Annotated in this window: 116 protein-coding genes, 3 tRNA genes, 1 other RNA gene and 1 pseudogene (2 of these 121 only partly in view); 81 read left to right on the top strand and 40 right to left on the bottom strand. The window is 63.7% G+C overall.

Annotation, left to right across the window (positions count from 1 at the left end; genetic code table 11):
- The 4 genes from ACVWWJ_RS07980 to ACVWWJ_RS07995 form a co-directional block, all read right to left on the bottom strand.
- Window positions 1-267 carry the 5' end (the start) of a hypothetical protein gene (locus tag ACVWWJ_RS07980; RefSeq protein WP_456967331.1) on the bottom strand. 378 nt of this gene lie to the left of the window's left edge, so only the first 267 of its 645 coding nucleotides appear in the window; its start codon is at window positions 265-267; the stop codon falls past the left edge of the window.
- 82 nt (window positions 268-349) lie between these two features.
- The gene (locus tag ACVWWJ_RS07985; RefSeq protein ID WP_456967332.1) at window positions 350-646 is read right to left on the bottom strand and encodes a hypothetical protein; all 297 of its coding nucleotides are present in this window, start codon (window positions 644-646) and stop codon (window positions 350-352) included.
- A 159-nt stretch (window positions 647-805) separates the two neighbouring features.
- Window positions 806-1102: a hypothetical protein gene (locus tag ACVWWJ_RS07990; protein WP_456967333.1), complete on the bottom strand. Its 297-nt coding sequence runs from the start codon at window positions 1100-1102 to the stop codon at window positions 806-808.
- Window positions 1103-1112: 10 nt separating this feature from the next.
- A complete protein-coding gene (locus tag ACVWWJ_RS07995) occupies window positions 1113-1352 on the bottom strand; it encodes a hypothetical protein (RefSeq protein ID WP_456967334.1) in 240 nt (79 codons plus the stop codon).
- A gap of 95 nt (window positions 1353-1447) precedes the next feature.
- Between ACVWWJ_RS07995 and ACVWWJ_RS08000 the strand changes: the two genes are divergently transcribed.
- Both ACVWWJ_RS08000 and ACVWWJ_RS08005 read left to right on the top strand, forming a co-directional pair.
- Window positions 1448-1852, top strand: a complete 405-nt coding sequence (locus ACVWWJ_RS08000; RefSeq protein WP_456967335.1) for a hypothetical protein — start codon at window positions 1448-1450, stop codon at window positions 1850-1852.
- A 52-nt stretch (window positions 1853-1904) separates the two neighbouring features.
- Window positions 1905-2126: a hypothetical protein gene (locus tag ACVWWJ_RS08005; RefSeq protein WP_456967336.1), complete on the top strand. Its 222-nt coding sequence runs from the start codon at window positions 1905-1907 to the stop codon at window positions 2124-2126.
- 5 nt (window positions 2127-2131) lie between these two features.
- Here the strand turns inward: ACVWWJ_RS08005 and ACVWWJ_RS08010 are convergent, their stop codons facing one another.
- Window positions 2132-2320: a hypothetical protein gene (locus ACVWWJ_RS08010; RefSeq protein WP_456967337.1), complete on the bottom strand. Its 189-nt coding sequence runs from the start codon at window positions 2318-2320 to the stop codon at window positions 2132-2134.
- A gap of 416 nt (window positions 2321-2736) precedes the next feature.
- On the opposite strand from ACVWWJ_RS08010, the gene ACVWWJ_RS08015 reads away from it, so the two are divergent.
- The 4 genes from ACVWWJ_RS08015 (at window position 2737) to ACVWWJ_RS08030 (ending at window position 7249) form a co-directional block, all read left to right on the top strand.
- The gene (locus tag ACVWWJ_RS08015; RefSeq protein WP_456967338.1) at window positions 2737-5340 is read left to right on the top strand and encodes an AAA family ATPase; all 2604 of its coding nucleotides are present in this window, start codon (window positions 2737-2739) and stop codon (window positions 5338-5340) included.
- Between the two features lie 270 nt (window positions 5341-5610).
- A complete protein-coding gene (locus ACVWWJ_RS08020) occupies window positions 5611-6225 on the top strand; it encodes a hypothetical protein (RefSeq protein WP_456967339.1) in 615 nt (204 codons plus the stop codon).
- A 26-nt stretch (window positions 6226-6251) separates the two neighbouring features.
- Window positions 6252-6845, top strand: coding sequence for a hypothetical protein (locus ACVWWJ_RS08025; protein WP_456967340.1), 594 nt, complete (start codon window positions 6252-6254; stop codon window positions 6843-6845).
- Between the two features lie 218 nt (window positions 6846-7063).
- Window positions 7064-7249: a hypothetical protein gene (locus ACVWWJ_RS08030; RefSeq protein WP_159895749.1), complete on the top strand. Its 186-nt coding sequence runs from the start codon at window positions 7064-7066 to the stop codon at window positions 7247-7249.
- A 21-nt stretch (window positions 7250-7270) separates the two neighbouring features.
- Here ACVWWJ_RS08030 and ACVWWJ_RS08035 read toward each other — a convergent pair whose 3' ends face one another.
- The 5 genes from ACVWWJ_RS08035 to ACVWWJ_RS08055 all read right to left on the bottom strand — a co-directional run bounded on the left by ACVWWJ_RS08035 (window position 7271) and on the right by ACVWWJ_RS08055 (window position 11878).
- Entirely contained in the window at window positions 7271-8188 is a 918-nt protein-coding gene (locus ACVWWJ_RS08035) for an MASE1 domain-containing protein (RefSeq protein ID WP_456967341.1), read from the bottom strand.
- A gap of 170 nt (window positions 8189-8358) precedes the next feature.
- Complete coding sequence (locus ACVWWJ_RS08040) at window positions 8359-9663, bottom strand: XVIPCD domain-containing protein (RefSeq protein ID WP_456967342.1); 1305 nt, start codon at window positions 9661-9663, stop codon at window positions 8359-8361.
- Between the two features lie 42 nt (window positions 9664-9705).
- Window positions 9706-10476, bottom strand: coding sequence for a DUF4189 domain-containing protein (locus tag ACVWWJ_RS08045; protein ID WP_456967343.1), 771 nt, complete (start codon window positions 10474-10476; stop codon window positions 9706-9708).
- Between the two features lie 226 nt (window positions 10477-10702).
- Window positions 10703-11167 (bottom strand): DUF4189 domain-containing protein, encoded by a 465-nt coding sequence (locus ACVWWJ_RS08050; protein WP_456967344.1) that lies wholly within the window; start codon window positions 11165-11167, stop codon window positions 10703-10705.
- A gap of 414 nt (window positions 11168-11581) precedes the next feature.
- Window positions 11582-11878, bottom strand: a complete 297-nt coding sequence (locus tag ACVWWJ_RS08055) for a hypothetical protein (protein ID WP_456967345.1) — start codon at window positions 11876-11878, stop codon at window positions 11582-11584.
- A gap of 414 nt (window positions 11879-12292) precedes the next feature.
- Between ACVWWJ_RS08055 and ACVWWJ_RS08060 the strand changes: the two genes are divergently transcribed.
- The 5 genes from ACVWWJ_RS08060 to ACVWWJ_RS08080 all read left to right on the top strand — a co-directional run bounded on the left by ACVWWJ_RS08060 (window position 12293) and on the right by ACVWWJ_RS08080 (window position 16486).
- A complete protein-coding gene (locus ACVWWJ_RS08060; protein ID WP_456969681.1) occupies window positions 12293-13312 on the top strand; it encodes an IS110 family RNA-guided transposase in 1020 nt (339 codons plus the stop codon).
- Window positions 13313-14072: 760 nt separating this feature from the next.
- Entirely contained in the window at window positions 14073-14324 is a 252-nt protein-coding gene (locus ACVWWJ_RS08065; RefSeq protein WP_456967347.1) for a hypothetical protein, read from the top strand.
- Between the two features lie 80 nt (window positions 14325-14404).
- On the top strand, window positions 14405-14929 hold the full coding sequence (locus ACVWWJ_RS08070; RefSeq protein ID WP_456967348.1) for a hypothetical protein: 525 nt from the start codon (window positions 14405-14407) through the stop codon (window positions 14927-14929).
- A gap of 298 nt (window positions 14930-15227) precedes the next feature.
- On the top strand, window positions 15228-16109 hold the full coding sequence (locus ACVWWJ_RS08075; protein ID WP_456967349.1) for a tetratricopeptide repeat protein: 882 nt from the start codon (window positions 15228-15230) through the stop codon (window positions 16107-16109).
- Between the two features lie 26 nt (window positions 16110-16135).
- Entirely contained in the window at window positions 16136-16486 is a 351-nt protein-coding gene (locus ACVWWJ_RS08080; protein ID WP_456967350.1) for a DUF3147 family protein, read from the top strand.
- 12 nt (window positions 16487-16498) lie between these two features.
- Here the strand turns inward: ACVWWJ_RS08080 and ACVWWJ_RS08085 are convergent, their stop codons facing one another.
- Window positions 16499-17020 (bottom strand): lipocalin-like domain-containing protein, encoded by a 522-nt coding sequence (locus ACVWWJ_RS08085; protein ID WP_456967351.1) that lies wholly within the window; start codon window positions 17018-17020, stop codon window positions 16499-16501.
- A gap of 144 nt (window positions 17021-17164) precedes the next feature.
- On the opposite strand from ACVWWJ_RS08085, the gene ACVWWJ_RS08090 reads away from it, so the two are divergent.
- Together ACVWWJ_RS08090 and ACVWWJ_RS08095 are read left to right on the top strand one after the other, a co-directional pair.
- On the top strand, window positions 17165-18073 hold the full coding sequence (locus ACVWWJ_RS08090) for a LysR family transcriptional regulator (protein ID WP_456967352.1): 909 nt from the start codon (window positions 17165-17167) through the stop codon (window positions 18071-18073).
- Between the two features lie 63 nt (window positions 18074-18136).
- Complete coding sequence (locus tag ACVWWJ_RS08095; RefSeq protein ID WP_456967353.1) at window positions 18137-19153, top strand: alpha/beta hydrolase; 1017 nt, start codon at window positions 18137-18139, stop codon at window positions 19151-19153.
- On the opposite strand, the gene ACVWWJ_RS08100 is transcribed toward ACVWWJ_RS08095, so the two are convergent.
- From ACVWWJ_RS08100 to ACVWWJ_RS08110, 3 genes are all read right to left on the bottom strand, one after another.
- A complete protein-coding gene (locus ACVWWJ_RS08100; RefSeq protein WP_456967354.1) occupies window positions 19150-19602 on the bottom strand; it encodes a tautomerase family protein in 453 nt (150 codons plus the stop codon). The two genes, ACVWWJ_RS08095 and ACVWWJ_RS08100, sit on opposite strands and share 4 nt — an antisense overlap.
- Before the next feature lie 92 nt (window positions 19603-19694).
- Complete coding sequence (locus ACVWWJ_RS08105) at window positions 19695-20075, bottom strand: tautomerase family protein (RefSeq protein WP_159891538.1); 381 nt, start codon at window positions 20073-20075, stop codon at window positions 19695-19697.
- A 33-nt stretch (window positions 20076-20108) separates the two neighbouring features.
- On the bottom strand, window positions 20109-20555 hold the full coding sequence (locus ACVWWJ_RS08110; RefSeq protein WP_456967355.1) for a MarR family winged helix-turn-helix transcriptional regulator: 447 nt from the start codon (window positions 20553-20555) through the stop codon (window positions 20109-20111).
- A 58-nt stretch (window positions 20556-20613) separates the two neighbouring features.
- On the opposite strand from ACVWWJ_RS08110, the gene ACVWWJ_RS08115 reads away from it, so the two are divergent.
- Window positions 20614-21474, top strand: coding sequence for a fumarylacetoacetate hydrolase family protein (locus ACVWWJ_RS08115; RefSeq protein ID WP_456967356.1), 861 nt, complete (start codon window positions 20614-20616; stop codon window positions 21472-21474).
- 24 nt (window positions 21475-21498) lie between these two features.
- Here ACVWWJ_RS08115 and ACVWWJ_RS08120 read toward each other — a convergent pair whose 3' ends face one another.
- The 4 genes from ACVWWJ_RS08120 to ACVWWJ_RS08135 form a co-directional block, all read right to left on the bottom strand.
- The gene (locus ACVWWJ_RS08120; protein ID WP_456967357.1) at window positions 21499-22428 is read right to left on the bottom strand and encodes a VirK/YbjX family protein; all 930 of its coding nucleotides are present in this window, start codon (window positions 22426-22428) and stop codon (window positions 21499-21501) included.
- Window positions 22429-22526: 98 nt separating this feature from the next.
- Window positions 22527-22769 (bottom strand): hypothetical protein, encoded by a 243-nt coding sequence (locus ACVWWJ_RS08125; RefSeq protein ID WP_456967358.1) that lies wholly within the window; start codon window positions 22767-22769, stop codon window positions 22527-22529.
- Between the two features lie 76 nt (window positions 22770-22845).
- The gene (locus ACVWWJ_RS08130) at window positions 22846-23781 is read right to left on the bottom strand and encodes an alpha/beta hydrolase (protein ID WP_456967359.1); all 936 of its coding nucleotides are present in this window, start codon (window positions 23779-23781) and stop codon (window positions 22846-22848) included.
- Between the two features lie 40 nt (window positions 23782-23821).
- Window positions 23822-24250 (bottom strand): hypothetical protein, encoded by a 429-nt coding sequence (locus ACVWWJ_RS08135; protein ID WP_159891550.1) that lies wholly within the window; start codon window positions 24248-24250, stop codon window positions 23822-23824.
- Window positions 24251-24360: 110 nt separating this feature from the next.
- On the opposite strand from ACVWWJ_RS08135, the gene ACVWWJ_RS08140 reads away from it, so the two are divergent.
- Entirely contained in the window at window positions 24361-25644 is a 1284-nt protein-coding gene (locus ACVWWJ_RS08140) for an Nramp family divalent metal transporter (RefSeq protein WP_456967360.1), read from the top strand.
- Window positions 25645-25668: 24 nt separating this feature from the next.
- Here the strand turns inward: ACVWWJ_RS08140 and ACVWWJ_RS08145 are convergent, their stop codons facing one another.
- Window positions 25669-26778 (bottom strand): FAD-dependent oxidoreductase, encoded by a 1110-nt coding sequence (locus tag ACVWWJ_RS08145; RefSeq protein ID WP_456967361.1) that lies wholly within the window; start codon window positions 26776-26778, stop codon window positions 25669-25671.
- 51 nt (window positions 26779-26829) lie between these two features.
- Window positions 26830-27780, bottom strand: coding sequence for an NAD-dependent epimerase/dehydratase family protein (locus ACVWWJ_RS08150; RefSeq protein WP_456967362.1), 951 nt, complete (start codon window positions 27778-27780; stop codon window positions 26830-26832).
- Between the two features lie 102 nt (window positions 27781-27882).
- On the opposite strand from ACVWWJ_RS08150, the gene ACVWWJ_RS08155 reads away from it, so the two are divergent.
- Together ACVWWJ_RS08155 and ACVWWJ_RS08160 are read left to right on the top strand one after the other, a co-directional pair.
- A complete protein-coding gene (locus ACVWWJ_RS08155; RefSeq protein ID WP_456967363.1) occupies window positions 27883-28794 on the top strand; it encodes a LysR family transcriptional regulator in 912 nt (303 codons plus the stop codon).
- Between the two features lie 17 nt (window positions 28795-28811).
- The gene (locus ACVWWJ_RS08160; RefSeq protein ID WP_456967364.1) at window positions 28812-29216 is read left to right on the top strand and encodes a DUF6165 family protein; all 405 of its coding nucleotides are present in this window, start codon (window positions 28812-28814) and stop codon (window positions 29214-29216) included.
- Window positions 29217-29584: 368 nt separating this feature from the next.
- On the opposite strand, the gene ACVWWJ_RS08165 is transcribed toward ACVWWJ_RS08160, so the two are convergent.
- Entirely contained in the window at window positions 29585-30610 is a 1026-nt protein-coding gene (locus tag ACVWWJ_RS08165) for a glycosyltransferase family 9 protein (RefSeq protein WP_456967365.1), read from the bottom strand.
- Window positions 30611-30710: 100 nt separating this feature from the next.
- Here ACVWWJ_RS08165 and ACVWWJ_RS08170 point away from each other — a divergent pair, with 100 nt between their 5' ends.
- The 8 genes from ACVWWJ_RS08170 to ACVWWJ_RS08205 all read left to right on the top strand — a co-directional run bounded on the left by ACVWWJ_RS08170 (window position 30711) and on the right by ACVWWJ_RS08205 (window position 35602).
- A complete protein-coding gene (locus ACVWWJ_RS08170; RefSeq protein WP_159891564.1) occupies window positions 30711-31436 on the top strand; it encodes a 3-deoxy-D-manno-octulosonic acid kinase in 726 nt (241 codons plus the stop codon).
- On the top strand, window positions 31433-32191 hold the full coding sequence (locus ACVWWJ_RS08175) for an MBL fold metallo-hydrolase (RefSeq protein ID WP_456967366.1): 759 nt from the start codon (window positions 31433-31435) through the stop codon (window positions 32189-32191). Before ACVWWJ_RS08170 ends, ACVWWJ_RS08175 begins: the two co-directional genes overlap by 4 nt.
- Window positions 32192-32289: 98 nt before the next feature.
- Window positions 32290-32380, top strand: a tRNA-Ser gene (locus ACVWWJ_RS08180).
- A gap of 25 nt (window positions 32381-32405) precedes the next feature.
- Window positions 32406-32502: signal recognition particle sRNA small type (gene ffs, locus ACVWWJ_RS08185), an RNA gene on the top strand.
- 92 nt (window positions 32503-32594) lie between these two features.
- Window positions 32595-34322: a DNA polymerase III subunit gamma/tau gene (gene dnaX / locus ACVWWJ_RS08190; protein ID WP_456967367.1), complete on the top strand. Its 1728-nt coding sequence runs from the start codon at window positions 32595-32597 to the stop codon at window positions 34320-34322.
- Window positions 34319-34642, top strand: coding sequence for a YbaB/EbfC family nucleoid-associated protein (locus ACVWWJ_RS08195; protein ID WP_159891570.1), 324 nt, complete (start codon window positions 34319-34321; stop codon window positions 34640-34642). The genes dnaX and ACVWWJ_RS08195 overlap by 4 nt, the downstream gene beginning before the upstream one ends.
- Window positions 34639-35241, top strand: a complete 603-nt coding sequence (gene recR, locus ACVWWJ_RS08200) for a recombination mediator RecR (protein WP_456967368.1) — start codon at window positions 34639-34641, stop codon at window positions 35239-35241. Before ACVWWJ_RS08195 ends, recR begins: the two co-directional genes overlap by 4 nt.
- 16 nt (window positions 35242-35257) lie before the next feature.
- Window positions 35258-35602: a histidine triad nucleotide-binding protein gene (locus tag ACVWWJ_RS08205; protein ID WP_456967369.1), complete on the top strand. Its 345-nt coding sequence runs from the start codon at window positions 35258-35260 to the stop codon at window positions 35600-35602.
- A gap of 73 nt (window positions 35603-35675) precedes the next feature.
- Here the strand turns inward: ACVWWJ_RS08205 and ACVWWJ_RS08210 are convergent, their stop codons facing one another.
- From ACVWWJ_RS08210 to ACVWWJ_RS08225, 4 genes are read right to left on the bottom strand one after another with little or no spacing between them, the layout of a single operon-like run.
- On the bottom strand, window positions 35676-36290 hold the full coding sequence (locus tag ACVWWJ_RS08210) for a Slp family lipoprotein (RefSeq protein ID WP_159891576.1): 615 nt from the start codon (window positions 36288-36290) through the stop codon (window positions 35676-35678).
- 43 nt (window positions 36291-36333) lie between these two features.
- On the bottom strand, window positions 36334-38334 hold the full coding sequence (locus tag ACVWWJ_RS08215; protein ID WP_456967370.1) for a transglutaminase TgpA family protein: 2001 nt from the start codon (window positions 38332-38334) through the stop codon (window positions 36334-36336).
- The gene (locus ACVWWJ_RS08220) at window positions 38331-39287 is read right to left on the bottom strand and encodes a DUF58 domain-containing protein (protein ID WP_159891580.1); all 957 of its coding nucleotides are present in this window, start codon (window positions 39285-39287) and stop codon (window positions 38331-38333) included. The genes ACVWWJ_RS08215 and ACVWWJ_RS08220 overlap by 4 nt, the downstream gene beginning before the upstream one ends.
- Window positions 39287-40228 carry an AAA family ATPase gene (locus ACVWWJ_RS08225; protein ID WP_456967372.1) on the bottom strand — a complete coding sequence of 314 codons (942 nt, stop codon included), beginning with the start codon at window positions 40226-40228 and terminating at the stop codon, window positions 39287-39289. Before ACVWWJ_RS08225 ends, ACVWWJ_RS08220 begins: the two co-directional genes overlap by 1 nt.
- Window positions 40229-40311: 83 nt before the next feature.
- Between ACVWWJ_RS08225 and ACVWWJ_RS08230 the strand changes: the two genes are divergently transcribed.
- A complete protein-coding gene (locus ACVWWJ_RS08230) occupies window positions 40312-41895 on the top strand; it encodes an ArnT family glycosyltransferase (RefSeq protein WP_456967373.1) in 1584 nt (527 codons plus the stop codon).
- On the opposite strand, the gene ACVWWJ_RS08235 is transcribed toward ACVWWJ_RS08230, so the two are convergent.
- Window positions 41863-42447 (bottom strand): Maf family protein, encoded by a 585-nt coding sequence (locus tag ACVWWJ_RS08235; protein ID WP_456967374.1) that lies wholly within the window; start codon window positions 42445-42447, stop codon window positions 41863-41865. The genes ACVWWJ_RS08230 and ACVWWJ_RS08235 overlap by 33 nt on opposite strands.
- Window positions 42448-42894 carry a hypothetical protein gene (locus ACVWWJ_RS08240; protein ID WP_456967375.1) on the bottom strand — a complete coding sequence of 149 codons (447 nt, stop codon included), beginning with the start codon at window positions 42892-42894 and terminating at the stop codon, window positions 42448-42450.
- A 157-nt stretch (window positions 42895-43051) separates the two neighbouring features.
- Here ACVWWJ_RS08240 and ACVWWJ_RS08245 point away from each other — a divergent pair, with 157 nt between their 5' ends.
- From ACVWWJ_RS08245 to ACVWWJ_RS08385, 29 genes are all read left to right on the top strand, one after another.
- On the top strand, window positions 43052-43567 hold the full coding sequence (locus tag ACVWWJ_RS08245; protein ID WP_159891590.1) for a YceD family protein: 516 nt from the start codon (window positions 43052-43054) through the stop codon (window positions 43565-43567).
- Window positions 43568-43585: 18 nt separating this feature from the next.
- A complete protein-coding gene (gene rpmF, locus ACVWWJ_RS08250) occupies window positions 43586-43780 on the top strand; it encodes a 50S ribosomal protein L32 (protein ID WP_036112167.1) in 195 nt (64 codons plus the stop codon).
- Window positions 43781-43864: 84 nt separating this feature from the next.
- On the top strand, window positions 43865-44833 hold the full coding sequence (locus ACVWWJ_RS08255) for a beta-ketoacyl-ACP synthase III (RefSeq protein WP_159891662.1): 969 nt from the start codon (window positions 43865-43867) through the stop codon (window positions 44831-44833).
- 135 nt (window positions 44834-44968) lie between these two features.
- Complete coding sequence (fabD, locus tag ACVWWJ_RS08260) at window positions 44969-45919, top strand: ACP S-malonyltransferase (RefSeq protein WP_456967376.1); 951 nt, start codon at window positions 44969-44971, stop codon at window positions 45917-45919.
- A gap of 27 nt (window positions 45920-45946) precedes the next feature.
- Window positions 45947-46690 carry a 3-oxoacyl-ACP reductase FabG gene (gene fabG, locus ACVWWJ_RS08265; RefSeq protein ID WP_456967377.1) on the top strand — a complete coding sequence of 248 codons (744 nt, stop codon included), beginning with the start codon at window positions 45947-45949 and terminating at the stop codon, window positions 46688-46690.
- Between the two features lie 186 nt (window positions 46691-46876).
- Window positions 46877-47116, top strand: coding sequence for an acyl carrier protein (gene acpP, locus ACVWWJ_RS08270; protein WP_046968734.1), 240 nt, complete (start codon window positions 46877-46879; stop codon window positions 47114-47116).
- A gap of 149 nt (window positions 47117-47265) precedes the next feature.
- The gene (fabF, locus tag ACVWWJ_RS08275; protein ID WP_159891596.1) at window positions 47266-48582 is read left to right on the top strand and encodes a beta-ketoacyl-ACP synthase II; all 1317 of its coding nucleotides are present in this window, start codon (window positions 47266-47268) and stop codon (window positions 48580-48582) included.
- 5 nt (window positions 48583-48587) lie between these two features.
- Window positions 48588-49934, top strand: a complete 1347-nt coding sequence (locus tag ACVWWJ_RS08280; protein WP_456967378.1) for an aminodeoxychorismate synthase component I — start codon at window positions 48588-48590, stop codon at window positions 49932-49934.
- Window positions 49931-50764: an aminodeoxychorismate lyase gene (pabC, locus tag ACVWWJ_RS08285; RefSeq protein ID WP_456967379.1), complete on the top strand. Its 834-nt coding sequence runs from the start codon at window positions 49931-49933 to the stop codon at window positions 50762-50764. The genes ACVWWJ_RS08280 and pabC overlap by 4 nt, the downstream gene beginning before the upstream one ends.
- A complete protein-coding gene (mltG, locus tag ACVWWJ_RS08290) occupies window positions 50764-51792 on the top strand; it encodes an endolytic transglycosylase MltG (RefSeq protein WP_456967380.1) in 1029 nt (342 codons plus the stop codon). Before pabC ends, mltG begins: the two co-directional genes overlap by 1 nt.
- Window positions 51783-52433 (top strand): dTMP kinase, encoded by a 651-nt coding sequence (tmk, locus tag ACVWWJ_RS08295; RefSeq protein WP_456967381.1) that lies wholly within the window; start codon window positions 51783-51785, stop codon window positions 52431-52433. Before mltG ends, tmk begins: the two co-directional genes overlap by 10 nt.
- The gene (gene holB, locus ACVWWJ_RS08300) at window positions 52430-53365 is read left to right on the top strand and encodes a DNA polymerase III subunit delta' (RefSeq protein ID WP_456967382.1); all 936 of its coding nucleotides are present in this window, start codon (window positions 52430-52432) and stop codon (window positions 53363-53365) included. The genes tmk and holB overlap by 4 nt, the downstream gene beginning before the upstream one ends.
- Window positions 53366-53429: 64 nt before the next feature.
- On the top strand, window positions 53430-54392 hold the full coding sequence (locus ACVWWJ_RS08305; protein ID WP_456967383.1) for a PIG-L deacetylase family protein: 963 nt from the start codon (window positions 53430-53432) through the stop codon (window positions 54390-54392).
- 37 nt (window positions 54393-54429) lie between these two features.
- On the top strand, window positions 54430-54789 hold the full coding sequence (locus ACVWWJ_RS08310; RefSeq protein WP_046968726.1) for a PilZ domain-containing protein: 360 nt from the start codon (window positions 54430-54432) through the stop codon (window positions 54787-54789).
- A 268-nt stretch (window positions 54790-55057) separates the two neighbouring features.
- Complete coding sequence (locus ACVWWJ_RS08315; protein WP_159891608.1) at window positions 55058-55414, top strand: NADH-quinone oxidoreductase subunit A; 357 nt, start codon at window positions 55058-55060, stop codon at window positions 55412-55414.
- The gene (locus ACVWWJ_RS08320) at window positions 55405-55959 is read left to right on the top strand and encodes a NuoB/complex I 20 kDa subunit family protein (protein WP_046968724.1); all 555 of its coding nucleotides are present in this window, start codon (window positions 55405-55407) and stop codon (window positions 55957-55959) included. Before ACVWWJ_RS08315 ends, ACVWWJ_RS08320 begins: the two co-directional genes overlap by 10 nt.
- A gap of 13 nt (window positions 55960-55972) precedes the next feature.
- Window positions 55973-56701, top strand: coding sequence for an NADH-quinone oxidoreductase subunit C (locus ACVWWJ_RS08325; RefSeq protein WP_159891610.1), 729 nt, complete (start codon window positions 55973-55975; stop codon window positions 56699-56701).
- Between the two features lie 27 nt (window positions 56702-56728).
- Window positions 56729-57958 carry an NADH-quinone oxidoreductase subunit D gene (locus ACVWWJ_RS08330; protein ID WP_456969682.1) on the top strand — a complete coding sequence of 410 codons (1230 nt, stop codon included), beginning with the start codon at window positions 56729-56731 and terminating at the stop codon, window positions 57956-57958.
- A 21-nt stretch (window positions 57959-57979) separates the two neighbouring features.
- Window positions 57980-58507 (top strand): NADH-quinone oxidoreductase subunit NuoE, encoded by a 528-nt coding sequence (gene nuoE, locus ACVWWJ_RS08335; RefSeq protein WP_159891614.1) that lies wholly within the window; start codon window positions 57980-57982, stop codon window positions 58505-58507.
- A gap of 10 nt (window positions 58508-58517) precedes the next feature.
- Window positions 58518-59861 carry an NADH-quinone oxidoreductase subunit NuoF gene (gene nuoF / locus ACVWWJ_RS08340; RefSeq protein ID WP_159891616.1) on the top strand — a complete coding sequence of 448 codons (1344 nt, stop codon included), beginning with the start codon at window positions 58518-58520 and terminating at the stop codon, window positions 59859-59861.
- A complete protein-coding gene (gene nuoG / locus ACVWWJ_RS08345) occupies window positions 59858-62170 on the top strand; it encodes an NADH-quinone oxidoreductase subunit NuoG (RefSeq protein ID WP_456967384.1) in 2313 nt (770 codons plus the stop codon). The genes nuoF and nuoG overlap by 4 nt, the downstream gene beginning before the upstream one ends.
- A gap of 2 nt (window positions 62171-62172) precedes the next feature.
- Window positions 62173-63195, top strand: coding sequence for an NADH-quinone oxidoreductase subunit NuoH (nuoH, locus tag ACVWWJ_RS08350; protein WP_159891620.1), 1023 nt, complete (start codon window positions 62173-62175; stop codon window positions 63193-63195).
- A gap of 5 nt (window positions 63196-63200) precedes the next feature.
- Window positions 63201-63692 carry an NADH-quinone oxidoreductase subunit NuoI gene (nuoI, locus tag ACVWWJ_RS08355; protein ID WP_159891622.1) on the top strand — a complete coding sequence of 164 codons (492 nt, stop codon included), beginning with the start codon at window positions 63201-63203 and terminating at the stop codon, window positions 63690-63692.
- A 19-nt stretch (window positions 63693-63711) separates the two neighbouring features.
- Window positions 63712-64371: an NADH-quinone oxidoreductase subunit J gene (locus ACVWWJ_RS08360; RefSeq protein WP_159891624.1), complete on the top strand. Its 660-nt coding sequence runs from the start codon at window positions 63712-63714 to the stop codon at window positions 64369-64371.
- Complete coding sequence (gene nuoK / locus ACVWWJ_RS08365) at window positions 64368-64673, top strand: NADH-quinone oxidoreductase subunit NuoK (RefSeq protein WP_036112219.1); 306 nt, start codon at window positions 64368-64370, stop codon at window positions 64671-64673. Before ACVWWJ_RS08360 ends, nuoK begins: the two co-directional genes overlap by 4 nt.
- A gap of 4 nt (window positions 64674-64677) precedes the next feature.
- Window positions 64678-66771: an NADH-quinone oxidoreductase subunit L gene (gene nuoL / locus ACVWWJ_RS08370; RefSeq protein ID WP_456967385.1), complete on the top strand. Its 2094-nt coding sequence runs from the start codon at window positions 64678-64680 to the stop codon at window positions 66769-66771.
- Window positions 66772-66785: 14 nt separating this feature from the next.
- Complete coding sequence (locus tag ACVWWJ_RS08375; RefSeq protein ID WP_159891628.1) at window positions 66786-68297, top strand: NADH-quinone oxidoreductase subunit M; 1512 nt, start codon at window positions 66786-66788, stop codon at window positions 68295-68297.
- Window positions 68298-68310: 13 nt separating this feature from the next.
- Window positions 68311-69771: an NADH-quinone oxidoreductase subunit NuoN gene (nuoN, locus tag ACVWWJ_RS08380; RefSeq protein WP_159891630.1), complete on the top strand. Its 1461-nt coding sequence runs from the start codon at window positions 68311-68313 to the stop codon at window positions 69769-69771.
- 118 nt (window positions 69772-69889) lie between these two features.
- Window positions 69890-69966, top strand: a tRNA-Met gene (locus tag ACVWWJ_RS08385).
- A 55-nt stretch (window positions 69967-70021) separates the two neighbouring features.
- Here ACVWWJ_RS08385 and ACVWWJ_RS08390 read toward each other — a convergent pair.
- Window positions 70022-70375 carry a hypothetical protein gene (locus tag ACVWWJ_RS08390; protein ID WP_159891632.1) on the bottom strand — a complete coding sequence of 118 codons (354 nt, stop codon included), beginning with the start codon at window positions 70373-70375 and terminating at the stop codon, window positions 70022-70024.
- A 109-nt stretch (window positions 70376-70484) separates the two neighbouring features.
- Here ACVWWJ_RS08390 and ACVWWJ_RS08395 point away from each other — a divergent pair.
- From ACVWWJ_RS08395 to ACVWWJ_RS08405, 3 genes are all read left to right on the top strand, one after another.
- Window positions 70485-70561: transfer RNA gene (locus tag ACVWWJ_RS08395), tRNA-Met, on the top strand.
- A 240-nt stretch (window positions 70562-70801) separates the two neighbouring features.
- The gene (locus ACVWWJ_RS08400; RefSeq protein WP_159891634.1) at window positions 70802-71032 is read left to right on the top strand and encodes a hypothetical protein; all 231 of its coding nucleotides are present in this window, start codon (window positions 70802-70804) and stop codon (window positions 71030-71032) included.
- 21 nt (window positions 71033-71053) lie between these two features.
- A complete protein-coding gene (locus ACVWWJ_RS08405; protein WP_456967386.1) occupies window positions 71054-71305 on the top strand; it encodes a hypothetical protein in 252 nt (83 codons plus the stop codon).
- Here ACVWWJ_RS08405 and ACVWWJ_RS08410 read toward each other — a convergent pair.
- Window positions 71302-72780: a diguanylate cyclase gene (locus tag ACVWWJ_RS08410; protein ID WP_456967387.1), complete on the bottom strand. Its 1479-nt coding sequence runs from the start codon at window positions 72778-72780 to the stop codon at window positions 71302-71304. The two genes, ACVWWJ_RS08405 and ACVWWJ_RS08410, sit on opposite strands and share 4 nt — an antisense overlap.
- Before the next feature lie 288 nt (window positions 72781-73068).
- Here ACVWWJ_RS08410 and ACVWWJ_RS08415 point away from each other — a divergent pair, with 288 nt between their 5' ends.
- A complete protein-coding gene (locus ACVWWJ_RS08415) occupies window positions 73069-73536 on the top strand; it encodes an antitoxin Xre/MbcA/ParS toxin-binding domain-containing protein (protein ID WP_456967388.1) in 468 nt (155 codons plus the stop codon).
- Here ACVWWJ_RS08415 and ACVWWJ_RS08420 read toward each other — a convergent pair.
- Entirely contained in the window at window positions 73514-74983 is a 1470-nt protein-coding gene (locus ACVWWJ_RS08420; RefSeq protein WP_456967389.1) for a serine hydrolase, read from the bottom strand. The genes ACVWWJ_RS08415 and ACVWWJ_RS08420 overlap by 23 nt on opposite strands.
- Window positions 74984-75415: 432 nt before the next feature.
- Here ACVWWJ_RS08420 and ACVWWJ_RS08425 point away from each other — a divergent pair, with 432 nt between their 5' ends.
- The 3 genes from ACVWWJ_RS08425 (at window position 75416) to ACVWWJ_RS08435 (ending at window position 79648) form a co-directional block, all read left to right on the top strand.
- Window positions 75416-77893, top strand: a complete 2478-nt coding sequence (locus ACVWWJ_RS08425) for a protease pro-enzyme activation domain-containing protein (RefSeq protein ID WP_456967390.1) — start codon at window positions 75416-75418, stop codon at window positions 77891-77893.
- Between the two features lie 193 nt (window positions 77894-78086).
- The gene (locus ACVWWJ_RS08430) at window positions 78087-78650 is read left to right on the top strand and encodes an isochorismatase family protein (protein ID WP_456967391.1); all 564 of its coding nucleotides are present in this window, start codon (window positions 78087-78089) and stop codon (window positions 78648-78650) included.
- Window positions 78647-79648: a GlxA family transcriptional regulator gene (locus ACVWWJ_RS08435; RefSeq protein WP_456967392.1), complete on the top strand. Its 1002-nt coding sequence runs from the start codon at window positions 78647-78649 to the stop codon at window positions 79646-79648. Before ACVWWJ_RS08430 ends, ACVWWJ_RS08435 begins: the two co-directional genes overlap by 4 nt.
- Window positions 79649-79668: 20 nt before the next feature.
- Here ACVWWJ_RS08435 and ACVWWJ_RS08440 read toward each other — a convergent pair whose 3' ends face one another.
- On the bottom strand, window positions 79669-80298 hold the full coding sequence (locus ACVWWJ_RS08440) for a GIY-YIG nuclease family protein (protein WP_456967393.1): 630 nt from the start codon (window positions 80296-80298) through the stop codon (window positions 79669-79671).
- Window positions 80299-80578: 280 nt separating this feature from the next.
- Between ACVWWJ_RS08440 and ACVWWJ_RS08445 the strand changes: the two genes are divergently transcribed.
- The 3 genes and pseudogenes from ACVWWJ_RS08445 to ACVWWJ_RS08455 all read left to right on the top strand — a co-directional run bounded on the left by ACVWWJ_RS08445 (window position 80579) and on the right by ACVWWJ_RS08455 (window position 81734).
- Entirely contained in the window at window positions 80579-80998 is a 420-nt protein-coding gene (locus ACVWWJ_RS08445) for a GFA family protein (protein ID WP_456967394.1), read from the top strand.
- A 154-nt stretch (window positions 80999-81152) separates the two neighbouring features.
- Window positions 81153-81320 (top strand): annotated as a pseudogene (locus ACVWWJ_RS08450) (type II toxin-antitoxin system RelE/ParE family toxin); the annotation flags it as partial.
- 120 nt (window positions 81321-81440) lie between these two features.
- Window positions 81441-81734 (top strand): HigA family addiction module antitoxin, encoded by a 294-nt coding sequence (locus ACVWWJ_RS08455; protein WP_159891656.1) that lies wholly within the window; start codon window positions 81441-81443, stop codon window positions 81732-81734.
- A gap of 3 nt (window positions 81735-81737) precedes the next feature.
- On the opposite strand, the gene ACVWWJ_RS08460 is transcribed toward ACVWWJ_RS08455, so the two are convergent.
- Entirely contained in the window at window positions 81738-82889 is a 1152-nt protein-coding gene (locus tag ACVWWJ_RS08460) for a GGDEF domain-containing protein (RefSeq protein WP_456967395.1), read from the bottom strand.
- A gap of 337 nt (window positions 82890-83226) precedes the next feature.
- Between ACVWWJ_RS08460 and ACVWWJ_RS08465 the strand changes: the two genes are divergently transcribed.
- The 13 genes from ACVWWJ_RS08465 (at window position 83227) to gyrA (ending at window position 99626) form a co-directional block, all read left to right on the top strand.
- Window positions 83227-83772, top strand: a complete 546-nt coding sequence (locus ACVWWJ_RS08465) for a ribosome maturation factor RimP (RefSeq protein WP_456969683.1) — start codon at window positions 83227-83229, stop codon at window positions 83770-83772.
- 45 nt (window positions 83773-83817) lie between these two features.
- A complete protein-coding gene (gene nusA, locus ACVWWJ_RS08470) occupies window positions 83818-85332 on the top strand; it encodes a transcription termination factor NusA (RefSeq protein ID WP_159891660.1) in 1515 nt (504 codons plus the stop codon).
- A 133-nt stretch (window positions 85333-85465) separates the two neighbouring features.
- The gene (infB, locus tag ACVWWJ_RS08475; RefSeq protein ID WP_456967396.1) at window positions 85466-88405 is read left to right on the top strand and encodes a translation initiation factor IF-2; all 2940 of its coding nucleotides are present in this window, start codon (window positions 85466-85468) and stop codon (window positions 88403-88405) included.
- Window positions 88406-88481: 76 nt separating this feature from the next.
- The gene (gene rbfA, locus ACVWWJ_RS08480; protein ID WP_159895684.1) at window positions 88482-88865 is read left to right on the top strand and encodes a 30S ribosome-binding factor RbfA; all 384 of its coding nucleotides are present in this window, start codon (window positions 88482-88484) and stop codon (window positions 88863-88865) included.
- Between the two features lie 156 nt (window positions 88866-89021).
- Window positions 89022-89939 carry a tRNA pseudouridine(55) synthase TruB gene (gene truB / locus ACVWWJ_RS08485; protein ID WP_456967397.1) on the top strand — a complete coding sequence of 306 codons (918 nt, stop codon included), beginning with the start codon at window positions 89022-89024 and terminating at the stop codon, window positions 89937-89939.
- 141 nt (window positions 89940-90080) lie between these two features.
- Window positions 90081-90347, top strand: coding sequence for a 30S ribosomal protein S15 (gene rpsO / locus ACVWWJ_RS08490; protein WP_046981277.1), 267 nt, complete (start codon window positions 90081-90083; stop codon window positions 90345-90347).
- A gap of 25 nt (window positions 90348-90372) precedes the next feature.
- Complete coding sequence (pnp, locus tag ACVWWJ_RS08495) at window positions 90373-92478, top strand: polyribonucleotide nucleotidyltransferase (protein ID WP_456967398.1); 2106 nt, start codon at window positions 90373-90375, stop codon at window positions 92476-92478.
- 225 nt (window positions 92479-92703) lie between these two features.
- Window positions 92704-93720, top strand: a complete 1017-nt coding sequence (locus ACVWWJ_RS08500; RefSeq protein WP_456967399.1) for a poly(R)-hydroxyalkanoic acid synthase subunit PhaE — start codon at window positions 92704-92706, stop codon at window positions 93718-93720.
- On the top strand, window positions 93717-94784 hold the full coding sequence (locus tag ACVWWJ_RS08505; protein ID WP_456967400.1) for a class III poly(R)-hydroxyalkanoic acid synthase subunit PhaC: 1068 nt from the start codon (window positions 93717-93719) through the stop codon (window positions 94782-94784). The genes ACVWWJ_RS08500 and ACVWWJ_RS08505 overlap by 4 nt, the downstream gene beginning before the upstream one ends.
- Window positions 94785-94789: 5 nt before the next feature.
- Complete coding sequence (locus ACVWWJ_RS08510; RefSeq protein ID WP_456967401.1) at window positions 94790-95296, top strand: DUF2165 family protein; 507 nt, start codon at window positions 94790-94792, stop codon at window positions 95294-95296.
- A gap of 118 nt (window positions 95297-95414) precedes the next feature.
- Window positions 95415-96428: an S-methyl-5-thioribose-1-phosphate isomerase gene (gene mtnA, locus ACVWWJ_RS08515; protein ID WP_456967403.1), complete on the top strand. Its 1014-nt coding sequence runs from the start codon at window positions 95415-95417 to the stop codon at window positions 96426-96428.
- Window positions 96425-96838 (top strand): GtrA family protein, encoded by a 414-nt coding sequence (locus tag ACVWWJ_RS08520; protein WP_159895670.1) that lies wholly within the window; start codon window positions 96425-96427, stop codon window positions 96836-96838. The genes mtnA and ACVWWJ_RS08520 overlap by 4 nt, the downstream gene beginning before the upstream one ends.
- 139 nt (window positions 96839-96977) lie before the next feature.
- The gene (gene gyrA / locus ACVWWJ_RS08525) at window positions 96978-99626 is read left to right on the top strand and encodes a DNA gyrase subunit A (RefSeq protein WP_456967404.1); all 2649 of its coding nucleotides are present in this window, start codon (window positions 96978-96980) and stop codon (window positions 99624-99626) included.
- 222 nt (window positions 99627-99848) lie between these two features.
- On the opposite strand, the gene ACVWWJ_RS08530 is transcribed toward gyrA, so the two are convergent.
- Window positions 99849-100331: a redoxin family protein gene (locus tag ACVWWJ_RS08530; RefSeq protein WP_456967405.1), complete on the bottom strand. Its 483-nt coding sequence runs from the start codon at window positions 100329-100331 to the stop codon at window positions 99849-99851.
- An 81-nt stretch (window positions 100332-100412) separates the two neighbouring features.
- On the opposite strand from ACVWWJ_RS08530, the gene ACVWWJ_RS08535 reads away from it, so the two are divergent.
- A complete protein-coding gene (locus ACVWWJ_RS08535; protein WP_456967406.1) occupies window positions 100413-100940 on the top strand; it encodes an Hsp20/alpha crystallin family protein in 528 nt (175 codons plus the stop codon).
- Between the two features lie 91 nt (window positions 100941-101031).
- Complete coding sequence (locus tag ACVWWJ_RS08540; protein ID WP_159895662.1) at window positions 101032-101949, top strand: DnaJ C-terminal domain-containing protein; 918 nt, start codon at window positions 101032-101034, stop codon at window positions 101947-101949.
- 28 nt (window positions 101950-101977) lie between these two features.
- On the opposite strand, the gene pilH is transcribed toward ACVWWJ_RS08540, so the two are convergent.
- From pilH to ACVWWJ_RS08575, 7 genes are all read right to left on the bottom strand, one after another.
- A complete protein-coding gene (gene pilH, locus ACVWWJ_RS08545; protein WP_107913876.1) occupies window positions 101978-102343 on the bottom strand; it encodes a twitching motility response regulator PilH in 366 nt (121 codons plus the stop codon).
- 238 nt (window positions 102344-102581) lie between these two features.
- Entirely contained in the window at window positions 102582-103175 is a 594-nt protein-coding gene (locus ACVWWJ_RS08550) for an LOG family protein (protein ID WP_456969684.1), read from the bottom strand.
- 139 nt (window positions 103176-103314) lie between these two features.
- A complete protein-coding gene (lpdA, locus tag ACVWWJ_RS08555; RefSeq protein ID WP_159895658.1) occupies window positions 103315-104742 on the bottom strand; it encodes a dihydrolipoyl dehydrogenase in 1428 nt (475 codons plus the stop codon).
- A gap of 111 nt (window positions 104743-104853) precedes the next feature.
- Window positions 104854-106062 carry a 2-oxoglutarate dehydrogenase complex dihydrolipoyllysine-residue succinyltransferase gene (odhB, locus tag ACVWWJ_RS08560; protein WP_159895656.1) on the bottom strand — a complete coding sequence of 403 codons (1209 nt, stop codon included), beginning with the start codon at window positions 106060-106062 and terminating at the stop codon, window positions 104854-104856.
- Window positions 106063-106069: 7 nt separating this feature from the next.
- Window positions 106070-108922: a 2-oxoglutarate dehydrogenase E1 component gene (locus ACVWWJ_RS08565; protein WP_456967407.1), complete on the bottom strand. Its 2853-nt coding sequence runs from the start codon at window positions 108920-108922 to the stop codon at window positions 106070-106072.
- Window positions 108923-109054: 132 nt separating this feature from the next.
- Window positions 109055-109549: a DUF7931 domain-containing protein gene (locus tag ACVWWJ_RS08570; RefSeq protein ID WP_456967408.1), complete on the bottom strand. Its 495-nt coding sequence runs from the start codon at window positions 109547-109549 to the stop codon at window positions 109055-109057.
- Window positions 109546-110748, bottom strand: a complete 1203-nt coding sequence (locus ACVWWJ_RS08575; RefSeq protein WP_456967409.1) for a JmjC domain-containing protein — start codon at window positions 110746-110748, stop codon at window positions 109546-109548. The genes ACVWWJ_RS08570 and ACVWWJ_RS08575 overlap by 4 nt, the downstream gene beginning before the upstream one ends.
- Window positions 110749-110908: 160 nt before the next feature.
- On the opposite strand from ACVWWJ_RS08575, the gene ACVWWJ_RS08580 reads away from it, so the two are divergent.
- Window positions 110909-111072, top strand: partial view of a hypothetical protein gene (locus ACVWWJ_RS08580; protein WP_159891187.1) — the 5' portion only. 16 nt of this gene lie beyond the right edge of the window; only the first 164 of its 180 coding nucleotides appear in the window; its start codon is at window positions 110909-110911; its stop codon lies beyond the right edge, outside the window.

The raw sequence follows: 111072 nt of genomic DNA on the forward strand, positions 1-111072 counted from the left end.
CAGGCGCACGCCGCCGGCGACCACACCCATCTGCCATCGCAGAATGCACTTCGACCCGACCTGCAGCGTCCGGTCCGTTAGACCATTCCGAATCTCGAAGTGGTAGCGGAGCGACTCTTGCTCGCACAGATGGCACCGCTCGGTCGCCCGCTCATGGTCTTCGGTGACGCCGGTCCACGCCCACTCATAGAATGCCGCCGGCAGGGCCTGCGCCTTCGATAGTGGCAGGATGTTCGCCGCAACGCGGCTCGGGAAGGCGTCGGCCATGTCTCTTCTCCTTGAATTTCCGTTGGCTGGCACGAACGCTATCACCCCGGAGTCGCTGGCGTCCCCTCGACTGCACCGATAGTCACTCCGGTGTGGAAGAGGGCGAGTCGAAGAACTGGCATGCCGGCGAGTTCGCGAGGATGTCGCTGCTCCTGTCGCGGGTCCAGTTCGCCTTGGTGAGCTGGCGCTTCGGAAAGGACTTCGCTCCGCCGCACACGACCGAATAGCTGGCGCAGTTTCGGCACCACTTTTCCTCCGGACCCGCATCTGGTGTACCGGCATAGCCATGCGGGCGAGTGTACTGTTTGCTGTCCTTGGGGCCGCGCCCAGGTCCCATGGGCTGGCCTGCCGGCGCCTCGCCAAAGAGATCATGGCTCACGAGCGCGCCGCCGAGGCGGAGATAGGCGATCCCCGATAATCGGAAGCTACTTGCCCTGGTACGTGCTCCATGCGCCAGAACTCCACGACCCAGACCTACGGGTTGTCGGCCCATCGCGCGCCCGGCTTGGCTAAGGCGCTCCATAAGCTACTGGACTGCTCACGCATATCGACCGCGCTGCCGTTGCTGCGCACCCGGTCGTGCGTCGCCTTCGGCGACGGCTTGCTCCATCGTGATGTCCTGAAGCCGCTCGAAACGGACGGCGGTTACCTCGAGCCAGATGCGGGCTGCCCACTTCGGCATGTGGATGCTTGGTTGCCACTGAATCTCAAACCTATCCCAGCTGGCGCGGTAGATCACAAGTTCCGGCTTTCGGTATTCCTCGGGCACCTCAGTCCAGGTCCATTCGTAGCGTGAGGATTCCTTCGGTAAGTCCGGTAGCGCCGTCTTGCGCAAGTACATCCGGTCACCGACCTTCGCGATCGGACAAAGGTTTGGAAGCCGCAGTGCGCTGATGTCGTTCCACAGTCCACAGTCCACGGCGAGCGCGGAAATTCCACGCACAGCCTGGCGCGTCGGACTTGCCAAATTCGGTGACCGGACCAAACCTTTCCAGCCGAGTGACCAGGCGGCGGGTCACCGTCTTGCGGGCTTCGAGCACCGCGCGCACCGTGGCGTCATTCATCAGGATGGGAAGTTCACGCATTGAGGGTGCTCCCTTTCTGCAACTCGCGGCGAGCCAATTGACCTTGAGTCAAAACGCTGGCCAGAATGGCGCTGCCTCCAGGGGGTATCAAAGTCATGAGCACGGTTCTGAGCTTCTGGGAACGGCCGGCCGGCAACGCACTTCGTTGGATTCTGCTCGTGCCAGGGGCGCTTGTCAGCAACGTTCTCGTATATTTCGTAGCAAACCTGTTCTTCAATTTCGGTGCTTGGTTGAGCGGTGAGGCGACACATACGCCTTGGATCACCATCATCACCATGGCCGCTGCGGGCGGCGCCTTCGTTGTTTGCGGATCGCTTGTGGCCCCGCCGCGCGGGAGGCGTACCGCGTCTATCTTGCTTACCACGGTGTATTGCCTGTTGTGCCTCATCGGAGCCTTCATCTCGTTCGCGCAGCGGAACTGGGGAGAGATGCTCGGAAGCTGTACTTCTGCAGTTGCTGCAATCGTGGCCGCGAAGTCCGTGCACGACGAGATCTCGTAGTGAAAATCAGCCCTCCCGCGCAGCGCGTTACATGCAAAAAAGGATTTCACACATGGCTGTATTCACCGATCACGAGTCGAACGCTTCCCACGACGGGCACGCGTACGCAGTTGTTGTTCGCCACTGGCATGGCGGGGGCTATACGCTGGACAAGGTCCATGTTGTCGGCGTGGGCAACCGGAAGGACTCCGACCATAGCTACGAGACCCTCGAAGAGGCACGGATCGCCGGCGACCTTCTGGCGCGGCAGGTGATCGACGCTGAGTTCGGCTGAGGCGATCACGGCTTAACCGCCTTGGCCCGATCACTGGCCTTTTCGCCGGCGGCGTGCGCGTTAGCAAGACCAACGAAATCCCAAATCTCGTCTGGGAGGAGGTCGCCACTTTGTACCTCGGCGTCGAGCTGGTCACCGTTCGGGCCGAACAGGTTCGGCGTTGCCGCGCCGTTCTCCACGGCGATATCGAGCACGAAGCCCTCTTGAAGTCCGATCAATGATCGGCGGCGGATAGCGCTGGCGGTGAATCGCGGTCATTTAAGCAGCGAGCTAGCCGAGCCCGGCGTCGGGCGGAACATGTCTATCGAACCTTTCTGGATAAAGGTGCCAATCTGACTCCGCCAATATTGGCGGCGATGACGGTCGAAGAGCGGGGCTTGGTTGAGCCGGTCGTCACCGAAGGGGACCCTCATCGCGTGTTGGCAGGTCCGGTCATCGAGGAGCGGCTGGTTTACCGTCCGCCCGGTCTGCGGCCCCGTCCATAGGCTTATCCGAAAACGCGCATGGTCTTATGGCCTATGGACGCACGCTGCCCGACACGGGGGCGTATCCTGCGCTCCGCTCGCCGAGGCGAAGGGTCACGGCGCAGGACGCCAACAAGGGAACCGCGATGACGATATTGGATGAAGTTCGCCGATGGGCGAGGGGCCTGCCTGCCTGGCAGCGCGAGGCCGCTGGTCGGTTGGATGAGAAGGTTTCCCTGGCCGGATCCGACGACGATGACCTGTATGCGATCCTCAAAGCGGCGCGTGGCATCGAAGATCCTCAGGGTCGGGAGCCCCGGCCCCTGGTGGCCGAACCGGCGAACATCCGGCTGAATCTCGGGGAGCCGGTTACCCTCCTCGCGGTGACGGAGGTGCGTCATGTCAATGCGCTCGCCACGAAGGGGGCGCTGACATTTTCGCCGGTCGGACTCACTGTCATCTATGGAGCGAATGGTTCCGGCAAGTCGGGATACGCTCGGGTTCTGAAGCAGGCGTGCTTCGCCCGGGATAAGCGAGAAAAGGTGTTGCCCAACACCGATCTTCCAGCTGATCAGGTAGGAAATCCGAGCGCGGATTTGCTCGGTTCGATCGGCGGAGTAGACACACCGGTGACCTGGGTGAATGACCAGCCATCAGCGACGATTTTGGACCGAGTTGCGGTGTTCGATCACACCTGTGCCCGGGCATTTTTGGATAACGAAGGGAGCTTTGCCTACGCGCCCGCCGGCCTGGATATCCTGGCCGATCTCGGTGCGGCCTGCGTTCGGATGCGGGCCCGTCTTCAGAGAGACATCGATGACTCGGCGCCCAACATTCTTCCTCTGAAAGACCTTGCTAGTCGGACATTGACTGCGGCCGGAAAGGTTGCCGCCGCCGTGCCGGTAGGAGCGTCCGAAGCGCAGGTCATCGCAGCGGCCGGCCTGAGCAAGGAACAGGCCGAACGGCTTGAGACCGTGATCCGCGCCATCGCCGCGCCCGATCCTGCTGCACAAGCGACCGCCCTTCGTCACCAAGCCCTTCGTATCGGCGCAATCGGTGCTGCGATCACCGCCGCCCTTGAAAGGGTCAGCGGTCAAAAGGTGACTCATCTGAAGGGGCTAATCGCTGCCTCAAACGAGGCCAAGGCGGCCGCCGAGCTCGCCGCTAAAGTGTTCCACGACAGGCCAGATCAACTGCCCCAGACCGGTAGCGAACCCTGGCGCACAATGTTCGAAGCAGCCCGAACATTTGCCGTTACATCAGAGCCGGTGAAGGCGTTTCCCCACCTGCACATTGGCGATACCTGCCCGCTCTGCCAGCAAGCGTTGGACGAGCCCGCTGTGGCCCGCTTGATCGAGTTCGAGACCTTCGTCACCGGCAAGATTCAAACGGCGGCCGATGCGGCCAGGGAAACCGCCACTGTGGCCTTTAGGCAGGTGCGCGAGGCCAATGTGGACCTCGGACTTTCCCCTGCTGCCCTCGCGGAGCTTAAGGGATTTTCCGACGAACTTGCCGGTCAGTGCGAAACGTTTCAGCAGTCACTGAAGGACCGGCTTGCCGCCATCCTAAAGGCTGCGGGGAAAGGCACCTGGGACGCGATTCCGGAAGTGGTGCCCGATCCGGGCGGCAACCTCAACTGGATCGTGGGCGACCTCAGTAGCCGCGCGGCAGCCATGGAGGCGGCTGCCGATGAAGCGCAGAAGAAGAAACTGATCGCCGAGCGCGACGAGCTGGAGGCACGGCGGCTTCTGGGCGACTTGAAGGCGGTGGCGGTCACGGCCATCGAACAACATGCCTACCGTGAAAAACTACGTTCTTGCCTTCCCGATGTCGTTACGACCAGCATCACGCGGAAGTCCACAGAGCTGACCAACGACATGGCCACTCAGCTCCTGATGGATGCGTTAAACGAGGAACTTTCTCAGCTCAACATCGCAAACCTGCGTGTGGCGATGAAGGCGGAGGGTGAGCGGGGGAGGGCGTCGTTCAAATTGGTGCTTGAGCGGCCTGGGAAAATGCCGGCCAGCGATGTGCTCAGTGAAGGAGAGCAGCGCGCCGTTGCGATCGCCTCCTTCCTCACCGAGCGCCGGCTCTCCGGTGACGGCAGCGGGGTGATCTTCGACGATCCCGTTTGCTCCATGGACCACCGCCATCGGCAGCGTGTTGCGCGACGCCTGGCTAAGGAGGCCGCCGGCCGCCAAGTTATCGTGTTCACCCATGACATGTTTTTTCTGTTCGCGTTGATGGACGAGGCCGAGAATCTGGAAGTCGAGATTGCGCCGCGCACGGTGTCCCAGACGCAGGATGGCTTCGGGGTCACCACCAATGAGCTCCCCTTCGACGGGTCCACTACGAAGGCTCGCGTGGGTTGGTTAAAAAACGAGCAGGTCGCATGCGACAAGCTGAATCGCTTGGGCGAGCAGGCCGCTTACGATAGGCGCGCCCGGGACCTCTACACGAAGCTTAGGGAAGCATGGGAGGGCTGCGTCGAGGAGATGTTGCTTAACGGAACGGTGGAGAGATTCCGTAAATCGGTGGAGACCAACAGGCTGAAAGCCGTTGAAATCACCGAGCCCGATGTCGAAAAAGTCGTCGAGAACATGAGCCGCTGTTCGAACTACGCCCACAATGTGGCCCGGAGAGCGGAAGTCGAAATACCGACGCCCGAGGAAATCGCCGCCGACATCAAGGTCCTGGACGACTGGCGCAGCGAGCTGGAAGCACGGAGAAAAAAGACCAAGCGAGGTTGACGGTCGCGCTTTTGAATGTCGTATTGGGATCAGCCGCTTGAGCAATCGTCCGCGTCATCTAGGATGATCTTTGGCGGCCGGCCCTTTTTGACAGCCGACGTCCCCCCGGATTTGAGTAGCGCCCCCGCTTCCGAGTCCTTTACCGGAGCAACATCCTTGAACGGGCTCCCGTACTAGATCGTCTGATCTTTCAAAGCTCTTCGCGTGCCGCTATAACCGCTAGCTTGCGACGCAACACGACGGATAGTCCCAAGACCTTAAGGAGCTTCGATGACTGAACAACACCCACGCCTGCGCGCCATCCCGCGTGGTACACGCTCTGCTCCCCTTCTCATGTTTGCGTTGCTCGTGGCTACGCCACTGGTCAGCAAGGCGGCAAACATTCCTGCCAACTTTGAGAAATACGCAACAACGGATGTCGGCAGCGGACTGAGTTGTGTTGTCGGCGCGGTAACCAAAAAAGGCGAGATGTCGCATGGACGCGCCTATGTTTACCTGGAGAAATCCGCGTCACACAAAATCCGCTGGATTACGCCGATCCCTTTGCACGCCGGCTGGTACCAGAATCGCGCGTCGCACTGCGTAGCAGCCGGCGATTCTATCTATGCGCTCGTCCAGTCCGATACGAATGCCGTGCCGGTACTGTCGCAGACATTGATCAGCATAGCGGCGCTTAACCAGGCTAGCGGTCGTATGGAGTCGAATGACCCAGTGATAGTGTCGAACCTGAGGGGGGCTCACACGGTCTTTGTTTATGAGGGCGCAGAAAACTTCCGCTTTGCAGATGGAAAAATCGTTGTAACCGGAGAATGGGCGACGAAGGGTGACGCGGCCGACACACGGACGCCGTTCGAGACCAGCGTGCCGGTAGCGATTTCACACTAGTTCGCCGCCGACATGGAGATGACACGATGTTGAAGCATCTGGCCTGGGCAGGCCTTTTTCTCGGGGGCATGACGTCCGTCCACGCTGAGGGCCGACTGCAGGCGACTCTGGTGCCTAGTGATTCGGGAAATCCGACGAGGCTCGTGTTCACCCTCGCCAACACCGGTGACAAGCCGGTCGCCTTCGAACGGTTCATAACGCCGCTGCAGTTGCTCGATGACGTCCACACGTCGGTCATGCAGTTCGATATTGAAGACATTTCGACGTCCGACCATGTCCATGCGGAGTACCGTGGCTATTCCGTTCACCTGATTGGTCATCCCGTCGAAAACTTCATGACCCTCGACCCCGGCCGGTCGGAGTCTGCAACGTACGACATCGAGCCGGACTATGTGCTCGTGCCAGGCAAAACCTATGCAGTGACCTTTCGTATGATCGTCGGTCTCGGACCCGTCGACGGACGCGGGCTCGATTTGCCTTCAAACCTGCGCGTGCCGCGCCGACAGGAAATTCGCAGCAACACCGTCATGGTGTCGATACCCGAGGGCCCTAGTGCGGCCGCGATGCAGGCCAGGCGAGCCATTACCGCCGTATCAAGTCCTCCGGTCGACGTCCCCTAGATTTGCGTAGGGCCCCGCCTCCGACGTTCTCTAACTGAGGCTATCTCAGCGGAACATCGGCACAGCGGCGAGAAGAGAGGCTGAAGCCCAGCCACGGAGACACCCGACAAAGGCCACCCCCGTCAATTGGCAGACAGCCTCGCCATAGAGGCACCATGGAGGAGCCGGCATCGCGTACTCACGCGTGCCGGCAAACCAACCCACCATGGAGATTGACGATGACCACCTTCATCCGCACGGCGCTGCTGTCTGCTTTGGTCTTTTCGCTCGGCTGTGGCTTCGCTACCGCGAGCGACGCACCCACCGGTTCCCATGGCGTAAATTCCGCCTCGGCTGCCGTCTCCCGACAGGCCCTGATGGTCAAATGCCGCGACCCGATCGAGTGCAGCAAAGGCCGTGCCTGATAGCTCCAGCCCTTCAGGAACCTAGTGCGAGAGCATTCCGGAGGGCACCCGTTGGGCGGCAGGCTTCGTCCTGCCGCCCACCAGGAGGCATGCAGACAGGACGAATGCCAGGGCCACCTGGCATTCGATCAGTACGGGGTCACGCATGACGGAGCTGGTGAGGGCCATGGCGATACTAGCGACCATGCCGGCCAGTGCCGTCCCGTGCCAGCCGTGCCGATACGCCATCCCGATCACCGGGATGACCATGGCCAGCCGGGCGACCTGTTGCACATATCCGGCATGGATGGTCGCCTGCCACGCGAGAAGGACGAGGACCGGGACAGCCCATACGCAGAGATCCCTGAACAGGGGGCTGCGCCATACGACTGTCAACGAATCGGTCTTTTTGATCTGATCCCGGATGGCAAGCATGGCCGGTGCAAGGGTCAGTGCGCCGAGATAGCCGCCCAACAGGTAGGCGGAGAAGCCGATGGCAACGGACACACTCGGACCCCAATCCTGCGAAGAGGAGGCGAGGGCGATCCATAGAGCAGTCGTATCCCGCAGGGCGCTCATCAGCGCACACGTGAGTGCGGCAAAGACCAGGTACTGCATCCGTACCTGGCCGTTAGGCCTCCACAATGTCCATTGTCGACGCAAGGGAAGCATGCAGGCCATGCACACGACGATTTGCGGTACGGAGGCAGCCACTGCCCAGGCAGGACCGAGATCGTCCATGTACAGGAGGGCGTTTTCGAGGACAGGCAGGAATTCGCCGAGGGCCAGGGCGGGCCACAAGCGCACAGGCACGATCAGAAGGCAGCACAGCCGGAGGCCGACCGTCAGTTCCCAATGGGAGACGCTCAACTGGTAAGCAAGCCGATAACAGGCGGCATAAGCGCCGACCACGGCAATATGCTGACCCCAGGCCTTCCAGTGCTCCCCGCTTCCTTTCACGCGCCAACCCCTATGACGTTGCTCAGACGGTGTCTGGCCATTCTGCCAGATGCGTCCGGTCCAATGGCCAAGGATAGGGGGACTGGGGCTGGAATCGGTGAAATTGCCGGAATTGATTACTGAAGGGCTTTCGCCGCCTGGGATCAGCTAACTCCATGCGGCGAGCCTGCTCACCGCGCCATCGATGGTCCCGCAGCCTGCTGGACAGGGTCCGGCGCCATCGGCTGCTGAACCGGCTGCTGAGCTTGCGCCTGCTGCTGTGCATTGTTCTGCACGTTCAACGCTGCAGCCTCACTGCTTTGGGCCAGCGGCGTCTGGATGGCCTGCATGACGTCGACCTCGACGTACTTCTTGAATGGGGAATTGAGGTCGCCCTGGATGGCGTAGCCGCGGTTGGCGTCATCGGACAGGGCCACATGGTCGATCCGGCTGAACCCGGCGGCAGTCGCCGCTGACGTCAATGAACCGGCGAAGTTCTGAGTATGCGGGCCGGGCGTTCGCCCCTGTTCCTGATCGATGCGGGCCACACAAATGTGCGCCTGCTCGTAAATACCGTTTGCTGGGTGGCGAGCGTCTAGCAAGGTCGGGACGGACGGGGTCGCGGCCTGTAGATGACCTTTCGCTTCACTGATGGCTGCCATCGTTGCAGGTCCTGCCACGCCATCTGCTTTGAGGCCGTGTGCCGTCTGGAAGGCTTCAACCGCTTCCTTCGTGTGCGGACCAAAGTGAGAGTCTGGATGTATGGCGCTGCCATTCCTTGCCTTGACGCCAAGGGTGGCGAGATCAGTCTGGAGCGCACCAACAGCGGCGCCGTGGTCGCCCTGCTTATGGCTCCCAGCGTGGTCACCGTGACCATGTGCGGCCGGTGCAGGGGCGGCGGGGGCAGGGTGCGAAGCCTTGAGTGCTGCCAACTGGTCTTCCGTCATCACCGGGGTCGGCGCGACGGTCCCGGCTTTCCATTGCTCGAAGTGAGAGATGCCATCGAGCAGTGCTCCCTTTTCCTCCTCGGTCATGTCCTTGACCATCTTGCCGTGGAGGTCGTGCCCTGCTGCTAACGCCGTGGCGTAGATGTCTCTTGTTTGTGCCTCGGGGTGAACGGCCCCGCTGTAATCAGGTCTTGAATAATCCGGGACGATGGTCTCGACCGTGTGTTTAGCGTGGCGGGTCTCGATGAGCTGCTTTTGGGCAGCTCGTCCGGCCTCGTATGTCTCGAAGACGACGTTGCCGTGGTGGTCGAGGTCGACGACACCCTTATATGCACGCTGCGCGAGGGAAAGCGCGCCCTCTTTGGTTCGATGAGTTTCATTGTCCGACACACCCGCGTACTCGAACTTGAGGTTTCCCGGGTTGTTGTTACGCCATGAAACTGTTCCCTGCTCCGCCGTGAGCCATGTCTTGTCATTGAGCTCGTAGATGCGCGTAGTGCCGTATGACGCTACAAGACGATCAACCTTTTTGTCCGAAACAACGTCCATATCTGCTCCATTTCAAATAGCCTTCCGGCCGTCGCGGAATCCTCAGAGAATGCCCCTGCTGCAATCGTTGCGCACTTCCTTGCACATCTGTCCTCCTGCCGACGTGCAAGCGTTCATTGCCTTCGCTGTCGCTGCCTTTTCATCCTTCGGGTCAGGTGTGCCCGCCCCGAACGGGCGGCCATTGGAATCCCGTACGAGAGAGATGCATCCGTCTTGCTGCTGGACCAGGATCGTGCAGTCCTGACGATTGCAATCGCCTTCCTCACCTTTCCACATGGCGTCGACCGTGGCGTCCCCGTGTAGAAACGAGAACTTGTCGCCTTTCTGGTGGTTGATGAGAATGGTATTGAGGAATATCGGTACGCTCCATTTCGCGTCCATGTCCTTTGCAAGACCGGAGGAGGGCAAGGGAAGCTTTTCTTTTGTGTCCTCATAGCGGCCCGAAACAACCGTTTCGCGCGTTGCATTCGTCACGTGCCAAACGCCTGCTTTGCGGACGAAGTCCAGATAGGTCGTGGACGGCTTCTCGCCGCCATCCATTTGCTCGAAGTGCAGATGGCCAACGGTGAACTTCAAAAAATTGTCATCCCAGGGGTCATCGTGAAACTGACTGCAGAGCGAGCAGGCGACGACTTTTCCGTTGGAAAAGTCGGGCACAAACTTTCCGTCCCGCTTGCCGAACATGACCAGGGTGCGGAAACGCACGTTGTCTTTATCCGGAGCAGTCTCGAAGACCGCCATCGCATCGGCGACAGGCTGGTCACCAGTCGATGAAAAAAATTGTAGGGCAGTTCCCGGGGGTGCAGCTGCCATCACTTCTGGCGGAGCTGAGGGTGGGGTCTTGGATGCTGGCGAGGCGAAGGCAGGAGCCGTAGCCATAAGCAAGGTGGCCAGTGCCCATCGTAAAGTCCGTTTCATTGCCAACTCCAAGTAGGGGATATTTGGAGGATAACCGAGACGGCGTCTGGTAGGTGGTGACTAGCTCACACCGTAGAGACGCATTCTCGCGGGTACGGAAGCGCACCGTGATAACACATGGTCAGAAAACCCCAGTGTTGCAGTCGGTGTTAGCTTCCTCGCATGCCTTCCCGCCTTCTTTGCTGCAGGCATCCATGGCCTTGGACAAGGCGGCTTTTTCATCTTTCGGATCGGGAGTGCCCGCAGCAAACGGGTGGCCGGCTGCGTCCCGAACGAGCGAAATGCAGCCGTCCTGCTGCTGGACGAGGACGTCGCAATCTTCCTTGTTGCAATCACCTTTTGCGGCCTCCCATACGGCGGCTGGGGTGCTGTTCTTGTGCATGAACATAAACTTGCCATTCCGATGGTTGAACAGGACGGTGTTTAGAAAAACCGGCACGTTCCACTGCGCATCCATGTCCTTGGCAAGGCCGGACGCTGGCATGGGAAGCGTTTTAGTCGTTGCTTTGCCATAGCCTTCCGGGACGGTTTCACGCGTCGCACTGGCTACATGCCAGCCGTCCTTTTTGCGTACGAGATCAAGCACGGTCTGGGAGGGCTTTTCCCCCGCGTCAAACTGGTCGATGTGGATGTGTCCGGCAGACTTCGCCGAAGTACCCGAGCAGCGCGAAGAGCTTGCCGAATCTGTGCTGTCGATCAGACGGATGAACGGGCTCGGGCCTATCTTTATCTGCGGCCGTCAGGCGTATAGATGACCGGCCCAAGGTATCGGCAAATGGCAACGGGACCCGCTCGATCGGGATTCAATCAACAGGGAGGTCCGCCGCTCATTTGGATCTGAGCCTGGATCACATGAATATCCGGTGGAGCAGGGCAACGATAGGAATGGCGTAAATGCCCACAAGAGCTATCCACCTGATGCAGATGGTTTCTTGCGATACGAGCTCGCATTTGCGGGAAGCAAGCTGTGGGGAAATTGCAGACAAACCCATCGTTACCATCAATGCGGCCCCATCGTATCTGCCGTTGAGCCGTTCTCCCACGACAAGCGAGCATGTGCCTCAGCCGCGCAATGCGCTCCCATCTGGGTCAGTGCCGCGATCGCATCAAGCGAAAGCGCCATCCGCCGGCAATCCACCGTATCCGACTCGTGAACAAACTCAGCGAGCAGTTCCGTAAGCCCACGCGCGTACTGCAATAGCTCCGCAGCATTGTTGAGAAGATCGTGCGCCGTCGCATCAGGATCAGCGTAATAGCGTGCGCGGCGAGCCTCGCCGTGTTCATTGACTACAGACATCAGTGCTCCTTGATGACTCATGCGGGTAACGACGGCGCGCGCACGAAGCAACGCACCGCAGACCAAGCGGACTCGCGGTTCCACGGCTGCCCGTGACCGGGCGACGGACGAATTGATTGACGAAGTGGCGAGCGTCAGCCCGAGGCAACGAGACGCAGAAGTACACGCCGGGTCACACGGCCAAGAAACATCTCAAATGGGTGACGCCCCGGTTCCTCAACCGTGTCTGCGACGTAGGCAGACAGCTCGGTAACCGTTGAGGGTGTCGCCGGGGGGATTCGGCGGGCGGACGAGTAATGGAATGGACGCCTCCTGCCTCGCCCCGGCGCCAGATATCGGATGCATGGGATTTTGCTTAGAAAGGTGGTAAACCGCGATTACAACGATGCCGCCGGAGGGTGTGCCATGAAATCCATCGCTCAAACCATGATAGGTGTGGATATCGCCAAGCAGGTATTCCAGGTTCACGAAGTGAACGCTGAGACAGGCGAGGTCATTCGCAGGCAGATCAAGCGCGCGAAGTTCCTGGATTACTTCGCCAATCGGCAGAGTTGCCTGATTGGCATGGAGGCTTGCGGCGGTGCGCAGCATTGGGCGCGCAGGCTGATGGCGCTGGGGCATGCTGTCAAATTACTCCCCGCTCAGCACGTACGACCGTTTGCTGTAGGCAACAAAAACGACGTCGCCGATGCCCAGGCGATTTGGGTCGCCATGCTTCAGCCAGGCATCCGCGCGGTAGCCGTGAAATCCGAGGCTCAGCAGGCGGTGCTGGCACTACATCGGATGCGACAGCAACTGGTGAAGTTCCGCACTGCGCAGATGAATGGGCTACGCGGTCTGCTGGCCGAGTATGGTGAGGTGATGCCGAAAGGCCGTGCTGCGCTGACAAAAATGATTCCGCTTGTACTCGGGCGACTCACGGATCGATTGCCGACCGTGTTAATCGAGACACTACGCGAACAGTACGCGCGCATTGGGCAGATGGAAGGTCAAATTGCCGATATCGAGCGCAGACTGCAGCTCTGGCACCGAGAGGATGAAGACTGTCAACGGATCGCGGCGATTCCTGGCGTGGGGTTGCTTACCGCCACCGCCGCAGTGGCCTCCATGGGTGATCCGCGAGCTTTTCGTTCTGGCCGGGAGTTCGCCGCCTGGCTTGGCCTGGTGCCTCGGCAGACCGGCACAGGAGGCAAAGTGAGACTCTTAGGCATCAGCAAGCGAGGCGACACCTATTTACGGACGTTGTTGATTCATGGAGCACGCTCGGTACTGGTACACAGCCGAACCCCGTCACCATGGATCACTGCCATCCTTCAGCGACGCTCGCTCAACGTGGCGGCAGTAGCGCTCGCCAACAAAATGGCGCGCACGGTATGGGCACTCATCGCCCATCGACGAATCTATCAATGCGGGCATGTGAGTCAGCCTGCGTAGGCTGGCCAGCTATCGTTTTCCTCTTTCAAGCGTTGTGCAAGGTACGCCACGACATGATGGGCCAACAGGTCGGACCGTGATCCACCAAACCTGAATACGGTACTGGACTTCGAGTCCTTGCGAGTAATGAGGCGTGGGTCAGCTGATTCCATCAGGGCCAGCAGGTATCGCATTCGAGCCTGCACGACAGGCCGTATACATAACCGCGACCGCGCTCTGTTGCTACATCACGTCGAAGGACCTTGCCAAACGGGAGGCGTCCATACATGCCGTATGATCGTTGGGACCCACGATTGACTCCTGTTTAGTTGATTGTGGTCAGCGGTCCGGGAGTGTTCCTAGCACTCTCGGGCCGCGCTTCTCACCGCATCGAGCGATGGTTGTGTGCGCCGCAGGATTAGCGATATCGCAGGCAACGTGGGCACCCTAACAAAACAACATTTGGTTGTCTGTAGGTGCGCGAACGCTCCTGCGAGTTTGTCGCGTCGATAGCACGCGTGAGGAAGATTGCTTCGTTCTCCTGCCACCTTCGCCGCTGCGAAAATCCTGAGACTTCTGCGAGCCAATGTGGAAGCAGCGTGGCGTAGGCGTTGCCTGACAGACGCGCAGACCGGTGCATCGTAAGATTTCTTCTTGCCATTTCTATCGGTTCGAAGAGCGAGAGCTACGCGTGACGGTCTCTAGAAATTTGCCGATTGATACTTCCTGCAAGTCGTCCGGAAACGGTGCTTTGCAGGCGCAACGACGGATCATTGGCGACATGCTGGTGCAGATCGCAGCGTCTCAGGCTCGGGTAGAGAGGACGGTCGACGAAGTCGATGCCCTTGTCACTGAACTGACAGCGGACGTGAGGGGTCTTGTGCGCTGGAAGGACAGGGTCCAGATGCGGATCGTTCTTTTGCTGTCGCTCATTGCAGCGCTCGCGGCGGCTTCTTCGCTCTGCGTCATCGACGCGCATTTCAGGTTAGTTGCCGACGAGACGTCGGCGCCCTCACGTCGCGCGGCTTCCTGACTTCGTGACGCCGGCAAGAGACGAAGCATGAATTTTCAAAGGTGACGAGGTGCTTTGGCCCAGTTTGGCGAGCCCACGATGTGAACGGAGTCGTCTACGACCTCGGTCATCTCGATCCCTTCGAACTCGCGGTCAGTGTCGCTGCTGTTGGCGGTAAGCCCGGCCGTCCCGGGAAGGTGGCGTTCGGCGTGACCTTGTTGATCCATTTTTCGCATCATTGCTTCACGACCTCGTGCAGCACTGAAAATCCAGTCGTTCCTCTTCTCGCATATACGGACGAACGCCGCGGCGACACGCGGAATTTCTGTGCGGAGCGCTGGTCGCTCTCCAGGTGCCTGCCTGATCTCATCCGTACACTGCAGGCACGAAGGTGCTATCTCACGGGTCGAGGTAATTTTTTTACCGTTGAAGGCACCGGGATGGCGGGCGAGTACACCGTCTTCTTTAATGTCCGAACGGTCGCAGCTGATAGGGCGCTATTCTTCGTGGAAAGCGCATACGAGCGATTCGATGCGCCTGAGCGCCACCGCGGCGTTCAGAAGATCGGATTAAACGCCATCCTGAGAAACACGCGCCTCGGACGCCAGCCGCATCGCGCGCGTTAAAAAAAAGGGCCCCAAAGGGGCCCTTCGATCACCGGAAGCTCTTGGATATCCCACTCTGGGTGAGGACCTTCAGAGAAGGCGGCAGGGCCTCTTATCACCGGCTTGAGGTTCCTGTAGGAGAGTCCCGAAGGCGTCCCCGGAATTGATGCTACCTACCGCGGAGTTGAGTGACAAGTGTGGCGATCGGTGACAAGGCTTGGCCGCGCGAAGAAATCCACGCTGAACAGCAATTTCTTGCGGCTCGCAAACGTTCGACCAAGCCCTGACACTAGGAGTCTTCCTGAGCTCCGAGAACGTCATGCATAAGCCGATTCTCACGTTAGTCCTGTTGGCCCTCACTTCTGTGGCGGCAAGCGCTGCCGACTCCCCCAAGGATGTTCAGGCCCTGATCGCCCGCGGCGACTACCCGGCCGCCGAGACGGCGTTGCGCCAGGCGGTCTCCGAGCATCCGGAGAGCGCAAAGGCGCATTACATCCTCGCCGAAGTCCTTGCCCACGAGGGCAATATCGGTGAGGCCAAGACCGAGGCGTCCAAGGCGGCGACGCTGGACCCGTCCACCAAGTTCACGGATCCGGCCAAGTTCCAGCACTTCCAGCACGAGCTGGACGCTGCGCTCGCGCCGCCTTCCGCACGGCCGACGGCGACATCGCCCACGCGTTTCACTGAGCCCCAGCCGGCTGCCCGTACCGAAGCTGGTGGTCAGTCGCACATGACGGGCTGGTTGATCGGGGGCGTGATCCTCGTCCTAATCATTTTCTTCCTCATGCGCCGCCGTCAGAACCCCAACAACCAGTTCGGCAATGGCTACCCGCCGGCGCCGCCGATGAACGGCGGTCAGCCCTACGGTAACCAGCCTTACGGTGGCTATCCGGGTGGTGGCCCGGGTTACGCCCCGCCGCCGTCGTCGGGCGTGGGCACGGCCGTCGCAGCCGGTCTTGGTGGCCTGGCTGCCGGTGCACTGCTTGATGAGGCACTTCGTTCGCACAATGGTGGTGAGGAATCGCGCAACGCTGGCGGGAACGGCTTCGCCAATCTCGGCCCGGATTCGTCGTCGCAGCCGGATCCGTCCGCGCAGGCATATGACGACCTCCGCGATGACCCGATCGACATGGGCAACAACGACAGCTCGTGGGACGACAGCTCGTCCGGCGGCGGTGGTGACGACGATAACCAGTGGTGATGGAAGAACACTGAACCAGCAGCGCCATGTACTGGATCATCACCAAGTACCTGATCACCGCAGCGGTCGTCGTTGCGGTATCGGAGGTAGCGAAGCGCAGCGATCGTCTCGGTGCGCTTCTGGCTTCCTTGCCGCTGGTCACGCTGCTCGCGTTGACGTGGCTCTACATCGAAAAGCAGCCCACCGAGAAGATCGCCAACCACGCCTGGTACACGTTCTGGTACGTGGTGCCGACACTGCCGATGTTCCTGGCGTTTCCAGCACTGCTTGCCCGCTTCGGCTTCTGGCCGGCGTTGGGACTCAGCGCGGTTGTCACGATCGTGTGCTTCGCGGCGTTTGCCGCGTGCATGAAGCCGTTCGGGATTCGCCTGCTCTGAGGCACGCAGAGGTCAGGGGTTCACGCGGCGCCAGACGACCTCGCCGTGTGCTCCTTCCGCCGCGCCACTGGACGGTTTTGCGACGGTGTAAGTGAGCTCATCGCCCTTGATCACGAACGTGCTGTCGCCGCCCTTGCCATCCCAGTTGGGAAACGACGCCTGCTTGATGTGGCTGTGCATCGTCATGCCATCGACGGTTACCGTGCCGAAGTGCGCGTTGAAGTCCATGGACGCGGCGCGGTATTCGTCAGGCGTGCCCTTGGACTTGTCGTTAGTGGCGAATGGCGTCCGATTGGCCCGCACGATATCCATCATGTAGTTGCCGTGCGCGTCGATGAGCCACAGTCCCTCCGGGTTCGGCCCATAGAGTTCGACCCGATGACCGTCCGGGTAGACGTTGTCGCAACGAACCAGCTTCCACGCGCCCTCGAGAACCCCCGGCCCGGGTGAGGCGGCATCGGCGGCAAACGCGCCGATCGGTACGGCGGCAAGGGCAAGGGAGGAGGCGAGGGCGAACCGGTGGGTGTTCTTCATGGCGGAGATCCTTGGGTGGGAGTGGGTGAGGCCATCCTCGCCGTAGGCGGCAGATTTGATAATTAGCCGCGATCTTCATTGACCTTCAAAAATAATTTGAAGATGATCGGCCCGAGGCAGCTGGCCTCGACCGGACGCGACGCCATGAATCGCCTGAGCGACATGCAACTCCTCGTCGATGCCGCCGATCTGGGCAGCCTCTCTGCTGCGGGTCGCCGGGCTGGCCTTTCCCCAGCCGCCGCCAGCGCCTGCGTGCAGCGCATCGAGGCGGCCGTGGGCGCGCGACTTTTCGAGCGGACAACGCGGCAGCTACGCGTGACGGATGAAGGCCGCACCTACCTCGGCTACTGCCGTATCGCGATCGACGCGATGAATGAAGGCGAGCGCGCCGTGCGTAGTGGCACCGACACGGTCAGCGGCACGCTGCGTATCTCGGCCCCTTCGGATCTCGGGCGGAACCTGCTGCTCGATATTCTCGACGGCTTCATGGCCGTCCATCCGGAAGTGCGCATCGTGCTCTCGCTGGCTGATTCGATTTCGCGCTTCGTGCCCGACGATGTGGATGTCGCGATTCGCGTTGGGCCGCTCGAGGATAGTTCGCTGGTTGCGCGTCATCTCGTGGATAGTCGGCGGGTGGTGTGTGCATCGCCATCGTGTATCGCGACGCATGGCATGCCGTCGCGACCAGAAGATCTTGTCGAGCTTCCGACGCTGGTGCTGACCACAAACGCAGGGCCTCGCGATGAGTGGCGGCTGGGTGACACGACCGTATGCGTTCGTCGCTATCACGAGTGCACGGATAGCGAGGTTATCCGCAAGTGGGCGATTCGGGGACTGGGATTTGCGTATCGCCAGCAGTGGGCCGTCGCGGATGACGTTCGCGAAGGACGTCTCGTTCTGATCCACGCTAAGGAGTGGTCAGCGTCATCGCCGATCCATGCCATGTATCACGCGAACACCTATCAGCCACCGCGGGTACGGCGGTTCATCGACTTCCTGCAGGCAGAGATGGTAGCGAGGCTTTCACCCACCGTCCTGCCGCATGGACGTTGACGGCGCAGGGGACCGAAGGAAGAATCGACTAGCCCACAGTGGGCCTTTCGACAGGGACTAGGGATGAGGAACGTGATTGCGGCGCTTTGCCTGTTGGCAGCGTCGGTGCCGTGCTACGCACAAGCAAAGCTGTCGAAGCCCGCAGTGATCGACGATGCCGTCTATACCCGCCCGGTCCTTCTGGTCGACATCGGAGGTGGCCAACGGCTCAACCTCTATTGTCTCGGTTCCGGTTCGCCGACCGTGGTGCTCGATGCCGGCATGGGCGACTCGACCGTGTCCTGGGCGATGGTCCAGCCAGCGATGGCGAGGACGACGCGCGTTTGTTCATTTGATCGTGCCGGGCTGGGCTTCAGTGATGCGGGGCGTCGGCCTGGTACACCCGTCAACCAAGCGGAAGATCTGCACGCGTTGCTTGGCCATGCGGGCATCAAACCACCTTATGTCCTTGTCGGTCACTCCCTGGCGGGCATGCACGTGCGTGTGTTCGCCGACAAGTATCCGACCGAGGTCGTCGGCATGGTGATCGTCGAGGGCTCGCACGAAGAGCAGTCGTCCGAAGGCTGGGCACTCAGTGCGCCGGGCGACAAGGAAAAGTACGACCAGTTCCTGAAGGACCAGCATGCATGCGTCGATGCCGCTCATCAGGGTTTGGGAAAAGGCAGCACCTTGTACGAAAAGTGCCTTGGCGATACGAACGACCCGCACTTCAGCGCCGCGATCAACCAGGCGCAAGCGGCCTACGGGGCGACCGAGAAATGGCAGGCCGAAGTCGCTTCCGAACGAGAGAACGTCTTCTATGCCAGCGCCGATGAAACCCGAAAGACGCGAACTGATTTCGGCGATATGCCGATCATCGTGCTGACGCATTCTCCGTTTCCCACTCGTACAGGCGAATCGCAAGACGAGCGAAACCGCAAGACGTTGTCGTGGGAGGGGCTGCACCTTCGCGTCGCGGCCATGTCCACGCGTGGTGTGAACGAAATCGTTCCTGACGCTGGTCACTACATCCAGTACGACAAGCCGCAGGTCGTCATCGATGCAGTGAATCAGGCTGTGTGGATATCGCGGGAGCGTTAGTCGCCTGAGCGCTTTGCGATCGCTGCAAGCATACGGCGATCCTCTTCCGGTAGCGCGTCGAACCAGACAGCTTCGTCACCGGGTTCCGGTAATACGTGTCCGAACTCCGCCATGAGGCTGGGGCGGATTTCGCTGAGGTAGACCCAGATTGCTTGCGTGGGCAATCCGGCGGCGAGTGCCACGTCGCGGACGAGGCGCTCTACCAGCGTGCGTTTCTGTTCGTCGGTGCGGCCACTGCGGACGTGGCCGTGTATGAAGAGTGTTTCACCTTCCAGCGGGACACCGCCGATGAACCAGTCTTCGCGTGGCGCGTGGTCGAAGACGACCTGGGCGAAGAAGGTGTTGGCGCCGGTGATGTCGGCGTGGGCTTTCGTTATGGCTTGGGCGATGGATTGTTTGGTGGTGGTGGGGAGGTTGGGGAGGGTGCTGCGGACCACGTAGGTTGGCATGGTGGTTTTCCTGGTGGAGATATCGCTAGCACCCATCGCCGATGAATCGACTCCCACATCAGAGATGACAAGAAAACAGGGCAGAGGGGCCGTTACGTGGCGTATTGGGCTTCGCCGTTGCCGAAGGACCAGTTTTCCTTTTTGGTTTCGACGAGGTTGACGAAGACGTCCTGGGGGCGCATGCCGACGGAGTCGCCCATGTTCTTGACGATGGCCTTGTAGAGGGCTTTCTTCTGATCGAGCGTGCGGCCTTCGTTGAAGGTGATCTGTACGGATACGAAGTTGTCGCCGCGGTCGATGCCGAGGTAGGTGCGGTCGAAGATGAGGCCGTCGGCGTCGTGCTCGGCGATTACCTGGAAGCGATCATGTTCGGGAGCGCCGATGCTGCTCAGTGCGTCATAAACGGCCTGGCCAAGCTTGCTGCGGTATGCGGTGTCCTTACCGCGGAGAAGGTCGATGCGAACGAAGGGCATGGGAGTCTCCTGTAGGTTGGAGCAGGGGATGGATCAGGCGTTGAGCCCGACGCTGAGTCGGGTCAGTTCGGATATGGCGTTCTCGAGCACCTGCCAGCGATCGGCGCCGTAGGTTCCGACGACGCGGGTCTGCGCGTCGCCCCAGAGCTGGCGCGCTTTGACTAGCAAGGATTCTCCCTCCGTCGTGAGGGTGACCGTTTTGGCCCGGCCTTTCGTCGGCGAGGCAATGGCGACCCAGCCTGCCGAGGTCATCGGCGTGAGCATGCGATACAGGGAGGTGCGGTCCATGACCATCTCGTCGGCCAGCCGGCTCAGTTCCAGGCCCGGTTCGCGCCAGATCGCCTTGAGGACGCCGAACTGGGCGACGGTGACACCGAGCGGCGCCAGCGTATCGTCGTAGAGGCGGCTCAGGGCGCGCGTGGCCTTGCGCATCGTGGTGCAGGCGCAGGGCATGTCGGTGATGGATGTAGACTGATGCATACACATAGTGTAAATACATCATGGTGAATGTCAATGGTACCCGGAGGCTCGAAATCCCATGAAGTACGCGACGTATCGTTATGAGGGCCAAGTCCAGGTCGGGTTGATGTCGACCGATGAGCTATCCGTCACTCCCGTCACGATCAACGGCCACCCGGTCTCCGACCTGCACGACCTCTTAGGGGACAGTGCTGAACCGACGGGCTCACCCATCACCCTCGACAGAGTGGAGCTGCTCGCACCCATCCCCCGGCCGCGACGCAATATCTTCTGTGTCGGCAAGAACTATGCGGCGCATGCGAAAGAGTTCGCCGGCAGCGGGTTCGACGCGGGCCATACCGGTGCTCCCGAGGAGCTGCCCATTGATCCCATCGTGTTTACCAAGGCGCCCGAGTGCGTGATTGGCCAGGGCGCGACGATCTGGTCGGCAGAGGGCGTGACCGACTTCCTCGACTACGAGGCCGAGCTGGCGGTCATCATCGGCGCGGGCGGACGCGGCATCACTAAAGCAGATGCGATGCGCCACGTCTGGGGCTACACCATCATCAACGACGTCACCGCGCGCGACTGGCAGAAGCGCCACAAGCAGTGGTTCCTCGGCAAGTCGTTCGATACGTTCGCGCCGATGGGACCGTTCGCGGTCACGGCAGACGCTATCGACGGCGCGGCCCTCGAGCTTTCGTGTTGGGTGAACGGCGAGCTTCGCCAGCACGCCAATACGCGCGACCTGATATTCGACATCCCGACGCTTATCGAAACGATCTCGGCAGGTATCACGCTTATGCCGGGAGACATCATCGCTACCGGTACGCCGGAAGGTGTCGGCATCGGACGGAAGCCGCCGACGTCGCTACGACGTGGCGACCGTATCGAGATCGAACTCGCCGGCATCGGTCGGCTCGATAACGTGGTGGGGTGACGACGAGCGACCTCGACGAAGCGCTCAGGCCGCGCGAAGGCCTTCGTCGTAAGTGGCGGATATCGCCTCGACTGTCGGCTGCGTCAGGGCGAGCATCGTGCGGGCGACGAGTTCGCGCCGCAGGACCTCACGCTGGCGGAACGCCGAGCGATGCTTGCTCACGACGTCCAGTTCGCTGCGTTCCGGCTCGGCGGGCGGCAGGTTGAAGAAGCCGTCGCGTGCGAGGAAACCTGCGGATTCGATCCAGAAGGTGTCGTAGCTGGCCTTGATCCGGCCCGAGCGCGCATGGCCGTCGTTGCTGATGCCGCGCAGGCGCGGAAGCTTATGCGCCGCAGCGAAGCCATACAGCAACGACAGCAGCAGGTTCTTGGGACGTAGACCGTGGCATTGACGCGTGACCAGGCGCACACGCTCCTGGCCGTCCTCAGTATTGGGACCCTGCAGGCAGCCGACCAACAGCTGGCCGGTGGAAGGCAGCACGGTGATGGTGGCGGAGAAGAGCAGGGTGCCGTCGGCCGTGGCGAGCGCCACGTTCAACTCGCCCTCGCAGCCTTTGCGCGTCGGCGGCATGAGCAGCACGCGGAGAGGCTCCCCGTTCTTCATCGCGGCTTCCGCGAGCACCACCTGACCGTCGGCATACATCTGTCCGAGCAGGCCCTGGGGGAGCGCCGAGGCAACGAAGCCGTAGTGATCCATCAGCGCATCGAGGCGCTTGCGCACGCCGAAGCGTCGGCTGATGAAGCGGTGCTGCCAGCGCTCGACCAGCCGGCCGTCGCGTCGCGCGGCCGCCTGCAGGGCAGGGTGACTCTGGAGGAGGCCCAGCCAGCGAAAATGGCGAAGCGGCGCGAGAAGGCAGCGCGCGGCGTAGCCGGCTGCATAGACACTCGTGGCGCGGCGAGACCGCCAATCGTCGCGATGGCGGAAGCTCTCAACAATCCGTTGCAGGGCGCTCATGGGGAGGAGACTTCGCGGGGACGATCGATCAGTCTCTTCGCAGAATCTTTCGACAACCTTTCACGGTTCGAAAGGTAGTGCGGAGGCAGCCCGGAGCCTCAAACCTCGAGAGGGTCGCCTTCGTGGAGCTCGTCCATCCAGCCGCGCCGCCGATGCAGGGCCCACTCCACGTGCTGGGCGAACATGACATCGATGGGGCCGCCCTGCGCCATGGCGGCGAGGCGACCCTCGGTCACGTTGCCCAGGTGCTCGGCCTGGTCCGCATAGCCGACGATGCCCTCCGCCTCCAGTTGGGACAGGACGGTATGCAGGTTCTGATGGCGGGCGTGCTGGACAGGCATGGCGGCTGGACTCCGGGGTCTCCATGAAAGGATCGGCGAGAGTCGCCCGGCCTTTAGGCCTGGTGTGTGAGGGCCGTCACAGGAAACCATTGCGCCCGGCCCAGGCGAGGAACAGCTGGGGCCACGCCGAGACCTCGGCGCCTGGCGCACCCATACCCCAGCCATGGCCGCCTTTGGCGAAGACGTGGAGCTCGGTCTCGACGCTGTTCTGCTTCAGGGCGGCGAACATGATCCGGCTGTTGCCGATGTTCGAGATCGGATCGTCCTCGGCCTGGGCAAGGAAGGTCGGCGGCGTCTTCGGCGTCACGTGCAGCTGCACGGAGTACGCCTGCACCGCATCGGCTTGCGTGGACAGTTCGCGACCCGATCGCGTGGTGTCGAAGGGCTGCTGCAGGGAGATGACCGGGTAGATGAGGGCGGCGAAGTCCGGTCGCGCAGAGTGCCGGTCCGCGTCATCGACGGCCGGATAGAAATCCGCAGCGGATCGGGTCTCAGCGATGCCGGCGAGGTTGCCGCCAGCGGAGAAGCCGATGACGCCGATACGTGCGGGATTCACCCCGAACTCGCGGGCATGGGCGCGCAAAACACGAATCGCCCGCTGCGCATCCTGGAAGGGAGCGACCGCTGGCCAATGGTCGGCAGGCAGGCGGTAATAGAGGACGACCGGCGTGATCCCCTGCGAGGCCAGCCAGGTTGCGGTCGGCATGACTTCCTGAGCCATGCCGATGCGCGCGTACCCGCCTCCGCCGATCACGATGATGGCCGTGCCGTTCGGGTGGGCTGGCTTGTAGATCTCGATGCGCGGCACGCTGACGTTGGAGACGGCGCCGGCACGGCTGCCCGATTTATAGAGGCGCTCGGGCACGCCTGGTCCACCGCCGCCCGGCGGTGAGCCCGGCCAGAGATCGACGCGGGTCGGCTCATTTAGCGTAGGAGTCGATCGCGCGCACGCGATGCCGGGGCACGACGCGACGAAGGTCGCTGCAAGCAACGCGACACGTAGAAAACGCATGGGTCAGGGAGCCTTGAGAGTCGATACCCGACCGACCGTATCAGCCCGCCGCTTTCTCCGGGCTTGCGGCCTTGCCGACTTCGGCCCACTCGGGCAACGATGCATTGACCTGGGTCAGCAGGTCGTCGAGGTCGTGCGACTTGCGCGCCAGTTCTTCCGCGCGCTCGGCTTCGCGACGTTGCTCGTCGTCGTAATCGGTGCTGGCGCCCGTGGCTGCCTCGACGATCAGGCGGGCATATTCACCCACCAGGTCGGGCGCGGGCACCCGGAACCAGATCTTGTTTTCCACCCAACGGATATCGGGTGAGGTGTGCCGCGCGAACACCGCTTCGCAGCGGGCAGCGAACAGGCGCAGCCAGGGATCGGTGGGCGGACTGCTCAGGTCGGCAAGCACGCAGTAGCCGATGTCGTCCTGCCTCGCGGCGGAAAACCCGCTGACGCGGGGGCCTGGATGGGTAATGGTGGTCATGGCGGCTCCGGGAATCCCCACGAGATATAGGCTGCCGCCTGTGGACGAGCCGCGAAGCTGTCCTTGTTTTATTTCACACATCATCACGCCATGTACGCGATGCTGGTTTCGTGAGAGACGAAGTAAGGCGAGCGCGCGACACCCAGGTCATGCAGGAAGTCCTGCAGGGCCGACGGACGGGGTTGTCCGGGCTCGCACCTTTTGCCGGTCCCGCGGTGGTCGTCTCGGTCGCCTATATCGACCCCGGTAACTTCGCCACCAACATCCAGGCCGGCGCGCGCTACGGCTACGGGCTGCTCTGGGTAGTGGTGCTGGCCAACCTGGTCGCCATGTTGTTCCAGAGCCTGTCGGCGCGCCTGGGCATCGTCACCGGCCGCGATCTTGCCCAGCTCTGTCGCGAGCGACTCCCCAAGCCGCTGGTCTACGTCATGTGGGGGGTGAGCGAGCTGGCAGCGATGGCGACCGACCTGGCCGAGTTTCTCGGTGGGGCGATCGGCTTGAGCCTCCTGTTCCACTTGCCGTTGCTGGTGGGCATGGTCATCACCGGCATCGTGACGTACGCGCTGCTCTTGCTCGAGGGCATGGGGTATCGACGGCTGGAGCTCGCCATCGGTGCGCTTGTTGGCGTGGTCGGGCTGTCGTATCTCGTTGAGTTGTTCGTGGCGCCGGTGGGCTGGGCGTCCCTGGGTCAGCAGATCTTCGTGCCCAACCTGCCCGACGGCGCGGCCGTGGCCATCGCCGTCGGCATCATTGGCGCGACCGTGATGCCGCATGCCTTGTTCCTGCATTCGGGATTGACCGAGCGACGTGCGCGGCCGAAAAACGACATGGAGCGACGACGGATCATCCGGCTGTCCAACCTTGAAGTGGTGCTGGCGCTGACTGTTGCCGGCCTGATCAACCTGGCCATGGTGGTCATGGCCGCCGGCGCATTCCACGGCAGTCACCCTGACGTGGCGAAAATCGAAACGGCCTACCAGACCCTGGTGCCCCTGCTCGGCGGCGCCGCCGCGACGATCTTCCTCATTTCTCTCATCGCTTCGGGTTTCTCCAGCTCCGTGGTCGGCACGATGGCCGGCCAGATGATCATGCAGGGCTTCGTCGCATTCCGCATTCCGTTGTGGCTTCGCCGGTCCATCACGATGGTTCCGAGCTTTGCCGTGGTGATCGCCGGCGTCGATGCGACGCGCGCGCTGGTGATGAGTCAGGTGGCTTTGAGTATTGCGTTGCCGTTCCCGATGATCGCGCTGGTCTGGTTTACCAGCCGTCGCGACACCATGGGCGTGTTCCACAATCGCTGGCCAGTGGTTGCGCTGGCAAGCCTTGGTGCGCTGGTTGTGCTCACGCTTAACGTGGTGCTGTTGCTCGACGCGGCAGGGGCGATCTCGCTCTAGGTCTCGTGCATCCGGCCTCGGCGCTCAGGGTGTTGGCGCGGGGTGATCGAGTCCGGCCACGGTGCGCAGGACCTGCCGGCTGAGCGCAGGCATACGCGACACCCACGGAATGGCGGCGTGCCGCAAGCGGGAGACCATCGGGTTGCCGCTACGGGCCATGGACGTGATCGCGTGCACCCGCCGCACGACGCTCTTGTGCACGGCATGCCGCTCCCGGTGATAACGCTCGAGTGCGTCCATCGGGCTGACACCGGGCACGGTGTAATACATGGCGAAGGCCGCGGCGTCTTCGATACCGAGGTTCATACCACGCGCGCCGACCGGTGAATGCACGTGAGCTGCGTCGCCACCGAGCGCGATGCGATCGATAGCACAACGGTCCGCAACACGATGCGCAATGTGAAATGACGACTCCCAGAGGGGCTCACTGGTGACGGTGCCCGCCGGCAGTCGCGCGAGCGGATCGGGCAGGTTGGAAATGATCCGCCAGACTTCCTGGTTCAGTGCCAGCAGGAAGATCATGCCATCCGGGAAGAACATGATGTGTGCGTGGTCGAGGTCGAGCAAGGTGTCCAGCGGAACGTCGTAAAGCGGCCACGGTTCCGGATAGGACGAGCCGGAAAAGCCGATCTCGAGGGTCGTGCGGAAGTCGCTTCGCGCGCCGTCGGCGGCGAACACCGCGGCATACCCGTGTTCGCCGTCGCTCGCACCATTGAGTGCGACGCGCGCCTCGTTTTCGTCCTGGCCAACGCAGCCGGCACGGACTCCTCTTTCGACCTGGATGCCACGGGCGAGGAGAGCTTCCGTCAACAGGGCCTCACTACGTTCCTGCGAAAGCACGGTGAGCCCATAGCGCGGATGCATGGACTCGGCTTCGATCGTTGCGAGTACCTTGCCGTCTTCATGAAAGCGCACGCCGCGGACGCGCCGACCTTCGGCAAGCATGCGTTCGGTGACGCCTGATTCGGCGAGGAGGTCGAGCGTGCGGGGATTCACGACTAATGCTCGCGAACGCGGCGCGGCATGCATCGCGGAATCCACGATGCGTGGCCGGACGCCGCGCCTGTCCAGGAAGAGGGCAGCGGCCAGCCCGGTGGGACCGGCACCGGCGATCAGGACGGAAGGCTGGCTCATGGGTGTACTCCACGGTCTCGACCGCCCGATCATAGCTGGCGGGAGCGTGGCTTACAGCGTGCGGAGATCCTCGAGGGTCTGGCGTACCGCGGTGTCGAGTGGCGTCGCCGGCACAGTGCCCAGGAAGGCATGCAGCCGCGTGCCGTCCAGTTCGATCGGCGTGCTCCAGAGGTAGCGCATCTTGCGTACCTCGCGCATGGTCTTGGAAAAGGGCGATGCCAGCGTGACCACGGGCCACGGGAAGCTGCGCAGCGGGAGGTCCGGGCGCCCCGATGCGCGACGCAGGGAGGCGTGAAGCGCGTTGCCCGTGACCTGGTGTCCGTTGAAATGAAAGCGCGCGAACGTGTCGAGGTGATCTTCCTTGTCGAGCAGGGCGGCGGTGGCCGCGCCGACGTCGGGAAGATAGGCCCAGGCGTGGCCAAGTTCGCGCGGTCCGGGATAGTGCATGACGCTTAGCGGTTTACCCGGTTTGACCAGACCCTGCGCGAACCAGCTGCTTCCGGCGCCGGGTCCGAAGAAGTCGCCGCAGCGCAGGTTCAACGAACGCACGCCATCGCGGGCGGCGGCTTCCAGGCGCCGTTCAACTTCGACACGGATCTCGCCTTTGCGCGTGGGCGGATGCTGCGGGCTGTCTTCGCGAAGCAGGGGAGGAGTGTCGGCACCGTAGTTGTACACGCTGCCGAAGATCACGATGCGCGCATTGACGGCGCGTGCCGCGGCGATCGTGTGGTCGATCATCGGCAGGACCTGCGTTTCCCAGTTCCGGTACCCCGGCGGATTCACGGCATGCACGATGACCTGGGCGCCGGCTGCTGCGGCGAGGACGTCCGCGGCGTTCATGGCGTCGCCTTTGACCCACTGGATGTGTCCGTCTGCAGGCATGTCTCGGCGCGTGAGTGCCTTTACCGTCCAGCCTTTTTCGAGCAGGGCCCGAGCCGTCGCGCCGCCGACGCCGCCCGTGGCGCCCAGGACCAGTGCAATGCGATTCGAGGTTGTTTGCATGGGGTGCGCTCCGGTGGGATGCATGAAGTCTGGGCTGCCTTGGGCTATACGTGAATTGCCTAAAGACGTTGATGTGATATACGTTTTCGTATGGATGCCAGCATGCCGACGTGGGACCTCTTCCGATCGTTCCTTGCGGTGCTTCGCGAGGGGAGCCTCTCTGGTGCAGCGAGGGCCTTGGGCATGACCCAGCCGAGCCTGGGTCGGCACATACGTGAGCTGGAGGCTTCACTCGGTGTGCCGCTGTTCTCGCGCGCGTCGCACGGACTGGTTCCCACGGACGCTGCGCTGGAACTCCAGCCGCATGCCGAAGCCATGGCGTCCGCGGCCGCTTCGGCGCTGCGGGCGGCGTCAGGCGCGAAGGACGAGCTACGCGGTGTCGTGCGGATTACCGCCAGCGAGGTCAACGGCGTCGAAGTCTTGCCGCCGATCCTGGCGGCGATGCGTCATCGATATCCCGGTCTCGTCTTCGAGTTGTCGATCACCAACCGCACGGAAAACCTTCTGCGCCGCGACGCCGACATCGCCGTGCGCAGTTCGCCGCCGGATCAGGACGCACTGGTTGCCCGGAAGGTATGCGTCATTCCGATCGGCCTTTTCGCGCACGCGGATTATCTCGCTGCTGCAGGCCGCCCGAAGACGCTGGCGGACCTGACTCGCCATGTCCTGATCGGATACGACGAAGAAACGCCCTATATCCGCGCCCTGCGCCCTGCGGACATGCCTTACCGGCGTGAGTTTTTCAGCCTGCGTACGGATAACGATCTCGCTGCGATGGCTGCCATGCGGGCGGGCTTCGGCATCGGCGCCTGCCAGGTACCGCTGGGTCAGCGCGCCGGCCTGGTGCGGCTGCTGCCCAAGGCCGTGGATATCTCGCTACCGATCTGGGTGGCCATGCACGAGGACCAGCGCACCAGCCTTCGTATTCGCGCCGTTTTCGACCATCTGGTGGAGGGGCTGGCGGCCTACGGTGGCAACCGGTCCGGTACAAAACTGCTAACCTCCGGCGCCTGACCGACCGGAGATTTGCCATGAGCCTGATCCAGACCCCCGTTTCTTACGGCGAGCTGATCGACAAGATGACGATCCTTCAGATCAAGCTGCAGGAAATCAAGGACGACGCCAAGCTCGCCAATGTCCGTAACGAGCTCGAACTGCTCGACGCGACGTGGAAAAACGACAAGGCCTCTGACACCGACATCGCCGAAGAAACCGCGCGCCTGCTCGCGGTGAACCAGCGTCTGTGGAAGATCGAAGACGATATCCGTATGAAAGAACGCGCACAGGCGTTCGATCAGGAATTCATCCAGCTCGCCCGCTCGGTGTACATCGAGAACGACGAGCGCGCGGCGATCAAGCGCGAGATTAACGTGAAGCTGGGTTCGACCCTGGTCGAAGAAAAGTCCTACCAGGATTACCGCGCCCCACAGGCATAAAGCGACCGCTTCTTGTGGGAGCCGCTTCAGCGGCGATGGGTGCTTGCCTCAACCTGTCCCGCTGCCGCGGGATCGCCGATGAATCGGCTCCCACAGTTTTGCGGTCAGGGACGCGCTCTTGTGGGAGCCGCTTCAGCGGCGATGGGTGCTTGCCTCAGCCTGGCCCGCTGCCGCGGGATCGCCGATGAATCGGCTCCCACAGTTCTGCGGTCAGGGACGCGCTCTTGTGGGAGCCGCTTCAGCGGCGATGGGTGCTTGCCTCAGCCTGGCCCGCTGCCGCGGGATCGCCGATGAATCGGCTCCCACAGGTCTGCGGTTAGGTTGGCAGGGTTGGTTCTGCGGTCAGGTTGGCAGGGTTGGTTCTGCGGTTAGCGTGGCAGGGGCAGCTTGAGGTGGTCGGCGCAGGCTTCGAAGCGGGCGATCATGTCGTCGACTTCGACCAGGTCCATTACGCCGGGTTTTTCGATCTTCGTGCCCCACGGAATTTCTGACGCCGGCTTGCCGAGGAACTTGCGCGACGCGGCGTCGTATTTGTCGACGCACCAGCGGCGGTCGGAGTAGGGGCCTGAACGCTCGGGGTTACTCGCCGCATGCAGGCCGAGCACCTTTACGCCGGCTGCGTTGGCCATGTGCATCGGACCGGAATCCGGAGTGAGAATCATCGCGCTGCGCGAGAGCAGGGCCATGAAACGCTTGAGAGTGTCTTTGCCCGTCAGGTCCATCGGCGCCTGCTTCACCGCGGCGAGGATGCTGTCCGCCAGCGCGCGCTCCGGCTCGGACGGGCCGCCGACCAGCACAACACGCAGTCCGCGACTCATCGCGTGATCGACCAGCGCCGCATATCGCTCGACGCGCCAGTTGCGCACGGTGTGACTCGACATCGGGCTGACCAGCAGCGTCGGCACGTCGCCGGGAAGCTGCTCGGCGGCCCAGGCATGGGCATCGTCGGGCACGGGGATGTCCCAGCGCACCTCGGTCTGCTTCAGGCCCAGCGGCTCGATGAAGCTGGCCATGGCGTCGAGTACGTGTTCACCCGTCCGGGCAGGGATGCGTTCGTTGACGAACAGGCCGTGCAGGTCTTTGGAGCGGGCATGGTCGTACCCGATACGACGGTCCGCTTTTACGGAAAGGCTCAAGAGGTTGGAGCGTAAAGCCACCTGCATATGGAGCAGGGCGTCGAAGCGCCGGCCAGCAAGCGCCTCACGCACAACCCGTACGCCCGCACGCCCCTGCCCCTTGTCGAAGGTGATGAACTCCACGCCAGGAAGGTCGCCCACCAGGCGGCGCTCCAGCTTGCCGATAATCCACGTGAGCCGCGTTTGCGGTGCCTTTTCCTGCAAGGTCCTGATCAGCGGTGTTACATGGGTCACATCGCCGATGGCGGATGTGCGCATGATGCAGAGACTGGAGTCTCCCGGCGGGAGGGGGCGGCTTGTTAGACTGGGCACGATCGGATCACCGGATAGGAGGCCGCCGCTGCCGGGCGGCCCGAAAATGACTGAACAACGCGTAGTGGAGGCGGCGGGCGGCACGATTCTGTTCGACGCTGCCCGTACACCTCAAGTCGATAGCCTCTGGTTCTCGCCCGCCCACTGGCGCGAGCGCGATGCCCTGCGCTCGCAGGCAGGCGGGCGTGGTGGTGTCGCCGTGATCGAAACGCCGGCCGGCGAAGCGGTGCTTCGCCACTACCGCCGAGGCGGCATGGTGGCGCGAATCTTCGGTGACCGCTACCTGTTCACGGGGCGCCATCGCACGCGCAGCGTACGCGAATTCAGGCTGCTGGCCGAGCTGGAGCGCCGTGGGCTACCGGTGTCGCCACCGCTGGCGTCGCGTTACGTGCGCCACTGGCTGCGCTATTCGGCGGACCTGATCACCTTGCGTATCCCCGACGCCGCCACCCTGGCGGAGCGGCTCTCCGATGGTGCTTTCAACGCGGTACTGGCGGGGAAGGTGGGCGAGCTGATCGCCCGTTTTCACCGCGAAGGCGCCTGGCATGCGGACCTCAATGCGCACAACATCCTGGTCAACCCGGATGGCCTCTATCTCATCGACTTCGACCGCGGCCGCCTGCGTCGGCCCTCAGCGCACTGGCGGCGGGCTAATCTGGCCCGGCTGAAGCGATCGCTCATCAAGGTGGGCGCCCGGGAAGCCGGCGATACCTTCGACGCCGAGCTCTGGCCGGCCCTGATCGACCACTACGAACGGAGTCTGAAAGGGTGAGCTGGAACCTGCATTTCCTTGGAACCGGCGCTGCGCATGCCGTCGAACTCGGATCTTCCGCGGTCGTCGTCGAGCGCGACGAGCAACCACTGCTCCTGGTCGACTGCGGCCCCGACACACTGGACCGCTATGTAGCGGCCTATGGCGCACCTCCGCCGGCGCTTTACGTCACCCACGTCCACATGGATCACGTGGCGGGCATGGAGCGCTTGTTCTTCCGGCTCTGGTTCGACGAGGCCCTGCGCGGCCGCACGAAGGTCTTTCTGCACGCGTCGCTCCTGCCCTGGCTGCAGGGCAGGGTGGCCGACTACCCCGGCGCGCTGGCCGAAGGCGGCGTGAACTACTGGGAGGCCTTCCACCTGATCCCCTGCACCCGCGGGTTCTGGCACGAAGGCGTGTGGTTCGACGTCTTCCCGACGCGCCACCACGTACAAGGGACCTCATACGGGCTGTCGCTGCGCGGCAGCTTCGTCTACACCGGCGACACCCGTCCCGTTCCCGAGGCACTGGCCCTGCACGGCGCGCATGGCGAAGTGATCGCTCACGACTGCGGCGTCGTCGGCAATCCGTCCCATACGGGCGTGGACGATCTGGAGCGCGAATACCCGGAAGAGGTCCGCGCGCGCCTGGCGCTCTACCACTACGGCAGCGTCGAGGACGGTGAAACGCTGGTCTCACGGGGCTACCGAATCGCCCTTCCCGGCGAGCGTGTGCCGCTTCCGGAGCCACATGCGCCGCGGCCGACGGCGGGCTGACGCGCTTTTTTCGCTGTGCCCTTGTCTCGCCGCACCGGTAAAGTTATCCTTCCGCTTCTTTGCCGGACAGGAAGCCGGGGAAGAGGATGTACCAGTGTGGAGAGGTGTCCGAGTGGTTGAAGGAGCACGCCTGGAAAGTGTGTATACGCTAATAACGTATCGAGGGTTCGAATCCCTCTCTCTCCGCCAGTTCCAAACGTCTTTATGGTGACCCTGTCGGTCCCCCCGCGACGATAGTCCGTAAACTCCGCCAGGTCCGGAAGGAAGCAACGGTAGCGGACGACTCGGGTGCCGGGGTGTGGCTGGCAGGGTCATCGCCTTTTTGAGGGCCGCGCTTTTCGGGCCGCGCTTTCACCCGTCCCGGGTCCTTGGCACAATCCACCGTCGTCCCAAGGTAATACGCATGTCCTATCAGGTCCTCGCACGTAAGTGGCGCCCTCGTAAGTTCGCCGAACTGGTGGGCCAGGAGCACGTGGTCCGCGCGCTCACGAACGCGCTCGACTCCGGGCGCATGCATCACGCCTATCTCTTCACCGGCACCCGTGGCGTCGGCAAGACGACGATCGCCCGTATCTTCGCCAAGTCGCTCAACTGCGAGCGCGGCGAATCGGCCGATCCCTGCGGCGAGTGCGCGGTCTGCACGGCCGTGGACGCGGGCCGCTTCGTCGACCTGCTCGAGATCGATGCGGCCAGCAACACCGGTGTGGACGATGTCCGCGAGGTGATCGAGAACGCTCAGTACGCGCCGTCGCGCGGGCGCTTCAAGGTCTACCTGGTCGATGAGGTGCACATGCTCTCCAAGCCGGCGTTCAACGCGCTGCTGAAGACCCTGGAAGAGCCGCCCCCGCACGTGAAATTCCTGCTCGCCACGACCGACCCGCAGAAGCTGCCGGTGACGGTCTTGTCGCGCTGCCTGAAGTTCAACCTGAAGCGCCTGCTGCCGGAACAGATCTCCGGGCAGATGCGCCACATCCTCGCCGCCGAAGGCATCGAGTACGAAGGCGAGGCGATCGCCGAGCTTGCGCATGGCGCGGACGGTTCGATGCGCGACGGCCTGTCGCTGCTCGACCAGGCCATTGCCTACGGCGGCGGCGCCCTGAAGGCGGCCGACGTGCGCGCCATGCTCGGCAGCGTCGAGCGCGGACAGGTGCTGGGTGTCATTGAAGCGCTCGCTTCCGGTGATGGCGGTGCGCTGATGGGCGAGGCCGACCGTATCGCCTCGTATTCACCGGACTTCGCCGGGGTCCTCGACGATCTCGCGACCGTGCTCCATCGCATCCAGCTGATCCAGCTGGTGCCTGGGTACCGCGAGGAAGAGGGCGACGCGGGTCTGGCCGAGATCGCTACGCGCCTCGCGCCCGAGGACGTGCAGCTCTATTACCAGATCGCCACGACCAGCCGCCGCGAACTGCCGCTGGCGCCGGATGCGCGGATCGGCTTCGAGATGGCCTTGCTACGGATGTTTGCCTTCCGTCCGGCGGCAGCCGGGCAGGGCGCTGCATCGTCGGCGCCGCGTGCGGCGGCAGCGCCTGTTGCCGCACCTCGCGCCGCTGCACCGGCACAGGCTGCCGTGGCGTCAGCGCCAGCGCGTGCGCCGGCCACCGCGCCTGCGCCCGCCGTGGCACCGCCTGCTTCTGTCGCCGCTCGTCCTGCCCCGGTCGCCGCGGCGGCACCCGCTCCGGCACCGGCCCCTGCGCCCGCGCCGGTCGTCACTCAGGGTCCGCTCACGCTCGACGCCAACGGCCTGCCCGACTGGCACGAGGTGATCGAGCGCGCGAACCTGCGTGGCCCGATCGGCCAGCTGGCACAGAATTCCTCGCTGCGTGAACTCGACGCCGAGAGCATGGTGCTGGCGCTGCAACCCCAGCACATGCATCTCGCCGTGGAGCCGCTCACCAGCCAGATGGAAGAAAAGGTTTCCCATGCCCTGGGACGCCGCGTTCGCATCCGCTTCATTGCCGATCACGGCAATCTGGGCACCCCGGCCGAGCGCCGGGCCCAGGCGCAGGTCGACGCCCAGGCCAATGCGGTCGCCTCTATGGAGAGCGACCCCTTCGTACAGACGCTCAAGCGCGAATTCGACGCGCGCGTCATTCCGCAATCGATCAAACCCGTGGAGCCAGGAACGTGAAAGGTCAAATTGGTCAGCTGATGCAGCAGGCACAGCGCATGCAGGAAGACATGAAGCGTGCGCAGGATGAACTCGCCAAGACGGAAGTCACCGGTACCGCCGGTGGCGGCCTCGTCTCCGTGACGATGTCGGGCGGCCACGAAGTGCGCTCGGTGCACATCGATCGCCAGGCCTTCGCCGACGATCCGGAAATGGCCGAGGATCTCGTCGCCGCCGCGGTGAACGATGCCGTGAACAAGATTGCCGAGATCAGCCGCACGCGGCTGGGTGGCGTCACCGCCGGGCTGAACCTCCCGGCCGGCTTCAAGATGCCGTTTTGAGCAACGGCTCGCGCCTGCTCGGTGAACTGATCGACGCCCTGCGTTGCCTGCCGGGCGTGGGCGCGAAGAGCGCCCAGCGTATGGCCTTCCAGCTGCTCGAACGTGAGCGGCAGGGTGGTCTTCGCCTGGCGGCCGCCCTGGAGTCCGCGATGCGCGATGTTGGCAACTGCACGCGCTGCCGCAACTTCAGCGAGACGCCGGTGTGTTCGCTCTGTTCGAGTTCAAGTCGCGATGCGCAGGTGCTCTGCCTGGTGGAGTCGCCGTCCGACCTGGCGGCGATTGAAGGCGCGACCGGTTATCGCGGCCAGTACTTCGTGCTGCTTGGCCGCCTCTCGCCGCTCGACGGCCTGGGTCCGGACGAGCTGGGCTTGCCCTTGCTGGTCGAGCGCCTTGGCGAAGGCGATATTGCCGAGATGATCATCGCGACCAATCCGACAGTCGAAGGCGAGGCCACGGCGCACTACATCGGCCAGCTGGCGAAAGCCGCCGGTATTCGCGCTACCCGTCTCGCTCATGGCGTGCCCCTGGGCGGTGAACTCGAGTTCGTCGACCGCGGCACGCTCGCCCATGCTTTCGGTAGCCGGCAGTCGCTCGGCTAGCCATCAAGGACCCACGATGACCGATACCATCTTCGCCAAAATCGTTCGCCGGGAGATCCCGGCCGACATCGTCTATGAAGACGACGACGTGCTCGCCTTCCGCGACCTCAATCCGCAGGCGCCGGTGCATGTGCTCTTCATTCCCAAGCGCGCGATCGCGACGCTGGACGATGCCGCCGCAGGGGATGCCGAACTGCTGGGCAAGCTGCTGCTCGCCGCCGCTGCCTTTGCCCGCGCCCAGGGCCTGGCGAAAGATGGCTACCGCACCGTGATCAACACGAACGGGCATGGCGGCCAGACGGTGTTCCACATCCACGTGCACCTGCTTGCCGGCCGCCAGATGAACTGGCCCCCCGGCTGATAGAAACCATGTGGGAGCCGATGAATCGACTCCCACAACGGCAAAAAAAAGCCGGCGTTAGCCGGCTTTTTTCTTACCTTCCGTGACCATGCGGCCCGCCGCCAGGAGCCGGGCGCACGATGATCGTGCGCGGGCGGTACCAGTACGGGTCGCCCCAGGGGCCATAACCGCCGTAACCGTAGCCACCCCAGCCGGGACCGAAACCGGGACCCCAGAACGGGTCGTAGAAGCCCGGACCGTAATTCTGGATCGGCACGCGCTTCGGCCAGAGGTAAACCACGTCGGCCTCAACGCGCGGGTAGGCGTAGTCGAAATCGCCGACCTTCTGCGAGACGGCGCCGTGGAGCGTACCCGTCACCGTGATCTCGCGACCCCGCGTGAAGACTTCCGGATCGTAGAAGCCGTCGCGGCACGCCACGAAGCGGCCCTGACTGTCGGACTTGCTGGCGGTCGGACGGGCCTCATTGTCGAGCGGTTCGGACAGGACGAAGAAGCAGGTCTGCTGGGGACCCGGCTCCGTCTTGATGATCTCGCCGCCCCAGCGGACCTTCGCGCCCGGGGCACCGCCCTGCTGCGCGCCGGACGTCGAAACGTCGTTGAACTGGCCCTGCAGCGGCTGCGGCACCGTGGCGCATGCGCCAAGGGCCAGCGTCGCGGCGGCGATGACCAGCGGTTTGTACATGGACATGTCACATCTCCCAGAGGCACCGGACACGGCCGATGCCATGTCCTTATTTGACCACGCGGCGCGCCTTTAATTCCCTCACCCGCCGACTGAATTCACTGAGTGATTCAGGCGGCGGTTCGTCAGAGGCATAGCGCGACCGCAAGTAGAGCTGGCTTAACCTTTCCAAGGCATTTCGTTGATCGGGTAACGAGCGAGCCGCGCGAGCAAAGAAATGTCGTGGACCTTCACCTGTCCGGCGAGTCACACCAGCGCGCGCGAGCTTGCGCTCGAGGCGACGCATCCACGCATCCAACGCGTCGCCTTCACGTCGCTGGAACATCGCCCAGCCAAGCGCGACGGCAACGAGCAATGCACATCCGGCTGCAAGGATGATGGCAAGGTCACCGACGTCCGCCCTGCGGATACCGAACGGCTGCAGAAGACCCTGCTGACGAAGCGCATCGAAGCCGTTAACGGCCTGGTTCCACCATTGGTTGACGACATCCCAGCGATCGCGCGCATTGCGTAGCCAGGTCATGTCGAAAAGGCTGTCTTCGGTGGTGTTACCTGCGGCGGCAGCGGCCGCCGCACCCAGGCTGACGCGTTCGGGTCGTACGGCACCGGTGGGATCGAAGCGGACCCAGCCGCGCCCGTCCAGCCAGACTTCCGACCAGGCATGTGCGTCGGCATGACGAACGAGGAGGTAAGAGCCGAGCTTGTTCCAGTACCCGCCCTGATAACCCGTGACCACGCGCGCGGGAACGCCGGCAGCCCGCATCAGGAAGGTGAAGGTCGAGGAGAAATGCTCGCAGAAACCCTCGCGTGTCTGGAACAGGAAGTCGTCGATGCGATCGCGTCCCAGGGGCGCAGGCGCGAGCGTGTAGCGGAAGCCGCCGTCGTGGAACATGGCCAGTGCCGCCCTCGCGATGGCTGCATGGTCGTTACCGTACTGGCTGGCCCAGCTCGCAGCGAGCTCCCGCGCTTTCGGGCCGACGCCTCCCGGAAGCTGGAGCGCCTGCCGCCTCTGGCGCGCGTCGATGGTGGTTTCGAGGCGGTAGTCGGTTGTGGCGGACGCGCGGTAACGGTAGACCTCGTCGATGCGGCGATCCGCGACCGCCGTGCGGTCGGAGCGAAGCCTGGCGTCGTCGGGCGCGCTTACCGGCATATCCATGACGGGCAGCACCCGTTGGCGGGTCGGTTCGAGCGTGATCTCGTAGGTGAATCGCGGCTCGCCTTCGAGGGCTCCGGGCGCACGCGCGGTACTGTCGTAGTCCGGGCTCCAGCTCTCGCCGTCGAAATTCGTCATCGTGTACGCGCGGAAGTACCGGGTCGCGTTCATCGGCGGCGAATCATCGAAGGTCACGCGCATGGCCGGCGTGTCGTCGGTGAGGACTTCGGCCATCTCACCGGGCGCCATACGATCGGACAAGCCGGTCATGGCCTTGTCGGCGGTGGGCGCGCCCCACAAGGGCGAACTCAGGCGGGGCACGAACACGAAGGCAAACGCGGCCAATGGGACGGCGGCAAGCAACGTGATCAGTACGGGCACGAGTTCCCGCCGCAGCGTCACCCCATCGGTGTCGACGGTTTCGACCGAGCGCAGGGTGGCGATCGCGGGGACCAGTCCGAGCGCTACGACAAAGCTGGCGACGATGCCCTGGTCGAACAGCAGGGCGCTCATCAGCCCGAAGCAGGCGAAGGCGATCGCGACGCGGGCGTCGCGACGATGCTCGCTCTCCAGCATCTTAAGCACGAGGAGGCCGACGGCAAAAGCGCTGCCTGGCTCGCGTCCGAACAGCGTGCCGTAATAGCTGATCACGACGGCAAGCAGCAGGCCGATCAAGGGCAGCTTGATCCACAGCGGCGCGTTGCGCCCGCCCGTGCGTCGCTGGCGCCAGCGCGCCGCCAGCACGACGGCCAGGGTGAGCGTAAGCCACCAGGGCAAGTGCAGCGCGTGGACGACAAGCACGGAGGCCATGGTCAGGCAGAGGAGGTCGAACGGGCGGCGCGCGAGCGTCGGTTCGTCGACAGGCGAGCGGGTCAGCGACAGGCGAAAGCGTGTCATGGGCGCAGGGCCAGGGCGGTCATGCAACGGTGGTAGTGCTCGTCGCCCTGGGCGATATCGAAATAGCCGTCCGGCAGGCGCAGGCTCCAGCGCCTGCCCGAATCTTTTGCTTCGTCGACCCAGCGGGCGAGCCGGGAGATGCGGGATTCGTCGTCGAGCCCGTGCATGCTGTCCCAGTCCAGGCGCCAGTCTTCCTTGGGCGCGGGTTGTTCGAGGTCCTTGACCAGCAGGCCGTGATGGCGCGCGCTGAGCTTCCAGGCAATCTGACGGCGCGGATCGCCCGGGCGGTAATCGCGCAGGGACGCCAGCTCGTCGCCGGCACGCGGACGACCGCGATCCGCGTCACCCTCCGGCTCGAACGGTGTCGGTCCGAGCGCTTCAGGGCGCGGATACACCAGCACCGGGTTGTCGGGATTGAGCCAGCTCCAGGCGCGGAACATGCCGAGTGGCCAGGTCGTATGCAGCCGGATGCGAGGAAGCGCCATCCAGCCGCGGTAATCGGTTTCCAGTGCGAACTCGACCGTCGTGGGCGCGCGGGGTGTCACCAGGACCGCATGCTCGTGGCCGGCGATATCGAGCCGGATGGCCATGCGCTCGCGCTGGCTCGCAACCACATCGAGCGAGACGCGGATCGCCTCGCCGGCACGGGCCGTGCCGGCACGCAGGCCGCCCACCCAGAGACCGTTGAGCGTGCGGAAGGCGACCAGCATGCTGCCCGCCGTCGCAGCACCAAGCAGGCAGGTCAGCATGAGCGCGGCGTTGTTCGCGTAGTTCAGGGCGCCGATAAGCATCACGGCAAGCAACAGGGAAAACCCCACGCCGAAGCCCGTCGGTACGATGTAGATGCGACGTCGATGCAGCAGGATCGGCAGGGGCTCCCGCCTGCGCATGCGGGTGAGCGACGGCAGCCGGCGCTCCGCCCAGGCAATGAGCCGCTCCCCCGCTGGCGGCATCAGGGCACCGCGGTCTCGGCGAGAATCGCCCGGGCGATGGCTTCGCGATGACTGCCCCGTCCCGGGACCAGTCGATGCGCCGCCGTCGGCACGAAAACGGTCTGGACGTCTTCGGGAATGACAAAGTCCCGGCCACTGATCATCGCCCATGCGCGTGACGCGGCGAGCAATGCCAGGCCGGCGCGTGGTGAAAGTCCGACACGCACTTCGTTGTGTTTGCGACTGGCCGCCAACAGCGCCTGGAGGTAGTCGAGCAAGGCGCTGCTCACCTTGACCGCCTGCGCCGCGGCATGCAGTTGTGCGATAGCCGTTACGTCGAGGCGCGGTTTCAGCGAGGCCATCATGTCGCGGCGGTCCTCGCCGATGAGCAGCGCGCGTTCGGCCGCCGGATCCGGGTAGTCCAGGCTGAGCCGCAACATGAAGCGATCGAGTTGCGAGTCGGGCAGCGGGAACGTGCCGGCCAGGTCGAGCGGATTCTGCGTGGCGACGACGAAGAACGGCTTGGGTAGTTCGTGGGTGACGCCGTCCACCGTGGTCTGGCCTTCGGCCATCGCCTCGAGCAGTGCACTCTGCGATTTCGGCGTCGCCCGGTTGATCTCGTCGGCGAGCAGCAGGCTGGTGAAGATGGGGCCGGGGTGGAAGCGGAACTGGCCGGTCTCGCGCTCGTAGACGCTGACCCCGATAATGTCCGATGGCAGGAGGTCGCTGGTGAACTGGATACGCTGGAACTCGAGATCGAAAGTGGCGGCCAGCGCGTGGGCCAGCGTGGTCTTGCCTACGCCAGGTACGTCTTCAAGGAGGAGGTGGCCGCCGGCAAGAAGGCAGGTGAAAGCCAGCTTGACCTGGCGCGGCTTGCCGAGCAGCACGGCGTTGACCTGTGCCAGTGCGCCATCCAGTCGGTGGCGGAGCATTTCATCGTTGAGCGGAGTCGTCGCTGACATGATCGATGCGTGTGCCCCCAGGCCTGGCAATACCGATGTTTGAGCGTTCAAGTGTAGCGGTGCCGGCGCGATCGTGGCGAGGCATGTTCCTCATCATGTTTGCCGTGGTGACGCTGTTGAAGATCGTCATAGCGACCACGCTGTCACCCTTCGGTGACGAAGCCTTCTACTGGCAGGAAAGCCTCAGCCCCGCCTGGGGCTATAGCGACCTGCCGCCGCTGACCGCCTGGTTGATCGGCCTTTCCGAAGGCGTCTTCGGTCATGGTTTGCTAGCCATGCGCTTGCCGTTCCTGCTCATTGGTGCGGTGGTGCCATGGCAGGTCGGCGCCATGGCAGCACGGCTGGGCGGGGACACCGCGCGTTGGCAGGCGGCGACGCTCGCCCTCGCGCTGCCGCTGGTCGGCAGTCTGGGCGTGCTGGCACTGCCTGATGTACCACTGACGTTCGCCATCGTCCTTGCGACCCAGGGGCTGCTCGCTGCACTGGAGACCGGGCGGACGCGCGACTGGTGTCTGCTCGGTGCCGGACTCGCTATCGCCTGGGCCAGTCATTACCGCGCCGCGATGCCGATGCTGGCCGGCCTGCTGTTCCTCCTGTTCACACCCAGGGGGCGCAGTCAGTGGAAGCGGCCGGGTTTATGGATGGCCATGGCGGTGGCATCACTTGGATTGATTCCCCTGGTGATCTACAACGTCCAGGCGCGCGGTGCGGGCCTGGCATTCCAGCTCGTGGAGCGCAATCCGTGGCAATTCCATGCGGATGCGCTGGTGCAGCCGCTCGAGCAGGCGATCGCATGCACGCCGCTGGCGTGGGTCGTGCTGTTGTGTGCCTTGTGGCAAGCATGGCGCCGCCGAGGCGAAGCTCCCTTCGACGTCGTCGCGACGGTCGCTGGCAGTTTCATCGTCCTTTATTTCCTGCTTGGCCTCTTCGCCGACGACGTGCGCTTTCGTGCGCACTGGCCGTTGCCAGGCTATGTACTGCTGTGCGCCGTTCTGCCGTCGATGCTGATCGATGCCGGGCGCACATGGCGCCGCTGGGCGGAGGCCGGCTTCGCGGTCGCCAGCCTGGGTCTCGTGCTTGGCCTGGCTTACCTTGGCCTGGCGGCTTCGCCAGACGGCGCGCGCGTGCTGGCTGGCGTGAAAGCCTTTCCATCCAACTTCACGGGCTGGCGCGAGAGCAGCGACGCGCTGCGCCGGCAGTTGGCGAAGGATCCGTCGATGACCGTTGTCGCCGATAACTTCATGCTTGCCGCCGAACTGCGTTTCGAGCTGGGTGGCTCGCACGTGGTGTACTCGCTCGATAGTCCGCTCAATACGAAGCACGGTCGCGCGCCACAACTAGCCACGTGGGGTACCGGTGAGGCAGGCCTGGCGAAACACGCCGGGCAGCCGGTACTACTCGTGGTGGACGAAACCTCGCTGCGCGAACGCGAAAAGCGCGGCTGGCTTGCCTCGGTCTGTTCGAGGGTCGACGTTATCCGGCCGCTGACACGTCTGGATCTTTTCGATGGCCGCCGGCGTTTTGCCTTTTATGCGGCCAGCGTGCGATCTGGACAGGGGGCTCCCGGCAACCCTGACGACTGCGTGGTCTGGCGCGAGGCTTACCGGGCATCGATCATGCCCCTGGGAAACCGGTCAGGGCAGGGCGATCCCGGCATCGCGAAGTAAGCGGCAGGTCGCGATCAGGGGCAGGCCGATCAGGGCGGTGGGATCTTCGTTGACGATGCGCTCGAACAGCGCGATGCCGAGTCCTTCGCACTTGAAGCTGCCAGCGCAATCCAGCGGGCGTTCGCGTTCCACATAGCGCTCGATGTCATGCGTCGATAAGGAGCGGAAGTGCACCCGCGTTTCGTCGACGTGGATGAATGCATCACCGCGGGTATCGATCACGCAGACCGCGGTGTAGAAAATCACCTCGCGCCCCGAACTGGCAGCCAGCTGCTTGTGGGCGGCGTGCACGGTGCCGGGCTTTTCGAGAAGGGTGCCCTCGAGATCGGCCACCTGATCCGAGCCGATCACCACGCTGCCGGGGCGGGTGAGGGCGACCGCGCGAGCCTTGGCTTCGGCAAGTCGCGCCGCACGGGTGGCGGGTGCCTCGCCGGCCAGGGGCTCTTCATCCGTGCCCGGCGAGGCCTGTTCGAAGTGCTCGAGCAGACGTCGGAGGAGGCTGGCGCGGTAGGCGGAGGTGGAAGCGAGGACGACGACAGGTTGCGCGGACACTCAGAATTCCTTGTGGATATGCTCGCGGACGGCCGAATCGAGCGCGGTCTGGGCGTCATCGAGGGCGCGAAGTCGCGGCTCCAGCTGATGGCGTGCCCGGACCAGGCCGCTGACGGCTTCATCGAGTTCCTGCTGGCTGGCGCCGGGGGCGCGGTCGCGGATCCACAGGCGTTGCTGGAGCAGGGCGCGCAAGCCCGAATCCACGGCCTGCTGCGCCTCGACCTCGCCTGCTGCTGGCTCGTCGGGGCTGACCGACATCACGGAGTGGGCGCGCTGTAGGCGGTCGCGACAATCCTTGAGATCCGCCTCAAGGCGATCCGCGTTGTCGAGCAGATCCTGCATGGCGCCGTGGCGACGGCGCTTGCGTTGTTGGGACACCGCCCATGCGCACAGCCCGATGGCGGCCACGATGATGGTCGCAAGTACATAATAAACAAAAGAAAACACGCTAGCTCTTCCCCCTGTTGGGTTTGCTGCGGCAAACTACGTCCTGAGTTGCGAGTCTGCACGAAAGGCGCCGGCCTGCGCAAAAGCATGTCGTCTTTCGCTTTGTACCTGCTAACCGGTTGACTTCAGGTGGGTTGATGCCTACCATTTCCCGATTATGTCCGTGACCTTGCCATCGTCCGTGGACGCTTGGCGCGAAGTTCGTGCGCGGCGTTCGTTCCAGGGCTCGCTTCCTGTGTCGGCTTTTGCCCGCCTCGGTGAAGTCATTGCGTCGCCCGAGGGCGACGTAACCTACGAGCTGGACTTCGGTCGCGACGAGTTCAATATCGCCTATGTGGCCGTTCGTGCGAAGGCACCGTTGACCGTGATCTGTCAGCGTTCGCTGGAACCGTTCGTGCTTACGGTTGAGATCGATACACGTCTCGGACTGATTGTCGAAGAAAGCGAGGAAGCCGCGTTGCCCCCGGGGTACGAGGCACTTCTCGTCGAACAGGATGGAAAGCTCAGCCTGGTCGCGACGATCGAAGATGAACTGCTGTTGGCGCTGCCCCTGGTTCCGGTCAATCCGGACTACGAGCTGCCTGACGACATTGTTGGTGCCGACGAGGAAGAAGACTCCTCGACGGAAACGTCTGAAAACCCGTTCGCGGCACTCCGCGGACTCATAAAGTAATTTCGCTGGAGATTTGTCATGGCAGTTGCCAAGAGCCGCAAGACCCCGTCCACCCGTGGCATGCGTCGTTCGCACGATGCGCTGACGACCGTTCAGCTGTCGACCGATCCGACCAGCGGCGAAGTGCACCTGCGTCACCACGTGACCAAGGATGGCTTCTACCGCGGTAAGAAGGTCATCGACACCCGCGGTGCGGTTGAAGTCGAGGACTGATCTCCCTCCCCAGGGATGATCACGACGCAGGCGGCGCGGTAACGCGCCGTTTTGCGTTTCTGGCCTACGAGAAGGGGAACGGTTCTGAAATACGCCCGCATCATCGGTACCGGTAGCGCGTTACCGGACAAGGTCGTGACCAATGCCGACCTCGAAAAAATCGTCGACACCACCGACGAGTGGATCCGCACGCGGACCGGCATCTCCGAGCGCCACTACGCCGCCGACGGCGAAACCACGGGCGACCTTGCCTTCCTGGCTGCCCAGCGCGCCCTGGAGGCCGCTGGCGTCAAGGCATCCGAGATCGACCTGATCATCATCGGCACGACCACGCCGGATCTCATTTTTCCGTCCACGGCCTGTCTTGTGCAGCATCGCCTGGGTGCCAACGGCTGCGCCGCATTCGACGTGAATGCGGCCTGCTCGGGCTTCGTCTATGCCCTGGGCATCGCCAACGCGTTCGTACGTAGCGGGCAGTCGAAGAAGGCCCTCGTGATCGGTGCCGAAACGCTTACCCGCATGGTCGATTGGACGGAGCGCGAAACCTGCGTGCTGTTCGGCGACGGCGCGGGCGCCGTGGTGCTGGAGGCCTCGGACGAACCGGGCATCTTCACCACGCGCATGCGTGCCGACGGCGGTTTCAAGCATCTGCTGTTCAATCCGGTAGGCGTCTCCGCCGGGTTCACGGATGCGCCCAACCACGGGGTGAAGATCAGCATGCTGGGCCGCGAAGTGTTCAAGGTCGCGGTCAAGACGCTGGACTCCCTGGTAGGTGAGACGCTCGCGGACGCCGGCATGAAGGAAGAAGAGATCGACTGGCTGATTCCGCACCAGGCGAACCTGCGCATCATCGAGGCGACGGCCAAGCGCCTGAATATGTCGATGGACCGGGTCATCGTCACGGTCGACAAGCACGCCAACACCTCATCCGGCTCGGTGCCGCTGGCGTTGGATTACGCCGTGCGTTCGGGCAAGGTGAAGCGGGGCCAGAACCTGCTGCTCGAAGCCTTCGGTGGTGGTTTTACCTGGGCGTCGGCTTTGCTGCGGTACTGAGCAAAGTGCCCGCCTTGTGTGGGGCTGGCTCCGTGTGGAAGCCGGCGATGCCGGCGCACCACACGCCTGCGAATGGTGCAATCGCCCCCGGGTTGCTGGCACCATTCGCGGTTTGACGTCCCGGAAACTCCACGCATGACCGCATCCAGCGCCACGCTCGCCTTTGTCTTTCCCGGTCAGGGTTCGCAGTCCGTCGGCATGCTTGCCGAACTGGCCGCGGTGCATCCCGAAGTCCGTGCCGCGTTCGATGAAGCCTCCGAGGGCGCCGGTATCGACCTGTGGGAGCTGAGCCAGAACGGCCCTGAAGATCGCCTCAACAGCACCGAGAACACGCAGCCGGCGTTGCTGGCCGCCAGCGTTGCCGTATGGCGTGTCTGGCTGAAGCAGGGTGGAGCACGTCCTGCTTACCTTTCCGGGCACAGCCTGGGTGAGTACAGCGCCCTGGTCGCTGCTGGCGCCATCTCCCTCAAGGACGCCGCCGCTCTCGTCGCCGAGCGTGGCCGGCTCATGCAGGCCGCCGTTCCCGCCGGCGTGGGTGCCATGGCCGCCATCCTCGGTGGTGACGATGCCCAGATCGCCCAGGTGTGTGAGGAAGTGGCCCAGGGCCAGGTCGTCGCGCCGGCCAATTTCAACTCGCCGGGCCAGTTGGTCATCGCGGGCCATGCCGAGGCCGTGGACCGCGCCCTGGCGCGCCTGGCCGAGCTGGGTGTGAAGAAGGCCGTGAAGCTCGCGGTGTCCGTGCCCTCGCACTCCATGCTCATGCGCGAAGCCGCGGACAAGCTCGGCGAGCGCATGGCGCAGATCGAATGGTCGATGCCGCCCATTCCGGTCGTCCAGAACGCCGACGCGCAGATTCATGCCTCGGTCGAAGATATTCGCGGGGCCCTTATGCGTCAGCTCTACCTGCCGGTGCGCTGGACCGAATGCGTCCAGGCGCTGGCCGCCCATGGCATCACGCAGGCGCTGGAGTGCGGTCCGGGCAAGGTACTTTCCGGCCTGATCAAGCGCATCGACAAGTCCGTCGAAGCCAGGGCGATCGGCACGCCTGCTGACCTCGACGCGGCCCTGGCGGCCGCTACCGCCTGACACCTCCCCGTTACGACAGGAATCCCCATGACCCAGACCCTCCAGGGCGAGATCGCGCTCGTCACCGGCGCAAGCCGCGGCATCGGCGCAGCGATTGCTGACCGTCTCGCAGCGCTCGGCGCGACCGTCTTCGGCACCGCGACCACGGAGTCCGGCGCCCAGGCTATCGGCGAGCGCCTCGCCGGCCATGGTGGTCACGGCCGCATGCTCAACGTGACCGACCCGGCGGCGATTGAAGCCCTCATCGACAGCATCACCAAGGAAACCGGCGCGGTGTCCATCCTGGTCAACAATGCCGGGATTACGCGCGACCAGCTCCTCATGCGCATGAAAGAGGAGGACTGGAGCGCCATCATGGAGACCAACCTGACCTCCGTGTTCCGTACGTCGAAGGCGGTGATGCGCGGCATGATGAAGGCCCGCAAGGGCCGCATCATCAGCATCGCTTCGGTGGTTGGCGTGACCGGCAATCCCGGCCAGGCCAACTATGCGGCGGCCAAGGCCGGCATCATCGCGTTCTCCAAATCGCTGGCCCGTGAGATTGGCTCTCGTGGCATCACGGTAAACGTGGTCGCGCCGGGCTTCATCGACACCGATATGACCCGTGCGCTCCCTGAAGAGCAGCGTACGGCGCTCCTGGCCGGGATCGCCCTTGGCAAGCTGGGCGAACCCAACGATATCGCCGAGGCCGTGGCCTTCCTGGCCTCGCCCGCGGCGAAGTACATCACCGGTGAGACCCTGCACGTGAACGGCGGCATGTACATGCCCTGATGGAGCAGGCCTTCATCGGCCAGGGTCGGAGGCAGTCGCCACCGGCCCGTTTTTGAGAGACAATCATCGTTTCGCGCCCGGCTAAGAAAAACCGGGCGTCATCCACGTGACGGCACTGTTGTTGGCGGGCCAAGTCCTTAGCCACTACAATGCCGCCGGAATTTTCCCTCGGGAGGTAAAGGCAACATGAGCACCATCGAAGAACGCGTCAAGAAGATCGTCGTCGAGCAGCTGGGCGTCAAGGAAGATGAAGTCACCACCAACGCGTCGTTCGTGGACGATCTGGGCGCTGATTCGCTGGACACCGTTGAGCTCGTGATGGCTCTCGAAGAAGAGTTCGAGTGCGAGATCCCGGACGAAGAAGCTGAGAAGATCACGACGGTCCAGCAGGCGGTCGACTACATCAAGGCCCACGTCAAGGCCTGATAGATCGACTGGTTGTCGATCGGAGGCTTGCCTCCCGTCGATCTCCGAGCGACACGGAAGCTGCGCCTAAAGGCGCAGTTTTCGTTTCCGCTTTTCGTAACCTGCGCCCGCGTATGGTTGCGTGGATAAAGTGCTAAGGAACAAAACGCATGAGTAAACGACGTGTGGTAATTACCGGCATGGGGATTCTCTCGCCGGTCGGTAACGATGTCGCCACCGCCTGGAAGAACGTCGTCGAAGGTAACAGCGGCATCGGCCCTGTCACCGATTTCGACACCAGCGCCTATAACACCCGCATCGCGGGGGAAGTCCGCAATTTCGTTGCGGCCGACTCCTTCTTCGACGGTGTTCCGACGCCGACCGACGAGGCAGGCATCAAGGCGCTTGAAGACGAACGTCGCTCCATTGCGAAAGACTTCAAGCGGATGGACCCGTTCATCCATTACGGCATCGTCGCTGGCGCTCATGCGTTCCGCCAGTCGGGCCTGGTCGTGACCGAAGAAAACGCCGGTCGCATCGGCGTGGCCGCGGGCGCCGGTATCGGTGGCCTGCACACGATCGAAGCTACCGCGATCGAGTTGAACGAGAAGGGGCCGCGTAAGGTCTCGCCGTTCTACGTGCCCAGCTCCATCATCAACATGGTGGCCGGCAACCTGTCGATCTATTTCGGCCTGAAGGGTCCGAACATCGCGCTGGTTTCGGCATGCACGACAGCTGCGCACAACATCGGCATGGCCATGCGCCTGATCCAGTACGGCGATGCGGACGCGATGCTCGCCGGCGGCTCCGAGCACGCCACGACGACGACGGCGATGGCAGGCTTCTGTTCGGCCAAGGCGATGTCCACGCGTAACGACGATCCGACGCACGCCAGTCGTCCGTGGGATATCGGCCGCGATGGTTTCCTGCTGTCCAACGGCGCCGGCATGCTCATGCTCGAAGAGTATGAATTCGCCAAGGCACGCGGTGCGAACATCCTGGCCGAACTCGTCGGCTTCGGCATGAGCGGCGACGCGTATCACATCACTTCGCCGAGTGGCGATGGTGCGGAACTCGCGATGCGCAATGCCCTGCACGACGCGCGCATCACCCCGGAAGACGTGCAGTACGTCAACGCGCACGGTACTTCCACGCCGGTGGGCGACCTTGGCGAAGCCAAGGCCATCCGCAACGTGTTCGGCGACCACGCGACGGCAAAGGGCAAGTTCGCGGTCAGCTCGACCAAGTCGGTCACCGGTCATCTGCTCGGCGCTGCCGGTGGTGTCGAGGCGATCTTCTCGGTCATGGCGATCCGTGACGGCATCATGCCGCCGACGATGAACCTCGTCGACGTGGATCCGGAAGTCGCCGCACTCGGCATGGATCTCGTGCCGAACAAGGCGGAGAAGGCGGACATCAACATCGTCGTGTCGAACTCGTTCGGCTTCGGCGGTACCAACGGTACGCTCGTCTTCCGTCGCCTCTGATCGGCGTGGCTTTCGTCACGCGAACCCTGGCCGGCCGGCGCGATCTCCTCGCGCCGGCCGCGTCGTATCCGACGCGCTATCCGGCCTTGCTGGCAAGTGCGGTCACCGGCACGCCGCAGTCGCGTTTCGACATCCTCTTCGCCGCGGGCGACGCGTCGCTGACGCTCGACTCGCACGGTGTCGTGCGTGACGGCTCGGGTGACATCGTTCCCGGCACGTTTCTCGATGCGCTCGACGCCGCCTGGGCAGCGCGCCATCTTCCGCGCGTGGACGACGGATTGCCGTTCCATGGCGGCTGGATTGTCTACCTGGCATACGAGCTCGTCGGCCAGATCGAGCCGAGCCTTCGCCTGCCACCATCGCGCGGTGCCGCACCCGTCGCATTTGCCTTGCGTACACCTGCGGCGGCGATCGTGGATCACGTTGAAGGTCGAACGACCCTCATCGCAGAGGAGGGTGCGGGACACTGGCTGGACACACTGGCCGCCGATCTCGACACAGTCCTCCCCGATCTCACGCTTGCCGTTCCCGACGTCGTCGAGGAAGACGAACCATCGAGGTTTCTCGATGGCGTCGTGCGCATCCATGAACACCTGCGGGCGGGTGATGTCTTCCAGGTGAACCTCTCGCGTCGCTGGACCGCGCGGTTCGCCGATGCACCTTCGCCGGCAAGCCTGATGGCTGCGCTCCGGAAGGCTAATCCCGCACCCTTCGCGGGTCTGCTCCAGCAACCGTCATGGGCCATCGTCAGCTCGTCGCCGGAACGGCTGGTGGAGTCGCGGGATGGCGTGCTGCAGACGCGTCCGATTGCCGGCACGCGTCCCCGGATTCCCGGTGACGACGATGCGGCACGCATCCACGAACTGACGACGCATCCCAAGGAGCGGGCGGAGCACGTCATGCTGATCGACCTGGAGCGCAACGACCTCGGCCGCGTCTGCGTGCCGGGCAGCGTGAAAGTCGATGAACTCATGGTGGTGGAGAGCTATGCCCATGTGCACCATATCGTTTCCAACGTGCGCGGCCGTGCGCGCGAAGGCGTCACACCTGGCCAGGTGATAGCGGCGACCTTCCCGGGCGGCACGATCACCGGTTGCCCGAAGGTGCGCTGCATGGAGATCATCGGCGACATCGAGCAGGAGCCGCGTGGTGCCTACACCGGCGCCATCGGTTATCTCGACGACAATGGCGACATGGACCTCAATATCCTCATTCGCACGCTGATGGTCGAGGGGTCGCAGGTGTCGTTGCGCGCGGGTGCCGGCATCGTCACCGATTCCGTCCCCGACACAGAGCTCGACGAGACGCGAGCCAAGGCGCGCGGCCTGCTACGCATCTTCGGCGCGGCATGAGCTCGCGCCACTCAGTCGATTTTGTCGGGACCGATCGCCTGGATGCGGCGGATCGCGGCCTGATGTACGGCGACGGACTGTTTGAAACGCTGCGCGTCGTCGGCGGCGTCGTGCCTCTCTGGCTACGACACGCTGAGCGGCTACGCACTTCGGCGGAGCGTCTCGGGCTTCCCGCACCGGATATCGACGCGATGCTGGCCGAGGTCCTGCGGCTGGCCGGAGGTGTCGACGATGCCGTTGCCCGTATCACGTATACGGCGGGCACCGGCGAACGCGGGTACGCGCGCCCAGGCACGGTCAGGCCGGTGACGGTGATCGGCGTCGCACCCCTGTCATTCGCCGCAGAGCTCTATCGCGACGGCATCGCGCTGCGTCTTTGCGACACGCGTCTCGGTGACCAGCCCCTGTTGGCCGGGATGAAACATCTCAACCGGCTCGAGCAGGTACTGGCGAGGTCGGAATGGCAGGACTCGCAGTGGCAGGAAGGCCTGATGGCCGATCAGCAGGGCCGTGTCGTCTGCGCCACGGCCGCTAACCTTTTCGCCGTCGTGGGCGGTGGCCTGGTCACCCCGCCGGTGGATCGCTGTGGTGTCGCCGGCGTCGCACGCGCGGAACTGTTAGCCGCAGGCAAGGCGCACATCGACCATCTGACGGCGCTGCAGCTGGTCGAGGCCGACGAGGTCTTCCTCACATCGGCCGTTCGGGGCATTCTTCCCGTTCGGGCTTTCGCTGGCCGAACCTGGCAGCCCGGTCCGGTGACCCGCCATTGGCAGGATCACTGGCGCGGGATCGGCCTGCCACTTCCGAACCGTTCGAAGGATTCCGATTGATGAAAGTGCGCGGCATCGCCCTCTGGCGTGTCATCTTGCTGGTGGTGCTGGTCGCGGCGATCGCCGTGGGTAGCTGGCTCTTTTTCGACTGGTCGCGCTTTGCGCGCACCCCCCTGAATGTGCCCGTGGCTGGCCAGAGTGTGGACGTGGCGCGCGGTGCCTCATTCAAGGACATCGTGCGCGACCTGCGCGATCGCGGTGCGACGCGTGCCTCGCCTCTTTACTGGCGCGTACTGGCGATCGAAATGCGCGCCTCCGGCCGGCTGCATGCCGGCGAGTACCTGCTGCGTCCCGGCATGACGCCACGAGACCTGATCGGTGACATGGCCAACGGCAAGGTCATGCAGCGCAACTTCACCATCGTCGACGGCTGGAGTTTTGCCGACGTGCGTCGCGCCCTGGCGGCGACCGACACGTTGTCGCACGACACCGCCGGCGTGGATAACGACGACCTGATGAAGCGCCTCGGCAACGAGGGCGAACACCCGGAAGGCCGTTTCCTGCCCGAGACGTATGCCTACGTGAAGGGCGATACCGATTCCAGCATCCTCAAGCGCGCGCATGCCGCGATGGTCAAGACGCTCGATGTCGCCTGGGCGGCGCGTGCCCCGGACCTGCCGCTGGCGACCTCGTATGAGGCCCTGATCCTCGCGTCGATTGTCGAGAAGGAGACGGGCAGGGCGGATGAGCGTCCGCGCATTGCCGGTGTGTTCATCCGGCGGCTTCAGTTGCGCATGTTGCTGCAGACGGATCCGTCGGTGATTTACGGCATGGGTGACAGCTACGCGGGCAATATCCACAAAAGCGACCTCACCACCGACACCCCCTACAATACGTACACCCGGGTTGGCCTGCCGCCGACACCGATCGCCATGCCGGGTCGGGCTGCCATCCAGGCAGCGCTGCATCCGGTTGAAGGCAAGGATCTGTACTTCGTGGCCAGGGGCGATGGCAGCCACGTCTTCTCGGCGAATCTCGACGATCACAACCGGGCCGTGGCCTGCTACCAATTGAAGCGATGCCAGTGACGACACCCCAACGCGGTCGACTGATCACCCTCGAAGGCGGCGAAGGCGCCGGTAAGAGCACGCTGCTGCGCGGGCTCGAAGAGCACCTGCGCGCGCAGGGCGTCGATCTTGTCGTCACTCGTGAGCCCGGCGGTACCGACGTGGGTGAGGCCGTGCGCGGCGTCGTGCTCGACGCCGCCAATAACGAGCTGTGCGCAGAAGCCGAGCTCCTGCTGATGTTCGCCTCGCGCGCCCAGCTGGTACGCCAGGTGATCGAGCCAGCGCTGGCGGCTGGTCGCTGGGTGCTCTGCGACCGCTTTACCGATGCCAGCTTTGCCTACCAGGGCGGCGGCCGTGGCCAGCCGCAGGCGCGCATCGAGGAATTGGAGGCCTGGGCGGCGCTCGGCCTCAAGCCCGATATCACGCTGTTGCTCGATCTTCCCGTCAGCATTGGCCGTGCGCGTGCCGCGGGCCGTGGCGAGGCGGATCGTATCGAGGTAGAAGGCGACTCCTTTTTCGAACGCGTGCGCGGCACCTATCGCGCTCGGGCTGCGGCGGAGCCAGCGCGTTTCCGCGTGCTGGATGCCTCCGCCACGCCCGACGCGGTGCTGGCGCAAGCGATCGACGGTGTTGCGGGCCTGTTCGCCGGGGCTGTCTCGTGAGCCTGCGCCCGTGGCACACCGACGCCTGGGCGCGTCTGCAGGCGCGCCGCGAGCGCGACGCGCTGCCGCACGCGCTCCTGCTTGCCGGGCCGGCTGGCCTGGGCAAGAGGGATTTCCTGGCGACCTTCGTCAAGGGCCTGCTTTGCCAGCAGACCACGGACGGCATGCCCTGCGGCGTCTGCCGTAGCTGTCTCCTTGTCGCTGCCGGCACGCACCCCGATGTGGCCGCCCTGTCGTTCGGGCTGCGCAAGGACGGGGTGACGCGCAGTGAGATCGTGGTCGACCAGATCCGCGACCTGTCCGCACGTCTGGCCATGTCCAGCCAGTTCGGCGGCTGGCAGGTGGCCACCGTGGACCCGGCGGACGCGATGAATGCGGCCGCTGCGAACGCCCTGCTGAAAACCCTTGAAGAACCCACCCAGGCGACACTGCTGGTCCTCGTCGCCGACGAGCCGGCACGCTTGCCTGCAACCATTCGCAGTCGTTGCCAGCGCGTCGAATTCCTGGTGCCGTCGCGTGAGGCCTCGCTGGCCTGGCTGGCCGGTGAGGGGGTCAAGGACGCCGAAGCGGCGCTCGACGCCGCTGGCGGCAATCCCGGTATGGCACGCACGTGGGCGGCCGACGGTGCGCTCAAGCAGCGTGGTGAAGTCCGGCATGACCTTAAGGCCCTGGCCGGGGGGCGTGGCGATGCAATGGAGGTGGTCAAGCGCTGGCAGGCTGCCGAGCCGGCCCGTTACCTGTGGTTCGCCGCGCAGGCCGCGACGGACGAGCTTCGCGCGCGTGCCGCCCACCTGGCCACGCCGCTGGAAAGCCAGATGGACGACGAGGCACTCGATGCCTGGTACGGCAAGGCGAATCGCGCAAGGGACGCCCTCCGCGGGCCGCTTCGTGTCGACCTGCTGCTGCTCGAGCTTCTTGCCGCCTGGCGTTGACGCTGTCTTATCGGTCGTTCGGCCTTAATCGGCACATTCCCCGCGATTCCCAAGGAACCTGCCTTTGTCCCGTGCCCCCGTCATTGACGGCAGTACCCGGCTTCTCGTCGTAGCACCCCACCCGGACGACGAGTCTCTCGCCGCGGGCATGCTGATCCAGCGCACGCTCGCTGCCGGGGGGCGCGCCGACGTGCTGCTGCTTACCGATGGCGACGACAATCCCTGGCCGCAGCGCTGGCTGGAGCGGCGTTTGGTGATCGATTCGGCCGGGCGCGCCCGCTGGGGCGCGCGGCGTCGGCTCGAGGTCGCGGCGGCTCTGGGACGGCTCGGTGTCGGTCCTGAGCATCTGCATGCACTGGGTTGGCACGATATGCAGGTGACCGTCGAGCTTCGCCAGCGAACGTCGGCCGCCGTGGGCGCCGTTCGTCGCATCGTCGAGCGGGTGCGACCCAGCCTGGTGGTGATCCCCGACTTGGGCGACAGCCACCCCGATCACGGATCGGCCCATGTTCTTGCGCGACTGGCTTTGTCGGCCGCTGGCTCGATGGCCGACATACTCACTTATATGGTGCATGGTACGGAGCGCTCGCCGCCCGAGGAGCTCATCGTTCCCGATTCCGACCCGGAGCGGCTTGCTACGAAGCTCAACGCCGTGCTCGAGCACGCGACGCAGATGGCCTTGAGTCGCAAACGGATGCTTGGCGTCGCCTCGCGGCCGGAGCGCTTCGACCGTGCGCCTGCGGCGCCGGGAACCGGAGCACTCCGGCTGCCGTGGCGTCCCGGGCCGCTGGCGGCGACGCGGTTGCGCCTGGTCCTCGCGGACGGGCAGGGCGTACAGGTCTGGCCCTGGCGCAAGGCGCCGATCGAGCGGGCGGGGGATGCGTGGCTGCTTCCCTTGCGCGGCGCGCCGGGACCGGCCTTCGCCAAGCTCACGGCCGACCTCTCCACGCCCTGGATCTACGACCGCTACGGCTGGGCCGGTGAGGATCCGGAACCGGTCGGGCTTGTGGCCCGGGCCGCCGGGTAGCTAGGATGGCGGTCAAACCAGGGGATTCCACGTGTCCATGAATGCCACCAGCTCGTCGCCGCGCCAGGGCATCCTGTCGTTGAAGATCAAGGACGTGAACTCCCTGTACATCTCGTACATGCCGTTCCTGAAGACCGGCGGCCTGTTCGCACCCACTGCCCAGCGCTACAGCCTGGGCGACGAAGTGGCCTTGCTGGTCACCCTGATCGACGAAAATGAGCGCCTGTCGGTGGCTGGCCGGGTCGTCTGGATCACCCCCGTGGGTGCGCAGGGCAATCGCACGGCCGGTGTCGGCATCCAGTTCAACGAATCTCCCGAGAGCGAAGGCGCCCGTCAGCGCATCGAAGCCCTGCTTGTGGGCACGCTCGCTTCCGAGCGTCCGACCCAGACCATGTGACATATCGGCGCGTTCGGGCGCCGAATGTCGGTATTGGACAAGTTTCCGCCTTATTAATACTTGTCGTGATACCTGCACGCACTGGTACAATAGATCGGTTCCCCAACGTGAGATTGTGGATATCCGGAGTCGTTGGTACGCAATGCGTCCCGACACGGATCGATCCATTTGGATCGATTCGATAAAAGCTCTGGCGACCCTAGCCGGACCGCTCGTCCCCGTCGACGGTCACTGATGCGCCCAGTGAGGCGCGGAGGTACGCAGCATCGTGCTTGCCCAATACTGGCCCGTCCTGTTGTTCATTGCCGTGGCCGTAGGCCTAGGCGTGGTCCTGATGGCGATCGGCATCCTTGCCGGCCCCAGCCGTCCCGACTCCGAAAAGCTCTCGCCCTATGAGTGCGGCTTCGAAGCCTTCGAGGACGCGCGCATGAAGTTCGACGTGCGCTACTACCTCATCGCCATCCTCTTCATCATTTTCGATCTCGAAATCGCCTTCCTGTTTCCCTGGGCGGTGGTGTTCGACAAGATCGGCGCGATCGCGCTGATCGAGATGGCGCTGTTCCTCGCGCTGCTCGTGGTCGGTTTCGCTTACGTCTGGAAGAAGGGAGCGCTCGAATGGGAGTGATGACCACGATCGATCGGGTGATGCACAACCCGACGCCGCTCAACCTCGTCGACGATATCCTGCGTCCCAATGGCGACGCCCCGGTGGTCAACCGTGGCTTCGGCGTGACCAGCATCGACGCCCTGATGAACTGGGCACGTACCGGTTCCATGTGGCCGATGACCTTCGGTCTGGCCTGTTGCGCCGTCGAAATGATGCACGCGGGTGCCGCGCGTCTCGATCTCGACCGCTTCGGCGTCGTCTTCCGTCCCAGCCCGCGCCAGTCCGACGTGATGATCGTCGCCGGCACCCTGGTGAACAAGATGGCCCCGGCGCTGCGCAAGGTCTATGACCAGATGCCCGAGCCGAAGTGGGTCATCTCCATGGGCTCCTGCGCCAACGGCGGCGGCTACTACCACTATTCCTACTCGGTCGTTCGCGGCTGCGATCGCATCGTTCCGGTCGACATCTATGTACCGGGTTGCCCGCCGACGGCCGAAGCGCTGATCCACGGCATCCTGCAGTTGCAGAAGAAGATCCGTCGCACCCACACGATCGCGCGTTAACAGGGCATCGCACATGAGCGTTATTAACGAGACCTCGCTGGTTGAACGGCTCGCCGCGCGCTTCGGCGACATGCTGACGGTGAAGGTCGATCGCAATGAAGTCACCGCCGAGGTGGCTCCGCGTGACCTGATCTCCGTGGCTACCGCGCTGCGTGATGAGGCAGGCTTCCGCTTCACGATTCCCATCGACGTCTGTGGCGTCGATTACCTCAGCTACGGGCAGACCGAGTGGGACACCGACACGGCGCAGGGCGAGAGTTTCTCGCGCGGCGTGGAAGGTGAGGCCATGGGTCGCTTCACGTGGGCCGACCGCCCGCGCAAGGTCGAGCAGCCGCGTCGTTATGCCGCGGTGTTCCATCTGCTCTCGATCGAACTCAACCAGCGCATCCGCCTGCGCGTGTTCTGCGAAGACGACGCCTTCCCGATCGTCCCGTCGGTCACGCCGGTATGGCCGGGTACGGACTGGTTCGAGCGCGAGACCTTCGACCTGTACGGCATCATCTTCGACGGCCATCCGGATCTTCGTCGCATCCTCACCGACTACGGTTTCGTGGGTCATCCGTTCCGCAAGGATTTCCCGCTCATCGGTAACGTCGAAGTGCGTTACGACCCCGAGCAGAAGCGTGTCATTTACGAACCGGTCTCGATCGAGCCGCGCGTGCTCGTGCCGCGCACGATCCGTAACGACGCCGATCTCGATCAGGCCAGGGCGGAATCCGCCGATCATTGGCGGGAGAACTAAGCCGTGGAAGAAATTCGCAATTACACGATGAACTTCGGCCCGCAGCATCCTGCTGCGCATGGCGTGTTGCGCCTGGTGCTGGAGATGGACGGCGAGACGATCGTGCGCGCCGATCCGCATATCGGCCTGCTGCACCGTGGCACGGAAAAGCTTGCCGAGTCCAAGCCGTTCAACCAGTCCATCGGTTACATGGATCGCCTCGACTACGTCTCGATGATGTGCAACGAGCACGCCTACGTGCTGGCCATCGAGAACCTGCTCGGCATCCAGGCGCCGATCCGTGCGCAGTACATCCGCACGATGTTCGACGAGATCACCCGCATCCTGAACCACCTCATGTGGGTGGGTTCGAACGCGCTCGATCTCGGCGCCATGGCCGTCTTCCTCTACGCGTTCCGTGAACGCGAAGAGTTGATGGACGTCTACGAGGCGGTATCCGGCGCGCGCATGCACGCCACGTTTTACCGCCCGGGCGGTGTCTACCGCGACCTGCCGGACCAGATGTCGAAGTACCGCGAGTCGCCGTGGCACAAGGGCGCCGACCTCAAGCGCCGCAACGCATGGCGCGAAGGTTCGATGCTGGACTACCTCACGGAGTTCACCAACGACTTCCCGGCGCGCGTCGACGAATACGAATCGCTGCTTACGAACAACCGTATCTGGAAGCAGCGTACGGTCGGCATCGGCGTCATCCCGCCCGAGAAGGCGCAGGCCTGGGGCATGACCGGCGCGATGCTGCGCGGTTCGGGTATCGCCTGGGATCTCCGCAAGAAGCAGCCGTATGCCGCCTACGCGAACATGGAATTCGACATTCCGGTCGGCGTGAACGGTGACTGCTACGACCGTTACCTGGTCCGCGTCGAAGAGATGCGCCAGTCGAACAACATCATCAAGCAGTGCATTGCCTGGCTGAAGGCCAACCCGGGCCCGGTGATGGTGCAGAACTACAAGGTCGCGCCGCCCAGCCGCGAAGAAATGAAGAGCGACATGGAAGCGCTGATCCACCACTTCAAACTCTTCACGGAAGGCTACGGCGTACCCGCCGGTGAAACCTATACCGCCGTCGAAGCGCCCAAGGGCGAGTTCGGCTGCTATCTCGTGTCCGACGGTGCGAACAAGCCTTTCCGCGTGCATCTGCGCGCGCCCGGCTTCGCCCACCTGTCTTCCATGGACGCGATCGTGAGAGGCCACATGCTCGCCGACGTTGTCGCGATGATTGGCACCTACGATCTCGTCTTTGGCGAAGTCGACCGCTAAGTCGACGGAGTGAACTGAATCATGAAAGCCACCGGACATTTTGCGCAGGTCAAGGACGTCGATCCCCTTGTCGTGCTCAACGATCACACCCGCAGCCATATCGATCACTGGGTTTCCAAGTTCCCGCCGGATCGCAAGCGCTCCGCGCTGATCCAGGCGCTCATGGCGGCGCAGGAACAGAACGTCGGTTACCTCACCGACGAACTGATCACCGCGGTCGCCAAGTACCTCGAACTGCCGGCGATCTGGGCGTATGAGGTCGCGAGCTTCTACTCGATGTTCGAGACCACGCCTGTCGGTCGCAACAACGTCGCCATCTGCACCAACATTTCCTGCTGGTTGAACGGGGCCGAAGGCCTGGTTCGCCATTGCGAGAAGAAGCTCGGCATCAAGACCGGCGAGAGCACCGCCGACGGCCGCATCTATCTCAAGCAGGAAGAGGAATGCCTCGCCGCTTGCGCGGGCGCGCCGATGATGGTCGTCAACGGTCACTACCACGAGAAGCTGACGACCGATTCGGTCGACGCGATCCTCGACGGTCTTAAGTGAGGTAAGGGCAATGGCTAGCACCACTGGTCCGGTCGGACCCGCACCGCAGGAACACCAGGTCGTCTACACGACCCTGCATTTCGAGAAGCCCTGGGCGCTCGAGAGCTATGAAAAGGTGGACGGTTACAAGGCATGGCGCAAGATCCTGGCTGAAAAGCCGGATCCCGCTGCCCTGATCGAAGAGATCAAGAAGAGCGCACTGCGCGGTCGCGGCGGCGCCGGCTTCCCCACGGGCCTGAAGTGGAGCTTCATGCCCCGCACGGCACCGGGCCAGAAGTACATCCTGTGCAATTCGGACGAATCCGAGCCGGGTACCTGCAAAGACCGTGACATCCTGCGCTTCAACCCGCATTCGGTCATCGAAGGCCTGGCGATCGCGTGCTACTGCACGGGCTCGACCATTGCCTACAACTACCTGCGTGGCGAGTTCCACCACGAGCCGTTCGAGCACATCGAAGAAGCCCTGAAGGAAGCCTATGCGGCCGGCCTGCTCGGCAAGGACATCGGCGGCACCGGTATCGACGTGGACATCTACAACGCCCTCGGCGCCGGCGCTTACATCTGCGGCGAAGAAACCGCGTTGATGGAGTCGCTCGAAGGCAAGAAGGGCCAGCCGCGCTTCAAGCCGCCGTTCCCGGCCGGTTTCGGCCTGTACGGCCGTCCGACCACGATCAACAACACCGAGACGTACGCCTCGGTGCCGGCGATCCTGCGCAACGGTGCAGAGTGGTTCCTCAACCTCGGCAAGCCGAACAACGGCGGCCCGAAGATCTTCTCGGTCTCCGGTCACGTCGCCAACCCGGGTAACTTCGAGATCCGTCTCGGCACGCCGTTCTCCGAGCTCCTGGAAATGGCCGGCGGTATCCGCGGCGGCAAGAAGCTCAAGGCCTGCATCCCCGGCGGTTCGTCGATGAAGGTGCTGACGGCCGAGAAGATCATGGAATGCACGATGGACTACGACTCCCTGCAGAAGGCGGGTTCGGGTCTGGGCTCGGGCGCCGTGATCGTGATGGACGAAACCACCTGCATGGTTCGCGCCTGCCATCGCATCTCGCGCTTCTACATGGCGGAGTCGTGCGGCCAGTGCACCCCGTGCCGCGAAGGTACCGGCTGGATGCACCGCGTGCTCTCGCGCATCGTTGAAGGCAAGGGCACGACGGACGATCTTCATCGCCTGAAGGCGGTTGCCGGTCAGATCGAAGGGCACACCATCTGCGCGTTCGGTGAAGCCGCCGCGTGGCCGGTGCAGGGCTTCCTGGCAAACTTCTGGCACGAATTCGAATACTACGTGGAGCATGGCCGGTCGATCGTCGACGGCCCGGCGGACACGGTCACCACTGGAGTCGCTGCATGAGTGCGCAGCCCGTAGCCAATGCCGCGCCGGATCTGGTCAATATCGAGATCGACGGCGTTCCGGTGCAGATAGCCAAGGGTCGGATGATCATCGAGGCGGCCGACGCCGTCGGGATTCCCATTCCGCGTTTCTGCTATCACCGCAAGCTTCCGATCGCCGCCAACTGCCGCATGTGCCTGGTGGAAATCGAGAAGATGCCGAAGCCGGCGCCCGCCTGCGCCACGCCGGTAGGCGAGGGCATGAAGGTGTTCACGCGTTCGGACAAGGCGCTGAAGTCGCAGCGCAACGTGATGGAATTCCTGCTGATCAACCATCCGCTGGACTGCCCCATCTGTGACCAGGGCGGCGAGTGCGAACTGCAGGATGTCTCCCTCGGGTACGGCCGTTCGGTGTCGCGCTATAACGAGCGCAAGCGCACCGTTTCGGACGAAAACCTCGGGCCGCTGATCGCGACCGAGATGACCCGCTGCATCCAGTGCACGCGCTGCGTCCGCTTCACCAGCGAGATCGCCGGCACGTACGAGCTCGGCGGGATGAGCCGCGGCGAGAACCTGGAAATCGGTACGTACATCGGCAAGACCATCGAAAGCGAACTGTCGGGCAACATCATCGACGTTTGCCCGGTCGGCGCGCTGACCAACAAGCCGTTCCAGTTCCAGGCCCGTGCCTGGGAGCTGGTGGCACGTCCGTCCGTCGGCTACCACGACGCATTGGGTTCCAACCTGTGGATGCATACGCGCCGCGGTGAAGTGCTGCGCAACGTGCCGCGCGACAACGAAACGATCAACGAATGCTGGTTGTCCGACCGTGACCGTTACAGCCACCAGGGCCTGTACGCCGCGGATCGCGTGAAGTCCCCGATGGTCAAGCGCAACGGCCAGTGGTCGGCGACGACCTGGGACGACGCGCTTGCCGTCGCCAAGGAAGCGCTGAAGAGCGTTCCAGGCTCGGATCTCGGCGTGCTGGTGAACCCGGCCACGTCGAACGAGGAGGGCGAACTGCTCGTCCGTCTCGCTCGCGGGCTGGGCAGCGCCCATGTCGATCATCGCCTGCGTCAGCTCGACTTTGCCGACAACGCGTTCGCCAGGGCCTTTGCCTCGCCGATCGCCTCGTTCGACAAGGTGAAGGCTGCCTTGCTGGTCGGTTCCGACCTGCGTAACGAAGTGCCGCTGCTCAACCACCGCATCCGTCAGGCGGTGAAGAAGGGCGCGAAGGTTTATGCCGTGAACCCGGCGCACTTCAACTTCAACTACCCGCTGGCTGGCGAGTCGGTCGCCGCGCCGCACGCGCTGGTTGCCGAACTGCTGGTGCTGGCCAAGGCCGCCAGCGAGAACGGCGCCACGGTGCCGGAGTCGATCGCTTCTGCCCTCAACGGTGTGGAAACGACCGACGCCCACCGCGACGCGTTCAAGGCGCTCGGTGACAACGCCGTTGTCATCCTCGGCCACGCTGCGGTGACCCATCCGGAAGCGTCGTGGCTGCGTGCCATCGCGCGCTTCATCGCGCAGGCTGCCGGCGCCTCGTTCAACGAGATCCCGGTCGGCGCCAACGCCATCGGTCTGTCGTCGGTCGGCGTGCTGCCGACTGCCGGCGGTCTCGACGCACGCGGCATGCTGGCCCAGGCCCGCAAGGGTTACGTGCTCTACAACGTCGAGCCGCCGCACGACTTCGCCGACGGCACGCTTGCGCTGCAGGCGATGCATTCCGCGCAGACGGTGGTCGCGTTCGCCGCTTTCGCCAGCGATGCGCTGAAGGACTCGGCCGATGTGATCCTGCCGATCGGCCTGACGCCGGAAATCGACGCGACCCTGGTCAACGTCGAAGGCACCGCACAGACCGTACTGCCGGGTGGCAAGGCACCGGGCGACGCGCGTCCGGGTTGGAAGGTGCTGCGCGCGCTGGGCGGCATGCTCGGCGTCGCCGGCTTCGAGTTTGACGATCTTGCCGGCCTGCGTGAAGGCTTCACCGAGCGTGCTTCGGAGGTTCGTCCTTCACTCGCCACACGCGCTTCGGGCGTCACCTTCTCGCGCCTGGCCACCACGCCGATCTACCGCGTCGATGCGGTAGTCCGTCGTGCCGGCGCGCTGGCGTCGCATCCGCTGAACCGTGCCGCCGCCATCCGCATCAATGCGGACGACGCTGGCAAGCTCGGCCTCATCGATGGTGCCAACGCGCGCATCGGCGATGCCGTCCTTCCGGTGGCCATCGATGCCTCGGTGCCTGACGGTGCCGCGTGGATCGAAGCCGCGCACTCCGAAACCGCCATGCTGCCTCCGTACGGCGCGGCCATCACCGTGAGCAAGGCGTAACCATGGGCGCTCAACTCTTCGATCATGTCCTGCTGCCGGTGCTCTACATCCTGGCGATCGTGCTGCCGCTGGTCATCGGCGTCGCACTTTACGTCTGGTGGGAGCGCAAGGTGCTCGGCTGGATGCACGTCCGCATGGGGCCGAACAAAGTCGGTCCCGCCGGTCTTCTCCAGGCCTTCGCCGACGTCGTCAAGCTGCTGCTGAAGGAAGTCGTCCTTCCGACCAACGCCAACCGGGCACTCTATTTCCTGGCGCCGATGCTCGCCCTGGTCCCCGCGCTCGCTGCGTGGGCCGTGGTGCCGTTCGGTCCGGAAGTCGTCCTCGCCAACGTCAACGCCGGCGTGCTGTACCTGCTGGCCATGACCTCGATGGGTGTCTACGGCATCATCCTCGCCGGCTGGGCCTCGAACTCGCGCTACGCGATGCTCGGTGCGATGCGCGCGGCGGCACAGGTGATCTCGTACGAACTGTCGATGGGCATGTCCATCGTCTGCGTGCTCGTGCTGACCGGTAGCCTTAACCTCTCGGCCATCGTCAACGCGCAGTCGGGCAACTTCTTCACCTGGTACTGGCTGCCGCTGCTGCCGGTGTTCGTCATCTACTTCGTCTCGGGCGTCGCGGAAACCAACCGTGCACCGTTCGACGTGGCGGAAGGTGAGTCCGAAATCGTCGCGGGTTTCCACGTCGAATACTCCGGCTCGCCGTTCGCGCTGTTCTTCCTGGCCGAATACGCCAACATGATCCTGGTCAGCTTCCTGACCTCGATCTTCTTCATGGGTGGCTGGCTCTCGCCGTTCCCGGAAAGCTGGGGCCTTATCGGCCACGGCGGTTTCCATTGGCTGTTCATCAAGGCCTTCTTCTTTGCCTTCCTGTTCCTGTGGTTCCGCGCGAGCTTCCCGCGCTACCGCTATGACCAGATCATGCGTCTCGGCTGGAAGGTCTTCATCCCCATCACCATCGTCTGGGTCCTCGTCGCCGGCTGCATGAAGTATTTCGGCCTGGTCCACGTTGGCACGGGAGCCTGAAAGCCATGACCCGCGTAACCCACTATTTCAAAAGCCTGCTGCTCATCGAGCTGTTCAAGGGCATGGGCCTGACCATGCGCTACATGTTCAGCCCGAAATACACCGTGCGTTATCCGTTCGAGCACATCCCGAAGTCGAACCGCTTCCGTGGCCTGCACGCCCTGCGCCGTTACGCCAACGGTGAAGAGCGTTGCATCGCCTGCAAGCTGTGCGAAGCGGTGTGCCCGGCGCTGGCGATCACGATCGACTCCGCCCCGCGTCCGGAAGATGGACAGCGCCGTACCACGCGCTACGACATCGACCTGTTCAAGTGCATCTTCTGCGGCTTCTGCGAGGAGAGCTGCCCGGTGGATTCCATCGTCGAAACGCACGTGCACGAGTACCACTTCGAACATCGCGGCGAGAACGTAGTGACCAAGGCCCAGCTGCTGGCCATCGGTGACCGGTTCGAGCAGGACATCGCTGCCGCCCGCGCGCAAGACGCGGCTTACCGCTGAGCGCCCGGAGAATCACGCGATGAATACCGATCTGCTTCAACTCATCTGTTTCTACCTCTTTGCCGCGGTGGCGGTCATCGGCGCGCTGATGGTGATCACCGTGAAGAACTCCGTCCATGCGGTGCTCTCGCTGGTGCTGACCTTCTTCAGCATGGCCTGCGTATGGCTCCTGGCAGAGGCGGAGTTCCTGGCCGTCGCCCTGGTCGTCGTCTACGTCGGCGCGGTGATGGTGCTGTTCCTGTTCGTGGTCATGATGCTCGACATCAAGCAGGAGGTCGTCCGCGAGGGCTTCATCCGCTACCTGCCGGTGGGCATCATCGTCGCGGTGGTCATGCTGGTCGAAATGCTGGCGATGATCGGCGTGAAGGCCATGCACGCCCACACGCTCGGTCCCAACCCGGCCGGTAACTCGAACGTCGCGTGGCTGGGCCAGGCCCTGTACACCGACTTCCTGCTGCCGTTCGAAATCGCCGCCCTGATCCTCACCGTGGGTATCGTCGCCGCCGTGGCCCTGACTTTGCGTCAGCGTGTCGGCGTGCGTCACCAGTCCGCGGCGCAGCAGGTCGTGGTCCAGGCCACCGACCGCGTTCGCGTGATCAAGGTCGCCAGCGAACAGATGGCATCCGTCAGCCCGGCCCCGGCCCCGGTTGTCGACCCGACGCAGGAGAACGCCAAGTGATCACGCTTTCCCATTACATCGTCCTCGGCGCGATCCTCTTCTGTATCGCGGTTGCCGGACTCTTCATCAACCGCAAGAACGTGATCGTGCTGCTCATGGCGATCGAGCTGATGCTCCTGGCGGTGAACACAAACTTCGTAGCCTTCTCGCGCTTCTTCGGCGATGTCGGCGGCCAGGTCTTCGTGTTCTTCATCCTTACCGTGGCCGCGGCGGAATCCGCTATTGGCCTGGCGATCCTGGTCCTGCTGTTCCGTAATCGCAGCACGATCAATGTCGCCGAAATCGACAGCATGAAGGGTTGATCCGATGAGTCTCTCGCTTTCAATCCTGCTGACGATCGCACTGGCCCCCCTGGTGGGCGCGATCCTGGCCGGCCTCTTCGGCAAGCTGATCGGCCGGGCAGGGGCGCACACCGCGACCATCCTGGGCGTGGGCATCGCCTGCGGCCTGTCGTTCTATGTCCTCTACCAGCTCGTATGGGGTGGCGCGCAGAACTTCAACCAGGACGTCTACACCTGGTTCGAGATCGGTCGCTTCCATGCTTCGGTCGGCTTCATGATCGACCGCCTCACCGCCATGATGATGGTGGTGGTGACCTTCGTGTCGCTGCTGGTGCATCTGTACACCATCGGCTACATGGCGGAAGACCCGAGCTACCAGCGCTTCTTCAGCTACATCTCCCTGTTCACCTTCTCGATGTTGATGCTCGTCATGAGCAACAACTTCATGCAGCTGTTCTTCGGCTGGGAAGCGGTGGGCCTCGTGTCGTACCTGCTGATCGGTTTCTGGTACAAGCGCCCGACGGCGATCTTCGCCAACCTCAAGGCCTTCCTGGTCAACCGCGTGGGCGACTTCGGTTTCCTGCTCGGTATCTCGGCGATCCTGTACTTCCTGGGTACGCTCGATTACCAGACCGCCTTCGACCACGCTCCCGAGCTGGTCGGCAAGACGCTACAGATCACCCAGAACCATGCGTGGGACGCGGCGACCGTCATCGGCATCCTGCTGTTCATCGGTGCGATGGGTAAATCCGCCCAGGTGCCGCTGCACGTGTGGCTGCCGGACTCGATGGAAGGCCCGACGCCCATCTCGGCGCTGATCCATGCGGCGACCATGGTCACCGCCGGTATCTTCATGGTCGCGCGCATGTCGCCGATCTTCGAGCTGACCGAGGGTGCGCTGTCCTTCATCCTCGTCATCGGTTCGACCACGGCGCTGTTCACCGGCCTGATCGGCATCGTCCAGAACGACATCAAGCGTGTCATCGCGTACTCGACGCTCTCGCAGCTCGGCTACATGACCGTCGCACTCGGCGTGTCCGCGTACAGCGGTGCCGTGTTCCACCTGATGACCCATGCGTTCTTCAAGGCGTTGCTGTTCCTCGGCGCCGGCTCGGTCATCATGGGCATGCACCATGAGCAGGACATGCGCTACATGGGCGGCCTGCGCAAGTACATGCCGATCACCTGGATCACGATGTGGATCGGTTCGCTGGCCCTGGCCGGTACGCCGTTCTTCGCAGGCTTCTACTCGAAGGACGCGATCATCGAGGCCGTTGGCGAGTCGCATCGCTGGGGTGCGGGTTACGCGTACTTCTGCGTCATGGCGGGTGTGTTCGTCACCTCGCTGTACAGCTTCCGCCTGCTGTACATGACCTTCCACGGCAAGGAGCGCTTCCGGGTCGAGCATGCCGCACATGGCCACGGCCATGACGCGCATGCCGTTCACCACGATGCCGCTCAGCATGACGACGCGCACGGGGCACACGACGTGCTGCACGACGATGACGATCACCACGGTACACCGGGCGTGCTCGAACACGCGCCGCACGAGTCGCCGTGGGTGGTCACCGTTCCGCTGGTGCTGCTTGCCATTCCGTCCATCGTCATCGGTGGCCTTACTGTCGGCCCGATGTTGTTCGGCGACTGGTTCGGCAAGGCGATCCACGTGAACGAAGCGAACAATGTGCTTGCCGAACTCGGTCACGAGTTCCATGGCGCTATCGCGGCAGGCCTGCACGGCTTCATGCAGGCGCCGTTCTGGCTCGCGTTCGCCGGCTTCGCCGTGGCTACCTACATCTACCTGTTCAATGTCGCTCTTGCCGGAAAGATCAAGAACGCATTGAAGCCGGTTTACAACCTGCTCGACCACAAGTACTGGATCGATGAACTCTACTTCGCGGTGTTTGCGAAGGGTGGCGTGAAGCTGGGCGAAGGTCTGTCGAAGGTGGGCGATACCGCCATCATCGACGGCGCCATCGTCAACGGCTCGGCCAACCTTGTGCAGCGCATCGCCGGTGGCGTCCGCCGCCTGCAATCCGGATTCCTCTTCCACTACGTGTTCGCCATGATCCTCGGCCTTATCCTGCTCTTGGGCGGGTACTGGCTGATCGGGCAATAAGGGAAACGAGCTCTATGTCGAATCACTTGCTCAGCCTGCTGATCTGGCTCCCGGTCGTCGGCGCCATTCCGGTGCTGCTCGCCGGGACCGGTCGCCCCGGCCTTGCCCGCTGGATTTCCCTCCTGGTCGCGGTTGCCACCTTCGCTGCCAGCCTGGCCCTCATCCCTGCTTATGACGCCACCACGGGTACGATGCAGCTCAACGAATCGTTGAGCTGGATTCCCTCGCTCGGCATCAACTACTCGCTCGCCGTCGACGGTATCTCGGTCGCGCTGATCATCCTCACCACCTTCACCCAGATCCTGGTGATCGTCGGTGCGTGGGAGATCATCCAGAACAAGCCGCACCAGTACATGGCGGCGATGCTGCTGCTCGAAGGCGCGATGATCGGCGTCTTCTGCGCGACGGACGCGATGCTGTTCTACGTGTTCTTCGAAGCCATGCTGATCCCGATGTTCATCATCATCGGTATCTGGGGTGGTCCGCGTCGCGTCTACGCCACGCTGAAGTTCTTCATCTACACGTTCTTCGGCTCGATCTTCATGCTGGTCGGCCTGCTGTACCTCTGGCACAAGACCGGCGGAAGCTTCGCCATTGCCGACATGGCCGCCGTGCACCTGACGCTGACCGAGCAGAGCTGGCTGTTCTTCGCCTTCCTGCTGGGCTTCGCCATCAAGGTGCCCATGGTGCCGGTGCATACCTGGCTGCCGGATGCCCACGTGGAAGCGCCTACCGGCGGTTCCGTGGTGCTGGCGGCGGTGATGCTGAAGATCGGTGGCTACGGTTTCATCCGTTTCAGCCTGCCGATCGCACCGGATGCCTCGCAGCATTACGAGTGGCTCATCGTCGTACTCAGCCTCATCGCGGTCTGCTACATCGGCTATATCGCCCTTGTGCAGCAGGACATGAAGAAGCTGGTGGCGTACTCGTCCATCGCGCACATGGGTTTCGTCACCCTGGGCATCTTCATCGCCTTCATCCTGGTGCGTGAGACGAACAACCCGGATGCAGCCCGCCTGGGCATGCAGGGTGCGATGATCCAGATGATTTCGCACGGCTTCATCTCCGGCGCGATGTTCAGCTGCATCGGCGTGCTGTACGACCGCATGCATACGCGTCAGATCAAGGACTACGGCGGCGTCATCAACGTGATGCCGATCTTCGCCCCGTTCTACGTGTTGTTCGCCATGGCCAATAGCGGCCTGCCGGGCACGAGTGGTTTCGTCGGCGAGTTCATGGTCATCCTGGCCGCGTTCAGTGCCAACCCGTGGATCGCCCTGTTCGCCGCGTTCACCCTGATCATCGGCGCTGCATACACGCTGTGGATGGTGAAGCGCGTGCTCTGGGGCAAGGTAACGAATCACCATGTCGCGGAACTGAAAGACGTCAACGGTCGCGAAATCTTCATGCTGAGCGCGTTCGCCGCCGGTGTGCTGCTCTTCGGCATCTGGCCGGAGCCGCTGGTCCACCTGATGGATGCGTCGGTTGCTCGGATTGTCGAGCAACTGGCCATTACCAAAGTCTGAGCGGGAACTATCCATGCCGAGTATCAACGACATCCTGATCCTGCTCCCCGAGATTTATCTCGTGGTCGCGGCCTGTGTGCTGCTCCTTCTGGATGCGTACCTGAAGCCGGGCCAGAAGGGCGCGGTGCACTGGCTTTCCATCCTTGTCCTGCTGGTCGGCGCGTATCTCGTCGTCAGTGGCCAGCCGGATTCTCCGGTCTCCGCGTTCGGCGGCATGTTCGTCCGCGACGGTGTGGCGGAAGTGCTGAAGCTGTTCTCGCTGGTCATCACCGCGATGATCTTCGTCTACGCGCGTCCGTACCTTAAGGAGCGGGCGATTCCGTTCGGCGAGTTCTACACGCTGACGATCTTCGCCACGGTCGGCATCATGTTCCTGGTTTCGGCCGGCAGCCTGGTGACCACCTACCTCGGCCTCGAACTGCTTACGCTGTCGTCGTACGCCCTGGTCGCGCTCAATCGCGATTCGAGCCTGTCGTCGGAAGCGGCGATCAAGTACTTCGTGCTGGGCGCGCTGGCCTCGGGCATGCTGCTCTATGGCATGTCCATGGTCTACGGCGCCACCCATAGCCTCGATCTGCACACGATCCATGCTGCCATCGTCGGTACCGAGTGGAAGACCCTGCTGCTGTTCGGCCTGGTCTTCATGATCACCGGTATTGGCTTCAAGCTCGGCGCGGCGCCGTTCCACATGTGGATCCCGGACGTCTACCAGGGCTCGCCGACCGCGGTGACCGTGTTCATCGGTTCGGCACAGAAACTGGCCGCGTTCGGCATGGCCTATCGTCTGCTCTCGACGGGCATGGGCGACGCCGCGGGTGGTGCGACCGGCCTCGCGCCGCAGTGGCAGCTGATGCTTGCCGTGCTCGCGGTGCTCTCGCTGGCGATCGGTAACCTTGTTGCCCTCGTGCAGACCAACCTCAAGCGCCTGCTGGCTTATTCGACCATCTCGCACATGGGTTACCTGCTCGTCGGCTTCGTCAACGCCGGTCCGGAAGGCTATTCGGCGTCGATGTTCTATGCAGTGAGCTACGCGCTGACCAGCGCTGCGGCCTTCGGCATGATCATCGTGCTGTCGCGCTCGGGCTTCGAATGCGAAGAGATCGACGACCTGAAGGGCCTCAACCAGCGTTCGCCGTGGTTCGCCTTCCTGATGCTGCTGATCATGTTCTCGCTGGCCGGCGTGCCGCCGCTGTTCGGCTTCTACGGCAAGCTGCTGGTGCTCAAGGCCGCCGTGGACGCAGGCATGCTGTGGTTGGCCCTGGTGGGCGCCGTTGCCGCCATCATCGGTCTTTACTACTACCTGCGCGTGGTCAAGGTCATGTACTTCGACGCGCCGACCGAAGGCACCGATGTTCGCGCCACGGCCGACGCGCCGGCTCGCTGGGTGCTCTCGATCAACGCGCTCGCGCTGTTGGTGCTGGGCTTCACCTGGTCGCCGCTTCTGGCCTGGTGCCAGAAGGCCTTCGCAAGCTGAGTCGTTCTTCAGCGGCAGAATGAAAAGGCGCGGATTTCGGTCCGCGCTTTTTTTGTCGTTAATTCGTCTCCGCATGCTTGCAAGAATCTGGCCACATCCGTATACTTGCCGACTCTGATGCGGGGTGGAGCAGTCTGGCAGCTCGTCGGGCTCATAACCCGAAGGTCGTAGGTTCGAATCCTACCCCCGCTACCAGCTTTATAAGAAAAGGCGCGAACCTCACGGTTCGCGCCTTTTTCTTTACCCAACACTACTGGCAGTTACGGGCAATCTTCGCCGCGGGATCCCGCTCTGGCTGGGCGCGGGAGGCGGTCTGCACCGTCACCATGCCAACGCCGCCGCTCGCGTCTTCGAAGTCGATGACGGCGACCACCCCGGCATCAGGCGCGCGGCGCACAGAGATGATCTGGCCGCTTTTCCTCGACTCGACCCGGCTGGCCGGGAACTCACTTCGTGATGCATCGACCACGCATCGGACGAACGCGTCCGCGGTCTTGTGCGTGGCGAAGCTGGTGCGCGGTGAGGTGCGATCTACCTGCTGAGGGACATCAGCGAAACTGGCAGCGCTGACGAACATGAGACAGCCGATGAGCATGCGGTACAAGGCAATTCTCCTCTTGCGCTTTGGACGCCAGTCGAACCTACTCTCCTGGACGAAAGATCTGCCAGTCCTGTCCCTATGCAGCATTTGTGGGTATACTTGGCGGCTCTGATGCGGGGTGGAGCAGTCTGGCAGCTCGTCGGGCTCATAACCCGAAGGTCGTAGGTTCGAATCCTACCCCCGCTACCAGGATTCCTTAAAAGCGCGAACCTCACGGTTCGCGCTTTTTTTTTGTGCCTGGGCCTTCAGTTTGCGGACTTCATGGCGGGTGCAACTGCCGCACGCTTTGATCGTGGTAAGGATCAGTACCTCGCAACGTCAGGTCTGCGGCTGAAGCTTCGAAAGCTCTATTTCTGAGGCATCTGGAGGCCGTCTCAGCGCATGCGGATGCAAAAGAGCATGATGGGTGTCTACCAGCCAGGCGACACCATGGAAACGATCTACGTAGTGCAGGGCTTCAAAGCCGGAAAACGGGGCCGCACAGAGGCAATGCCGCCCCTGTCATTCAAGACCGAGGCCGAGGCGAGGCGTCGGGCCGTGCGTATGGGCGAGACCTGTCTGGGTGTGATCGCTTTCGCCCAGGCGGCGAATCCGGAGACGGGCGACTACGCCGATCCGATCATGCTGGAAAGCATCGGCGCCGTGCCCGAGATGCCCTGACGTCGAGAACCGAGTGGACGCATGACCTGGGAAACCATTGCGGCAGCCAACCTGACGACCACGGGCGTGGGCGTGCTCGTCGTCGTCGTTTCCCTGAACCGGTTGCTCGGCATGCTTTGGCCGTTCGCGCTGATCGTTCCTCTCATTCCGATTTTCCTGCTCGCTTACTCGGGCTATCCCGATGGGGTGTACCTGTGGAGCTACCTGCCCATCGGTATCGCTATCTACGCTCGGAAAAAGGCGGGGACATTTCCGAGGGACATCGCCTCTTAATCCGCCGTCGCGGCGACGAAGCGGTTCCGCCCCGCATGCTTGGCGCTGTAGAGCGCGCGGTCCGCATGCATGACGACGCCCTGCACGTGTTCGGGTGAGCGCGTGGCAACACCGATGCTGACCGTGACGCGACTGTCGATACCGTTGTCGTGTTCGAGTTGCGCATCGTAGACCGCGCGGTTCATGCGCCGCGCGACGACCTGCGCGCCATCCTGGTCGGTCCCCGGAAGGATGACCACGAATTCTTCGCCACCGTAGCGGGCAATGAAATCAGCAGGCCTGCGCAGGGCGCCCGCGAGCAGACGTGCGACCGAACGCAGCGCGACATCGCCCTCGGGGTGGCCAAGCGTGTCGTTGAATCGCTTGAAATGGTCGATGTCGATCATCAGTACGCTCAGGGAACGTCCCTCGCGCGATGCTTCCTTCGTTCGCTCGTCCAGGGCCTGATCGAAGGCGCGGCGGTTCGGTATACCTGTGAGTTCGTCCAGCAAGGAAACGCGCTCGACCGTGGACAAGGCTTCGGCGAGTCGGTCGCGGGTGCGTGCGAACCAGAACTGGGTCTGGGTGACGCGCACGACATAGGCGAGCATGGCCAGGGCGAGCACGCAGCGACCGAACATCCCCTGTTGCTCGGTGAGCCCCAGGCTGAGGGCGAAGATCGCTGCCAGGAGCAACCCAGGGGCGAGGCTCATCGAGAGCTGGCGAGCCCATTTGTGCCGAATCGGCGTAAAAGCCTTCGGCGCGGCATTGGCGTGCAGCAGGCAGACCAGAGCCATGAACGGCACGGTCGGCAGCACATCCGCGACGCGCTGCAGGGCAAGCGTATCGGGATAGAGCTCATCGTGGTTGTGGATGCCGACGCACAGTGCGTACAGGGCCAGGAAGAGCGTGCCGATGCCGAAGAACCGATGGTCGCCTTCGTCGGAAGCCGTGAGGTAACGGATGAGGAAGGTGCCGAGAAGGAACAGGTTCTCGATATCGAAGGCGACGACGACCCAGTCCATGTCTTCGGGCTTGAGGAAGCCGTTGTCGTCCGTGAGGTCGCGGACACCCAGGTAACACAGCACCACCAGCAGGACGAGAAGCACGCCATCTACCGTGCGCCGCGCATGCGATGAGGGTTCGTCCTGCGTCGTGACGGCTGCATATAGCAGTGGCGCGCCGTAGCTAACGAAAAGGACGTAGGTGGAAACGAGGTTCTCGTCGGTGCCCGAACGCGCGATCGCGTAGGACATGCCGGCGATCCAGCAGCCAAGGCCGAGTGCAAGACAGACAATGTAGCGACGGTCGTAGCCTGGCTTGCGCAGGCAGAGCATCGTGTAGCTGGCCGCGAGCACGGCGGAAAAAAGCATGGCGTAATCGGCGAGCTCAGGTGTCTGCTCGTGAATCGCCGATGGGATAAGCAGATGGACGACCGGCAGTGCCGCGACCAGCAGCGCGTACATCGCGTAGTGACTTGCCCTCTGACTGACCATGCCTCATCCCCGAATGCGGCTGTTCCCGGCCCCATCCTGACACGATCGCCCGGGCGTGCCAAAAAAAAGCGGCGCCGGAGCGCCGCGGAAAGCCAATGAACCGGGGGAGGGCCATTGGGATGGAACCCGGGTTAAGTTAGAGGTATCGAGCGTGTTCGTCTGTCGGTGCCTGCCTACACGAATTCGGTGGCCTGGGAGGAGGCGAAATGATTTCCGGTCGATATTCTCAAGTTCGCCCGAAACCGTTCTGTCATTGTGGGCATCGGACCCCTCATGGAGCGACACGACATGGCTGTTTCATCTGCCGTCACGGATACGTACGCGATTTATCTCGACCTGTTCCAGGCGGCAACCGAAGAACGCATCGAACGCGTTCGGCGCGGACTTACGCCAACGCTCGTTGCGCACCTCGCGCGTGACATGCGCATTCCCGAGCAGAATCTTGCGCTCTATCTCGGTCTCAGCCGGGGGCTCCTGCGCCGACGGGTTGCCGACGACGAGCGTCTCACCCCACAGGAATCGGAAGGCCCGCTTGCGTTGGCGTCGCTGGCTGGCAGCGCCATTACCGCGTGTGGCCTGCCGTTGGCGGACGGGAGCAACGTCGCCGATCCCATTGAATGGCTGGGCCGGTGGATGCGTACACCGGTGTCCGGCCTGGAAGGTCTGGCACCGATCCAGTTCATGGATGTCTGCGAGGGCAGGGTGCTCGTTGCGAATTACCTCAAAGCGGTGCTTAGTTCTCGGCACCTGTCATGAGCTTCAATTGCTGGGCGGCGTGTGAGTTGGTCGGGTTGAGTTCGAGCGATCGGCGGTAACTGGCGATTGCCTTGTCCTTTATCGTCGCCTTCTCGTACGCCTCGCCGAGGCTGTCCCAGGCATTCCAGCTTCGTGGGTGGCGATCGGTGTTGTAGAGGAACATGCCGATCGCCTGCCCGGTCTTGCCCGACCTCAGCAGTGAGTAGGCCCACCGGTTGATGCGGTCTTCCCGAAGAACCATCTTCGGGTAGGTCTTCTTTACGCTCGCAATGATATCGGCGGGGTGATTGAAGTCCGCTCGCTCGAGTGCATCTTCGAGTGCGGCTTGCGACGCGGGCTTGCCACGCATGTCGACGAGTGCGTCCTCAGCGAGCGTCTGGAGGTCAACCTGCGTCTGCCCCGGGCGATTGGAAAGCATGACCACGCCATAGTCGAGGTCGGGGTAGAACTCGATGTAGCTGGAGAACCCGAAGGTTCCCCCGGACGTGCGGAGCCGGCGCTTGTCGTCGATCGTGCGGTCGAGCTTCCAGTTGAAGGCGGTGGCGTCTTCGTCGATGTCGCCCCAGGCTAGCTGCTGGCTCAGGCGCATGGCCGGGTCTTTTCCCGCCAGTTCGGCAACGAGGAACTGCGACATATCCCGGGCGCTATAACGCAGGCCTCCCGCCGTCACGATATAGGGCGCATCGAGTGCAGGCATCGCGACGTGCCCGGAGGTATAGCCCACGATGAATTCGTTCGAGCGGCTGCTACCGGTGCCGGCCTGCATGCCGAAAGGTTTCTCGATGAAGCGGGCGAGCAGCGTGTTGAAGTCCTGCCCATAGGCTTTCTCGACTGCTATGGCGAGAAGCACGGACGCGAGGTTGGAGTGCTTTGGAAGGGTGCCGGGGCGGCTCGACAGCGATGCCGTCTTCAGGTCCTCAAAAAGCTGCGCACGGTCGTATGCGGCGAGTTGCCTGGTCGCCGCGAAGGGAAGATTTTCAGGCGTCGTTGTGGTCGCGAGCTTTGCGAAGTCGGGGAGATTGTCGGGCAATGCCGAGGTGGTATCCGCCAGATCGACGAGGGTTACCGGTACGCCCTCCCGTTGAATATTGGGGTAGGGGGTTGGCAGGTAGCTGCGCAGATCGTCGGTTGGCCTGGCCTTGCCGTCGACGATGGCATGGGCGAGCAGCAACGAGGTGAACACCTTTGAGATCGAGCCGATTTCATAAACCGACTCATCTGTCGGCGGACGGGATGCGTCGGGTGAGGTGAAGCCGAAGTTGTAGAAGCGCACCCGGCCGTGATCGACCACGGCGATGGACAGCGCATCCGTCTTTCCTGCCTGGACCAGTGCTTTGCCCAGGCGCTGGAATGTCCTGTCGATGACGGCTGGGTCCAGTGGCTTGTCGGTAGCGCCGACGCCGGCGGAAACCAGCCACAACGAAGCGAGCAGAGCGATGTTGCGCATGCCGATTTCCCCTGGTCAGGGATCCATCCTCACCGCCCGTCTGGTCACAGGCCAATGCCATAGGTCATTCCGTAACGGCAAAAACGCAAGAAGATGCGAACGCGTTAGTGACGACCGATTGGCCTGGATTGTCGAAAGGCGTCTTTTTTAAAAAAACACCGAGTGTGTTTTTGCGGTCCCCGTCACGCCCCTCTCTCAAATGCCCGTCCGGCAGGCGAGGGGAAAGCCCGATGAAAGATTCGAGTCGCATGGCTGGTGGTGAAACAGGGGGGCAGAAAGCGGAATGGTGGGGAGTTCGTGATTTCCTGCGCTTTGCGTAGCACGGGCAGGGAGACGAGGGACCGGCGGGGAAGGTGCCGCTTTAGCCAGATCGCCAGCGTGTCAGGGCTTCCGCCTTGGCGGAAGCAAATACGGGCTAACGAAGGATCACACATGAAGATTCAGAAGACGGCATTGACAGTCGCGATTGCGCTGGCGATGACCTCGCTTTCCTCGCACGCCGAGGATGCGTGGGTTTCCACGCACACCAAGGCTGCGATGCTCCCTGTCGCTGCTCCGCAAGCACTTGCCGCCAGTTCGACGGCGGCCACCCCCGTAGCCAGTGGCTACGCGCTGAACATGACCGGCTCGCCGCAGATCCAGGGCGCCGCCGTCACGGCGCTTGAAGCCGATCATCCACTACACGTCGTGGTCAGCCTCAAGCTGCGTAATCCCGACCAGTTGCAGACCTTCCTTGCCGGCGTGACCACACCTGGTAACGCGCAGTACGGGAAATTCCTCTCGCCTGACCAGTTCAAGGCGCAGTTCGGTCCGACGCAGGCGCAGGTCCATGCGGTCGTCGCACACCTGAAACAAGCCGGTTTCAGCAATATCGATGTGGCTCCGAACAACCTGTTGATCTCCGCCGACGGAAACGCCGGTGCAGCGACGACGGGCTTCCATACGTCGATCAAGCGCTTCACCTCGAACGGTCGCGAGTTCTTCGCCAATGACACGCCGGCCCTCGTTCCGGCAGCACTGGGTGACTCCGTCGGCTCCGTGCTCGGCCTGCAGAACGTCTCGGTCAAGCACACGCTGCATCATGTCTACCATCCGGAAAACATCACGGTTCCCGGGCCGGCATCGAGCACGCAGGCCGCGGCTGCCGTCGCGGCGCATCACCCGCAGGACTTCGCCGCTATTTACGGCGCCAGCGGCGTGCCGGCGGCGACCAAGACGGCGGTCGGCATCATCACGTGGGGTTCGATCACCCAGACCGTGACCGACCTCAACACCTTCACCTCGGGCGCCGGGATGGCCACGGTCAACGCGACCATCACCAAGGTCGGCAGCGGTACCTTCGCCAACGACGACGACTCCAACGGCGAATGGTCGCTCGACAGCCAGGACATCGTCGGCATTTCCGGCGGTGTCAAACAGCTGATCTTCTACACCTCGCCCAACGGTAACTCGAGCTCCACGGGCATCACGGATGCGGGCATCACGGCGACCTATAACAAGGCCGTCACCGACAATATCGCCAAGCTGATCAACGTGTCGCTCGGCGAAGACGAGACGGCTGCCGAAGAGTCCGGTACGCAGGCCGCGGACGATGCGATCTTCCAGCAGGCCGTGGCCCAGGGCCAGACCTTCTCGATCGCCTCGGGTGATGCGGGTGTCTACCAGTGGTCGACCGATCCCACCTCCGGCTCGCCCGGATACGTCGCCAACTCCGCGGGCACGGTGAAGATCGACCTGACTCACTACTCGGTCAGCGAACCGGCGAGCTCGCCGTACGTCATCCAGGTGGGCGGCACGCAGCTCTCCACCAGCGGCACGACGTGGTCCGGTGAAACGGTATGGAATGAAGGCCTGTCGGCCATCGCGCCGAGCCAGGGGGACAACAACCAGCGCCTATGGGCGACGGGTGGCGGCACCAGTCTCTACGAGACAGCGCCCTCGTGGCAGTCGGTGGTCTCCAGCTCGACCAAGCGTGTCGGTCCGGATCTCTCGTTTGATGCGGCGTCCGCGTCAGGCGCGTTGATCATCATCGACGGGCAGACCGAGCAGGTCGGCGGTACGAGCCTCGCATCGCCGTTGTTCGTGGGCGCGTTTGCGCGTATCGAATCGGCCGCCAACAACGCCATCGGTTTTCCGGCGTCGAAGTTCTACGGCGCGTTCCCCACGCAGACCTCGTTGCTGCATGACGTGACCTCGGGTAACAACGGATACCAGAACCACGGCTACACCGCGGCAACAGGCTTCGACGAAGCCACCGGCTTCGGCAGCTTCGACATCGGCAAGCTCAACACCTATGCCCAGGCGAACTGGGTTACGGGTGGCGGCGGTGGCACGAATGTTCCGCCGGTGGCGAACTTCAGCGTCGTGACCAGCGGCCTCACGGCCACCTTCACCGACAGCTCGACGGATAGCGACGGCAGCATCGCGTCGCATGCCTGGAGCTTCGGCGACGGCGCCACGTCGACGGCCGCGAGCCCGAGCCATACGTACACGGCCGCAGGCACGTATACGGTCAGCGAGACGGTGACCGATAACTCTGGCGCCACCAACGCCAAGAGTTCGTCGGTAACGGTCACTTCGTCCGGCGGTGGCGGCGGCAACACGCTGCAAAACGGTGTGGCGGCGACTGGTCTCTCGGCCGCGAAGAACGCTAAGCTCAACTACACCGTGGCGGTTCCGTCGGGCGCGAAGAACCTGAAGATTGTCATCTCGGGTGGTTCGGGCGATGCGGATCTCTACGTGAAGTTTGGCTCGGCACCGACGACGTCCACTTATGACTGCCGCCCCTACGTAACCGGCAACGCGGAGACCTGCTCGTTCACAACCCCGTCGACCGGCACCTACTACGTGATGCTTAACGGCTACGCCGCATTCTCGGGCGTTTCGCTAAAGGCGACCTGGACCAACTGATCCCGTCCAGGTGTTAACTACAGGCGCCCCTCTTTCCAGAAGGGCGCCTTTCTTTTTTCTTTTGTGGGAGCCGATTCATCGGCGAGCTCCTACCCCCATGGCGTGAATTGTCCGTCCTGCGTCCGCCCCAGGCCTCTGCCCCTTGCAACCAGAAGCGGAAAATGCGATCCATTCCACTCAGAGGATGTTCGCCATGACCGCTTCCGATACCGCACTGATCGTCATCGATGCCCAGGAGTCCTTCCGGCACCGCCCGTACTGGCGCGACGAGGGTGTGGGCCACTATGTTGAACGCCAGCAGGCCCTGATCGATGGCGCGACAAAGGCTGGCATCCCGGTCATCCGCATATTTCACGTTGAGGAGAGTGGTCCCTTCTCCGAAGCATCGGGCTTCGTGACGACCCTCGCACCGCTGCGCATCGAGCCCGCGGTGACCTTTCGCAAGCAGCGGCACAGCGCGCTTGTTGGTTCCGGCCTGGATGTCTGGTTGGTGGAGCATGGCATCCGGCGCCTCATCGTCTCCGGCATCCGCACCGAGCAGTGCTGCGAGACCACGACCCGTCATGCGTCGGATCTCGGGTATGAGGTGGACTATGTCGGCGAAGCGACGTTGACGTTCCCCATGACGGATCGGCGCGGTCGCGAGTGGAGTGCCGTCGAGATCCGTGCGCGCACCGAGCTGGTACTGGAAGACCGCTTCGCACGTATCGCGACCGTCGACGAGGCGCTCGCCGGCGCGCTCCGCAAGGCCGCATGATGAAAATCGCAGCGCCTCGCATCGTTCCCGTCTTTGTCGTGCTGCCACCTCGTGTGCTGCTGCTCGACGTGGCGGGGCCGATCGAGGTGCTGCGCAAGGCGAACCTCGAGCAGGATGACGTGCGGTTCGACGTTCATTTTGTCGGTCCGGCACGCAAGCTTGGCAGCTCGATCGGTCTTGCCGTGACCGGCATCGCGCCTTTGCCGCCGCGACTACCGGATGGCGCGATGCTGGTCGTTCCCGGTCACGCCGATATTCCGCTAGGCGAGCCGGTGACGACTGCGGCGCAGAACGATGCCTATGAAACAGTGATCGTGAACTGGCTCCGGCGCGTCGTCCGGCCGGGCATTCGTCTGGCCACGATCTGCTCCGGCGCACTGCTGGCGGGTCGCGCCGGCTTGCTCGATGGCTTTGAATGCACGACGCACCACGGTTGCACGGTCGAGCTCGCGCACGACGCGCCGGCGGCTCGCGTGCGGGAAAACCGCCTCTACGTCGTGGACGGCGAGCGGATGACCAGCGCGGGTATCACGGCGGGTATCGACCTGATGCTGCACGTCGTCGCTGGGGAGGTGGGGCCTGGTTGTGCGCTGGCTGTCGCGCGGTACCTGGTGGTTTACCTGCGTCGCGCGGGAGGCGATCCGCAGCTATCGCCCTGGCTGGAAGGGCGCAACCACATGCATCCATCGATTCACCGCGCGCAGGATGCTGTTGCCGGTGATCCGGCGCGCGAATGGACGGTGCCGGCGCTGGCAAAGGAAGCTGCCACCAGTCCGCGAAATCTTTCCCGGTTGTTCAATGAGCACGCGGGAATGAGCGTCACGGACTTCGTAAACCGGATGAGGGTGGCCCTGGCCAGCGAGTTGCTGGCGGGGTCACGACTGGACATGGAGGCGGTGGCGGAGCGGTCCGGCTTCGGCTCCGCTCGCCAGCTGCGCAGGGCGTGGGGAAGGCTCCACGCCGGGCCGCCTAGCAGGTCGCGAGAGATGCCCGGCTGATCGCTCCACGATCAAGTCGCCTAGCCGAACAGGCGGCGGTGCTCGCCGTTCGCGTACCAGTCGACCACGTGAGAGGGCAGCCGCGATTCGATCATCACGCCGGCGGCGACGAACATGTCCAGCGTGTCGAGCAGGGCGCGTTGCAGCCGTTTGGCGTTGGGGTCGTCCGGCGCGTTATGGGTCGCCCAATCGAGCGTCTCAACGATCCGCGCCGACCAGTCATGCAGGCGGTCGACGCGGGCCTCGAGGTAATCGCGTAGCCAAGGCTTCAGGCTCCGGCTCAGGTTGTATCCCTCGGTGCGGGCGATGTCCTCGAGCAGAGTTGCGACCTCTGCATGCACTCCCCGGTACCACTCCGTGTGTCCCGCCGCGGATACGGGCACGACAAGCGGTGCCATTGCGCGCTGATCGGGGAATGCTTCTATCAGGCGGCGTTCGATGCGTCGCGCATCGGCGACGCGCTCTGCATCGAGGAGAAACCCCCGTTCCAGATCGAAGAAGTCGAAGAACCGGCGGTGCAGGGTGCTGAATCGTGTGAACGGGTCACGCGAAAATCCAACCTTCAACAGGTCCTCGTCGCGGCAGGGCAACACATAGACGTAGGCCTTGCCGCGCGAGGCGAAACGAGGGTAGGGGGCATCGTCTTCCATCGGCCAAGTATGGCGCGTCGGGGTATCCTCGTTCCATGAGTCGTACGTTGCTCGCACTGATGGTGCCCCAGGCCGAGCCGCTGGTCGGCGAGATGAGGGCGCGCCTGGACCCCTCCGCGCGGCGTGGCCTTGGCGCACATATCACGCTGGTTTATCCATGGCTCGCTTCATGGGCCGGTGGAGTACCTGTGCAAGGACGTACACGTGATGGAGAAGGGCGCGGATGGCTGGCGCGTTCTTGCCATTCTTCCGTTGTGGCCGCCGACCAGGAGCGCGATGCATGTTGATTCAAGGTAGCTGCCATTGCGGCAACGTTACTTTCAACCTCGTCTGGCCCGGGCATGCCGACACGATTGCCGCCAGGGCTTGCACATGCACTTTCTGCCAGAAGCACGGAGCCGTGTGGACGGCAAATGCGTCTGCTACGTTCAGCGTGCGTGTAAAAGACATTCGGCTAGTTACCAACTACGCCTTTGGCACGAAAACCGCCGACTTCCTGGTATGTGCGCATTGCGGCGTAGTCGTCTGTTGTACGAGTCTGATCGAAGGAACGTTGTACGCGGTAGTCAACGTCAATACGTTCGATAACGTCGACAGCTCTCGCCTCTTGCGAGCTGAGGTCAGCTTCGACGGCGAGCAGGAGTCGACAAGGCTGGCGCGACGCGCAGCAAACTGGATCGGCGACGTCCGCTTTACCTGATAAGTCGCCTGCCTGCGGCAAGGAGGTTGCGTGCCGCGTGGGCGATGCCTACGTCAGTGGAGGCCGGACGGTCAGCAATCCGCTCCACGCACTGACTGCACGTCCTGACAACGTCGCGCATGATCGCTTATCGACAAAAGATAAGTAGCGATTTATGATTGTTTCGTTCGCACACCGAGAGGCCGAAGCGCTCTTTAAAGGATATCGGGTGCGGCGATTCGTCCGTATCGAGTCCGTCATCAGGCGCAAGCTTGCTCAGTTGCATTCGGCCCCCAGTCTCGGGTTTCTCCGGGCACCGCCTGGCAATCGCCTGGAAGCGTTGCAGGGTGACCGATTTGGCCAATACAGCATCCGGGTCAATGACCAATACAGGATTTTTTTCGTTGGTCCGGCGAAGGCGCGTGCGGCGTTGAAATCGTTGACTATCATTAAGGTAAGCGTCATGGCAAAACGACTCCCTCCCGTCCATCCCGGCGAAATCCTCCGCGAGGAGTACATGCGCCCTTACGGACTGTCGAGCAACGCGCTCGCCATCGCCCTCGGCGTGACCGCAGCGCGTGTCAACGAGATCGCGAATGAACGACGCGGCGTCACGGCCGACACGGCGCTGCGGCTGGCCCGCTACTTTGGCGGCGATGCACGTGGCTGGCTCAACCTGCAGCAGAATTACGAGCTGGAGTGCGCGGAGCGGACGATCGGGAATGCTCTCAAAGCCATCCGCCCCCGCGCCGCCTGAGCCTCAAGCCACCTCGACCCGGTTCCGCCCCGCATTCTTCGCCCGGTACAGCGCCTCGTCCGCACCCTGGATGAGCACATGGATCTCGGTATTGGTCGAGGTGCAGACCCCGACACTGGTCGTGAAGGCGATCGCGCTGCCGGAGAACGGTGCCGGAGCGCTTTCTATCCGGGTGCGCAGGCTTTCGGCCAGGCTGCTTGCCGTGTTCGGCGACGCGCCTGGCAGCAGGATCAGGAATTCCTCGCCGCCGTAGCGGGAGAACAGCGCGTGCTCCGGGATGCCGCTGGCGCGGACGGTCTCGGCAAAGTGCTTGAGCACGGCGTCGCCCCCGGCATGGCCCCAGGAGTCGTTCACCGCCTTGAAGTTGTCCAGGTCGAAGAGCAGGGCGGAATTGCTGCGGCCCCGTGTCGTCGCCAGCCGGCGGTTGGACTCCCGGACCACGGCGGTACGGTTAAGGAGGCCCGTCAGGCCGTCGATCTCGGCGGCGCAGCGGAGATCGTGGACCAGACGCTGGGCCAGCATCAGAGTGAAGCCGGTGCTCAGCAGGAAGGTGCAGAGGATGCCGAACAGGTAATTCGATGTCGTCAGAATCGAAGCGAGCACCTGGTGCGAATCCATCTCAGGGTGCAGTGAGATGGCGGCGCGTGCGAGATAGAAGAAGGTGTCGATCACGAAGACCAGCGCGGTAAAGGCACAGCCCGTCTTCAGCTCCCGCGGCGCGCGGAACAACAGCAGCCAGATCATCCAGGCATCCCAGATGATGCTTTTCACGCCGAACACGGTCGCCTCGACCGCCTGCGGTGGCGGCGCGATGAAGAAGGCGACCTGGACGGCCAGGAAGGCGGCGATCAGAAGGGCAGGCCAGCGCCAGCGCAGCGGATATTTAATGTGGATGGCGATGCCACCTAACATCGCGCCATTGGCGGCGGCTATCAGGACGCTCCCGACGATAGCCGAGAGAAAGGTTCCGTTTTCGTCGTATCCCTCGGCCAGGCCCGCCAGAGTGAGCAGCCAGAACGCGCCGGCCCAGATGTGCAGGGCAAGCATCCCCCGCAGCACCATGCTGAGCAGGGTGAAGCTCAGTGCAATGGTCGCGCCCACGGCCAGGCCGATGATGCCTAGCGTGTGGACGTCGAGATTCGCCGTGCCATCCATCCCGTCCCCCGGATTCGCCCCTGGGCCATTCTAGGACGGGACCGTCCACCTTGCACGAAGACATAAAAATACGATAGACTTGGTGAATCTTAAGCGCCGTTGGGCCCCGGTTTAGGCCTTACACCCAGTGGGTGCTTCAGGAACTTTCTTTTTACAAGAAAGCCTCCTCGTGAGGCTTTTTTGTTGGGCGCACGGAGGTGCCCTGCGACACACTGTGAGCGCCGTCAGGGCATCGCGGAGGGCGCTGAAGGAGAGTGTCGGATACATCGGCGACGTAATGGAATGGGCCGCTCGCGCCCTTTTTTTGTTTCTGGCGAATGGAAAAACCGCAGGTAACGTGGATACCAACGCACTTACACAACGCCTTTCAGACATCGTGGCCGAGCTTGGCCTTGAAGTGCTGGGCATGGATTTCGCACCGTCCGACGGTCAGCAGACGCTGCGCGTCTACCTGGAAGTGCTCGGCGCCGAGCGCGAACGTCGCGAGGCAGCAGAGCTTCCGGTGGAAGTCACGGTCGAGGATTGCGAGGCCGCGAGCCGCGAGTTCTCGGCCTACCTGGACGTTGAAGATCCCATCCCTGGCAACTATGTATTAGAAGTCTCCTCACCCGGCATCGACCGCCCCCTGTTCACGGCGGAGCAGTTCGCTCGCGTGAGCGGCCAGGAAGTCAAAGTGCTGCTGAAGGCCCCGATCGAGGGTCGTCGGCGCCTCAAAGGCAACGTCATTGAAGTAAATGGCGAGCACATTGTGGTTGAGGGCGAGGCTGGCCGATTCGAATTCGAGCATGCGGACGTCGAAAGCGCCCGCGTGGTTCCCGACTGGGTGGCTCTCGGCTACGCGCCGCAGCCCAAGCCCTCGTTGGGCGGAAAGAAACCCAAATAACGAAACGACGGGGTGCCGCGGGGCATCCTTACGGGAGTAGCGGCAATGAGCAAAGAACTTTTGCTGGTAGTCGACGCGGTCGCCAACGAAAAGGGCGTACCGCGCGAAGTCATTTTTGACGCCATGGAAGCGGCGCTGGCCTCGGCCGCCAAGAAGCGCTACCCCGATGAGGATCCGGACATCCGTGTCGAGATCGATCGCAACACGGGTGATTACGAAACCTTCCGTCGCTGGGAGATCGTCGCCGATGACGTCGAGATGGAGGATCCGTCCTACCAGATCCGTCTCATGGACGCCGAAGACGAAGCCGGTGAAGGCGAAGTGGCCGAGATCGGCGGTGCCATCGAGCACCAGGTCGAGAACGCCGAGTTTGGCCGCATTGCTGCGCAGGCCGCGAAGCAGGTCATCGTGCAGCGCGTTCGCGAGGCCGAGCGTCAGCAGGTGGTCGACGCCTTTGTCGATCGCGTCGGCGAACTCGTCACCGGTATCGTCAAGCGTGTCGAGCGCGGCAACGTCTACCTCGATCTGGGCAGCAATGCCGAAGCTTTCATCCCGCGCGACAAGACGATTCCTCGTGAATCGGCCCGTGTCGGCGACCGCGTTCGCGGTTACCTGTACGAAGTGAAATCGGAAATCCGTGGTCCGCAGCTGTTCGTTTCGCGCAGCGCGCCGGAATTCATGATCGAACTGTTCAAGCTCGAAGTGCCGGAAGTCGGCCAGGGCCTGGTCGAGATCAAGGGCTGCGCACGTGATCCGGGCGATCGCGCCAAGATCGCCGTGGTCGCGCACGACAGCCGCACCGATCCCATCGGCGCGTGCATCGGCATGCGTGGTTCGCGCGTGCAGGCCGTGTCCAACGAGCTCAATGGCGAGCGCGTCGACATCATCCTGTGGCACGAGAACCAGGCCCAGTACGTCATCAATGCGATGGCGCCGGCCGAAGTGCAGTCGATCATCATGGACGAAGAGAAGCACTCCATGGACATCGCCGTTGCCGAGGACAAACTGTCCCAGGCGATCGGTCGCGGTGGCCAGAACGTGCGCCTTGCCAGCAAGCTCACCGGCTGGCAGCTCAACGTGATGACGCAGGACCAGGTCACGGCCAAGAGCGAGGCCGAACAGGCCGCCGCCCTGCAGCTGTTCCAGGACAAACTCGAAGTGGACGAAGAGATCGCCGGCATCCTGGTGCAGGAAGGCTTCTCGTCCATCGAAGAAATTGCTTACGTACCGAGCGCCGAGCTGCTCAACGTGGAAGGCTTCGACGAAGACATCGTCGAGGAACTCCGTGCTCGCGCCCGCGACGCCCTGCTGACCGAAGCACTGGCTGCCGAGGAAGGTGTGGAAGAAAATCCGCCTTCCGAGGAACTGCTCGGTCTGGACGGCATGGACGATGCGACCGCCTTCGCGCTGGCGGATCGTGGTGTGAAGACGCTGGACGACCTGGGTGACCTTGCCGTCGACGAACTCATCGATATCGATGGCATGACAGAGGAACGCGCTTCGCAGCTGATCATGGCTGCGCGTGCTCCGATGATCGCCCGCCTGGAAAAGGGTGGTTAAGCGCGAGACCGGAAGCGTCCTGGACGGACGCCTCGAGGGAGGCCATGAGGTCTCCCGCCATGGATGGAGGCAGCCGTACGGGTCATCGTCGGCACGTAAGGTTACGCGCGGGAACGGCGGAGAATAAAGAACGATGTCGGACGTCACAATCAAACAACTCGCCCATCAATTGGGCCTCCCGGTCGACAAGCTGCTTGGGCAGCTTGGCGAAGCCGGCATGAAATTCTCCGATGCGGAGCAGGTCATCAGCAGCACCGAAAAGGTGAAACTGCTCGGATTCCTGCGTCGCACGCACGGCAAGAACGACGCCGCTCCCGAAACGGATGAAACGGCCCCACGCCAGATCACCCTCAAGCGCCGCACTGTCGGCGAGCTGAAGGTGAGCTCGGGCACGGGTCGTGGCGCTGGTGCGGCTAAGACGGTCAACGTCGAAGTCCGCACCAAGCGTACTTACGTCAAGCGCAGCACGATCGCCGAAGACGCCGCGCATGATCCGGAGCGTGAAGACGCCGCGCGCAAGCTCGCCGAGTCGCACGCCCAGCGTGAGACCGACGAGGCACAGCGCCGTGAAGAAGCCGAGCGTCGCCACGCGGAAGAAGCGCGTCAGGCTGCCGAGGCCGAAGCGCGTCGCCAGGAAGAGGCTGCCGCCGAGGCACGCCGCCGCGCGGAGGCCGAGCAGGCCGCCGAGCGTGCGCGCGCAGAAGCAGCACAGGCAGCGGCCCAGTCATCGCCGGCATCCGCCGATGCGAAGGCTGCGCCGACGCCCGTTGCCGCTCCGGCTGCTCCGGCCGCCCCGGTGACCACGTCGTTCACTGACGAGAATGGTGTGACCCACCAGACAGGCAAGCTCGATACGCGCAGGCTCGGCATGATCACGCCGACCATCCATGAGCCGCGCAAGCGTGAGCGTGTCATTCCCAAGCCGGTTCCCGCTCCGGCCCCGGCCCCGGCTCCGCCGCCGGTCGTGGCAGCTCCGGCGCCCGCACCGGCCCCGCGCGCGGCGGCTCCTTCCCCCGCACCGCGTCCGGCCCCCGGTTCGGTCGCAGCCGCTAACGATTCGCGCGGCAACGCGCGTCCGAAGCACGGTGGTGGCGGTGGCGGTGGTAACAGCGGCGGCCCCGGCCGCAGCAACGACCGTGACTCCGGCGGCAAGCGTTTTGGCGGTGGGGAAATGCACCTGTCCGACGCCGATCGCGCGCGCCGCTCGAGTGCAAATCGTCGTGGCGGCAGCAAGGTCCGCGGTCGCGAAACCCCGCGCGGCGGTGCTTCGTCCGGTGGCCCGCACGGCTTCACGCGTCCGACGGCTGCTGTCGTCCGTGATGTCGTGATCGGCGACAACAACCTCGTCACCGATCTCGCCCAGAAGATGGCCGTGAAGGGTGCCGAGGTGGTCAAGGCGCTGTTCAAGATGGGCGTGATGGCGACCATCAACCAGACCATCGACCACGACACCGCTGCACTGGTTGTCGAGGAGCTCGGGCACAACCCGGTTCGCGCCACCGAGAACGACGCGGAAGCCGCGCTGCAGACGCAGACGCAGACCGCCGAACTCGAGGGCGAGAAGGTCACGCGTCCGCCGGTGGTCACGATCATGGGTCACGTCGACCATGGCAAGACCTCGCTGCTGGATTACATCCGCCGCACCAAGGTCGCCTCGGGCGAAGCCGGTGGCATCACGCAGCACATCGGCGCGTACCACGTCGAAACCAGCCGCGGTGTCATCACCTTCCTCGATACCCCGGGCCATGCGGCGTTTACGTCCATGCGTGCCCGCGGTGCGCAGTCCACGGATATCGTGGTGCTCGTGGTCGCAGCGGATGACGGTGTCATGCCGCAGACGATCGAAGCCGTGAAGCATGCGCGTGCCGCCAAGGTGCCGCTGATCGTGGCGCTGAACAAGATGGACAAGGCCGGCGCCAACCCGGACAACGTGAAGCAGGGTCTCGGCCTCCTCGAAGTCATCCCTGAAGAGTGGGGCGGCGAAACGCCGTTCGTGCCGCTCTCGGCGAAGACCGGCGATGGCGTCGATGCACTGCTCGACGCGATCTCGGCCCAGGCCGAAGTCATGGAACTCAAGGCGGTGGCCGATGGCCGCGCCTCCGGTGTCGTGATCGAATCCAGCCTCGACCGCGGTCGCGGTCCGGTGGCCACGGTACTGGTCCAGCAGGGCACGCTGAAGAAGGGCGACTTTGTTGTCTGCGGTGTCGAGTACGGCCGCATGCGCGCCCTGGTCGACGAAACCGGCAAGCAGGTCAATGAAGCCGGCCCGTCGATTCCGGTGCAGGTGCTGGGTCTGTCCGGCGTGCCGGAATCGGGTGACGACTTCGTCGCCGTGAAGGACGAACGCCTGGCCCGTGAAGTGGCGGCCGAGCGTTTGCTCAAGCGTCGCGAAACCCGCCTGGTCAGCAAGTCGAACCGTCTGGAAGACATCATCGCCCAGATGGGCCAGGGCCAGGGCCAGCAGACCCTCAACATCCTCGTCAAGGCGGATGTGCAGGGTTCGGTCGAGGCACTGCGCGATTCGCTTACCCAGATCGGCAACGACCTGGTCAAGGTGAACGTGATCGCTTCCGGCGTCGGTGGCATCACCGAGTCCGAGGCCACGCTGGCCACGGCCTCGAAGGCCCTGATCATCGGCTTCAACGTCCGCGCCGACGCTTCGGCACGCAAGGTGATCGACACGAACGGCCTCGATGTCCGTTACTTCTCGATCATCTATGACGTGATCGATCAGGTCACGCAGGCAGCTACCGGCCTGCTGGGCATGGAGATCCGCGAAGAGATCATCGGTGTCGCGCAGGTTCGTGACGTGTTCCGTTCGTCGAAGTTCGGCGCGGTCGCGGGCTGCATGGTCATCGAAGGCAACGTCAAGCGCAGCAAGCCGATCCGCGTGCTGCGTGACAACGTGGTCGTGTTCCAGGGCGAACTCGAGTCGCTGCGCCGCTTCAAGGAGCTCGTCGACGAGGTCCGTAACGGCATGGAATGCGGTATCGCCGTCAAGCAGTACAACGACGTCAAGGTCGGCGACCAGATCGAGTGCTTCGAGCGCATCGAAGTGCCCCGTACGCTGTAACTCGCGTCAGCTGGCCTCCCCGGTTCGCCGGGGAGGCTTTCTTTGTTTATGCACCTATCAAAAACTGGAGGCGGATATGCCGTCCCGTGATTTCAAGCGTACCGACCGCGTGTCCGCCCAGCTTCGCCGCGAAGTCAGCGAACTGTTGCATGCCGCTGTGCGCGACTACGCGCTGCCGTCGGCCAGCGTGTCGGATGTCGAAGTAACCCGTGATCTCGACTGGGCTACCGTATGGGTCACGGCACTCAAGCCGGAAGAGTCGGCGGTGGTCATGAAAGCGCTGAAGGAGCTCGCTCCCGAGTTCCGTCATGCGCTGTCGAAGTCGATGATTCTGCGCAAGGTGCCCCAACTGAAGTTCAAGTACGACGAATCTGTCGATACCGGTGAACGCATCGAGCGCCTGCTACGCGAAAACCCGGCCCCCCCGTTAGATCCGGCCGACGAACCGAAAGAAGACTGATCTATCGGCTCCTCCCGTAGGAGCCGATTCATCGGCGATGCTCTTGCCTGGTAGGAGCCGCTTCAGCGGCGATAGGTGCTAGCCGCAAGCTTGCCCGCTGCCGCAGGATTGCCGGCAAAGCCGGTTCCCACAATGTCCTGAGCCGTCGACCTACCCATGAAACGCCGAACCTTCCGTGACATCCACGGCATCCTCCTGCTCGATAAGCCGCTCGGCCTGAGTTCCAACCAGGCCCTGCAGACGGCGCGCCGGCTCGTGGGCGCCGCCAAAGGCGGACATACCGGGAGCCTGGACCCCCTCGCGACCGGGCTGTTGCCCCTGTGTTTCGGTGAAGCGACCAAGCTCGCTGGATGGCTGCTGGGCTCGCGCAAAGCCTACGAGGCCGAAGTGCGTCTGGGCACGACGACGACGACGGCCGACCTGGAAGGCGAGGTGGTCGAGACGCGCCCCGTTCCCGAGTTGGACGACGCGGCGATCGAATCGGCGCTGGCGCCGCTGCGCGGACACATCGTGCAGATCCCGCCGGCCTATTCGGCGATCAAGCAGGATGGTGTGCCGCTCTACGTCCGGGCCCGGCGCGGCGAGACGGTGGATGTGCCCGCCCGCGAGGTCGACGTCTACCGGCTCGAGGTGATCGCGCGGGACGGCAACACCATTCGTCTGCATGTGGAATGCGGGTCCGGCACGTATGTCCGGAGTCTGGCGGTCGATTTCGGTGCAAATCTTGGCTGCGGTGCCCACCTGACCGGCCTGCGCCGGCTCTGGGTCGAGCCGTTCATGGAGCCGCCGATGGTCACGCTCGACGAGCTGCGCGATGCCGCCGACATCGGGCCGGATCAGCTCGAAGCCTTCCTGTTGCCGGTCGATGCCGGCCTGGCACATATCCCCCGGGTGGAACTGGATCCGGAACAGACACGCATTTTCGGCTTTGGCCAGCCGGTCCCGCTGGGGGAAGGGGTTGGGCAAGGGCGATGTGCGGTGTGGAGTGTCGACGGTCGTCTCATGGCGCTCGGCGAAATCACCGATGACGGCCTGCTCAGGGTGCTGCGGGGTCTCAACCTTCCCGCCGCGTGACCGGGCTTGTTGCCGCTACGCGCACGACGTTACAATAGAGTGCTCGTTTCATAGCATTCAACACATTGCGAAGCTTGCGCAACTTCAGCGGACCGCTGAGGTTGCGCAAGCTTCGCACCCGCTTTTAAGGAATCGATTCACATGCTTACTCCCGAACAGACCGGTCAGATCATCAAGGATTTCGGCCGCAAGGAAAACGACACCGGCTCGACCGAAGTCCAGGTCGCCCTGCTGTCCGCCAACATCCTGCAGCTGCAGGATCATTTCCAGGCTCACAAGCAGGACCACCACTCGCGTCGCGGCCTGCTGAAGATGGTCAACCAGCGCAAGAAGCTTCTTTCGTATCTGAAGGCCAATGACCTGGGTCGTTACCAGACCCTGATCGAACGCCTCGGCCTGCGCCGCTAAAACGAACCAGGACGAGGAGAACACGGTGGCGAAAGTAACCAAGTCATTCCAGTACGGTAGTCACGAAGTCACACTGGAGACGGGCGAAATTGCCCGCCAGGCCTCCGGTGCGGTCATGGTCAGCATGGGCGGCACTGTCGTTCTGGTCACTGTCGTCGCTGCCCCCAAGGCGCGCGACGGCCAGGACTTCTTCCCGCTCACGGTCGACTACATGGAGAAGTTCTACTCCGCGGGTCGTATCCCGGGTGGCTTCTTCAAGCGCGAAGGCCGTCCGACCGAGAAGGAAACGCTTACCTCGCGCCTGATCGATCGTCCGCTTCGTCCGCTGTTCCCGGAAGAGTTCCGTAACGAAATCCAGGTCATCGCACAGGTTGTGTCGCTGAACCCGGAAGTCGACGGTGACATCCCGGCGCTGATCGGCGCTTCGGCTGCCATGCGTCTCGCCGGCGTGCCCTTCAAGGGCCCGATCGGTGCGGCTCGCGTCGGTTACGCCGCTGGCCAGTACATCCTCAACCCGACCGCCGCCCAGCTGAAGACCTCCGACCTCGACCTCGTCGTGGCCGGTACCTCCAGCGCCGTGATGATGGTCGAGTCGGAAGCCAAGCTCCTCAGCGAAGACGTCATGCTCGGCGCGGTGGTGTTCGGTCACCAGCAGATGCAGCTCGCGATCGACACGATCAACGCCTTCGTCGCCGAAGCCGGCGTCAAGACGTTCAAGTGGGAAGCCCCGGTTGCTAAGACGGCCCTGTACGACGCGGTCAAGGCCACCGTCGGCACCCGCTTCACCGAAGCCTTCCAGATCCGCGACAAGCTTGCCCGTCGTGACGTGGTCAGCGCGCTCAAGTCTGAAGTGAAGACGGCTATCGCCGCCGACGCCGAAGCCAATGGCTGGACCGACGCCGACATCGGCAACGCCTTTGGCGAAGTCGAATACCGCACCCTGCGCGACGGCGTGCTCAGCACGAAGGTTCGCATCGACGGTCGCCAGCTCGACGACGTCCGCCCGATCTCGGTGCGCGTCGGCGTCCTGCCGCGCACGCACGGTTCGGCGCTCTTCACCCGCGGTGAAACGCAGGCCCTGGTCGTTGCCACGCTGGGCACGACCCGTGACTCGCAGCTCATCGACGCGCCGGAAGGCGAGTGGAAGGATACGTTCCTCTTCCATTACAACTTCCCTCCGTTCTCGGTCGGTGAAACCGGTCGCGTCGGCAGCCCGAAGCGTCGCGAAATCGGCCACGGCCGTCTCGCCAAGCGCGGTGTGCAGGCTGTCAAGCCGACGATCGAAGAGTTCCCGTACGTGATCCGCGTCGTCTCGGAAATCACCGAGTCGAACGGTTCCTCGTCGATGGCTTCGGTCTGCGGTTCGTCGCTGGCCATGATGGATGCGGGCGTCCCGCTGAAGTCGCCTGTTGCCGGTATCGCCATGGGCCTGGTGAAGGAAGGCAACGACTTCGTCGTGCTCTCCGACATCCTGGGTGATGAAGATCACCTCGGTGACATGGACTTCAAGGTAGCCGGTACCGCCGATGGCGTGTCCGCGCTGCAGATGGACATCAAGGTCGACGGCATCACCGAAGAAATCATGCGCACGGCGCTGGCCCAGGCCAAGCGTGGTCGCCTGCATATCCTCGGCGAAATGGCCAAGTGCATCACCGAAGCCCGCTCGGAAATGAGCGAGTTCGCACCGCGCCTGCTCACGATCAAGATCCACCCGGACAAGATCCGCGAAGTGATCGGCAAGGGTGGCGCGACCATCCGTTCGATCACCGAAGAGACCGGTACCACGATCGACATCACCGATGACGGCAACGTGGTCATCGCGTCGGTCAACCGCGAAGCCGCCGAAGCCGCGCGCAAGCGCATCGAGCAGATCGTTTCGGACGTCGAGCCGGGCCGCATCTACGAGGGCAAGGTCGCCAAGCTGATGGACTTCGGTGCCTTCGTTACGATCATGCCGGGCAAGGACGGTCTCGTTCACGTCTCGCAGATCTCCAGCGAGCGCGTCGAGAAGGTCTCCGACAAGCTCAAGGAAGGCGACATCGTCAAGGTCAAGGTCCTCGAAGTCGATAAGCAGGGCCGTATCCGCCTGTCGATGAAGGCTGTCACCGAAGACGAAAACGTCACCGGCTAAGCCTGCGTCAAGCTGCTCCTGCAAAGCCCGGTGTTTAACGACACCGGGCTTTGTCGTTTCCGGGGCGACGATTCCCCCCCTGTAGGGGCCGATTCATCGGCGATCTCGACAATGTGGGAGCCGAGTCATCGGCGAAAAGCCAACGGAGCGGTTAAGCGGCAGGCGTTATCGCCGGCATAGCCGGCTACCACATTTCTCTGCCCCGCCACGCGGTACGATTACCCCATGTCCGATAAGCCCAACGATTTCATCGACCAGTATCAGGCCTTCGTCCGCGCGGGCCTCGAGACCTGGTCGCGCCAGTTCGACCCTGCCACCCAGGGGGCGGCTGCGTCGCCATCTGCCGACATCATGGGCCGGATGTTCAGTGGCCTGAGTGGATACGGCGACTGGATGCGCTCGATGGCGGCCGGTGAACCCGGGGCTGCCCCGTTCGCCATGGGTGGCGTGCCACCGTTCGGCCAGCCCGGTCCTGTTGGCGACTCACCTTATGGGCCGCCCGGTGCCTTTCCACCAGGTGCGGCACCGTTTGGGTACGGTCCTCCGCCGGGAGCCGCGCCCTTCGGCTATGGTCCGCCACCGGGCGCCGCCATGCCCCAGCCAGGTACCGAGCAATTCGACGAGTGGGCGAAGGTCGCGCGCGAGGCGCTGTCGATGCCGGCGTTCGGCCTGACACGCGAGCAGCAGGAAGAGCAGCAGGCCTTGTTCCGCGCATGGATCGACTACGCTGAGCATTACGCGCGTTTCCAGGCGCTGTTGCAGGGCGTGAACGACCGCGCCGGTGCGGCGCTGCGTGATCAGCCCGTGCCATCGGACCCTGAATCCATGCGTTCGGTGTACGACCGTTGGGTGAATCTTGCCGAGGAGAATTACGGCGAGGCCGCGCTTTCTGATGAATTCCGCGAGGTCTATGCCGCGCTGGTGAATGCGCAGATGCGTCTGAAAGTACTGCAGCAGAAGCAGGTCGAGCGGGTGACGAAGCAGGCCGGCATGCCGACGCGTACCGAGGTGGATAGTCTCGGCGAGCGGCTGCAGGCGATGCGTCGGGAGTTGCGGCACATGCACGGTCTTGTTGCGGAAGTAGAGGCACTGCGCGCTGAAGTGGCGGCGTTGCGGGCGGGAAAAGCGCCCGGCAAGAAGGCTGGCGTGTCGCGGCGACCTATCGCCGCTGAAGCGGCTCCCACAGGAAAGAAGGTGGCTGGCAAGGCAAAGGCCGTTGCGAAGAAGGGTAGGGCGCGATGAACGGGAATCCGTTTTCGTTCGATCCCGAGAGCGCGCGCGTCGAAGTCGAAGCCTTCCGTCGCAAGCTCGAAGCGGGGATGGAAACGCTGAAGCACCTCGGTCCCATTGAGCTCGGCACGACGCCGCGCGAGGCGGTCTATTCCGAAGACAAGCTGACGCTTTGGCACTTCAAGGGCTCGAAGAAACCGACGGCGAAGACGCCGCTGTTGATCTGCTACGCACTGGTCAATACGCCGTGGATGGTCGATCTGCAGGAAGACCGCTCGATGGTGCGTAACCTGCTCGCGCAGGGCGAAGACGTCTACCTCATCGACTGGGGCTATCCCGACGGTGCCGACCGTTGGCTCACCCTCGAGGATTACATCGACGGCTACCTTGACCGTTGCATCGACGTGATCCGAAAGCGTCATGCCATCGAATCGCTCAACCTGCTCGGCATCTGCCAGGGCGGGGTGTTCTCACTCTGCTACGCCGCGCTGCACCCGGAAAAAGTGCGCAACCTGGTCACCATGGTGACGCCGGTAGACTTCCATACGCCCGACAACATGCTGTCGCACTGGGCGCGCAATATCGACATCGACCTGTTCGTGGATACGTACGGCAATATCCCGGCCGATGTCATGAACTTCGCCTACCTCACGCTGAAGCCAGTTCGTCTGAACCAGCAGAAGTACGTCGGCCTCGTGGACATCCTCGACAACCCGAAGGAAGTCGAGAATTTCCTGCGCATGGAAAAGTGGATCTTCGATTCACCCGACCAGGCGGGTGAGGCGTTTCGCGAGTTCGCTCGCGACTTCTTCCAGAAGAACCAACTGATCAAGGGTGAGGTGCACATCGGTGGCAAGGCGATCGATCTGAAAAAGATCACCCACCCGGTGCTGAACATCTACGCCGAGCAGGATCACCTCGTGCCGCCGGCCGCGTCCACGCCCATGGGCGATGTCATTGGCAGCAAGGATTACACCGCGCTCGTTTTCAAGGGCGGCCATATCGGGGTCTACGTTTCCGGTCGTGCGCAGGCCCAGGTGCCGCCTGCCATCCATGACTGGCTCGCCAGCCGTTAGTTGGCATGACTGCGCGCCTGGCCAAGATCCTTCTCTCGCTGACGCTGGCGGCCTTTGCACTGGTCGTGGCATACGACAACCTCATCGACTATGGCTCGAACTTCGCCTTCGTGCAGCATGTGTTGTCGATGGATACGACCTTTCCGGGCAACGCGTTGCTGGAAAGGGCGATCGTCCGGCCATGGATGTGGCACGCCGGTTACGTTCTCATTATTACTGGCGAGGCGGCGACGGGCGTGTTGCTCCTTGTCGGAAGCATCGTCCTCTGGCGTGCCCGCCACCAATCGGCTCACCTCTTTCAGGCGGCCAAACGCTGGGTTGTCGCCGGCTGCGCCCTCGGCTTCGTGGTCTGGTTCTTCGGTTTCATGGTGGTTGGCGGGGAGTGGTTTGCCATGTGGCAATCGAAGGCGTGGAATGGGCAGGAAGGGGCCTTCCGGTTCTACATGGCAATCATCGGGGTGCTGATTTTCGTCAATCAGGGTGATGTGGAGCTGGAAGAGCATCGCCGCTGAAGCGGCTCCCACAAGGGGGTGCTGATTGGGGTGGGGGGCGATCGGCGCAGGCCTTGTGTGGGAGCCGCTTCAGCGGCGATTCGCGCGGCAGCGCGCCCAAGAATGCGATAATGGCCCCATGACTACGAACGACTCCCACGACTCCATTCGCGCCGTGCAGTGGCAGGGCGACCGTCTCCGCCTGCTCGACCAGCGTCGCCTTCCGGCGGAAGAAATCTGGTTCGACTGTGTGAACTCCGACGACGTCACGCGTGCCATCCGCGACCTCGCCGTGCGGGGTGCTCCGGCCATCGGTATCGCCGCGGCATGGGGCGTCGTACTGGCGGCGCAGAAGGGCGAAGATCTCGCTTCTTCCATGGCCATGTTGCGCGCTGCGCGCCCCACGGCGGTTAACCTGATGTGGGCGTTGGACCGCATGAACCGGCGCGTGCTTGCAGGCGCGGATGCTGCCGCGCTGGAAGTCGAAGCGCAGGCCATCCAGGACGAAGACCTCGCTGCCAACCGTCACATGGGTGAACTCGGCGCGTCGCTGATCGAAGCGGGTTCGCACGTGCTCACGCACTGCAACACCGGTTCGCTTGCCACCGCCGGATACGGTACGGCTTTGGGCGTGATTCGTGCCGGTGTCGCCATGGGCAATATCGAGCAGGTGTACGCCGGCGAGACGCGTCCGTGGCAGCAGGGTGCCCGCCTGACCATGTGGGAGCTGGTGCGAGACGGCATCCCCGCCAGGCTCATCGCCGATTCCGCCGCCTCGCACCTCATGAAGGACGGCAAGGTGAAATGGGTCATCGTCGGCGCGGATCGCATCGCGGCCAACGGCGACACCGCTAACAAGATCGGCACCTACCAGCTGGCCATCGCCGCACGCCACCACGGCGTGAAGTTCATGGTGGTGGCGCCATCCACCACCGTCGACATGGCGACAGCGACCGGTGACGACATCGAGATCGAGTTGCGCGACGCAACGGAACTGTTGTCGATTGCCGGCACGCGTACCGTGATCGAGGGTGCCGACGCCTGGAACCCGGTGTTCGACGTGACCCCGGCGGAGCTGATCGATGCCATCGTCACCGAGCGCGGCGTGATCCTCAAGCCCGACGAAGAACAGATGCGGATCCTGTTTCCGTGAGTCGTCTGCGCCGCGAAGTCGCGCTTTTCGCGGTGGGCGGCCTGCTCGGCTTCATCGTCGATGCAGGCATCGCCCAGGGCCTGGTGCGCCTGGCCGGGTGGAGCGTATACACCGCCCGTATCGTCTCGTTCCTCAGCGCTGCCAGCGTTACCTGGTGGTGGAACCGCAACCATACCTTCGCGCAACGCGATTCGGGCCAGAGCCAGGGCTCGGAGTGGCTGCGCTGGATGGGCCTGATGGCGGTCGGTGCGGTGATAAACAACGGCGTTTACGTGCTCGTTTTCCAGGTATTTCCCGCGCTTCGCGCATGGCCCGCGGTGGCCGTGGCGGCAGGGTCGGTAGGGGGCTCCGTGGCGAATTTCCTGTTCGCCAGGACACTGCTTTACCGCACCGCCAAAACACCTGCGTAAGTCGTTGAATTAGAACGTCTTTTAGCTGTCTTTTCAGCACCCGTTGTGCTATCATCGACGGGTTGGGTCGGCCGCGTCGCGATACCGCGAATCGCGCGGCCGGCGGGGGCCTATTGTTAGACATCCAGGAAGCCGATTGATGGCAGAACTCGCCAAAGAAGTCATCCGCGTCAATATCGAAGACGAGATGCGTCAGAGCTATCTCGACTACGCGATGAGCGTCATCGTCGGGCGTGCACTGCCCGATGTGCGCGACGGCCTCAAGCCGGTACATCGACGCGTGCTGTTCGCCATGAACGAGCTGAGCAACTCCTGGAACAAACCGTACAAGAAGTCGGCCCGCGTGGTCGGTGACGTGATCGGTAAGTACCATCCGCACGGCGACGCGTCGGTCTACGACACGATCGTCCGCATGGCACAGCCGTTCTCGCTGCGCTACATGCTCGTCGACGGCCAGGGTAACTTCGGTTCGGTCGATGGCGACAACGCCGCAGCCATGCGATACACCGAGGTGCGCATGGCGCGCCTCACGCACGAGCTGATGGCAGATATCGACAAGGAAACCGTCGATTTCGGACCGAACTACGACGAAAGCGAACACGAGCCGCTGGTCCTGCCGACCCGCGTGCCGAATCTGCTCGTCAACGGTTCGGCCGGTATCGCCGTCGGCATGGCGACGAATATCCCGCCGCACAACATGACCGAAGTCATCAATGCGGTGCTCGGCCTGATCGAGGATCCCTCGCTCGGCGTCGACGAGCTGATGACCTTCATTCCCGGCCCGGATTTCCCGACCGCCGGCATCATCAACGGTTCGTCCGGCATCATCGAGGCGTACCGCACCGGCCGCGGCCGCATCCTCGTGCGTGCGCGCACGTCGATCGAAACCGAGTCCAACGGCCGCGAGACGATCCTCGTCCACGAGCTGCCGTACCAAGTGAACAAGGCTCGCCTGATCGAGAAGATCGCCGAGCTGGTCAAGGAAAAGAAGCTCGAAGGCATCAGCGAGCTGCGCGACGAGTCCGACAAGGACGGCATGCGCGTCGTCATCGAGATTCGCCGCGACTCCATGGGCGATGTCGTGCTGAACAACCTGTTCCAGCAGACCCAGCTGCAGGTGACCTTCGGTATCAACATGGTGGCCCTGCTAGACGGCCAGCCGAAGCTGATGAACCTCAAGGACATCCTCGAGGCCTTCATTCGCCATCGCCGCGAAGTCGTCACGCGCCGCACCATCTTCGAACTGCGCAAGGCACGCCAGCGCGCGCATATCCTCGAAGGCCTCACGGTTGCGCTCGCCAACATCGAAGAGATGATCGAGCTGATCCGCACGTCCGCGTCGTCGGCCGAGGCGCGCGAGCGCATGGTCGCCCGTCGCTGGGAGCCGGGTCTGGTCAAGGCGTTGCTCGCCGCCACGGGTGCGGAATCGTCGCGTCCGGAAGATATGGATCCGCGCGATGGTCTCAACGAGAACGGCTACCAGCTGTCCGAAGCGCAGGCCACCGAAATCCTGCAGATGCGCCTGCATCGCCTTACCGGCCTCGAGCAGGAAAAGCTGTCCGACGAGTATCGCGAAATCCTCAACACGATTCGTGGCCTCATCGAGATTCTCGAGAACCCGTCGCGTCTGCTCGAAGTCATCCGCGAAGAGCTCGAGCAGATCCGCACCGACTACGGCGACGAGCGTCGCACCGAGATCCAGCACTCGCAGGAAGACCTGAACGTGCTCGACCTCATCGCCCCGGAAGACGTGGTGGTGACGCTCTCGCACACCGGTTACATCAAGCGTCAGCCGGCAAGCCTTTATCGTGCGCAGAAGCGTGGCGGCAAGGGTCGCTCGGCTTCGGCACTGAAGGACGAAGACGTCGTGCAGCAGCTGTGGGTGGTCAATACCCATGACACCCTGCTGACCTTCACCAGCACCGGCCGTGTTTACTGGCTCAAGGTGTACCAGATGCCGGAGGCTGGCCCGGGTGCACGTGGCAAGCCGATCGTGAACCTCCTGCCGCTGGGTGAGGGCGAGAAGGTGCAGGCGCTGCTGCCGGTGCGCGAGTATGACCCGACCTGCTTCGTCTTCTTTGCCACCCGCAAGGGCACGGTCAAGAAGACGCCGCTGTCGGAGTTCGCATTCCAGCTGCAGAAGGGCAAGGCCGCAATCAACCTCGACGAGGGCGATGCCCTGGTCGACGTCGCCATGACCGGCGGCGAGAGCGACGTGTTGCTCTTCGCGTCCAACGGCAAGTCGGTGCGCTTCGACGAAGGCACCGTGCGCTCGATGGGTCGTACGGCCACCGGCGTGCGCGGTATGCGCCTGGCGGAAGATGCGGAAGTGGTCTCGCTGATCGTCGCAAAGGGTGATGGCAACATCCTCACCGCGACGGCACGTGGCTTCGGCAAGCGCACCGCTCTCGACGAGTTCCCGAAGAAGGGCCGTGGCACACAGGGCGTCATCGCCATCCAGTGCTCGGACCGTAACGGCAACCTCGTGGCGGCCACCCAGGTCACCGAGACCCAGCAGCTGATGCTGATCTCCGACCAGGGCACGCTGGTACGTACGCGCGTGTCGGAAGTCTCGCAGCTCAGCCGCAACACGCAGGGCGTGACGCTGATCAAGCTGCCGAAGGACGAGACGCTCATCGGCGTGGTTCGCCTCGAAGCTGAGGAAGAGCTCGAGATCGAGGGTGAGGTCATCGATGGCGACGTTGTCGTCGACGGTGATGTCGCCGCCGACCTGCCGCCGATCGAAAGCGGCCCCACCGGTGACGGCGACGAGCCGACCGAAGGGTAAGAACGAAAAACCCCGCTGAAAATGAACTGACCCCCGGAAGTTGGACACCCGTCCAATCTCCGGGGGTTTTTTTTTTTTGTCGGGATATGTGGAACCGGCTGGCTTTGTGTGGGAGCCGATTTATCGGCGATTGGCCTTACGGCTAAGCCGCTCCGTTGGCTTTTCGCCGCTGAAGCGGCTCCCACATGTTCTTATTCGCCGCTGAAGCGGCTCCCACATTCCTTACTTGTCGATGGCTTCGAGCATCGCCTCGGCCGACGTGACGCGGAACTCGCCGGGCGCTTCCACGTGCAGGACCTTCACCACGCCGTCTTCCGCGTAGATTGCGAAGCGCTTCGAACGGATACCCATGCCGTTCTTCGTGCCGTCCAGCTCGAGGCCGAGGGCGACGGCGAACGTGGCGTTGCCATCACCCAGCATCTGAAGATCATCCGGCACGCCCTGCGAGATGCCCCAGGCGTGCATCACGAAGGCATCGTTCACCGAGATGCAGGCGACCTTGATGCCGCGCTCGCGAAAGTCTTCCATGTGCTGGATGTAGCCGGGCAGGTGTTTGTTCGAGCAGGTGGGGGTGAACGCGCCGGGCACGGCGAACACCACGACCTTGCCCTTGCCGAGGACATCGACGCTGGAAACGGTCTTGATGCCATCTTCGAACTGCGTGAGCGTGTGATCCGGAAGGGTGTCGCCGACTGCGATCGTCATGGGGTGTCCTTTGCGGGGAAAGATGACCGAGCTTAGCGCGAACGCGACATCGGGCCCAACCGCTGCGAATGACAGCGGCACTTGAATCCCGACGGGTCGGTCATATGTTTGATCCCAGACGGCCATCGGGCCGAAAACTTCTTGGGAGTCAAACAGATGAACCAGCTTCGTCATGTGTCGTTTCGTCATGCGCCGGTGTTTGGCAGCGACGTCCGCAACGTCTTTGAACAGCTCTTCGGCAACGAGATCGCCGCGCCGGCACCGGCGGCAGAGAGTGCCTGGGCGCCGCGCGTCGACATTCGTGAAGAGGGCGGCCGTTTCCTGATCCTTGCCGACGTGCCGGGCGTGAACCTCGCCGACATCGAGATCCAGATGGAAAAGAACGTGCTCAGCATCAAGGGCGAGCGCAAGGCGTTCGTGAGCGAGACCGAAGGCAAGTTCAGCCGTGTCGAGCGGGCCACGGGTTCGTTCAAGCGCAGCTTCACCTTGCCGGAAAGCGCCAATGCCGAGGGCATCACGGCGTCGGGCGCCCATGGCGTGCTCGAAATCGCGATACCGAAAAAGGCCGAGAGTGCGCCGCGTCGTATTGAGATTAACGCTGCGGGCTGATTCGCTTTAAGCTTGTCATGCTGGCCCGCGGTGGACATGCGCCACCGCGGGCATTCTGCTTTTTGTTTTCGACACAAGCCCGGGAGAGCCTGTGGAGTTCAAGGATTATTACGAAGCACTTGGGGTGAAGCCCGAAGCGACCGACGCCGAGATCAAGGCGGCGTACCGCAAGCTCGCGCGCAAGTACCACCCGGACAAGAACAAGGAGCCGGGTGCTGAAGACAAATTCAAGGCGATCAACGAAGCCAATGAGGCGCTGAAGGATCCCGAGAAGCGTCGGGCCTACGACCAGCTCCGTGCGGGCGGCTATCGCCAGGGCGAGCAGTTCCGTCCGCCGCCGGGCTTTGGTCAGGGCGGGGGTGGAAGCTACGACTTCGGCCAGGGCGGTGGGGGTGGCGGCGACTTCAGCGACTTCTTCGAAAGCCTGTTTGGCGGCGGTGGTCGTGCCCGGGGCCAACAGCAGTCGCAAGCGCGACGGGGCCGGGATATCCAGGCAAAGATCGAGACCGACCTGCAGACGGCCTTCAATGGCGGAAAGACGCGCGTTGTGCTCAACGATGCCTCGGGCAGCGAGCGCGTACTCGAGGTGAAGATTCCGGCCGGGATCACGCCGGGCCAGACCATCCGGCTGGCGGGGCAGGGTCATCCGGGGATGGGCGGCGGACCCTCAGGCGACCTGCTGCTCGAGATCGGCGTCCGCGACGACGTCCGGTTCCGTCTGGAGGGCCGTACAGTCACGCATACGCTTCCGATCACGCCGTGGGAGGCCGCCATGGGTGCCACGGTGCCGGTCCCGACACTGGGCGGGCATGTGGACCTGCGCATTCCCGCAGGCTCGCAGTCGGGCCGGAAACTGCGCCTGAAGGGGCGGGGTCTGCCGGGCTCGGAACCAGGCGATCAGATCGTCGTGCTGGAAATCCGCGTGCCGGTCCCCGAAACCCACGAGGAGCAGGCGGCCTACGCCGAGTTCAAGGATGCCTTCCCGGGATTCGATCCGCGGCAGGGCTAGTGTTGCGGCTGCGGCGAAGCCGCAGCCCTCAGCCCGGCAGGTGCTCCTTGAGGGCTTTGACCAGCTCTTCTTCCTTGATCGGCTTGACGACGTAATCCTTCGCGCCCTGGCGCAAACCCCACACCTTGTCGGTGTCCTGGTCCTTGGTCGTGACCAGGATGATCGGGATGTGCTTGGTCGTTTCTTCCTTGCTGATGGTACGGGTGGCCTGGAAGCCGTTGAGGTTCGGCATGACGACGTCCATCAGGATCAGGTCGGGAAGCTCGCGCTTGGCAACCTCGACGCCCTGCGCGCCGTCCTCGGCCGTGATGGCCTCATGGCCCAGTTTCTCGACGATGCGCTTGATGCCCAGCAACTGCGACGGCGAATCGTCGACGATCAGGATACGAGCCATTCACTTTCCCCCGGGACGAAGCCCGATGTGTTGTCCTTGATGACGTACGCCTTCCAGGCGGCCGTCTCGAAATTCTGCGGTGACGAAAAAACGTCGCGCGTTGCGCCTCTGGCGTGGGCTCATTCTACCGGCCAGCGCGCTTGTATCAATGGTGCAGCGGTCAAAACCTGTTTTGACAAGCGTTCACGGCGCCGGGTGGCCGGGCTAAACGGCCCTCCGGGCCGCCGGAAAGTCGCGATCAGGCGGCGCTGTCGACCGATGTCCCCGTGATCCACTTCGGTGTGTAGGTGGACTCGTAGTGCTTCATCCAGTCGAACAGGGCGTCGATGCTGGCGCCGAACCAGACCTGGTCGCGCTGGTTCTTCTTGACGAAGCCCTCGGTGACCATGTGGTCCATGCTCGCGGAAAGACCCGCGTAGAACCCGCGAACGTCGAGGAAGGCACACGGGTAGCTGTGCAGGCCGAGCTGGGCCCAGGTCAGCATCTCGAACATCTCGTCCATGGTGCCGAAGCCGCCGGGCAGGGCGACGAAGGCGTCGGAGAGCTCGTACATGCGCGTCTTGCGCTCGTGCATGGTCTCGACGACCTGCAGCTCCGAGAGGCCGGTGTGAGCGACTTCCTTCTCGACCAGCTGGCGCGGGATCACGCCGATGACGCGGCCTCCTGCCGCAAGCACGGCATCGGCGACGGTGCCCATCAGGCCGACCTTGCCACCGCCGTAGACCAGGGCGATGCCTTCCTTCGCCAGCCGCGTGCCGAAGGCTGTTGCCGCCTGGGTATATTCCGGGTTGCCGCCGCTGCTGGAGCCGCAGTAGACACAGAGGGATTTGATGTCACGCATATTCGAGTCTCCTATGTACTTACCAGAGCACACGCTGTTCCCACACAAAGCGCGCTCTGGTAAGGACACCCAGAAACGACAAAGCCCGCCCATGCTAATGGCATGAGCGGGCTTGAGGTCGCACAGGCGATCAGTTGCCCTTGTGGATGGCGCGCTTGTCGACCGACAGGGCGGCCTCGTGCACGACTTCCGACAACGCCGGGTGGGCGTGGACGATGCGGGCGAGGTCTTCCGACGAGCCCTTGAACTCCATTGCCACGACGCACTCGTGGATCAGCTCGGAGACGACCGGGCCGACCATGTGCACGCCGAGGATCCGGTCGGTTTCGGCGTGGGCAATCATCTTGACCTGGCCGATACCTTCGTTCATCGCCACGGCACGGCCGTTGGCGGCGAACGGGAAGGCGCCGGTCTTGTACGGGATGCCTTCTTCCTTGAGCTGCTCTTCGGTCTTGCCGACCCAGGCGATCTCGGGCTCGGTGTAGATGACCCAGGGCACGGTGTCGAGATTGATGTGGCCCGGCTTGCCAGCGATGAGCTCGGCAACCATGACGCCTTCCTCGGAACCCTTGTGCGCAAGCATGGGGCCGCGAACGGCATCGCCGATCGCCCAGACGCCATCGACGCCGGTGTGGTTGTGCTCGTCGACCACGATGCGGCCGCGCTCGTCGAGCTTCACGCCCGTGTCGTCGGCCAGCAGGCCGGCGGTATAGGCGCGACGGCCAACGGCGACCAGCAGCTTGTCGACGACGAGCGACTGCGCGGCGCCGTCCTTGTCGGTGTAGCTGACATGGACTTCGTCACCCTTGACCTCGGCGGCCGTGACCTTCGCATTGACCTTGATGTCCAGGCCCTGCTTGGCGAACTCGCGGGCGGCCATCTTGGCGATGTCCTGGTCGGCGACGGCGAGGAACTTCGGCAGCGCTTCCAGCACGGTGACGTCGGAACCGAGACGCTTCCACACGCTGCCGAGCTCGAGGCCGATCACGCCGGCGCCGATCACGCCCATGCGCTTGGGCACGGCGGTGAGGTCGAGCGCGCCGGTGTTGTCGATGATGTGCGTGTTGTCGAACTTCGCGAACGGCAACTCGATGGGCACCGAGCCCGACGCGAGGATGACGTTGGTCGCTGAGATCGTCTGGACCGCGCCGTCGTTACCCGTGACTTCGACCTGGTTGCCCTTGAGGAGCTTGCCCTTGCCGAAGAACGAGGTGACCTTGTTCGCCTTGAACAGCATGGTCACGCCGCCGGTGAACTGCTTGACGATCTTGTCCTTGCGGCCGATGAAGGTCGCAATGTCGATCTGCGGATTCTCGGCGGTGATGCCGTGATCCTTGAAGTTGTGCGTCAGGTTATGGAACTGCTTGGACGAATCCAGCAGCGCCTTCGACGGGATGCAACCGACGTTGAGGCAGGTACCGCCGAGGGCGGCCTTGCCGTCCTTGCCGACGAAGGCGTCGACCACGGCGGTCTTGAGGCCCAGCTGCGCGGCGCGGATCGCGGCCACATAGCCCGCGGGGCCCGCACCGATGACGATGACGTCGAACTTGTCGCTCATTAGGTTTGCTCCGGATGAAACGGCGGGATTCTGCTACCGCCAATATGGGGTCGGAACATGAAAACGGGAGTCTTTCGACTCCCGCTTTCACATTGATGAATCAACCGACCATCAAAGGCCGAGCAGCATCCGCTGCGGGTTTTCCAGCTGGTTCTTGATGTCGACCAGGAAGAGCACGGCGTCCTTGCCATCGATGATCCGATGGTCGTACGACAGGGCGATGTACATCATCGGAGCGGCGATGACCTGGCCGTTCTCGACGATCGGGCGCTCCTTGATCGTGTGCATGCCGAGGATGGCGCTCTGCGGCGGGTTCACGATCGGGGTGGAGAGCAGCGAACCGAAGGTGCCGCCGTTGGTGATGGTGAAGGTGCCGCCCTGGAGGTCGTCCAGGCCGAGCTTGCCGTCACGCGCCTTCTTGGCGTAACCGATGATGCCCTTCTCGACATCCGCGAAAGACATGTCCTGCACGTCGCGCAGGACCGGCGTGACCAGACCCTTCTCGGTCGACACGGCGATCGAGATGTCCTGGTAGCCGTGATAGATGATGTCCGAGCCGTCTACCGAGGCGTTGACCACCGGGTAGCGCTTGAGGGCTTCGGTGGCCGCCTTGACGAAGAAGCTCATGAAGCCGAGCTTGACGCCGTTGGCCTTCTCGAACTGCTCGCCCAGGGCCTTACGGAGCTTGACGACTTCGGCGAGGTTCACTTCGTTGAACGAGGTGAGCATCGCGATCGAGTTCTTCGACTGCATGAGGCGCTCGGCGATGCGCGTACGGATACGCGTCATGGCCACGCGCTCTTCCGGACGGCTGCCCGGGGTCGGCTTGGCGGCCGGAGCCGGTGCGGCGGCGGGAGCGGCGGCGCCACCCTTGCCGACGTTGACCAGGTCTTCCTTGGTCACGCGGCCATCGCGGCCGGTGCCGGCGACCTTGGAGGGGTCGATGTTCTCTTCGACGGCGACGCGGCGGCCGGCCGGGGAGAGCTCGTCGACACCCTTCGGTGCGGCGGCTTCGGTCTTCTCGGCCTTGGGCGCTTCAGCGGCGGCAGCGGCCGGAGCCGGGGCGGGCGCGGCAGCGGCGGCGCCTTCCTCGATCACGGCGATGACCTGGCTGGAGGTGACCGTGGAGCCTTCCTCGAACCGGATTTCCTTCAGCACGCCGTCGACAGGCGAGGGCACTTCGAGCACGACCTTGTCGGTCTCGAGGTCCAGCAGGTTTTCGTCGCGCTTGACCGCATCACCGGCCTTCTTGTGCCAGGTGGCGATGAGCGCGTCCGAGACCGACTCGGGCAGGACCGGGACTTTGACTTCGATGGACATGCTTGCCTTACTCCGCTGCGTGATCGGTGCCGACTGGCGCGACGAGCGCTTGCTCGACGAGCGCCGTCTGTTCGGCGATATAGGTGTTGAGATGGCCCGGAGCCGGCGACGGCGAACGCGAGCGTCCTGCGTAAGACAGGCTCTGCTTCGAACCGATGCAGGCCTGCAGGTGGTGACGAATCTGGAACCATGCACCCTGGTTCATCGGTTCTTCCTGGCACCAGACCACTTCCCTGGCGGAAGCGAACTTTTCCAGTTCGACCGAGACTTCCGGGCGCGGGAACGGATAGAGCTGCTCGACGCGCACGATGGCGACGTCGGTCAGGCCGCGCTTGTCGGCATCTTCCAGCAGGTCGTAGTAGACCTTGCCCGAGCACAGGACGACACGCTTGACCTTCTTCGCCGGGAGATCGCGGTGCTCGCCGATCACCAGCTGGAACTTGCCGTTGGCCAGTTCGTCCAGCGAGGACACGGCCAGCTTGTGGCGCAGCAGAGACTTCGGCGTCATCACGATCAGCGGCTTGCGCACCGGGCGCACCTGCTGGCGGCGGATCATGTGGAAGGCCTGGGCCGGCGTGGTCGGCACGCAGACCTGCATGTTGTCGAGCGCGCACAACTGGAGGAAACGCTCCAGACGGGCGGAGGAATGCTCCGGGCCGGCGCCTTCCTGGCCGTGCGGCAGCAGCAGCGTAAGGCCGCAGAGGCGGTCCCACTTGGCTTCGCCCGAGCTGATGAACTGGTCGATGACGACCTGGGCGCCGTTGGCGAAATCGCCGAACTGGCCTTCCCAGATGGTGAGCTGGTCAGGCGAGGTCGTGGCTTCACCGTACTCGAAGGCCATGACGGCTTCTTCGGAGAGCAGCGAGTCGATGACGTCGACGCGGGCGTCGGCGCGCACCTTGCCCAGCGGCAGGTAGGTGTTGTCGCTGTTCTGGTCGTGCAGAACGGCGTGGCGATGGAAGAACGTGCCGCGGCCGGCGTCCTGGCCCACGATGCGCAGGTCGTTGCCTTCAGCGATGAGCGTGCCGTAGGCGAGGTTCTCGGCGAAGCCCCAGTCGCCCGGCAGGTCACCGGCGGCCATCTTGCGGCGGTCGTCGTAGATCTTGGCAACGCGAGCGTGCAGGGTGACGTCGGACGGCAGGGTGAGGATGGTGTCGAGCACCTTGGCCAACTGCTCGCGCGGCACGCCGGTGTCCACTTCCATCGACAGGCTGGTCTTCTGGAAGCGGGTCCAGTCGACCGGGATGTCGCGGGTAGGATTCGGTTCGATGGCGATCAGCGGCTCGCCCTTCTCGAGGCGGGCACGGTAATCGTCGAGCATCTTCTGGCCGTCGTCCGCGCCAATCGTCGAGGACTTCACCAGCGCCTGCGCGTAGAGGTCGCGCGTGGTCGGACGCTTGCGGATAACCTGGTACATGAGCGGCTGCGTGGCTGCCGGCTCGTCGGCCTCGTTATGACCATGACGGCGGTAGCAGACGAGGTCGATGACCACGTCCTTCTTGAACTCCTTGCGGAATTCATACGCGAGGCGGGTGACCTGGAGCACGGCTTCCGGGTCGTCGCCGTTCACGTGGAACACCGGCGCGTTGACCATCTTGGAGAGGTCGGTGCAGTACAGCGTGGAGCGGGCGTCTTCGCGCTTGGACGTGGTGAAGCCGACCTGGTTGTTGATCACGATGTGCAGCGTGCCGCCGATGGCGAAGCCACGGGCCTGCGACATCTGCATCAGTTCCATGTTGACGCCCTGGCCTGCGAAGGCGGCGTCGCCGTGGATCAGCAGGGCCATCGACTTTTCGCGGGCGGTATCGCGACGGCGCGACTGGCGCGCGTGCACGGAACCGGCGACCACCGGGTTGACGATTTCCAGGTGCGACGGGTTGAACGCCAGCGCGACGTGCACGCCACCGTTAGGCGTTTTCACGTCGGCGGAGAAGCCGAGGTGGTACTTCACGTCGCCCGTGTGCATCGGGCTGTCGTCATGCTCGAACTTGCCTTCGAACTCGTTGAAGAGCTGCGAGGGCGCCTTGCCGAGGATGTTGACCAGGACGTTGAGGCGGCCGCGGTGGGCCATGCCGATGATGACTTCCTTGACGCCGTTGTCGCCGGCGGCACGGACGATGTCATCGACCATCGGGATCATGCTTTCGCCGCCTTCGAGCGAGAAGCGCTTCTGGCCGACGTACTTGGTGTGGAGGAAACGCTCCAGGCCTTCCGCGGCCGTGAGGGCTTCGAGCACGCGGACTTTCTCGGCCTTCTGCAGGCCCGGCGAGCCGGCGGCCTTTTCCAGGCGCGAGTAGATCCACGAGCGCTGCTCGTAGTCGGAGATGTACATGAACTCGGCACCGACGGTGCCGGTGTAGATCTGCTTGAGCTTCGCGAGGAGATCGCGCAGCGTCATGCGCTGGCCGCCGCCGGCGAAGGTGCCAGCGTCGAACTCGGTACCGAGGTCGGCGTCGGACAGGCCGTGGAAGGCCAGGCCAAGGTCGGGGGTTTCGATATCCGGGATGGTCAGGCCGAGGGGATCCAGCTGCGCGGCGATGTGGCCCCGCGAGCGGTAAGCCGTGACCAGGCGGAGCACGCCGGCCTGCTTCTGCGCGTAGGCGTTGTCGGCGGAGCCGGCGGCGGGCGCCGGGGCGGCCGTGCGGCGCTGTTTCTGCGCGGCTTCGATGCGGGCAATGGCGCCGGAATGGGCGACATCACCGGCCTCGCGACCCTTGAAGGATTTGAAATACGTATCCCATTCGCCCGGGACAGAGCCGGGATCGGCCAGCCAGGCTTCGTAGACTTGCTCTACGTAGTCGGCGTTGCCGCCGGCGAGTTGGGAGGATTCGGAAAACTCGCGGATCAGGTTTGCGCTCACGTCACCACCGGCACACACGAAAAGGACGGGCTGCCGCTGGACTCGTGGGGACGCGCCGCGGCATAAGAATCCGTTAAGTATAGCTCCGTGGTGCTGCGACGCGCCAACCCGGATTCACGTTTCGTACGCCTTTCAGATCCCGAGTGGTCTTATCTGCCATGCCGGCTCGGCCCGCTCCCAGACTTCGTCGAAATACGCCATGAGACGAGAGGTCTCACCCGGAGCGTCGAGATTGCCCCGTGCTTCGTAGCGGCTGGCGACGGGTCGGAAAAGGAAGCCACTGCCGGTATCGCAGATGAACGCCGAGCCGTATGCGAAATCGGTTTCGTCCAATGGCATGCGGATCGAGACGGCGGTGGGCAGGCGCTGGGCGAGGGCGATCAGGCGGTGCCCGTCACGATGGGCCTGCTCGGCGTCGTGGGTCAAAATTCGGACCCTGGCCTGACGACCGCTGGTGGCGAGGCGCCGCAGCTCGGTGAGAATCGCCTCACTGTCGAGGATCCCCGTCTCCATGCGCGGCAGGTACATCGCGGCCCGATAACGGGCCTGGGCCAGCAGGCGGACATGGGCGACCTCAAGACCGGCGCGGTCCTCGACGGTCAGCACCGTGTCCGCCGTATCGCTCACCGACGGCGTCCCTTGCGCACGACCAGCTGGCCTTCGTTGACCAGGGCCAACAGGACCTCGCGCTGGGCGGCGCTGGGCGCGCCGTCGAGTCGGAACTCGCGCTCCGCCGACAGGCGCTCGGCGAGGTCAATGGGGCAGGCATAGGCGTGGCCGCTCACATAAAGCGTGGCGTCCTTCTTGCCGCGGACCCAGGCGAGACGTGCGAACGGGTGGCGGACAAGTGCTGCGCCGGCCTCCAGTGCCTTGTCCAGGGCGGCTGCGGTGCTGGCCTTGGGTGGCGCGGCTGGCACCTGGGCATTGCGGTAGCGCGTGATGAAGCGGCCGAACCAGTCGGCCAACAGGTCTCGGTCGAGTGCGGCCGCGAAGGGCAGGGCCTGGCGCAGGCGGTTCAGTGCGGCGGTGTCGATCTCGCCCACGCGCTTGGCGGGAACGAGGTCGGCGTCGGTGTAGCGCAGTTCGTCGGGCATGCGCTCGGCGAGAAAGTCCGCGAGGTCGCCCGTGAGTTCGGCCTGCGAGGGTGCGCGCATGCCGATCGACAGGGTCATGCAGTCACCGAGGGCGATGCCGTCGTGCGGCACGCCCGGGGGGAGATAGAGCATGTCGCCGGGTTCGAGCAGCCACTCGTGGGTGGGCAGGAAGTGCTTCAACTGCTTCAGCTCCACGTCGGTGCGGAAGTCGAGCGGGGCGTCCGGGTCGTCGCTGATCGCCCAGTGGCGCTGGCCGATGCCCTGCAGCAGGAAGACGTCGTACTGGTCCACGTGCGCGCCGACTCCGCCGCCGTCCTCGGCGTAGGAAATCATCACGTCGTCCACGCGCCAGCTCGGCAGGAAGGAAAAATGCCCGAGCAGGCCGGCGACATCGTTGTCCCACTTGTCGACGTCCTGGACCAGCAGGGTCCAGTCGCGCTTGGGGGTCCTGCCGAATTCGGCTTCGTCGAAGGGGCCGCTCTTGACCGTCCAGCGGTCTCGCTTTTCGTCGTGGATGATGAGGCGGGCGAGCACGCCTTCTTCGCACGCGAGCCCAGCCAGGTCGTTCGGCTGGATCGGCGATTCAAAGTCCGGGAAGGCGTTGCGGATGAGCAGCGGCCGTTTCTGCCAGTAGTCGCGCAGGAACTGCGCGGCGCTCATGCCGAGCGGCTGGCTGGCGCTGCCGCGCACTTCGATCGGGAGGGTCTTGCGGGAGGGGGTCTGGATGGCCATGGGCGGCATTGTAGCCTCTGCGGGCGCGCCGCCGAAGCGCTGCCTAATAGGAGCCGACTTGTAGGCGAAGCTCCTGACGCCGCAGCACTTCATCACCCCTTGATCCCACCGCGCGTAGCTTGCGGTGATGTGACGCTACGTCGGTATCTTGGGAGTGATCATGAAACGCCTGCTTATCATCGCCATGCTTCTGTCGTCCGTCGCCTCCCTCAGCGGCTGCATCATCCGCGACCACCGTGACGGTGGTTACGACCACGACCGCTACAACAACGGCCCCGATCACCACTGCGACGATCGCGACCATCGCGACAATAGTTGCAACGA

This window comes from Luteibacter sp. HA06 (genome assembly GCF_054061215.1).

What these genes read in the sequence shown, in the direction of transcription:
- ACVWWJ_RS08045 (WP_456967343.1), bottom strand. Translation starts at nt 10,476, where the DNA reads ATGGCAGCTGCACCCCCGGGAACTGCCCTACAATTTTTTTCATCGACT.
- ACVWWJ_RS08055 (WP_456967345.1), bottom strand. Translation starts at nt 11,878, where the DNA reads ATGTCTGTAGTCAATGAACACGGCGAGGCTCGCCGCGCACGCTATTAC.
- ACVWWJ_RS08020 (WP_456967339.1), top strand. Translation starts at nt 5,611, where the DNA reads ATGACTGAACAACACCCACGCCTGCGCGCCATCCCGCGTGGTACACGC.
- ACVWWJ_RS08440 (WP_456967393.1), bottom strand. Translation starts at nt 80,298, where the DNA reads ATGGAAGACGATGCCCCCTACCCTCGTTTCGCCTCGCGCGGCAAGGCC.
- ACVWWJ_RS08090 (WP_456967352.1), top strand. Translation starts at nt 17,165, where the DNA reads ATGAATCGCCTGAGCGACATGCAACTCCTCGTCGATGCCGCCGATCTG.
- ACVWWJ_RS08040 (WP_456967342.1), bottom strand. Translation starts at nt 9,663, where the DNA reads ATGGACGTTGTTTCGGACAAAAAGGTTGATCGTCTTGTAGCGTCATAC.
- nuoI (WP_159891622.1), top strand. Translation starts at nt 63,201, where the DNA reads ATGACCCGCGTAACCCACTATTTCAAAAGCCTGCTGCTCATCGAGCTG.
- ACVWWJ_RS08215 (WP_456967370.1), bottom strand. Translation starts at nt 38,334, where the DNA reads ATGACACGCTTTCGCCTGTCGCTGACCCGCTCGCCTGTCGACGAACCG.
- nuoL (WP_456967385.1), top strand. Translation starts at nt 64,678, where the DNA reads ATGAGTCTCTCGCTTTCAATCCTGCTGACGATCGCACTGGCCCCCCTG.
- ACVWWJ_RS08135 (WP_159891550.1), bottom strand. Translation starts at nt 24,250, where the DNA reads ATGACCACCATTACCCATCCAGGCCCCCGCGTCAGCGGGTTTTCCGCC.
- gyrA (WP_456967404.1), top strand. Translation starts at nt 96,978, where the DNA reads ATGGCAGAACTCGCCAAAGAAGTCATCCGCGTCAATATCGAAGACGAG.
- ACVWWJ_RS08155 (WP_456967363.1), top strand. Translation starts at nt 27,883, where the DNA reads ATGCCGACGTGGGACCTCTTCCGATCGTTCCTTGCGGTGCTTCGCGAG.
- nuoH (WP_159891620.1), top strand. Translation starts at nt 62,173, where the DNA reads ATGGGCGCTCAACTCTTCGATCATGTCCTGCTGCCGGTGCTCTACATC.
- ACVWWJ_RS08210 (WP_159891576.1), bottom strand. Translation starts at nt 36,290, where the DNA reads ATGTCCATGTACAAACCGCTGGTCATCGCCGCCGCGACGCTGGCCCTT.
- ACVWWJ_RS08400 (WP_159891634.1), top strand. Translation starts at nt 70,802, where the DNA reads ATGGAAACGATCTACGTAGTGCAGGGCTTCAAAGCCGGAAAACGGGGC.
- ACVWWJ_RS08435 (WP_456967392.1), top strand. Translation starts at nt 78,647, where the DNA reads ATGATGAAAATCGCAGCGCCTCGCATCGTTCCCGTCTTTGTCGTGCTG.
- ACVWWJ_RS08310 (WP_046968726.1), top strand. Translation starts at nt 54,430, where the DNA reads ATGAATGCCACCAGCTCGTCGCCGCGCCAGGGCATCCTGTCGTTGAAG.
- ACVWWJ_RS08100 (WP_456967354.1), bottom strand. Translation starts at nt 19,602, where the DNA reads ATGCCAACCTACGTGGTCCGCAGCACCCTCCCCAACCTCCCCACCACC.
- ACVWWJ_RS08575 (WP_456967409.1), bottom strand. Translation starts at nt 110,748, where the DNA reads ATGGCCATCCAGACCCCCTCCCGCAAGACCCTCCCGATCGAAGTGCGC.
- ACVWWJ_RS08375 (WP_159891628.1), top strand. Translation starts at nt 66,786, where the DNA reads ATGTCGAATCACTTGCTCAGCCTGCTGATCTGGCTCCCGGTCGTCGGC.
- pabC (WP_456967379.1), top strand. Translation starts at nt 49,931, where the DNA reads ATGAGCTCGCGCCACTCAGTCGATTTTGTCGGGACCGATCGCCTGGAT.
- rpsO (WP_046981277.1), top strand. Translation starts at nt 90,081, where the DNA reads ATGCTTACTCCCGAACAGACCGGTCAGATCATCAAGGATTTCGGCCGC.
- fabD (WP_456967376.1), top strand. Translation starts at nt 44,969, where the DNA reads ATGACCGCATCCAGCGCCACGCTCGCCTTTGTCTTTCCCGGTCAGGGT.
- acpP (WP_046968734.1), top strand. Translation starts at nt 46,877, where the DNA reads ATGAGCACCATCGAAGAACGCGTCAAGAAGATCGTCGTCGAGCAGCTG.
- ACVWWJ_RS08015 (WP_456967338.1), top strand. Translation starts at nt 2,737, where the DNA reads ATGACGATATTGGATGAAGTTCGCCGATGGGCGAGGGGCCTGCCTGCC.
- ACVWWJ_RS08455 (WP_159891656.1), top strand. Translation starts at nt 81,441, where the DNA reads ATGGCAAAACGACTCCCTCCCGTCCATCCCGGCGAAATCCTCCGCGAG.
- ACVWWJ_RS08075 (WP_456967349.1), top strand. Translation starts at nt 15,228, where the DNA reads ATGCATAAGCCGATTCTCACGTTAGTCCTGTTGGCCCTCACTTCTGTG.
- ACVWWJ_RS08505 (WP_456967400.1), top strand. Translation starts at nt 93,717, where the DNA reads ATGAACGGGAATCCGTTTTCGTTCGATCCCGAGAGCGCGCGCGTCGAA.
- pilH (WP_107913876.1), bottom strand. Translation starts at nt 102,343, where the DNA reads ATGGCTCGTATCCTGATCGTCGACGATTCGCCGTCGCAGTTGCTGGGC.
- odhB (WP_159895656.1), bottom strand. Translation starts at nt 106,062, where the DNA reads ATGTCCATCGAAGTCAAAGTCCCGGTCCTGCCCGAGTCGGTCTCGGAC.
- fabG (WP_456967377.1), top strand. Translation starts at nt 45,947, where the DNA reads ATGACCCAGACCCTCCAGGGCGAGATCGCGCTCGTCACCGGCGCAAGC.
- ACVWWJ_RS08445 (WP_456967394.1), top strand. Translation starts at nt 80,579, where the DNA reads ATGTTGATTCAAGGTAGCTGCCATTGCGGCAACGTTACTTTCAACCTC.
- ACVWWJ_RS08025 (WP_456967340.1), top strand. Translation starts at nt 6,252, where the DNA reads ATGTTGAAGCATCTGGCCTGGGCAGGCCTTTTTCTCGGGGGCATGACG.
- ACVWWJ_RS08320 (WP_046968724.1), top strand. Translation starts at nt 55,405, where the DNA reads ATGGGAGTGATGACCACGATCGATCGGGTGATGCACAACCCGACGCCG.
- ACVWWJ_RS08230 (WP_456967373.1), top strand. Translation starts at nt 40,312, where the DNA reads ATGTTCCTCATCATGTTTGCCGTGGTGACGCTGTTGAAGATCGTCATA.
- mltG (WP_456967380.1), top strand. Translation starts at nt 50,764, where the DNA reads ATGAAAGTGCGCGGCATCGCCCTCTGGCGTGTCATCTTGCTGGTGGTG.
- ACVWWJ_RS08510 (WP_456967401.1), top strand. Translation starts at nt 94,790, where the DNA reads ATGACTGCGCGCCTGGCCAAGATCCTTCTCTCGCTGACGCTGGCGGCC.
- tmk (WP_456967381.1), top strand. Translation starts at nt 51,783, where the DNA reads ATGCCAGTGACGACACCCCAACGCGGTCGACTGATCACCCTCGAAGGC.
- ACVWWJ_RS08095 (WP_456967353.1), top strand. Translation starts at nt 18,137, where the DNA reads ATGAGGAACGTGATTGCGGCGCTTTGCCTGTTGGCAGCGTCGGTGCCG.
- ACVWWJ_RS08170 (WP_159891564.1), top strand. Translation starts at nt 30,711, where the DNA reads ATGACTGAACAACGCGTAGTGGAGGCGGCGGGCGGCACGATTCTGTTC.
- rbfA (WP_159895684.1), top strand. Translation starts at nt 88,482, where the DNA reads ATGCCGTCCCGTGATTTCAAGCGTACCGACCGCGTGTCCGCCCAGCTT.
- ACVWWJ_RS08115 (WP_456967356.1), top strand. Translation starts at nt 20,614, where the DNA reads ATGAAGTACGCGACGTATCGTTATGAGGGCCAAGTCCAGGTCGGGTTG.
- ACVWWJ_RS08120 (WP_456967357.1), bottom strand. Translation starts at nt 22,428, where the DNA reads ATGAGCGCCCTGCAACGGATTGTTGAGAGCTTCCGCCATCGCGACGAT.
- nusA (WP_159891660.1), top strand. Translation starts at nt 83,818, where the DNA reads ATGAGCAAAGAACTTTTGCTGGTAGTCGACGCGGTCGCCAACGAAAAG.
- ACVWWJ_RS08160 (WP_456967364.1), top strand. Translation starts at nt 28,812, where the DNA reads ATGAGCCTGATCCAGACCCCCGTTTCTTACGGCGAGCTGATCGACAAG.
- ACVWWJ_RS08105 (WP_159891538.1), bottom strand. Translation starts at nt 20,075, where the DNA reads ATGCCCTTCGTTCGCATCGACCTTCTCCGCGGTAAGGACACCGCATAC.
- truB (WP_456967397.1), top strand. Translation starts at nt 89,022, where the DNA reads ATGAAACGCCGAACCTTCCGTGACATCCACGGCATCCTCCTGCTCGAT.
- ACVWWJ_RS08130 (WP_456967359.1), bottom strand. Translation starts at nt 23,781, where the DNA reads ATGCGTTTTCTACGTGTCGCGTTGCTTGCAGCGACCTTCGTCGCGTCG.
- ACVWWJ_RS08410 (WP_456967387.1), bottom strand. Translation starts at nt 72,780, where the DNA reads ATGGTCAGTCAGAGGGCAAGTCACTACGCGATGTACGCGCTGCTGGTC.
- dnaX (WP_456967367.1), top strand. Translation starts at nt 32,595, where the DNA reads ATGTCCTATCAGGTCCTCGCACGTAAGTGGCGCCCTCGTAAGTTCGCC.
- ACVWWJ_RS08460 (WP_456967395.1), bottom strand. Translation starts at nt 82,889, where the DNA reads ATGGATGGCACGGCGAATCTCGACGTCCACACGCTAGGCATCATCGGC.
- ACVWWJ_RS08085 (WP_456967351.1), bottom strand. Translation starts at nt 17,020, where the DNA reads ATGAAGAACACCCACCGGTTCGCCCTCGCCTCCTCCCTTGCCCTTGCC.
- ACVWWJ_RS08150 (WP_456967362.1), bottom strand. Translation starts at nt 27,780, where the DNA reads ATGCAAACAACCTCGAATCGCATTGCACTGGTCCTGGGCGCCACGGGC.
- ACVWWJ_RS08000 (WP_456967335.1), top strand. Translation starts at nt 1,448, where the DNA reads ATGAGCACGGTTCTGAGCTTCTGGGAACGGCCGGCCGGCAACGCACTT.
- ACVWWJ_RS08080 (WP_456967350.1), top strand. Translation starts at nt 16,136, where the DNA reads ATGTACTGGATCATCACCAAGTACCTGATCACCGCAGCGGTCGTCGTT.
- ACVWWJ_RS08030 (WP_159895749.1), top strand. Translation starts at nt 7,064, where the DNA reads ATGACCACCTTCATCCGCACGGCGCTGCTGTCTGCTTTGGTCTTTTCG.
- infB (WP_456967396.1), top strand. Translation starts at nt 85,466, where the DNA reads ATGTCGGACGTCACAATCAAACAACTCGCCCATCAATTGGGCCTCCCG.
- nuoF (WP_159891616.1), top strand. Translation starts at nt 58,518, where the DNA reads ATGGCTAGCACCACTGGTCCGGTCGGACCCGCACCGCAGGAACACCAG.
- nuoE (WP_159891614.1), top strand. Translation starts at nt 57,980, where the DNA reads ATGAAAGCCACCGGACATTTTGCGCAGGTCAAGGACGTCGATCCCCTT.
- ACVWWJ_RS08245 (WP_159891590.1), top strand. Translation starts at nt 43,052, where the DNA reads ATGTCCGTGACCTTGCCATCGTCCGTGGACGCTTGGCGCGAAGTTCGT.
- ACVWWJ_RS08220 (WP_159891580.1), bottom strand. Translation starts at nt 39,287, where the DNA reads ATGCCGCCAGCGGGGGAGCGGCTCATTGCCTGGGCGGAGCGCCGGCTG.
- ACVWWJ_RS08420 (WP_456967389.1), bottom strand. Translation starts at nt 74,983, where the DNA reads ATGCGCAACATCGCTCTGCTCGCTTCGTTGTGGCTGGTTTCCGCCGGC.
- fabF (WP_159891596.1), top strand. Translation starts at nt 47,266, where the DNA reads ATGAGTAAACGACGTGTGGTAATTACCGGCATGGGGATTCTCTCGCCG.
- mtnA (WP_456967403.1), top strand. Translation starts at nt 95,415, where the DNA reads ATGACTACGAACGACTCCCACGACTCCATTCGCGCCGTGCAGTGGCAG.
- ACVWWJ_RS08500 (WP_456967399.1), top strand. Translation starts at nt 92,704, where the DNA reads ATGTCCGATAAGCCCAACGATTTCATCGACCAGTATCAGGCCTTCGTC.
- ACVWWJ_RS08125 (WP_456967358.1), bottom strand. Translation starts at nt 22,769, where the DNA reads ATGCCTGTCCAGCACGCCCGCCATCAGAACCTGCATACCGTCCTGTCC.
- ACVWWJ_RS08360 (WP_159891624.1), top strand. Translation starts at nt 63,712, where the DNA reads ATGAATACCGATCTGCTTCAACTCATCTGTTTCTACCTCTTTGCCGCG.
- ACVWWJ_RS08425 (WP_456967390.1), top strand. Translation starts at nt 75,416, where the DNA reads ATGAAGATTCAGAAGACGGCATTGACAGTCGCGATTGCGCTGGCGATG.
- nuoN (WP_159891630.1), top strand. Translation starts at nt 68,311, where the DNA reads ATGCCGAGTATCAACGACATCCTGATCCTGCTCCCCGAGATTTATCTC.
- rpmF (WP_036112167.1), top strand. Translation starts at nt 43,586, where the DNA reads ATGGCAGTTGCCAAGAGCCGCAAGACCCCGTCCACCCGTGGCATGCGT.
- ACVWWJ_RS08205 (WP_456967369.1), top strand. Translation starts at nt 35,258, where the DNA reads ATGACCGATACCATCTTCGCCAAAATCGTTCGCCGGGAGATCCCGGCC.
- ACVWWJ_RS08165 (WP_456967365.1), bottom strand. Translation starts at nt 30,610, where the DNA reads ATGCGCACATCCGCCATCGGCGATGTGACCCATGTAACACCGCTGATC.
- nuoG (WP_456967384.1), top strand. Translation starts at nt 59,858, where the DNA reads ATGAGTGCGCAGCCCGTAGCCAATGCCGCGCCGGATCTGGTCAATATC.
- ACVWWJ_RS08325 (WP_159891610.1), top strand. Translation starts at nt 55,973, where the DNA reads ATGAGCGTTATTAACGAGACCTCGCTGGTTGAACGGCTCGCCGCGCGC.
- lpdA (WP_159895658.1), bottom strand. Translation starts at nt 104,742, where the DNA reads ATGAGCGACAAGTTCGACGTCATCGTCATCGGTGCGGGCCCCGCGGGC.
- ACVWWJ_RS08405 (WP_456967386.1), top strand. Translation starts at nt 71,054, where the DNA reads ATGACCTGGGAAACCATTGCGGCAGCCAACCTGACGACCACGGGCGTG.
- ACVWWJ_RS08065 (WP_456967347.1), top strand. Translation starts at nt 14,073, where the DNA reads ATGCTGGTGCAGATCGCAGCGTCTCAGGCTCGGGTAGAGAGGACGGTC.
- ACVWWJ_RS08430 (WP_456967391.1), top strand. Translation starts at nt 78,087, where the DNA reads ATGACCGCTTCCGATACCGCACTGATCGTCATCGATGCCCAGGAGTCC.
- ACVWWJ_RS08110 (WP_456967355.1), bottom strand. Translation starts at nt 20,555, where the DNA reads ATGCATCAGTCTACATCCATCACCGACATGCCCTGCGCCTGCACCACG.
- ACVWWJ_RS08330 (WP_456969682.1), top strand. Translation starts at nt 56,729, where the DNA reads ATGAACTTCGGCCCGCAGCATCCTGCTGCGCATGGCGTGTTGCGCCTG.
- ACVWWJ_RS08225 (WP_456967372.1), bottom strand. Translation starts at nt 40,228, where the DNA reads ATGTCAGCGACGACTCCGCTCAACGATGAAATGCTCCGCCACCGACTG.
- ACVWWJ_RS08415 (WP_456967388.1), top strand. Translation starts at nt 73,069, where the DNA reads ATGGCTGTTTCATCTGCCGTCACGGATACGTACGCGATTTATCTCGAC.
- ACVWWJ_RS08145 (WP_456967361.1), bottom strand. Translation starts at nt 26,778, where the DNA reads ATGAGCCAGCCTTCCGTCCTGATCGCCGGTGCCGGTCCCACCGGGCTG.
- ACVWWJ_RS07995 (WP_456967334.1), bottom strand. Translation starts at nt 1,352, where the DNA reads ATGCGTGAACTTCCCATCCTGATGAATGACGCCACGGTGCGCGCGGTG.
- ACVWWJ_RS08005 (WP_456967336.1), top strand. Translation starts at nt 1,905, where the DNA reads ATGGCTGTATTCACCGATCACGAGTCGAACGCTTCCCACGACGGGCAC.
- ACVWWJ_RS08530 (WP_456967405.1), bottom strand. Translation starts at nt 100,331, where the DNA reads ATGACGATCGCAGTCGGCGACACCCTTCCGGATCACACGCTCACGCAG.